This is a genomic window from Pseudarthrobacter sp. PH31-O2 (assembly GCF_030063265.1).
Taxonomy (GTDB): Bacteria; Actinomycetota; Actinomycetes; order Actinomycetales; family Micrococcaceae; genus Arthrobacter.
Genome location: NZ_JASIST010000003.1, coordinates 222257 through 337599 on the forward strand (window position 1 = coordinate 222257; position 115343 = coordinate 337599).

Sequence of the window (115343 nt, forward strand, 5' to 3'; positions counted from 1 at the left end):
CGACTACGCCACCGCCCTGGCGGCGTTCGAGGCCGGCGCTTCGATCCTGACCCACGCCTTCAACGGAATGCAGGGCATCCACCACCGCGCCCCCGGTCCGGTTGCTGCCGCAACCCGCTCGCCCGGCGTCACGCTGGAGATAATCAACGACGGCGTGCACGTCCACCCGGAGGTGGTCCGCCTGGCCTTCGCCGGCGCGCCCGGCCGGATCGCCCTTATCACCGACGCCATGGCGGCCACCGGCTCCGAAGACGGCGAGTACATGCTCGGGTCGCTGGCCGTGACCGTGACCGGCGGAGTAGCCCGCCTCGCCGGCAACGGAACCGGTGGCGAGGGAGCAATCGCCGGCTCTACACTCACCCTGGACGCGGCCCTGCGCAGGGCGGTCGCCGAGGTGGGCATCCCCCTCGAAGAGGCGGTCACTGCCCTCACCGAGACTCCTGCCCGAGCCATCGGCCGCGGCCATGACCTGGGCCGGCTCGCAGTCGGCTACGCCGCCGACGCGGTGCTGCTGGCCGATGACCTCACGGTCGACTCGGTATTCGCGGCCGGTCGACGCCTGCCCGCCTAAGCCATGGCTCTTGGGGCGATCTTGTCGCATCCGGCCACGGCACCGCCTCCGCGGCCGTGGCCGTGGCCCCCAGCACACGACAGGGTAGAAAATAATTTTCGACTGTGGTTAAGAAATCGCCCGCGCCGCCGGGGCGACAACAGTGGGAATCACCAATTCCGCCGACTCACCGTTGGCCGAACACTGTGACTTTGTGCTCACTACCCAGGCGAGGGAGAACCGCTACCGCGCCGGCGCCATGTCCAGCCGCATCGCCCAGTTGGCCCTGGTCGACATTCTCTTTGTGCGCATCGCCCAATCCATGTACGACGATATGACGGAGTCACTTCGGCTCAGCTATGAGGCCGTTCAGAGCCACCGGATGCGGCCGGACGTCGGAACGGCGAATTAGATCCCTTGCCAGGCCGGCTTGTTAGCCCAGGCATAGCGGAAGTAGTCCAGGTTCGTAAGCCTGCCCGCCGCGGCCTCGTCGACGACGACAGTGACGTGCGGGTGCAACTGGATCGCCGAGCCGGGCTGGCTGGACGTAACCGGACCTTCCACGGCGGCGGCGATCGCCGTGGCCTTACCGTGCCCAAAGGCGAGCAGGACCAGGTGGCGGGCACGCATGATCGTGCCGAGCCCCTGGGTGATGCAGTGTATGGGCACCTCAGCGGGCGAGTCGAAAAAGCGGGCGTTGTCGGCACGCGTCTGGGGGGTGAGCGTCTTCACCCGGGTCAGTGATGCAAACGAGGAGCCAGGTTCGTTGAAGCCCAGGTGACCGGTGCGTCCGATGCCCAGTAGCTGCAAGTCCACACCCCCGGCGTCGACGATCGCCTGCTCGTAGTCGGCGCCGGCGGTGGGAAGTCCGGCCGGGTCCCCGCTGGGCACCCGGATCCTGCCTGGGGTCAGCCCGAGCGGCGCCACGACGTCACGGGAAATAACAGCGCGGTAGCTTTCCCGGTGCCCGTCCGGCAAGCCGACGTACTCATCCAGCGAAAAACCGCGCACCCGCGATACGTCGAGCGGTCGTGCGGCGAGCGAGCGGGCGAAGGCGCGATACACGGGAAGCGGTGTGGAACCGGTCGCGAGACCCAATACCGCCTCCGGCCTGGCCGTTATCAGCTCGCGGATAGCTCCGGCCACGAGTTCGCCCGCGGCATCCTCGTTCTCAACAACAATGACTTCGGCCATCGCGCATGCACCCTTCGAAGTGATCAATTATGACTCAATAGTAATAGTTATGATCACTAGTAATCATATTGGCGCGTTACACATCGGTATACCTGCGGTGTCCAGCGGTCGGCCTGCGCGAGGCGCCACGTGCCGCTTATCGGGTCCGCGCCCTACGTGCGGGTCTTGAGGATTTCCGCGAGCCACGTCAGGGCCGCGTTCCTGGAGGTAAAGAATTCGTGCGGATAACGGGTGTGCCTGGTCATGGCGGCAGCGATCACGCGGTCCACTGCACTGGATCCGAGGACCGCGATGGCCAGCACGCCTGAGGTCTGGGCAAACTCACGCCTGGCCGCGGCGCTGATTTCCACATCGGTCATTTCCGAGAGCATCGGCATCGGGATTCCGCCCGTGATCCGTTCCACGGCCAGCATGGCGTCCTTGGCGTCGTGGACGTCAACGACGGAGCCGGGGCGCCAGACGGATTCTATGATCCCGCCGCGGACACTCAGGGAGTTCTTACCCTCCGCGGCGAGGGTTCGTACAGGCATCATTATGATAATCCTAAGCCTCGACCGGACATCCGCACGACAGCAGCGCCCCGGGGCGGCGCGGCCGGCAGCCCGGTAAAGCTAAAAAGGGCCCGGCCGGTTCACGCCGGCCGAGCCCTTTTCCGCGGACGGGATTAGGCCAGCGTGGCGGTGTCAATCACAAAACGGTACCTCACATCGGAGGCCAGCACCCGCTCGTAGGCCTCGTTGATCTTGTCGGCCCCAATGACCTCGATCTCGGCACCGAGCTTGTGCTCGGCGCAGAAGTCCAGCATTTCCTGGGTCTCCCGGATGCCGCCGATCAGCGAGCCGGCGAAGGACCGGCGGCCACCGATCAGCGAAAAGACGTTCAGCGAGAGCGGTTCGGCCGGGGCACCGACGTTGACCATGGCGCCGTCGACGGCCAGCAGGGACAGGTAGGCGTCCAGGTCGATCTTCGCGCTGACCGTGTTCAGGATCAGGTCGAAGGAGCCGGCCAGCTGCTCGAAGGTGGACGTATCGCTGGTGGCGAAGTAGTGGTCAGCACCCAGGCGCAGCCCGTCCTCCTGCTTCTTCAGGGACTGCGAGAGCACCGTGACATCAGCGCCCATCGCGTGTGCGATCTTGACGGCGACGTGGCCCAGCCCGCCGAGGCCAACAACCGCGACCTTTTTGCCGGGGCCGGCGCCCCAGTGGTTCAGCGGCGAGAAGGTGGTGATGCCGGCGCAGAGCAGCGGCGCGGCGACGTCGAGTTCCAGGCTGTCCGGAATCCGGACGACAAAGTCCTCGGTGACCACAACGTGAGTGGAGTAGCCGCCCTGGGTGATCGTTCCGTCGCGGTCCACGGCGCCGTAGGTGCCGATGTTGCCCTTGACGCAGAACTGCTCCTCACCCTTCAGGCAATTGACGCATTCGCGGCAGGAGTTGACCATGCAGCCGACGCCGACCCGGTCGCCGACGGCGTGCTTCGTGACGGCGGAGCCGACCTCGCTGACGATGCCGGCGATTTCGTGCCCCGGGGACAGCGGGTACTGCTGCGGTCCCCAGTCTCCGCGGACGGTATGGATGTCAGAGTGGCAGATGCCGGCGAACTTGATGTCGATCAGGATGTCGTGCGCGCCAACGTCGCGGCGTTCGATGGTGGTCGGAACGAGGGGTTCCGTTGCGGAAGTGGCGGCATAAGCGTTAACGGTAAGCATGGGTCTCCTGTTTGTGGGGTTCAGGGGGAGTTTGCCCCGGCGTTCGGCACCGGTGCGGTGCGGCCTGTGGGCCCGGACGTCATCGGGGGCACTCTCCATCAAACACCAACCCGTTGCCGTTCAGGGAGTCACTGCCAGTACCCCTACCAGCAGGGCCTCCCTGGCAGGGCCCTACCCTCTAACGTTATAGGCATGGATAATCAGAGCGAGACCCGGGACTTCCTTGCCACCCGGCGGGCGAAAATAACCCCCGAACAGGCGGGATTGCCCGTCTCCGGCGGCAACCGCCGCGTCCCCGGACTGCGGCGCGGCGAGGTTGCCCTACTGGCCGGGGTGAGTGTCGAGTATTACACGCGGCTGGAACGCGGGAACCTCGCCGGAGTCTCCGAGGGAGTACTGGAAGCGCTGGCGCGGGCCCTTCAGCTGGATGCGGCGGAGCAGGCGCACTTGTTCGATCTGGCCAGGGCCGCGGGCAACAGCCGCAGGCCCCAGCGCCGCCGCGCGGCCGCCCAGCCGGTCCGTGCCGGCGTGCAGTTGATGCTCGACGCGATCGCGAACGCACCGGCTTTTGTGCATAACGGGCGACTGGACATCCTCGCGGCCAACCAACTCGGCTTCGCCCTGTATTCGGAGATGTTCGCCGGCCCCGTCCGGCCGGCCAACCATGCCCGGTTCATCTTCCTGGACAACCGCGCGTACGGCTTCTACCCGGACTGGGACCGGGCCGCTGACGACACCGTGGCGATCCTGCGCACCGAGGCCGGCCGCGACCCCTACGACCGCGGCCTTACCGACCTGGTCGGGGAGCTCTCCACCCGCAGCGAGGAGTTCCGCACCCGGTGGGCGGCGCACAATGTGCGCCAGCACTACACCGGGCGCAAGCATCTCCGCCACCCCGTAGTGGGCGATCTCCACCTGATGTACGAGGCCTTGGATCTCTCCGCCGACGCCGGGCTGTCGCTGCTTGTTTATACCGCCGAGCCCGGTTCAAGCTCAGCGGATGCCGTCCGGCTGCTGGCCAGTTGGGCCGCTAGCGGGCAGCCAAAGGCTCAGCCGGCGCCTAGCCAATCAGAGCCAGCACCGCTCCAGTAGTGACAACGCTGCCGGCTTCCGCGCGGACGCCGGTCAGTGTGCCGTTGCGGTGGGCGGAGACCTGAGTTTCCATTTTCATCGCTTCCAGCACAACAACGGGGTCCCCCGCCGCGACTTCGGTGCCCGGTTCCACAAGCCACTTCACTACGGTGCCGGCCATGTCGGCCCGCAGTTCTCCCGGGTCAACGGGGGCCGGTCCGCCACCGGAGGCCTCCGCCAGGGAGATCCGCTGCGGGAGGGCGCCGCCGGAACGTGCCCAGCCGTCCAACAGTTCAGCCGGCAGCCCGACTGCCATCCGGCGGCCGTCCACCTCGACGGTGATGGTCCGGCGTTCGCCGTCGGGAACCGAGGTGCTGTAGCCCGGGTCGGCAGGGACACGGTCCGCGAAGTCGGTTTCGATCCAGCGGGTGTGGATTCCCAGGCCGGCTTCAGAGGTGAAGTCCGGGGATTCCAGCACGGCACGGTGGAAAGGCAGGACGGTGGCCACACCGGTGATGCTGATTTCGGCGAGGGCCCGGCGGGCACGGCGCAGGGCCTGCTGGCGGTCGGCGCCGGTGACGATCAATTTTGCCAGCAGCGAGTCAAACTGCGGCGGAACGAAGGAGCCCGCACGGACACCGGTGTCGAGCCGGATCCCCGGGCCGGTGGGGCCGTGGAACTCCTCTACCGTGCCGGGTGATGGCAGGAAACCGCGCCCAACATCCTCGGCATTGAGCCGGAATTCGAACGAGTGCCCCCTCGGTGCCGGGTCCGCCGTGAGGCGCAACCGCTCCCCCGCAGCGATCCGGAATTGTTCCTGCACCAGGTCGATCCCGGTGGTTTCCTCCGTGATGGGATGCTCCACCTGCAGTCGGGTGTTTACCTCGAGGAATGCCACCGTGCCGTCCGCGGCAACCAGGAATTCGACAGTGCCCGCGCCGGAGTAGCGGGCTTCGCGGCAGACGGCCTTCGCGCCGTTGTAGATCTGGAGCCTCTGGTCCTCGCTGAGGAACGGCGCGGGGGCCTCCTCCACGAGCTTCTGGTGCCGGCGCTGAAGCGAGCAGTCGCGGGTTCCGACGACAACGACGTTGCCGTGCGTATCCGCGAGGATCTGCGCCTCGACGTGCCGCGGACGGTCCAGGTAGCGCTCCACAAAGCAGTCGCCGCGGCCGAACGCGGCGACGGCTTCCCGGACGGCCGAGTCAAAGGCTTCCTCGACTTCGTCGAGGGCGCGGACCACCTTCATCCCGCGGCCGCCGCCGCCAAAGGCCGCCTTGATGGCGATCGGCAGTCCGTGCTGTTCTGCGAAGACGCGGGCCTCGGCGGCGGATTCGACCGGGCCGGCACTGCCTGCGACAAGCGGGGCACCGGCGCGCACGGCCGCCTCGCGGGCAGTAATCTTATTGCCGAGCAACCGGATGGCCTCCGGGGTCGGCCCGATCCAGGTGAGTCCGGCATCGAGGACGGCCTGGGCGAATTCGGCGTTCTCCGAGAGGAAGCCGTAGCCGGGGTGAAGGGCGTCGGCGCCGGATTCGGCCGCTGCTGCCAGCAGCTTGGGGATATTCAGGTAGGTCTCGGCCGGTGAATTCCCGCCCAGGGCATAGGCCTCGTCGGCGACGGAAACGTGCAGGGCGTCGGCATCGATGTCCGCGTACACGGCGACGGAGGCCAGCTGTGCGTCGTCACAGGCCCGGATGATCCGGACGGCTATTTCACCGCGGTTGGCGATCAGGACCTTGCGCATCAGTTACTCACTTCTTCTTTGGGGGTGGCGGGTTCAGTGGCCGGATTGTCCGCCCAGCGGAAGCGGATCCGGCCGCCGATCGGGACCTGGGCGGCGAGATCCAGCTGGGAATCGACCACCACGGCAATCACGGGGTAGCCGCCCGTGATCGGATGGTCGGCGAGGAAGAGGACGGGAAGCCCTTCCGGCGGGACCTGCAGGGCGCCGGCGACTGTGCCCTCGCTGGCGAGTTCGCCTTGCCGGCTGCGCTGCAGCGCAGATCCCTGCAGGCGCATGCCGACCCGGTTGGACTGTGGTTTCACTTCCCACTCCTGGCCGCAGAAGGACGCCAGGGCTGCGGCATCGAACCAGTCGGCACGGGGACCGGGGACAACGTCGAGCACCGTCACTCCGGCGCCCGGGAAGTCCGGCTGCAGTTCGGGATGCCCGACGACGCCGGATTCGGCTTCGCCGCCGGCGGCGAAGAGCTGGCCGGCGGCCAGCGGTGCGGGGCCGATCCCGGACATGGTGTCAGTGGAGCGGCTGCCCAGCACCGGGGAGCTGTCTACGCCGCCGCGAATGGCGAGGTAACTGCGGAAACCACGTTCCGGCGCGCCGATGGTCAGCGTTTCGCCGTCGAGCAGGGCGAAGGGTGTGGCCATTGGGACAGTCCGGCGGGCGGCCGCACAGCCATCCGGGGGCAGTGATTCGATGGCCAGATCCGATGGCGCCCCGGCGACCGCGAGGACCTGGTCGCCGACTGCCTGCACGCGAAGGCCTCCCGCGACCGTTTCGACAGCGGCGGCCGACGGCGCGTTCCCGACAATGCGGTTGGCCCGGCGCAGCGAAGCCCGGTCCAGCGCCCCGGCGGCGGAGACGCCCATACCGGAGTGACCGTGGCGGCCAAGGTCCTGGATCAGGCTCTGCAGACCCGGCGAAACAACCCGCAGGCCGGATTCCACCCAGGCATCGGCAACCCCGGCCGAGGGTTTCGGGGCCAGCTCCACGGCGTCCCGGACCGCGCGGAACTGGACCCGGTGGCCGGGGGAGGCAAGCGCGGGCTGTTCCCGGTCCAGGTCCCACATGCCGGCGCCGGTCCGGCCGATCAGCTGCCACCCGCCGGGTGAGCGGCGCGGATAGACGGCCGAGTAATTGCCGGCCAGCGCCACCGAACCTGCCGGCACCGCGGTGCGCGGCGAGCTGCGCCGAGGGACCTCGAGGGACTGGTTTTCCCCCACCATGTAGCCAAAGCCCGGGGCGAACCCGGCGAAAGCCACGGTCCAGATCTGCCCGGTATGGGCTGCGATCACGCCGTCGGCCCCAAGACCGGTCAGTTCCCCGGCTTCGGCGAGGTCCTCGCCGTCGTACACCGTATCGATGACCACGAGCTCGCCGTCCCGCTGCGCGGGCGCGGTGAGGTCGAGCTGGAGCAGTTGCCGGGCGATCCGCCGGGCGGACCCGGGCGAGTCAGCCATGACCAGCACAGTTTCGGCTGCCGCGAGGACGTCCAACTGGCCCGGCAACGGGTTCTCGAGCAGCATTCCCTGCAGGGCCAGCACATCTTGGGTTCCGGTAAGTTCGGCAAGTACCGCACGGGTTCCCACCGCCCGCACAAAGCGGACCTTTTGTACTGCCAGGGTTTCCATAGCTGCTTTCATCGTTGCCGGTGCCTTGAACTGGATACGAACCGCGTCTGCGGCTAAACGAACGAGGCAGTGTTGATGCCCGCGGCGGACAGGGCCGCGCGGACCTCCGCCGCCATGCTGACGGCGCCCGGGGTGTCGCCGTGCACGCAGATGCTCTCGGCGCGGATCTTCAGGATGGAGCCGTCTATCGTGCGGACGGTTGAATCGGAGGCCATCCGGAGGACATGCTCGGTGACCTCCGTATGGTCGTGGAGGACGGCTCCGGGAAGCGTTCGGGACACCAGGGTGCCGTCCGGATTATAGGCCCGGTCCGCGAAGGCTTCGGTCACGGCACGGAGCCCGGCAGCCTCTGCGAGACGGAGCACTTCGGATCCGGGCAGGCCCAGGATGGGCAGGTTCGGATCCACGGACTTCACGGCGTCGACCACGGCTTTCGCCTGCGCTGTGTGCGCGACAATTGCGTTATACAGGCCGCCATGCGGCTTGACGTAGGTGACAGTGCCGCCCTCGGCCGCGGCCAGGGCCTGCAGCGCACCGATCTGGTAGACGACGTCGTCAGCCAGTTCAATCGGGTCGATGTCCAGGAAGCGGCGGCCGAAACCGGCGAGGTCACGGTAGCCGACGTGGGCACCGATCACAACGCCGGCGGCGACCGCCTCGCGGCAGGTCCGGCGGATGACGCTGGGGTCACCGGCGTGGAATCCGCAGGCCACGTTGGCGCTGGAGACTGAGCCGAACATCGCCGTATCGTCGCCCAGGCTCCAGCGCCCGTAGGACTCGCCAACGTCGCTGTTCAGGTCAATGCTTGCCATTTGTGATCCTCATCTCATTGCTGCTCTTTAATAAGGATGCACTAAATATACGAATTGTTCAACAATTCTTCGAGTCGGTGATGCGGCGCCGATACGGGACCTCGCGCAGAACAAGCTGCGGCCGCGGTCCGGGCAGGTGTGCCGCCAGTTTCCGCCGGAGTTTCTTCAGCCGAAGGGAGTCCCGCCGCCCTCGTTGTGGCCACCCAGGATCCTGCCGGCGCCGACACAACAGAACTGGCCTCCGGTGATACGGGCCCGTTCGTTGCAGCTTTTCCGCACCGCGTGAGCCGGCGGTGGCGTCGTTTTCCATCGAACCGTGGACAAGCGCCGGCGGCCGGCTTCGGGCAAGCGTCCCTTGCTAGGGTGGATAAATGAAACTTCCCCTCGCCGCCCTGTCCGCTGCTGCCCTGATGATCGCGCTGACGGGCTGCGGGCAGGTGCAGGACGCCGCCAACAAGGCCGTCAGCGACGGCGCCTCCCAGGTCGCCACAGCTGCCGGGAGTGAAATCAAAAAGCAGGCCTGCTCCCTCGTGGCGGACGGCCTGGTCAGCGTGAAGGACAAGGAAGTGCTCGGCAGCCTGGTCTCCGGCGCGGAGAAAGCGGGAGTTCCCGCGGAGATCGTCACTCCGCTGCGCCAAATCGCCGACTCCGGGGATCAAGCGCCGGCCGAGTCCGTCCAGGCTCTCCAGGACGCCTGCGCCAAGTAGCTCCCGGGCAGCGGCTCCTTAGCGCTTGCCTCTTTTCCTGGACCCTTTCCCGCGGCCCTTATCCGGATTCGGGGCGTACCGCTGCGCCACCTTTGGCTTCTTTACGGCAGGGCCGCGCCGGTCAGGCTTCGGTTCCTTTTTGGGCTTTTCCTGGTTGGCCGAGGGCTGGCGGGAGCTCGCGGCAGTGCGGCCGCGGACAATTCCGATGAACTCCTCGATCACTTCATCAGTGGTTTCGCTGCGCCACGCCACTGCGATCTCCGTGGCGGGCGCCCCGGTCAGTTTGCGCGCCACAGTGTCCTTGACGTTGAAGTGGCGCGCCACGGACATGGGCAGGATCACGAGGCCAGCCCCCGTCGCCACCACCCGCAAGGCCATTTCGGGGCCGCCAAGTTCGGCGACGTCCAGGAACGACTCCGTAGCGAGATCGGCCAGCGCCACTTCCTCGAACACGGAAATCTCATGTCCCTTGGGCGCCACCACCACGGCCTGTTCCTCGTACAGGGCAATAACGCTCAAACCCTCGCGCTCCACGGGCAGCCGGACAAAGCTCAGGTCGGCGGAACCGTCGCGCAGCACGGCGAGCTGGGTGCCGTCGTCGGACATAAAGGAACGCAGCGGAACATCAGGCATCCGCTCTTCCCAGCGCCGCGTCCACTTGCCCGGCGTTACGCCGGCGACGTAAGCGAAACGCAACTCCCGGGCGGCTGCTTCGGCCGGGACGGCGGTGGCTTCATCGGGGGTCTGGGGAGGTTCTTCTGCTGCGGACACATGTTCACAGTACCGCCCGGCCCGGCGCATGGCGGGTGTCAGGGTTCAGTGCCGGTGCCTGCTCCCGCTCTGGCCGGATACCCTTGAACCATGACCTCTGCAAACTCCCAGTCCATGAAGCCGGCCACCGTTGCCAAGAAGCTTGGCATCTACCTGCCCGCAACACCCCAGGAGTTCCAGGATTCGGTTATCAGCCGCGCCGATTTCGCCGAGCTCCAGGCCACCCCGCCGGAGTGGCTCGCGGAACTTCGCCGCAACGGCCCGCATCCCCGCCCGGTGGTCGCCCAGAAGCTTAACGTCTCCATCAGCGGCCTGGCCCGCGGCGGCGTCGAGGAGGCGTTGACGACGGCGGAGATCACCGCGCTGCTGCAGGCGCCCCCGGCTTGGCTGGTCGCCGAACGCTCCACCCACGCCGCCGTCCGCGCCGAAGCCCAGCGGGTCAAGGATGAAGCCGCGAAGAAGGACACCAAAACCGCACGCAACTCGGCCGAATAGCCGCTGAAGGCGGCGGGGCATGCTCAGTCCCGGTGAGGCCGGATAAAGTCCCCGCAACCGTCGTCGAAAAACTGACACCCTCGGCCCCCAGCTGACCATTGACGGCCCGCCGTCCATGGACTCCAATGGAATCAGTGGAACCGCGCCCGCACCGGGCCGAATCCCTGGAGGTGTTGGAATGGCGTCACCGTTCTTGTCCGCCCCGTTCGCGTTATGGCAATTCCTGGCGCTGGCCGCCGTTGTGGTGATCGCTGCGGGAGCCTCGGTCTACCTGGTCCGCAAGCACAAGGCCGCAGAGGATGGCCTGCCGGATGCCGTTTTCTGGGATGCTTTCGCCGGGCTCGCCGTCGCCGTTCCGGCGGTAATCCTCCCCGCCCTGGCGGCACCTTGGGCCGGGCTCCTGCTCGCCATTCTCGCCGCCGCCGCGGCTGCCGCCAGCTACCTGGGGACGCCCGGGATCGTCGAAAAGACGGCGGCCCGCCGCTTCGCCCGGGTGACTGCTGGCCGCAACGAACTCGCTGCCGCCCGGCACCGCGGCGCCCTGGCACGCTGGCAACGCTACGAACTCGACCCCGCGCATTGCATCGATTACCCCGCCATGAGTGACCCGCGGCAACCGGAGACGGCTGTCCTGATCCGGGCCATCAAGGCAGCAGAGCTGCTCCGGGGCGGAACCGATCCCGGTTACGCCCCGGCTGTCGCTCGCCTGGAACAAGCCCTCGCCGAGGCCGAACGCGCCGCCGGGGTGCAACAGACGGCCCCGGTCCGCACCGCCGCCTTGGTGACGGCGGATCCCGTGCTCGGCTGACGCCGCCGGCAACTCACCCGCGCGCGGCAACGCTCCGCTGCAAGCGGACCAGTATTACAGCTCCACAGTGCCGCTTTCGCCCACGCTCATCCGGTTGTGCATAACCTTGGACTTAACCCATTGGAGTACAGTCGCGGCCGTCCCGCCAGGGCTGGTCCAGTACTCGGCAGAGTCCGAATCGACATGCAGCAGCACCACGTCGGGGGTATCCGGACCGTCCGGGAACCAGGCCTCGACCATCTGGTTCCAGAGCCCATGGATCTTCGTCGGGTCCGTAACAACCTCGGCCGTTCCGGCCACGGACACCCATTCCGTCCCCTTGCCGAAGGAGACGTTGACGGCCGGATGCGCCCGGACGTGGGCTACCTGGGAGGTGGTGGCGGAGGTGAAGAACCACATATCCCCGTCCTCCAACACGTCCTGGACGGCAAGCGGCCGGCTGACCAATGCGCCCTCGTTATTAACTGTGGTGAACATTCCGATCCGCGAATCGTTGATGATGTCCGTAACTTTGCTGATGTTTTCTGCGTCCGACATGCTCTCACCTCGTTCAGGTTCCGAACGGGGGAAGGTCCCCCTTTCGACAGCCTATTGGTAAGTGTGCTTACTTATCAACAACTGCCGGCAGGAGGACCTTTCCGGTGTTGACTGCCGGGCTCAGTATCCCTTGGACAGGACCTTGCCCTTGAAGAACTCCGGGCGGAGCTTGGACATAACCAGCATCAGGACCACGCCCAGCAGGATCACGCCCATGCCCAGGATGAACACGAGGCCGATTCCGCCGACCGATGAACCGGAACCGTACGCCGGGTCCATGGAGTCATACGCGGTCTTGAGGAACATCACCAGAAGGATAATTCCGCCCAGCAACGGGGAGAGGAATTTGAAGAAGAACGAGTGCGCCCCCTTGAACGCCTCGCTCCGGAAGAACCAGACGCAGGCCAGAGCCGTGATGCCGTAGTAGAAGCAGATCATCATGCCCAGGGCGGTGATGGTGTCCCACAGCGCATTCTCGGAGGTGGTCCGGGTGACCACGTAGAACGCCGCGGCCGCGATGGCGGCGGCAATCGTGGCGTAGCTCGGAGACTTGAACGTGGGACTGATCTTGCCGAATTTCGCCGGCAGCGCCTGGTAATGGCCCATCGCCAGCAGCGTTCGTGCCGGGGAAACGAACGTGGACTGCAAGGACGCAGCCGAGCTGCTCAGGATGGACAGGGACATCAGGATCGCGAACGGGCCCATCACCGGTCCGGCGAGGACAGCGAAGATACTTCCCTGGTTCTCGGGGTTTCCGGCACCCAGGCCTTCCTCTCCGACGCCGGCGAAAGACAGTGTCGCAAGGGCCACAGTCATGTAGATGATCACGATGACCAGCACTGTGACGGTGGCCGCACGGCCCGGGGTCTTCTCCGGGTTGCGGGTTTCCTCGTTCATGGTCAAGGTGACGTCCCAGCCCCAGTAGATGAAGATCGAGAGCGAGACGCCGGCGGCGAAAGCCGAGAAGGAGCCAACGGCAAACGGGTTGAACCAGTCGGGGGTGATCGCCGTGGCGTCAAAGGCTGTGCCGTTGGCGACGTGGCTGAAAGCGGCGATGGCGAACCAGCCGAGCACAAAGAGCTGGAACGCGACGAGCACGTACTGGACACCCTTCGTCGTTTCCATGCCGCGGTAAGAGATCCAGCAGGCCAGCGCGATGAACACCAGCGTGGTGGCGATGTTCACGGGCAGGTTCAGGGTCAGGTCAGCCAGATCGGGATTGCTGAACACCTGGGCCAGCATGAGGTAGAAGAAGTCAACGGCAACGGCCGCCAGGTTGGACAACACAATGATCGTCGCGGCGATCAGTCCCCAGCCGCCCATCCAACCGATCCATGGACCGAAGGCACGCGAGGCCCAGGTGAAGGACGTGCCGGCGTCGGGCATCGCGTTGTTCAGCTCCCGGTAGCCGAATGCGACGAGCAGCATCGGAAAGAACCCCACCAGGAAGATGGCCGGCAACTGCACGCCGACCTCGGCGACAGTGGGCCCGAGGGCGGCGGTCAAGGTGTAGGCCGGGGCAATACAGGAAACGCCAATAACGACGGCGCCGATCAGTCCCACCGATCCGGCTTTCAGGCCCTTGGCACTGAGTCCTGCGTGCGTATCGTGCGCGGTCTTGGCCGTCGCGTGTTCGGTGCTCATGATGGGGCCTCTCCGGAGGTGTCATTCAACGTTGAATGGTTCTGGTGCTTGAGTTCGTAGCCGCTGGGTACCACAAACATCGGCACCGGAAGGGCGCGCAGGATGCGGTTCGCTGTGCTGCCCAGAAATATGGACCGCGGGTGGGCCAGCCGGCTTGAGCCGATGACCAGGATCTCCCCGTCCTCCCAGTCGAGGCCGTCCACGGCCTCTTCGATGCTCCGGCCCTGCGCAACGACCACATCCGTGGTGGCCGAGAGCGGGTCACCGGACGGGCTGGCCGGCGCGGCGTCCGCGACAGTCTTTTCGGCGTACTCGCGGGCGGCCTTGGCCGACTCTGCCGAGTCGCCGCCGTCAAGGGCGAGTAACGACACCACCCGCAGCGGCACGGACCGGTTCGCTGCCATGCCGATGGCAAAGTCGAGCAGCTTCTCCGCCCCCGTCCGGGTGCCGAGTCCACAACTGATCCGGCCCAGGGCCTCCGTCCGGTGGTAGCCGCGGGGGGCCAAGGCCACCGGAACGGTCGATGCGTGGAGCAGCGCGCTAGCTACCGACCCGATGGTAAATCGCTTAAAAAGCCCGTTGCTGGTGGCCCCGATCACGAGGACGTCGGCCCCCAACTCCTCCGCCGCCTGGATCAGCGTTCGGGCGTCGGAATCTCCGCTGCGGATATGGGCCCGCGCCGGGACGTCCGCCGGAACGAGGGCAAGGGCCTCGTCGAGCCATTGTTGTGCCTGTTCGTTCAGCAGCGTCTCGAAACCGGCCTTGGGTGCATGGGCGGCGGCTCCCTGCTGGATTTCGGGCACCGCCAGCACCAAATCCAGGCTGGCACCGCGGCCCCGGGCCAGCGAGATGGCCAGGTTAATGGCATCGTGGCCTCTCGCATTGGCTGAATATCCCACTACATAACGCATCTGGCCGGTCCTTTCTGGAGGGTTGCGCGGGCTGGGCCGTAAAAAAGTGCTAATTGGCGGAGACAGACGCGCGGTCTGCCGCCGCGACGATCCGGGCCGCCGTGTGGCGCCCCATCCGGACTGCGCCGTCGACATGCTGGTAGCCCTCAGCGGCGAGGTCGGAGGAGGACCAGTAGATAGGACCAACGGGTGCGTGCTGGTCCTTTCCGTAGCGATGCAGTCCACCCAGGTCGTAGCTGGAAGCATAGGCGCCGCGCGTCCACTCCTCGGACCCCCAGTCCGACTCGTAGTAGACCTCCGGTTCGAGGGCTTTGTCCCCCAGGAAGCCGGCGATCGATTCGAGGATGGTGCGGCGGCGTTCCTCGGCGCTGAGCTCGAACATGGCGTCGGCCTTCTCATCCGAGATAAAGCCGACCAGGGTGCCGCGGGGGTCCTCGTGGTTGGTGTTGTCGTAGACCTCCTGGACTAGGGCGCCGGCACCGAAGCAGGTTCCGGAGAGTCCGTCCTCGCGCCAGAACGGGGTGCTGTAGACGGCATGGACCTTGATCACCAGTCCCAGCGACTGGTGCTGGTGCATCTGGTGCTGGCGGCGCGGCAGCGGCGGATTGAACGAGACCCGGGAGTACAGGTTGGGCGGGACGGCCATAATAACGAACCGCGCGTTCACGGTGGCACGGTCCGATACGGCGGTGACACGCTGCTCCCCGCCCGCGTCCGCGCTCCAGTTGACGGTGCGCACCGGGCTGTCCAATACAACGTCGTTCCCCAGTTCGGCGGCCATCAGGACCGAGACCTGCTGCATTCCCCCAACGACGCGCTTGTCGAGGATAAAGTCCTCATCGGTGAGGTGGCTGAAGGATCCTGCGGAGGCAGCCATCAGCACCGCCTGCAGGGCCGAAAAAGCGTGGGCCGGCTTGGTCAGCATGCCACCGGCAATAAAGAGGCCGATATTGTTGCAGGCTTCCTCATCCGTGGAGTTCTCCCGCAGCCAGTGGTGGAAGGAGATGGTGTCCAACTCTCGGGCCTTGGGATGCGCCCACGGCTCGGTGGGGCCAATCTCGGCGGCGAGAGAGTCCAGCAGTGCCGTGAGCTTATCCATTTCGGTCGCGGTCCTCGCGCTGACCGGGAAGGTAGCCCCCGAATAGAGGGTGCGCTTACCGTCGGAGCCGATATAGACGGACTCGCCGTCGCGGTAGCGGGAATACGTTTGGAGGCCCAGCTCGTCGAGGAGAGCCAGCAGTTCGGTCTGATCCGGGGAGACCCACTGGCCACCGATTTCCAGCATGGCGCCATCGATGGTGTCGGTCCAGGTGCGGCCGCCTACGCGGTCGCGCGCTTCCAGCACGGCCACGCTTAGGCCGGCCTTTTTCAGTTCACGGGCTGCGGTCAGCCCGGCGGGCCCTGCTCCGACAATAACGACGTCGCGGTCAAGTTCCAGCATGATGTCCTCTCCGTGGCCGCGAAGTGATGCGGCCCACTAAATGAATGCCATTCATTTAGACTCGACTATAGACCCATCGGGTGCGCTAGGGAAGACCTTCACGCGAAGAAAACTCGGACGAAAAGTAAGGGCAGAATGGGAGAACCGCCCCACAGCAGAAAGGCCAGGAATGCCGGCATCAACCAGTGCCCCCGCAGAACCGCACCGCCAGGGCGCAAAACCCCGCCGCAGGGCTGGCCGGCCTGCTGCCGCCGTGCTCGATCAGGACGTCATCACCGTGGCGGCGCTTCAGCTCATCGGCAAGAGCGGCTACGGCGGATTTACCATGGCCGCATTGGCGCGGACGCTCAACGTCGCTCCGTCGGCCTTGTACAACCACGTCTCGTCCAAACAGGACGTACTGGTCCTGGTCCAGGACCATCTCACGTCCTTCGTTGACGTGTCAGCCTTCGACGCCGAACCGTGGGACAGAGCCGTCCGCAGGTGGGCCTGGAGCTACCGGAACGTTTTCTCCCAGCACACCCCCCTGATCCCGGTGATTGCAGTGCTCCCGGTCACCGACGCGCCCAAGACCCTCGCCATGTACGAGGCCGTCAGCGCCGGATTCGGCCGGGCCGGTTTCCCGCAGGAGCGGATTATTTCCGCAATTGTCGCCCTGGAATCCTTCATTTTCGGCTCGGCGTATGACGTCACTGCACCCGCGGACATTTTTGACTCCGGCCGAATGGCTGCCTCGACACCGAATTTCACGGAAGCCGTGGCTCGCCTGGCCGAGCAAGGGCACGCGAATCAGGCCGACGCCGCATTTGAGCTGGGACTCGACACGCTTGTCACCGGTTTCGGCGCGCTGCGGGTCTAGCCGTCCGGGTCCGGCCGTCCGAAGGGCCCGGGAGCGCACAAAAAAAGAACCCCGGTCCGAAGACCGGGGTTCTAGTGCGTGCGCGAGGGGGGATTTGAACCCCCACGCCCTTTCGGACACTGGCACCTGAAGCCAGCGCGTCTGCCGTTCCGCCACTCGCGCGCAACTTCTTCCACCTAATCCGGGCCCGGAATCCGGACCGCCAACCTCGTGAAAGCAGCGAGATCAAGCATAACGGACAAGAGCGGGAAAAGGCCAATCGACCCCCGGAGGGGGACCCCGGAGGAGCCGAAGGGGCCTGCTAGGGAAGACTTCAGTCACCCGCCGCACCCGGAATCCGGCTCCGGACGGCACTCGGGATGCGGCCGCCGCGGAGAAATGGAGATCTTCGTGCCGGTCGGATCAAGCAGGTGTCAGCGCACGTCAGAAGGGCTCCGAGGTATTTTCCCTGGCACGCAGCGGTGGCCCGCATTAAGGCCATTTCCAGACTCGCCCAGTAGTATCTGATTAGGAGTGCCCGTTACCAGCGGGCTCCCGCCGATGCGGGAAACCGAGTTCCGGACAGAATACTGCCCTGCAGTCGTCACGAAAGGAGAAGGACCATGGGATTGCTGGACAAAGTCGAGCGCGGCATCGAAAAGGCCGTCCGCGGGGTCTTCTCCACCGGTTCCCGCGCCCAGGTTGAGCCGGTCGAGATTGCCAGCCACCTCCGCCGCCAGGTGGACAACAAGGCCATCACCATCGCCGCCGGGCGGACCCTTGCTCCCAACGTCTTTGACGTACTCCTCAGCGACTCCGACTTCGAGCGGGCGCAGGAATGGGGCACTCCCCTTGCCGAAGAACTGTGCGATGTTGTGATCAACCACGTGCGCAGCCAGGGGTACACCCTCCAGGGCCCTGTCCGGATCAGTTTCCGCCGTGATGAGGAACGCCGCGCCGGAGCCTTCGAAATCACGTCGCGGACCGAAAAGTCCCCCTCTGCCCCGCAGCCGGCGGGGCACGGCGGCATGCCGGCCGCACCGACGCGCCAGCCCTCTCGGATGCAGCCGGTCCTGGACATCGACGGGCAGCGGTACTCGCTGAACGCCCCGTCGATCGTTTTGGGACGTTCTTCCGAAGCGGACATCCTCATCGACGACACCGGCGTTTCCCGCCGCCACCTGGAAATCCGGACGGGGCCGGGGACCGCCCAGGCAGTCGATCTGGGCTCCACCAACGGCAGCTACGTCAACGGCCACAAGGTCGTGGGGTCCTCGGAACTCACCGACGGCACCACAATCACTATGGGACGGACCAAAATCATCTTCCGCCTTTTGCCCGCCAACCCAGGTGGCCGCCGGTGAGCGAACTGACGATCACCGCCCTGCGCTTCGGTTTCCTCCTGCTCCTCTGGGTGCTGATCTTCAGCATCGTTGCCGCCATGCGTCGCGATCTTATGATCGGCCGCAAGGCAGCGGCCGGCGCCCCGACGGCGCGGCAGGTGCGGAAAAACCCGGCCCTCGCCGAGCCAGCCACCCCCGCCAAACAGCAGCCCCGCCAACTGATCGTCACGGAGGGTCCGCTCAAGGGCACAACGATCCAGTTGGCGGCAAGCCCCATCCTGCTGGGCCGGGCCCAGGAAGCCACCCTTGTGTTGGAGGATGACTATGCCTCGGGACGCCACGCGCGCTTGTTCCCGCAGGGCAGCCGCTGGTTCATTGAAGACCTTGGCTCGACAAACGGTACCTATCTGGCCGATCAGCAGCTCACCCGGGCACTGCCCGTCGAGTTGGGTGTCCCCGTGAGAATCGGCAAGACGGTCATTGAATTGAGGCCATAGCCATGGCTGCCACCGAACTTCCCGCAGGCAAGGCACCCGCCTCAAAGCGGCCACTGATCATGCGCTATGCCGCGCGTTCCGACGTCGGCAGGGTGCGCGGAAAAAACGACGACTCCGCCTACGTTGGCCGCCACCTCGCCGTCGTTGCCGACGGTATGGGCGGACACGCCGGAGGTGATGTCGCCTCGGCCGCAACGGTCCTGGACATGATCCATCTGGATAGCGACGACTACCACGGCGACGCGGGCACCATACTGGCGGACGAGATCCAGACTGCCAACTCGCTGCTCTCCGAACTCGTTCACATTGATCCCAAATTGGCCGGTATGGGCACCACCGTCACTGCCCTCCTGCTGGCTGAAGGCAAACTCCACTTCGCCCACATTGGCGACTCACGCGCCTACCGGCTTCGAAACGGTGAGTACGAGCAGGTAAGTGTGGACCACACCTTCGTCCAGCGCCTCATCGACGAAGGTCGGCTCCGGCCCGAAGAGGCCGAAACCCATCCGCATAAAAATGTCCTGATGCGCGTCCTCGGTGACGTCGACGCGAGCCCGGAGCTGGACCTGGACACCCTCGAAGTGGAGCCGGGCGAACGCTGGCTGCTCTGCTCAGACGGATTGAATTACGTGGCCGGCCACGTCGTGGAACGCACGGTCCGGGAGACCCGGGATCTGCGTGAATGCGCCGAACTGTTGGTCGATCTCACGCTCGAAGCAGGCGCCCCGGACAATGTGACGGTCGTGATGCTGGAGATCGTCGAACAGACCGCCGACGACGTACGGACGGCCGCCGTCGATGTTGTTCCGGCTCCAGCGAGCCCGATCGTGGCCTCCGGCGGGTCCGAAAGGGCCGGGCAGGCCACCGGGAGCACCGTCGGCGCAGCGGCCAAATCCGCGGCCTCGTCAACGGGTACCCCGAAGGACCCCGACGGGGCACCGAGCCCAGCAGAGAGGGTCAGGCCGCAGGAAGAGCCGGAAAACTCCACCGATCCGCACTTGGGTGAGCACCTTTCCGCGGAGGTCCTCCGCGAGGAACTCTCCGGCCGGCCGCACGAGCTTGTGGGGGCAGCAGCCACCGCCGCCGAATCCGGCTCCATTCCCACCATCGCCGGGCGCACCATGGCGCGCCGGGCCGCGACCGTCCTGACCCACAAGTCGGAACAGGCCAAAGAAGAAGCCGAGGAGTTCAGCCCGGACGGAGGGCCGCGCCGCTGGGTGACGATCGCAATCGCCGCCGCCATCCTGGCAGTGCTCGCCGTCGGTCTGTGGCTGGGCTACGCCTGGACCCAGACCCGGTACTACATCGGCGAGCAGGACCAGCATGTAGCCATCTTCAACGGGGTCTCCCAACGCCTGGGACCCATCCAGTTATCCAGGCTCGAAACGGTGACCGAGGTCAGGATGTCGGATCTGCCGGAATTCTCCCAGCAGCGGGTGCGACAGACTGTGCCTGCCAGGGATCTCTACGATGCCCAGCGGATCGTCAAAAACCTGGAGCGCACCGGAACCACAGCCCCCGCAGACGAGTGCATCACGCCATCTCCGGCGCCGGCTAGCCCAGATGCATCATCGGCTCCGGGAAATACCGCGAGTCCGGGCGGGGCCGGCAGCGCCACGCCAGCACCGTCGTCGACCGCTCCGAGCTGTGAGGGTGCCAAATGACACCGATAGAGTCCACGCCAAAGCCCCGGCGGAATGTTGAACTGGTCCTGCTTGTCCTGGCCCTCGCCGTCGGCATCGGCGCCAACGTACTGGTCGGCGCAGACCAGCAGAAGGCATTTGACACGGAGTTCTGGTTCCAGTCCAGCCTGTTTGCGGCCGCTGCCTTCGTATTCCACATCGTGCTGCGCCTCCGCGCGAAATATGCCGATCCGGTTATTCTTCCGCTGGTGATCGCCCTGAATGGACTCGGTCTCGCCATGATCCACCGACTCGACAGGGTCGGGGAAGACACTGGAAACAACCAGCTGCGCTGGACGCTGGTGGCCATGGCAGTTTCGATCGCCGTCATTTGGTTCCTCAAGGACCATCGGGTCCTTCGCCGTTTCACCTACATCTCGCTTGCCGTCAGCGCGCTCCTGTTGGTCCTTCCGCTTCTTCCCGGAGTCTCGGCCGGTGAAATCCTGGGCGCCCGGGTGTGGATCAGATTTGGCTCGATGACCTTCCAGCCCGGTGAAATAGCGAAGATCACGCTGGCAATATTCTTTGCAGGGTACCTTTCCTCCAACCGGGATCTCATCCTGTTGGCCGGCCGGAAAGTCGGCCCCATCCAATTCCCCAGATTCAAGGACATGGGCCCCATGCTGGCGGCCTGGCTCGTGAGCATCGGCGTGCTGATCTTTCAGCGGGACCTGGGATCCTCAGTCCTGTTCTTCGGGCTTTTCCTCGTGATGATCTATGTCGCCACGAGCCGTATCAGCTGGGTGATCATCGGGATCGGGCTGCTCGCTGCAGGCGGGTTTGTGGCGTCCCGGGTCTTCTCGCACGTGGCCCTGCGGATCGACGGCTGGGTCAACGCCTTCACGGACGAGGTCTACGGCCGCGAGTTTGGCGGCAGCCTGCAAATCGTTGAGGGCTTGTTCGGTATGGCCAACGGCGGCCTGGTGGGCACAGGCCTCGGCCAGGGGCGCCCCAATCTTGTCCCATTCGCCAACAGCGACATGATTATCGCGTCCTTCGGTGAGGAACTGGGACTCATCGGCCTGTTCGCGATCGTGCTGATGTACCTGTTGCTCTTCACCCGCGGCTTCCGCGCTGCGCTGGGGACGAGGGATGCGTTCGGGAAGCTGCTGGCCACCGGACTGTCCTTCGCGATTGCACTGCAGTGCTTCGTCGTGATTGGCGGCGTCACCCGGCTCATTCCCCTCACCGGCCTCACCACTCCCTTCCTGGCCGCCGGCGGCTCTTCGCTGCTGGCCAACTGGATCATCGTTGGACTGTTGCTGATGATCTCGCACACGGCACGCGGCCCGGTCGATACGACCCCGCTGGCCCCCGGCGAACAACCCGACCAACAGAAAGTCACCCCTGCCATGCCTTCGAAGCCGGCCGCCGCGCCCGGTACCGGACGGACCAGCCCGGACACACCGACCGCGGCGGTGAAGCTGTGAACCAAGCCATCCGCAGCTCCTGGATCGCGGCGATCGCGATGTTCGTCCTGATCTTCGGCGCCCTCAGCTACGTCCAGGTCGTCGGCGCGGACGAATTGCAGGCCAATGCATGGAACAAACGCACCCTGCTCCAGAATTACTGCAACGACCGCGGCGCCATCATCGTGGGCGGCACCCCGGTGGCGGAGTCAGTCGAGACGGCGGGGAGCTGCAAATTCCAGCGCACTTACACCCAACCGCCGCAGTACGCCGGAATCACCGGCTACTTCTCCAGGAGCTTCGGCGTGACCGGGTTGGAGAAAACGATGAACAAAGAGCTTGCTGGAAGCTCGGACCAGCAGTTCCTGGACCGTGTCGGCCAACTGTTCCTGGGCAACCAGCCCAAGGGCGCCTCCGTTGAGCTCACACTGGATCCCGCCATCCAAAAGCTCGCCTACGACCTCATTCCGGACGGACAGCGCGGCTCGATTGTGGTGACCAATCCGAAAACCGGCGCGATCATAGCGATGGTTTCCAAACCCTCCTACGACCCGAACCTGATCGCCACCCAGGATCCGGCTGCCGAGGCAGCCAATTTGGCCGAGCTGAACAAGGTCCCCGGGATCAACTTGAACCAGAACGTCAGCGGTCCAACCGGTGCCTTGCTGGCACCGGGCTCGGTGTTCAAAATCGTTGACACAGCGGCTGCCCTGAACTCGGGAAAATACAATAAGGACAGCATTCTGCCGAATCCGGCTGAGATGTCCTTTCCCGGCATCCAGTACAAGTTGCCCAACTACGCCGGCGGCAACTGCTACTCCCGCGACACGGCCACGTTTGCCTTCGCACTGCAGCAGTCCTGCAACACCCCGTTCGCCAAGATCGCCCTGGACCTGGGACAGCAAGCCATTGTCGACCAGGCCGAAAAATTCGGTTTCGGGCAGGAATTTGGCGACCAGCTGAAGCTGGACTCCGCCCCCAGCTTCTTCCCCGTGGAGAAACTGGATGACGCCAGCCTCGCGCAGTCGTCGATCGGCCAGCGGGACGTCCGGGCGACTCCGCTTCAGATCAACCAGATGACAGCGGCGATCGCGAACGGCGGGGTACAGATGCAACCAAACCTCATCAAGGCCTTGCGTTCCCCGGACCTGCGGCCATTGAGCGAGCCGAAGCCACAGGTGCTGCGCACCTCCACCTCGTCGGAGATTGCCCGGCAGATCAACGAGTGGATGGTCAGTGTCGTCAGCGATGGCATTGCCCGCGCGGCCGCCGTGCCCGGTGTCCAGGTGGCCGGCAAGACCGGTACCGCTGAGCTTGGCAACGGCCTGAACAATTCATGGTTTACCGGGTTTGCCCCGGCGAATGACCCGCAGGTGGCTGTCACTATCGTGATGGAAGGCGTAGACATCACCACCGGCGCACAGCTAACCAGTCCGAATGCGAAGAAGATCTTTGAGGCGGTGTTGAATAAGTGAGGCCTTCATCAGGAATCACCCTCGGCGGCAGATTTCAGCTGACGACGCGTATTGCGATCGGCGGCATGGGAGAAGTCTGGAAAGCCAAAGATCTGATCCTTGGCCGCATCGTCGCTATCAAGGTGCTCAAGGAGGAGTACACCGGGGACCCCGGTTTCCTCCAGCGCTTCCGGGCCGAGGCCCGGCACACGGCGCTGCTGAACCACGTGGGCATCGCCAACGTCTTTGACTACGGCGAGGAAGAAGGCTCCGCCTACCTCGTGATGGAGCTCGTTCCGGGCCAACCGCTGAGCAGCATCATTGAACACGAACAGGTGCTTTCCCCGGACCGCACCCTTTCCATGATTGCCCAGACCGCCCGCGCCCTCTCGATGGCGCACACCCAGGGCCTGGTGCACCGTGATATCAAACCTGGGAACCTGCTCATCACCCCGGACGGGCGCGTAAAGGTCACGGACTTTGGCATCGCTCGGCTGGCAGACCAGGTCCCGCTCACCCAGACCGGACAGGTGATGGGAACGGCCCAGTATCTGGCCCCCGAGCAGGCTACCGGCCAACTCGCGACCGGAGCCTCGGACATCTATGCCCTCGGCGTGATCGGCTACGAGTGCCTCACCGGCCGCCGCCCGTTCTCCGGCGAATCACAGATCGCCATCGCACTGGCCCAGGTCAATGATGCGCCGCCGCCGCTTCCGGAGACCCTGCCGAAGCCGGTCCGCGCGCTGCTGATGTCCATGCTGGCCAAGGACCCCAAGAACCGTCCCGCCGACGCGCTCAAGCTGTCGGAGGCTGCCGAAGCCATCCGCAACGGCGACATCTCCGCAGCTCACGCTGCGGTTCCCGGCATGCTCCTCTTCGAGGCGGCGACCGGCCCGATCACCGCCCCGGTAGACGTCCCCACAGCGGCTACGGGTGTCATCGGCGCGGCTGACCGAACGACGTCGGCCACCTCGGCACTGCCGGTGGTCGGCGCCGCCGCAGCCGGTGCCGCAGCGGGGTTTGCTGCCGGATCAGACGCCGCCGGGGCCCGAAGCACACTCTCACGCGCCGATGCTCTCGCCGCGGAACGCACCTGGGACCAGGAGGACGACGACTACGACGATCCCGTCGACGAACCGGGGCACCGCGGACGCAGCCCCTGGACCTGGCCGCTGGTGGCGCTGATCCTGCTCGTGCTGTTCGCCTTGGTGGGCGTGGTACTGACCCAGGCCGGGATCCTTTTCCCGAAGACGCCGGCGAGCAGCAGCGCGGCGGTCACCACCAGCAGCAGCGCACAGCCGAGCAGCTCCAGCGCGTCACCCACATCCTCAAGCGCGAGCCCCACCAGCAGCTCCGCGACGCCTACAAAGTCGACTCCGGCCGGGATCAACCTCATTCCGGAAAGCTATCTCGGCCGCCCCTTTAACCAGGTCCGCAGCGAACTCATCGGACTGGGCCTTGTGGTGACCGGAGCCGAGGTATTTGACGATTCCACCCCTGGAACGGTGGTCCAAATTGACCCGGCCGGACGGGTCCAATCGGGCACAACCATCACAGTGAGCTACTCCAAGGGCCCGGCACCCGCCACGGTCCCGACCCTGCAGCCCGGTGCCAGCGAAGCCGCCGTGCAGCAGGCCATCGAAAGTGCGGGCCTGCGTTGGGCCAAGGGGGCTGACCTCGCTCCGGCCACCAAGACGCAGGCTCCCGGCACCTTCGTCAGTTCCGAGCCCGCGTCCGGCGCCAGCGTCCCCGCCGGCTCGCTCGTGACCTACCACCTGGCCAAAGCAGCCCCCGCGGCAGCTACCCCAAGTCCGACGGGAACGTAGGCCACCATGTCCACTTCACCCCGCACCCCATCGCACCGGGAGGACCGCGGCCCCGTCAACACGCAGCGCGTCCTCAGCGGGCGCTATGAGCTGGGTGAGCTGATCGGCCGTGGCGGCATGGCCGACGTTTTCCGCGGCGTGGACACCCGATTGGGACGCACCGTCGCGGTCAAACTGCTTCGCCCCGACCTTGCCCGGGACCCTCAGTTCCAGGCCAGGTTCAAACGCGAAGCGCAGGCGGTGGCCGCGTTAAACCACCCCTCAATCGTGGCCATCTATGACACCGGGGACCACTCCGTCCCCGGCGACCACGAGGACACTGTCCGGGTGCCGTACATCGTGATGGAGTTCGTTTCCGGAAAAACGATCCGGGACCTCATCCGGTCCAAGGACGTCGGAATCGACCAGGCGATTGACTTCACCCTGGGGGTGCTCGCCGCCCTGGACTACAGCCACAAGGCCGGAATTGTGCACCGCGACATCAAACCGGCCAATGTGATGTACTGCCCGGAGTCCAACAGCGTCAAAGTGATGGATTTCGGAATTGCCCGCGCCATGGCGGACTCGGCAGCGACCATGACGCAAACACAGGCCGTTGTGGGGACCGCACAGTACCTTTCGCCGGAACAAGCCCGCGGCGAGACCGTGGATGCCCGCAGCGATCTCTACTCTGCCGGCTGCCTGCTCTATGAGATGCTCGCCGGCCGGCCCCCTTTCATCGGCGACAGCCCCGTTTCTGTTGCCTACCAGCATGTGCGGGAGATTCCGGAACTGGCCAGCAGCCTGAATCCTGATGTCTCCGAGGCACTGGACAGCGTACTGATGAAGGCGCTGCAAAAGAACCGGGCGGACCGCTTCCAGGATGCCGCAGCCTTCCGCCGTGCCCTCCGGGCTGCCCGGAGCGGAGTTGGGGTCACCGCACCGCCGGCAAGCGAAGCGCCCACCAATCCCAATGACACCATTCCGACGCCGGACAACGCTCCGACGGCTGCCTTCTCAGTGACCGGAGCGAGGTTCCTGGACGACTCCCATACCGGCAGGCTCCGGCCCGCACTGGAATCGCCGGCTTATGATGACGGCGCTCCGATGGCATCCGGTGTGAGCTATGGCGCCGCGGACACCGGCAGTTTGCCGCTGGTCCTTCCCCCCGAGCGGGAGCATACCCGGCACCAGAAGTCGCGCCGCCGGACGTGGATCACGGCTTTGATGATCGTCACCGTCCTGGTTCTCGCGGGGGGTGGCCTGTGGCTGTACAACCTGATGAACCAGGCTCCGCCGCCCGTCGCCAAGGTCCTGGTGCCGTCGGTGACCTCGCTGACCGAAACTGAGGCCCTCCAGAAGCTGTACAACGCCGGGCTGAGACCCCAGCTGAAACACATGCAGAACGAGACCATCACCAAGGGAATTGCCATCGGCACCGTTCCGGCTGTCGGCAGCCCCCTGGACCCGAACTCAGATATCACCCTCAACATCTCGGAAGGCCCCAGCGTTATCACCATCCCCGCTGACCTGCCCGGACGCACGGAGGCCGCCGCCCGCGACGTGCTGCGCCAGAAGGGACTCGCCGGGGCCCCCGGCACCACCATGGCCAACAGCCCCACCGTCCCGTCAGGGCTCGTGATCACCACAAATCCTGCGCCCGGACAGAATGTGGCCGCCGGCAGCACGGTGGAAATTATCGTCTCCACCGGCAAGGTTGTGGTTCCCCAACTGGTCGGACTTCCCCGGGCCGAGGCAGAGGCGGCGCTGAAGGCGCTAGGCCTGGCCATGAGCGCCACGGAAGTCGAAAACTCCCAAGTTGAACCGGGAAAAATCACTGCACAGGCCGACCCGGCGGACGCCCTCGTAGAACAGGGAAAAACGGTCACCGTTACCGTCGCCAAGGCGCCCGCGCCGCCGCCCCCGCCGTCGCCAAGTCCCACTCCCACGCCTACCCCCAAGGCAACCAAGAGCACCAAGGAAAGCGGGGCATTCCTACGCGGTTTTTCCGCCTAGTGTTTGATCAGCGGGCTTAGCGCCGAAGCCCGCTGGGCGGCGCCGACCATCCCAAGGGATTCAAGCCAGTTCCCGAGCATTCGGTAGCCTCCTTCGGTGAGCACGGACTCGGGGTGGAATTGCACTCCACACAGGGGCGCGGTGCGGTGTTGCAGCCCCATAACAACGCCCGTCCCCGTTTCCGCCGTGATCTCCAGGACCTCGGGTATGCTCTCCCGGACGGCGGCGAGGGAGTGGTATCGGGTCGCTGTAAAAGGGGACGGCAGACCCTCGAACACTCCGCCGCCGTGGTGTTCCACCAGTGACGTTTTGCCGTGCATAAGTTCCGGGGCGTGGGTCACAGTTCCCCCATAGGCCTCGGCCAGTGCCTGGTGGCCCAAGCAGACCCCAAGCATGGCTTTGTTGTGGCTTCCACACCACTTGATCAGTTCGATGCAGACTCCCGCACCGGCAGGGTTTCCGGGTCCCGGCGAGATGAGGACGCCGTCACGGGCCTCCGCGAGATCGATCGCCTCAGCCAAGGTGACATCGTCGTTGCGGACCACTGTCGTCTCCGCACCGAGTTCCTGGAGGTACCCCACCAGGGTGTATACAAAGCTGTCATAGTTATCGACGACGAGAATCTTGGTTGTACTCATGGGTGCCTTGCTGAACCAATCGTTGAATCAGTGAACTGGGTGAATTGTGCCATCCAGGGAAAAAGGAACTGAACCATCATTACCAGCACGCCGGCGACCAACACCAGCGCAGTCGTAATTCGAAGCCAGCGGGGGCCCGGCAAATGCCGGAAGATCCAGGCGTACACTCCTCAGTCCTCCCCGGCGGCACGCTGGACCTGGCCGGCGATCTCAGCCGGTGGAGGACCGGCCCATGCCGGTTGCCAGCGCTCTAGCACCGAGTAGGCGATGACGCGTTCTTGGGAGCCGAACCGGGGATTGCAACTTGTCATCGTCAGGTAGCGTTCCGTGGCTGCGGCGTCGGGTTGTGCGGGCACCGGCAGCAGGACGTCCGTCCTGGCAGGTAGGACGACCTCGCTGTTCCGGAAGCTGTACACGTAGTAGCCGTCCCGGGTCTGAATGTAGATCCGGTCCCCGGGGACCAGCTCATCGATGTTATCCAGAACGGCCCCATTGGTCTGCCGGTGGCCGGCGACCGCGACGTTTCCCACCGCGCCAGGCATGGCCGTGCCTTCGTAATGGCCGATTCCAAGGGCATCCAGAATTGCCGGAGAGGTGCCCTGGACGAGGGGTCTGGCATAGTCAGCGCCGAACCGGGGAATGTAGACAACGCCGAGAGTGCTACCGGTGGCGGGCTCCGCGGCGACAGCCGGCCGGCCGTCGTCGACGGCGGGCGCCGCTGCAGCCGCGGCCGGGTCCGCCAGATGCCGGTTGAACTCCCTGACCATCTCACGCTGCCGGGCATCCGCTGCCATGTTGGTCCCCCACAGCTGCCAGAGGACAAACAGGAATACGATGAAACCGGCGGTGACGAGCAACTCGCCCAGGACCAGGACAGTCCGGCGGAATGTTCGGGGGCCGCGGGTGAAACGGCGTGCGGCGCTGTCCTGCAGTTGCAGCACGTGGCTTCTCCTCCCGGACGTTCGCGGCGGACACCGCCGCGGTGTTAACTACAGCTAGAATTGGGTCCGAATACGACCACAAACATGACCAAAAGCGCGCTGACCGCCGGTGCATTCCTCCTTGCAGGATATCAAGCCGGGGTCCCGCTTTTGTTCCAGCCGCCCAGGAGGACCCGTGCCCGAGTCAAAACGCCGCAAGCGCACAATCGAGGCAACGCCACAGACTTCCGCCGCGCAGGCCAACAAACCCAACCCGGTCTGGTTTAAGCCCGTAATGTTTGGCCTGATGATCCTCGGCCTCCTGTGGATCATCACTTTCTACATCAGCGAAGGCACACTTCCCGTGGCCGCCTGGGGATCAGGGAACATTATGGCTGGATTCGGAATCGCCATCGCCGGCTTCCTGATGACCACCCGCTGGCGTTCCTAAGCCCGTCGCAACGACCAAAAGACCGGTACACCCCGTGTGCCGGTCTTTTGCGCAATTTGTCCCGGCAGCCCACGGGCCCGTCAGCCTGGAGCGGAGAATAGTGCGAGTGAGGAAACCCGGATGGTACGGGAGGTAGCCGGCCCGATCCTCGGGGAGGACGGCCTCGCCAGGCCGCCCTGGGCGGCCGTGGATCCGATGCTGCGCGAGTACTACGACACGGAGTGGGGACTTCCGGTGCGGGACGAACAGGGACTCTTCGAACGCATCAGCCTGGAGGCGTTCCAGGCCGGACTGTCCTGGGCCACGATCCTCCGCAAGCGTCCGGCGTTCCGGGCCGCCTTCGGGAATTTCCGCCCCGAGACGGTAGCGGCCTTCACCGAAGCGGATGTTCAGCGTCTCCTCCTGGATGCCGGAATCGTCCGCAACCGGCTGAAGATCCGGGCCGCGATCACCAACGCCCAAGCCACCATCGCCCTGCGGGCCGACGGCGGGCTTGTCGACTTCGTGTGGTCCTTCCGACCCGCTTCTACACCCCTGCCGAGAACGCATGCTGACATCCCCACAACGTCGACGGAGTCCATCGCCCTGTCCACAGCATTGCGCACGCGTGGTTTCGCCTTTGTCGGCCCCACCACCATGTATGCCTTGATGGAAGCCATCGGAATGGTTGATACACATCTGATGGACAGCCACCGTCGGGGAAGCTCGGGCATCTGGCCGCACTGAGGACAGCAGGCTGTGAACAAGTATGGTTTAAGTTATCCACAGTGTGGACAACTTCTGGCAGCTTTTGGCTCTCGTCGCCGCCTTCCCCGCGGATGCTGGCCTTCAGGGGCCCGGTCCGGAGAGGTATACGCACACACTGACAGTCCCGGCAGTTATTAACAGTGTGGATTGCCTGTGGATAAGTTTTCGGTCCGGCACGTTCTTCGTCGCAGTGGGACTATCAGCCGGGAAATGGCAGGCAAAAGGGCTCAACCGTTCCCTTCTCAAGAGTTATCCACTTAATAACAACCCAGTACCCACAACTTATCCACAGTTGGGGATAAGTTGGCCCGTCGGGTACCGCCAGAGGCGCTCCAACGCACTATGGGGCCGATCCTGGCTACCTTACTTGGAGCGACAAGTTATTAACACTGTGCAAAACCTTGTTGAAATCAACGGCGCGACGGCTACCTGACCGGAGTTTGCCATCCCCACCGGGCACCGATCGTCACGTCTTTGGCACCTGCACCGGAGCGAACCCCAGCGGGGCCTGGGTTGTCCACTTAACCACAGCCCTCCCCACCGCGGTTATCCACAATTGTGGAAATCGCGCGGCGCCGCATCGCAAGATCCCCCGGTGTGGCCGTCAGATCCATGGCGGGCACATGAACTACACGTGTGTAAGTTACCAACAGTGTGGATAACCCCTGTGGAGAACTACTGCGGGATACTGTCGCCAGGACTGCCTGGCCCAGCCAGACAAGGAGTGGCAACACAAAAAACGCGCCCGTCAGGGCGCGTTGGCTAAAACGGCGTTTACGCTCCAAAAGGGGCCGCGGGAAGCCGGTGGAATCCCGGGGAACAGAGTCCGCCGCAGTCAGGGTGGGGGAGGGAGGGATCACCGGCCAGCCGGGCCTCAGGCGGTGGCAACCCTGAAAACGGAGACGCCGACAAGCAAGGCCAGGACCAGGACCAGGCCGCCTGCCTGCATGAGTCCCTGGCGCGGTCCGCGCGGGGTGTAGGCAACAACGGCTGCGCACAGGGCACCGGTTACCGCCCCGCCCAGGTGGGCCTGCCAGGCAATCGTCGGGACCAGGAAACCGATAACACCATTAATCAGGATAAGCACCCAGAGTTGCCTGGTATCGCCGCCGCGGCGGCGTTGGACCACAAGCATGGCGCCAAAAAGTCCAAAAATGGCACCCGAGGCGCCCACGACGCCGCTGAGCGGTTGGCCCGGGACGTATCCGGGGGTCAGCACGAGGTAGCCGACCGAGCCGCCGAAGGCGGACAACAAATAGACGGCAAGGAAGCGGATCCGACCCAGCAGGGGCTCGAGCGCCTGACCAAACACCCAGAGCATATACATGTTCAGCACAATGTGCAGGATAAAGCCCTGGGAATGGAGGAAGGCGGACGTCACCATGCGCCAGGGTTCGAAGACCCCATACTCCGGGGTGGCATAAACCGTAGCGAACGCGAAGTTCTGGTAGATGCCGTCATTGGGCACCAGCCACTGGAGAACATAGACCAGGACACAGAGGCCGATGAGGGTAAGCGTGGCCACAGGTTTGCCTGTGGTCACCGCGCCGCCATAGACCGTCCGGATATCCGGCGTCGTACGTTTTGTTTCGTTGACACAGTCAACACATTGGAATCCGACGGCGGCCGCCCGCTGGCAGTCGGGGCAGGCGGGGCGCCCACAACGCTGGCAACGCACGTAGGCGGCCCGTTCCGGGTGCCTGGGGCACACCGGGATCTGCGCGGACGGCTCCGCCGCCGGAATTCCGTAGCTCATAAGCCGGGCTTAGAGCTTCACTACATCAATGCTGTTGATGGTGACGTCCTCGACCGGACGGTCGCCCATTCCGGTGCGGACACCTTCAATGGCGTCAACAACCTTCTTGGACTCGTCGTCGGCCACCTCGCCGAAGATGCTGTGTTTGCCCTGCAGCCAGCCGGTGGGGATGGTTGTGATAAAGAACTGCGAACCGTTGGTACCGCGGCCCATCTGGATGCCGGCGTTCGCCATGGCCAGTTTGTAGGGCTCGTTGAACGTCAGCTCCGGGTGGATTTCATCATCGAACTTATAGCCGGGTCCGCCAACACCACGGCCCAGGGGATCGCCCGCCTGGATCATAAAGTCCTTGATGATGCGGTGGAAGATAGTGCCGTCATACAGGGGCGTCCCCGTCTTGTCATCGCCCGATTCCGGGTGCGTCCAGGCCTTCTCGCCGGTCGCCAGGCCGACGAAGTTTTCGACGGTTTTGGGAGCATGGTTGCCGAAGAGATTAACAACGACGTCGCCCAGGCTCGTGTGGATAGTTGCTTTTGCAGTTGCGATGGCAGTCATGGCCCCTATTCTTCCACGAACGACCCCTGCGGGCGGGGCGGGTGCGCCAGTTCCGCGCTGGGTGAAATCCGCCCGGAATCGGCCTGAAGAATAGCCGGTGGGGTCCCGGACACGTAGGCTAACTCCAGAACCGTCACATTTAATCGGGAGGTAGTTGTGAAGAAAACGGATCGAATTGCCCGTGAGCTGGAGCATTCAGTCAGCACCGGGGTCGAGAATGCCAAGGAATGGGCGACCCCAAGGGTTGAAGCGGCAGTCAGCTGGGCCGTTCCGCGCCTGCAGCATGGCTTGGATTCAGCTTCCCCCAAGATCCAGGAGGGGCTCAAGTCGGCGGCCCACAATCTCGCCGACGGCGTTGCGACGGTGACCCCGCGCCTGCAGGACGGGCTTGCCAATCTCGCGCCGCGGATCAATGACGCTGTTGAGGGAGCAACCCCCCGCCTGCAGGAGGCGCTGGACAAGGCAACTCCGGTCCTCGCCAACGCCCGCGACCGGGTTGTCGCGGACTATCTGCCGAAACTCTCGGATCAGCTCGGCCAGGCCTCCGACGCCGTACACCGATCACTCCAGAACGCGCCGGCCCATGTCGATGCAGTTGCCCAGCGCCTCGGCGACGCGGGGATCATCCACTCCGTCCAGGAGCAGGCCAAGACTGCTGGGACGCACGTCAAGGTCGCTGCCAAGAAGGCCGGCCACGCCGTTGGCGTCGAGGTGGCCAAACCGCAGAAACCCAAGCACCGCGGGCTGCTGATCTTCGGCGTCATCGCGGCCGCTGCCGCGGCCGGTGTGGCCGCGTGGAAGGCTTCCAGGCCGGTCGAAGATCCCTGGCAGACGCCTGCGCCGGTCACCCCCGCTCCCGTGCCGGCCACTACGGTCAACGACGTCAAGAATTCCGCCAAGGAAGCCGCGGGCCAGGCTGGCGCAGCAACGGTTGACGCTGCAGACGCTGCCGCCGACGCCACATCAGATGCTGCCAAGTCCACCGGTGACGCCGCGGACAAAGCCAAGCATGCCGCCACGGTCGTGGCGGACGCTGCCGAGGACGTCAAGGACACCTCAGCCAAGGTCGCCACGGACCTTGCCGAGGACGTCAAGGACGCCTCAGCCAAGGTCGCCACGGACGCGAAGACCGCAGTCCGAAACATCGCTGCGAGCCGCAACAACGGCACGGACAAGAATACCGGCAGCTAAGCACGCCTAGGGCCGTCACCAGGCGGTCGTTGAGGGAAGGACTCCGCCGCGGGCGGGGTCCTTCCCTTCTTTTCGCACGATGTTTACCAGTTCGTGGCCCGGCATTGCCCGGCACCGGGCTGGAAAGACCGCAGTGGTGCTAAATTGGGGGGAATGTCACCCGAAAAATCCTCTGAGGATGCCTTAGACGATGCTGTCCAGACGCCCGACGTCTCGATCGTGATTCCGGCCTACAACGAGGAAAGTGTGATCCGGCAGTGCCTGATTGCTGCCGTGTACCAGTCCGTTCCGGCACACGAGATCATTGTGGTCGACAACATGTCAACGGACCGTACAGGTGAAATCGTCCGGCAAATGCAGTTGGAGTACCCGGAGAGCCCCATCATCCTGCTCAGCCAGGACCGGGACCAGGGACTGATCCCGACCCGCAACTTCGGCCTGGACCGCGCCACCGGAGACATCCTGGGCCGGATCGACGCCGACTCGGTCCTCGAACCCGACTGGGTCGAACAGGTGCAGAAGGCTTTCCGGGACAAGGCGGTGCACGCCGCGACCGGACCGGTGGTCTATTACGACATGCCGATGCGTCGTTTTGGCCTGAAAGCAGACGACAAAATGCGACAACTGATGCTCAGGCTGGCCAAGCATCAGTACCACTTCCTCTTTGGATCAAATATGGCCCTCCGCCGCTCAGCCTGGGAAATAATCCGGAACGAGACGTGCCGGGATGAGAAGGACGAGATGCACGAGGACATCGATTTGTCCCTGCACCTGGCCGACCATGAACTCCGGATCCAATACTGGCCACAGATGGTCTCGGGGATGTCCGCGCGCCGGCTGGAAGACTCGCCCCGCGACTACCGTTACTACGTGACGCGTTTCGACCGCACCTACAAGGCCCACAACGTCAAGAAGATGGCGCTCAAGGCCCCCATGGTCGTTTTCTTCTCCGTCTACTTTCCTGCCAAGCTGCTCCGCGCCATCCACACTGTCAACACCGCCCAGCCTGGCCGCCGCGGCGGCCAGTAACACCCGGCGCTGCGACGCGGGGCCGCTGTCCCGCCGTTGTCAGTCCGTCCCCAGTTCCGCCAGCGGAGCCCCGGCACCCCGCACCGAGCGGGAACCACGCTGGCCCAGGACCACCACGCCAAGACCCACCAGGATCAACGCCAAACCTGCGTAGGTTCCGGCCGGCAGGGTCTCGGACAGAAACGCCGCAGCCAGCAGCGCGGCTCCAGGAATCTCCAGCAGGATGATCATCGAGACCAGCAGCGGACTCATGGTGGCCAGCAGGTGATTGAAGGCGGTGTGGCCGATGAGCTGTGCACAGACTGTGATGGCCAGGATGCCGAGCCAGCCGGTTGTTTCGAAACCGGCCAGCGGTTGCTGCGAGAACAGCGCCAGCAGCGCAACGACGGCCGCACACATCCCGTAGCACAGCGTGGTGTAGACGCCCGTCCCCAGGCTCTGGCGCGCCTTGCCGCCGGCCATGGTATAGATTCCCGCCAGGGCGCCGCCTACCACCGCCAGGAGGTCGCCCAGCAGGGCACCCTGGGAAGCTCCCATGTCGAATCCCGTGATGGCAATAACCCCAACAAACGCGAGGCCCAGGCCGGCCAGGACGGGCCAGCGGTGCCGGACGCCGCGGAAGAGCTGGAAGATGGCTATCCAGCCGGACTGCAGGCAGACGAGGGCAGTGGCTGCCGCGACCGAGGTCAACTGCAAAGAGGTAATAAAGCACGCAAAGTGCAGCGCCAGGGCAACTGCAGCCGCCAGTGACCAACGGAACTCGCTGCCGGTGACCCTGCCGAACTGACGCGGGCCCCGGACCAGGACGGGGCCGGCCATCACAACCGACCCGATGGCATTGCGCCAAAAGGCGATCGCCAGTGCGCTGACCGACGTGGCCCCCAGCGTCGCTGCTATAAGCGGCCCGGAGGAAGCCACGCCAAGGACGCCCAGGGCGGCTAGGAAGAAGTTCACGGTCTAAGAGTAATGGGCGCGGAAACGCTGCACTTAACCGTATGCGTCCGGAGTGAAACGAGGGTCCCGGCGCCGACCTGCACGTCAGCGGAAACGCAAAAGGCCCCGGTCCGCGTTTCCGCGAACCGGGGCCTTTCCTATGGTGGAGGCACGGGGACTCGAACCCCGAACCCCCTGCTTGCAAAGCAGGTGCGCTACCAATTGCGCCATGCCCCCATAAGAAGCAACCCGACAATCATACCCCAGTTCGTGGAGCTGTTTTCCAGCTCCTGCGCCTGGGATCTGGGCTAATCAACCGTGTCGGTCGATCTGCTCCAGACTGTTTTCCGGGCCTCGGATTCCTGCACTTTCTTGTAGAGCAGGACGCCTGCGATCGTGGCTATAAAAACCAACAACTTCTTCACATGCACCCCGTTCCGGTTCAGTGGTAAGTACTACCACCGACCCTCCACTTGAATCTGTACAGATTCCGTGGGCGTACCAGGACTTGAACCTGGGACCTCTTCGTTATCAGCGAAGCGCTCTAACCGCCTGAGCTATACGCCCCGATGCCTCATCGGGCCGAGATACGACTTTACAGCACATCCCGGCCCGATCTCAAATCGAGGCATTTTCCCGCAACTTTTCGGGGAAAACCGCGGGTTTAGTCGTCCGTGAGGGTGACGCCGATGCCGCCTACCAGGGTGGCGGAGATGTTGTACAGCACGGCCGAGAGCATGGACAGCGCCGTCAGCAGCACAACGTTGATGACGGCGATGATGGTAGCGAACGATGCCACCTGCCCCAATGAAGCGACCTTTTTCAACTCGAAACCGCCGCCTTCGGAGCCGGCCAGCGTGCCAAGGAGGCCATCGACCTGGTCGAAGATTCCGGTCAGGTCCAAGACCGTCCAGAGCACAATGGCTGCCACAACCGTCACGATGCCCAGTGCCACGGAGAGCAGGAATGCCATCTTCAACACGGACCAAGGGTCAACCTTGCTCACCAACAGGCGCGCCCGGCGGACCTTGGCCTTGGGCGCCGGCTTAATCAGTCCGGCTGTGTTTTGTCCCGGACGGTTTTGTCCCGGACGGTTCTGCCCCGGGCGGTTCTGCCCCGGACCTTGTCCGGGGGTGGCCGGGCGCTGCCCGGCAGCAGCGGGTCGTCCCTGCGCGGGACGCTGCCCGGGGGCTTGCGGCCGCTGGGCCGAGCCAGCAGCCGCACCCGAAGCTCCCGGACTCTGCTCGGGACGCGACGGCGCACCTACCCGCGGTGCGGAGGCGGGCTGCCGCACCCCGCCGGGTACGCCGCTGTTCGGCTTGGGATATGAGTCGGAATTACTCACGCGTTACCTCCGGTATTGTCTTCGTCCAGCTCGGCATTGCCTGATGACTCATCTGACTCCGGGGCCGGTGCTGATTCTTCCGCTGCGGACCCCTCGTGTGATCCGGTATCTTCAGCCAACGTTACGTCATCCGTCGCCGATGCCTGACTTTCGGCAGCATCGACTGCATCTTCGTCTTCGACCACCTCGTCGGTTTCCAGTCCACGCTCGCTGTTGCGTGCCACCTCGATGATGCGGTCGTTCTTGTCGGGTTTGGCGAAGATAACGCCCATGGTGTCGCGCCCCTTGGCCGGCACTCCGGCCACCGAGGAACGGACCACCTTTCCGCCTTCCATAACCACCAGGACCTCGTCTTCGGCTTGGACAATCAGGGCGCCCACCAGATGGCCGCGCTCTTCCTGGTACTTGCCCACCTTGATGCCGAGGCCGCCACGGCCCTGGAGGCGGTATTCCTCCACGGCGGTGCGCTTGGCGTAGCCGCCCTCCGTGACGACAAAGACGAAGGAGCCCTCCGTCACCACGTCGGCGGCCAGAAGTTCGTCGTCCTCGCGGAATTTCATGCCGGTAACGCCGGACGTTGCCCGCCCCATCGGGCGCAGGGCTTCATCGGTGGCGGTGAAACGAATCGACTGGCCCATGCGGGAAACCAGCATCAGGTCATCCGTTTCGGAAACCAGCTGGGCCGAAACCAGTTCATCTTCATCGCGAAGGTTGATTGCGATAACGCCTGCGGAGCGGTTGGTGTCATAGTCCTCGAGGCGGGTCTTTTTCACCAGGCCACGCTTGGTGGCGAGGACCAGATACGGCGATTGCTGGTAGTCGCGCAGGTCAAGCACCTGGGCAATGTGTTCGTCCGGCTGGAACGCGAGCAGGTTGGCCACGTGCTGGCCCTTGGCGTCGCGCCCGGCTTCCACGAGCTCGTACGCCTTCGCCCGGTATACCCGGCCAAGGTTCGTGAAGAACAGCAGCCAGTGGTGGGTGGTGGTGACGAAGAAATGTTCGACGACGTCGTCGCCACGCAACTGTGCACCCTTGATGCCCTTGCCTCCGCGCTGCTGCGAGCGGTAGTTGTCGCTGCGGGTGCGCTTGACGTAGCCGCCGCGGGTGATCGTGACGACCATTTCCTCTTCGGGGATCAGGTCCTCCATCGACATGTCCCCGTCGAAGCCCAGCAGGACCTTGGTACGCCGGTCATCGCCGTGTTTGGCTACGATTTCGGCCAACTCGGTGCTGATGATTCCACGCTGGCGTTCTTCGGAGGCCAGGATCGAGTTGAACTCGGTGATCATGGCTTGGAGTTCTGCGTGGCGGTCCTGGATCTTCTGCCGTTCCAGGGCAGCCAGCCGGCGCAGCTGCATGTCTAGGATGGCCCGGGCCTGAAGCTCGTCAATGTCCAAGAGTTGCATCAGACCATCGCGGGCCGCTTCGGTCGTGTTCGAGGCCCGGATCAGTGCAATGACTTCGTCGAGTGCATCGAGCGCCTTCAACAGGGCACGCAGGATGTGCGCTTCCTCCTCGGCCTTGCGGAGCCGGTACCGGGTCCGGCGGGCGATGACGTCGAGCTGGTGGGTCACCCAGTGCCGGATAAAGGCATCAAGGCTCAGGGTGCGGGGCACACCGTCAACGATCGCCAGCATGTTCGCGGCGAAATTGTCCTGCAACTGGGTGTGCTTGTAGAGGTTGTTCAGCACCACCTTGGCGACTGCGTCGCGTTTGAGCACAATCACAAGCCGCTGTCCGGTGCGTCCCGAGGTCTCATCCCTCAGGTCGGCGATGCCCGAGATTTTGCCGTCTTTGACGAGCTCGGCAATCTTGATCGCCAGGTTGTCCGGGTTGGCCTGATAGGGCAGCTCGGTGACCACGAGGCAGGTACGGCCCTGGAGTTCCTCAACGTTGACAACGGCCCGCATCGTAATCGAGCCGCGGCCCGTACGGTAGGCATCCTCAATCCCCCGGTGGCCCAGGATGGTGGCCCCGGTCGGGAAGTCGGGCCCCTTGATGCGTGTGATCAGCTCTTCGAGCAGTTCTTCCCGGCTGGCGGTCGGGTTGGCCAGATACCACTGCACCCCGTCGGCAACCTCACGGAGGTTGTGCGGCGGAATGTTGGTTGCCATACCAACGGCAATGCCCGAGGATCCGTTGACCAAAAGGTTCGGGAACCGCGCCGGCAGGATGGTGGGTTCCTGGTTTTTACCGTCGTAGTTGTCCTGGAAATCGACAGTTTCCTCGTCGATGTCGCGGACCATTTCCATGGCCAGCTGCGCCATCTTCGTTTCGGTGTATCGGGGTGCCGCCGCGCCGTCATTGCCGGGAGAGCCGAAGTTGCCTTGGCCCAGCGCCAGCGGGTAGCGCATCGTCCAGTCCTGGATCAGGCGCACCAGGGCATCGTAGATGGCGGTGTCGCCGTGCGGATGGTACTGGCCCATAACTTCGCCGACCACACGGGCGCACTTATTGAAGGAGCGCTCCGGTCGGTAGCCGCCGTCGAACATGGCGTAGAGCACGCGGCGGTGGACCGGCTTGAGGCCGTCGCGGACGTCCGGAAGGGCACGCCCCACAATCACGGCCATCGCGTAGTCAAGGTAGGACCGCTGCATTTCGGTCTGCAGGTCAACCTGTTCAACCCGGTCGGTCAGCACATCGGTGCCAAGGACGGTGCCCTCAATAACGGGCTCAGCGTCGGCCGCGCCGGCCGGAACTTCTGGTGTTTCGTCACTCATAGTCTATATTTTCCGTTTCAGGTATATATCGGTCCAGGGATATGTAGGGCTTGAGTACCCTAGATGTCCAGGAACCGAACGTCCTTGGCGTTCTGCTGAATGAAGTTTCGACGGGATTCAACGTCCTCACCCATCAGGGTGGAGAAGGTTTGGTCCGCGGCCAGGGCATCGTCCATCGTGACCTGCAACAGTGTGCGGTGATCGGGGTCCATTGTGGTGTCCCACAGTTCCGTATAGTCCATTTCACCCAAGCCCTTGTAGCGCTGGATGCCGTTGTCCTTGGGAATGCGGCGGCCGGCCGCCTGGCCGGACAGCAGGCGCGCATCGCGCTCCCGGTCACTGTAGACGTAGTCGTGCGGAGCGTTGGACCACTTGATCCGGTACAGCGGAGGCTGCGCCAGATAGACGTAGCCGTTTTCTATCAGCGGGCGCATGTAGCGGAACAACAGGGTCATCAGCAAGGTGGTGATGTGCTGGCCGTCGACGTCAGCATCCGCCATCAGGACAATCTTGTGGTAGCGGAGTTTGCTCAGGTCGAAGTCTTCGCCAATCCCCGTACCGAAGGCGGTAATCATGGACTGGACCTCGGCGTTGCCCAGTGCCTTGTCCAGCCGCGCCCGTTCGACGTTGAGGATTTTTCCACGCAACGGAAGAATGGCCTGGGTTTCCGGGTTGCGGCCGCGCTTGGCGGAACCACCGGCGGAGTCGCCCTCCACGATGTAGACCTCACACTTTTCCGGGTTCTTGGAAGAGCAGTCCGAGAGCTTGCCAGGCATCCCGAAAGATTCCAGCGGGCTCTTCCGGCGGGCGTTATCGCGGGCCTTGCGGGCTGCCATCCGGGCCTGGGCCGCGGAGATGGCCTTGCGGATAACGTCGCGGGCCGGGCCGGGATTCCGTTCCAGCCAGTCGCCAAGGCCGTCCGTGACGACTCGCTGGACGAATCCCTTCACCTCGGAGTTGCCGAGCTTGGTCTTGGTTTGGCCTTCAAACTGAGGCTCGGCAAGCTTGACCGAAATGACTGCCGTCAGTCCTTCACGGATGTCGTCGCCGGTAAGGTTGTCATCCTTTTCCTTGATGATGCTCTTTTCCCGCGCATAGCGGTTGATGAGCGAGGTCATCGCAGCGCGGAATCCCTCCTCGTGGGTGCCACCCTCGTGGGTATTAATGGTGTTGGCATAGGTGTGGACACTCTCGGAGTACGCGTTGGTCCACTGCATCGCCATTTCCAGCGCGATGTGACGTTCGGTATCCTCGGTTTCAAAGGCGATGACATCTTCATGGACCACGTCGACCTTTTTGCCGGAGTTTAGGTGCTTGACGTAGTCCAGCAGCCCGTCATCGTATTGGTACACAACGGTGTGGAACTCCGCCGGGACTTCGCCGTCGACTGCAACGGCGTCGAGGTCGAGGTCAGCGTCCTCGGTCGGTTCCTCGGCAACGCGCCTCTCATCGGTCAGCGTGATCCGCAGTCCCTTGTTCAGGAACGCCATCTGTTGGAAGCGGGCGCGCAGTGTTTCGAAATCGAACTCCGTCGATTCAAAAATACCGGCATCCGGGTAGAACGTCTGGGTGGTGCCGGTCTCGCTGGCTTCCTCGCCCTGGACAAGTCCGCCCTGGGGTTTGCCGCCGTCCGCGAAGGACATCCGCCAAACATGGCCCTGGCGGCGGACCTCGGTATCGACCCGGCTGGAGAGCGCATTGACAACTGAGATGCCCACCCCGTGCAGGCCACCGGAGACGGCGTAACCGCCGCCGCCGAACTTGCCGCCAGCGTGCAGGATGGTCATCACGACCTCCACCGTGGGCTTGTGCTCCGTCGGGTGCATATCCACCGGGATGCCGCGGCCGTTGTCAACCACCTTGACCCCGCCGTCGGCCTGCAGCACAATTTCAATGTGGGTGCAGTACCCGGCCAGCGCCTCATCGACGGAGTTATCCACGACTTCATAGACCAGGTGGTGCAATCCGCGCGGTCCGGTGGAACCGATGTACATGCCGGGACGTTTCCGGACGGCCTCCAGGCCTTCGAGCACCGTAATGTCGCTGGCGCCGTAGCCGTGGGCAATTGCGGCTTCCGGCGGGGTATCCGCCGCTACCACTGCTGGTTCCACTGCCGGGATCTCTGCATTGTCGTTAGCCACAGGCGCTTTCGACTCCTCTTTTTTCGTTAACGGCCAGCCGTCGCCCCTTCCCGGAGGAAACAGCTTCTGCCAACGGGCACGGCACTGATGACACCGGTTGTCCTGCCGACTCGAGGATCCGTTAACCGCACGCGAAAATTGCGTCGGAAACGGACTCAGTCAACGTTTCACCGGCGCCCAGTTATCTCCCCCGATTCTACCGTGTTATAGGGGTGAATCCCGCATTCCATCGCGCCAAACGGGAAGGAAAGTGCCGCTGGGAGGCCACAGACTCCACCTGCAAGGCTCCGGGAGTACCGGACGCGGGTGACTATACGACTCCGGTACGTCTGAGCGCCCTACACGCCGTTTGCGGAATTTTCAAGAGTTTTTGCAAGGAGTGCTTCAGGCCTGGCGTACCAGCAGGCTGAACGCTATCCGTAGGTGTCCCGCGGTCCGCGCCCGTTGACCGTCCGGCCACCCTTGCGCCAGCTCGGCGCCGCAGGTCCGAGGACCTGGATCTTGGTCACCACACCTTCACCGAGTTCGGTGCGGAATTTCTCCAGCAGGCTGATGCTGAGCAGGCGCAATTGCGTAGCCCAGGCGGTGGAATCGCAACGGACATGCAAAGTGGTATCGGTGAAACTCTCCGGCGTGCAGTGCGCGGATATTTCCGGTCCAACGAGCGTTGACCATTCGGCCATCACCGATCCCACGGCCACAGGAGAGCTCCAACCACGCTCGGCAACAAGGCGGCCCACCACTTTGCCCAGCCCCATCGGGTCCCTGCCGGTACCGTGGAATTGTCCGAAGCCGCGGGTGCTGCTGGAGCTGCTGGAGCTGCGGCCAGGCTTTTGCGGAGCCGTTCCGGGGCGTGGTGGAGCTTTGCGCCGTATTTCGCCGCGCGCCGCCGCCGCCTCACGCATTCTGTTTAATGCCGACTGCGCGGCATCGATATCGTCCGGATCGCGTCCCGGCTGCAGGCCGCCGTCGGTATCCTTATTCATCGATCTTCCCGCACATCGATTCCTCCCGGGACTACCCTCACCCGCCGTCCGGCCAGTTCCGTGGGGATATCGTCCTCAACGGCGGCGGTCACAAGCACCTGCTCGGCACCGGATACTATCGCGGCCAGTTTACGCCGGCGCTGGACATCAAGCTCCGCGAACACATCGTCCAGAATCAGGATGGGAGCTGATCCGCCCGTGCGGGCGTCATCGAGCATGACATAGTACGAGGCCAGGCGGAGGGACAGACACATGGACCACGTTTCACCATGCGAGGCATAGCCTTTCGCGGGGGCGGAACCGAGCACCAGTTCGAGTTCGTCGCGGTGCGGGCCAACCAGGGAGATCCCGCGTTCCAATTCCCTGCGCCGAGACGATGCGAAAGCCTGGATGTAGCGTTCGGTCAGCTGATCAATCGAGAGAAGCCGCAAATCCCCGGGTCCCGGAACTTGCCCGTTGGGACCCGGAACCGCCACCAAGGCTTCGGCCGGCACAGCGCCGTCATCGTCCACAACACCCTGCAGGGTGGAACGGTAGATCACACCTGCTTCCTTGGACCCGTCGGTGAGCTGGGCATAGGCGCTTTTGAGATGCGGTCCAAGCCTTTCCACCAATTCGAGTCGTGCATGCAGCAGCTCCGCTCCCGCGCGGGCCATGTGCTGATCCCAGACATCCAGGGTGGATTCGTGTCCCGGGCTGAATCTTCCTGACCTGGCGGACTTCAACAGCGCGTTGCGCTGTTTCAGCACCCGGTCATAGTCGCTGCGGGTGGCAGCATGCCTCGGGATGAGACTGACCAGGAGCTCATCGAGGAAACGGCGCCGGCTGGACGGGTCACCCTTGACCAGGGCAAGATCCTCCGGTGCAAACAAAACGGTCTGGCAAATACCCAAGATGTCGCGGGCCCGGACCGGGTTGCTGCGGTTGATCCGCGCGCGGTTGGCGCGCGCGGCGTTGATTTCGAGTTCGAGCACCGTGGACTGCTCGCCGCGGACCAGCTTGGCACGAATCATCGCCCGATCGGTTCCAAACCGCAGCAGCGGCGCATCGGAACTGACCCGGTGCGAGCTGAGTGAGGCCAGATAGCCGATGGCTTCCATCAGGTTGGTTTTGCCGATGCCGTTGGACCCTACCAACACGGTGACACCCGGCTCCAGGCTCAGCTCTACCTGGGCATAGCTGCGGAAGTCCGTGAGCGAAAGTTGTTCTAGGTACACGCCGGGTCAGGATTTCGGGACAGGACTATTTTGCCGGACGGGTTGGGTGTCCGCCGAATTGATGCCGCAGTGCGGAAACCATCTTCATGGCGGGTGAGTTGTCCTCGCGCGATGAAAAGCGGGCAAAGAGGGCTGCCGTGATGGCTGGGGCCGGCACGGCGTTGGCGATCGCTTCCTCCACGGTCCAGCGACCCTCGCCGGAATCTTCAACATAGTCATCGATCGATTCCAGGCCGGGATCCTCATCGAGCGCCTTCACCATCAGGTCCAGCAGCCACGAGCGGACCACAGTCCCCTTCTGCCAGGCGCGGAAAGTACCGGGAAGATCAGTCACAATGTCCTTGGCGGCGAGGAGTTCATACCCCTCGGCATAGGCCTGCATCAGGCCGTATTCGACGCCGTTGTGAACCATCTTGGCGTAGTGGCCGGCTCCAACCCCGCCGACGTGAACGAAGCTGTCGGCCCGTTCGCCCTCGGGACGAAGTGCGTCGAAGACGGGCATGGCGCGCTCAATATCCACCGCATCCCCGCCGGCCATCAAACCGTAACCGTTCTGCAGGCCCCATACGCCGCCGGACACACCGCAGTCGGCAAATCGGATGCCCACTTCAGCCAGTGCGGCGCCGTGTTTTTGGTCCTCGGTGAAGCGGGAATTACCGCCGTCGATGACCAGATCACCGGCGTCGAGTTTGGCGCCGAGTTCGGTAATGACGGCGTCGGTGATCCCGCCGGAGGGAACCATCACCCAGATCAGGCGCGGCGCCGGGACGGCGGCTATCAGGTCATCCACGCTGGCGACGTCGGTGACCTCAGGGTTGCGGTCGAAACCGGTAACGTCAATTTCACCCGCGCGCAGCCGTTCGCGCATGTTGAAACCCATTTTTCCAAGGCCGATCAGTCCAATGTGCACTTAGATGAACTCTTTTCTGCGCTGGGGTGTTTCGGGTGATGGCGTCCACCCAACTGACTGGCAGTTGAGGCCGTTTTGATCCCTCAAAACGGCCTCAACTGCGGGTTAGTTGGGCAACCGCACCGGCATAACCAGGTAACGGTAGTCGCCCTGGTCTTCTCCGTCGGCATCGTTTTGGGCCGTAATCATGGCCGGCTTGGGCGCACTGGTGAAGGAGAACCGGACAAACTTGGTCTCGATGACGCTCAGGCCCTCAATCAGGTAATGCGGGTTGAACGCGACGGTGATGTCTTCGCCCGTGAGCTGGGCCTCGAGCTCTTCTGATGCCTGTGCATCTTCGCCGGTGCCGGCATCGAGGTGCAGCTGGCCTTGGGTGAACGCGAGCCGGACCGGAGTGTTCCGTTCCGCAACGAGCGAGACACGACGGACGGCCTCGACGAGTTCCGAGGTCTGCACGGTGGCATGGATCGGCGTGGACTCGGGAAAAAGTGATCGAATCTTGGGGTAGTCGCCGTCAACGAGGAGGGACGTGGTGGTGCGGCCGCCGCTTTCAAAGCCAATGAGCCGGCTGTCGTCATCAGCGAGGGCGAGGTGGATGTCACCGCTGCCGCCGAGAGTCTTGGCAACTTCATTGAGGGTCTTGGCCTTGACGAGTGCGCTTGTGGAGATGCCCGGAGTGACCGGTTTCCACGGAACCTCGCGCATGGCCAGCCGGTAACGGTCGGTGGCCAGCAAGGTGATCAGGTCGTCTTCGATTTCCATCCGGACGCCGGTGAGGATGGGCAGGGTGTCATCTTTGCTCGCCGCGATGATCACCTGGGAGACGGCCTGGGCGAAGGAGTCACCGGGTACTGTGCCGCTGATTGTGGGCAGAGCCGGCAGCGGAGGGTATTCGGCCTCGGGCATGGTGGCGAGATGGAAGCTGCTGCGCCGGCAGGTCAATGTCACTTTGTTGCCGTCGGTCTCAACGTCAACCGGCGCCGAAGGAAGGCTGCGGCAAATCTCGGCGAGCAGCCGTCCCGATACCAGAATCGTGCCCTCGGTGGTGATGTCAGCAGCGATTTCAAGCCTTGCCGAGGTCTCATAGTCAAAGCTCGAGAGGCTCACCGTACCGGCTTCAGCCTTGAGCAGCAGACCGGAAAGGACGGGTACTGGCGGCCGCGGAGACAACGACCGGGCGGTCCAGGTCACGGCTTCTGCCAGGACGTCCCGTTCGACTCTGAACTTCACGGAAGGGTGCCGCCTTTCATTGCTGCTGTCATCGCTGATGGCCGGGCCACCGGCCCGGCAAGGAATCACAAAAGATGTCCAGGACGGACACACTGCAGACAGCTTAGCCGCATGAAGTGTGATTCTCCCATCTCCGCGTTGGAACCGGGCTGATTGTCTGGGCGGCTCCGGAGCCCGGTGGTTGCCGGCGGCCGGCTCGGTCCTGGCCGTGTTCCGGGGTGGGACGGAGATTGTTATTTGAGGGAATTTCATTATTGAGGGATTAGTAGTGTTAATAACTGCTGTGGATACTGTGGATAACCCCGTTTGACGGTGCGGTTCCGCGGTTAACGCCTGTTCATGGACTGTGGGCGGAGCAGGTTTTAAACAGGGTGTGGATGGGGATAACGTTTTTGCCGCTCCCCTTGATCCACAGGCGCCTTAAGGGTTTTAAGCCCATTAACCGCAGTTGTCCCCTTAACTATCCACAGGGTTGTCCACAGGCGTCTGTTAATAAGGTAAGAGTGCTCGGCGCGACTGCCTAGGAATTACGCTGCTGCTGCTTGATCCGGTTGGTCAGTTCGGTGACCTGGTTGTAGATCACTCGGCGCTCCGCCATCAACTCACGGATCTTGCGGTCTGCATGGATGACCGTGGTGTGGTCGCGGCCGCCGAGTTCCTGCCCGATCTTGGGAAGGGACATGTCCGTGAGTTCACGGCACAAATACATGGCGATCTGCCGGGCGGTGACCAGGGTCCTGGTCCGCGACTTGCTGCAGAGCTCCTCCATGCTGAGCTTGAAGTAGTCGGCGGTCTGGGTGAGGATCTGCGCGGAGGTGATTTCCTGGGCCCCGTCATCGGTGATGAGGTCCTTGAGCACCATCTCTGCCAAGGCAACGTCCACCGGTTGGCGGTTGAGGCTGGCGAAGGCCGTGACCCGGATCAGTGCCCCCTCCAGTTCGCGGATGTTGCTGGAGATCTTCGACGCGATGTATTCCAGGGCGTCGTCCGGTGCCGAGAGGCCCTCGCTGAGGGCCTTCTTGCGCAGGATTGCGATCCGGGTCTCGAGCTCCGGCGGCTGGATGTCCGTCAGCAGGCCCCACTCGAAGCGGGACTTCATCCGGTCCTCGAAGCCAGCGAGCAGTTTGGGCGGTTGGTCGGAGGTGATGACCACCTGCTTGTTGTTGTTGTGCAGGGCGTTGAAGGTGTGGAAGAACTCCTCCAGCGTCCGGTCCTTGCCGGCCAGGAACTGGATGTCATCGATCAGGAGGACATCCACGTTGCGATACGTCGTCTTGAAGCTGGTGCCTTCATCGTCGCGGATGGAGTTGATGAAGTCGTTGGTGAATTCCTCGGAGTTCACGTAGCGGACCCGGATTCCGCTGTACAGCCTGCGGGCATAGTGACCGATCGCATGGAGCAGATGAGTCTTGCCCAGTCCGGAATCGCCATAGATGAAGAGCGGGTTGTATGCCTTGGCCGGCGCTTCAGCGACGGCCACCGCCGCGGCATGGGCGAAACGGTTGGAGGAACCAATCACAAAGGTGTCGAAGACATACTTCGGATTGAGGCGGCCAAATTCATGCGAGGTGCTCGGCAGCATGGGTTGTGGTTTTAGTTCGACGGACGGATCGGCCACGAGGGACAGTTCGACGGCGGGTTCGGGCTCCGGGTGCAGCGGGACCAGATCGGTGTCGACGTCGATTGCACAACGGATTTCGTCGGAGAAGACGTTCCGGAGTGCGTCGTCGAGGGCTTCCTTCACCTGTGTCTGGAGTACCTCACGGGTGAGTTCATTGGGGACCGCCACCAGCAGGGTTGAACCGATGAGTCCCTGGGCTTGGGCGAGGATGACGAAGCCGCGCTGCCGGGGTGATACCCGGTGATCGTTCTCCAGCAGGCTTACTACGCGCCGCCAGGAACTTCCGACAGTGTTGGCTTGGTTGGCTTCGTCTACTGTCATCAATCAGTTCCTCAAACTTGCTTGCCTAAATTGCCGGCAGCCACAAGTCCCGAACCAGTGTGCTGGCCCCGGCTTAATCCACAGGGTTATGCACAGTCCGTGGATAATCGGCTACTGGGACACTCTAGGGGATCAAATGGGCAGAAGATAGCTGGGTTCTGTCCTGTGGATAATCACACTGCTGTAGTTCGAATTGGGACCCTTTGACACTCGTCATCCACAGGCTGGGAAGGGAGTTAGCCACAGCTGGGGAAACTTTGCGGCGCGACCCCCGGTTTGACTCTGGAGGGCGGCAAGCCCTAACGTTGTGAAGTCCCATGTGTACGCTTTAAGCCTCATTTGAATCTTTCCCGGCGCCCCGCGCGTCTTGCGAGTTGAGGTAAGCGGCACATACAAAACTTAGCGTCGACCAGTTCTTCCCCTTGATCGGGTGGGCGCACCTTTGATCCCACTGGAGTAACTAACGTGAGCAAGCGGACTTTTCAGCCGAATAACCGCCGTCGAGCCAAGAAGCACGGCTTCCGCCTTCGTATGCGTACCCGTGCCGGCCGTGCCATCCTGGCAGCCCGTCGTGGCAAGGGTCGCACCGAGCTGTCGGCCTAAATAACTGACTCGTCGGTCCACATCCCTGTGCGAGTTTAACGGTGCTGGCCACCCGCAACCGTCTGAGGACATCAACCGATTTTTCAACAACCGTACGTTCCGGTGTCCGCAATGGACGCCGGAACGTAGTGTTATATACGGCAGCCTTGGCTGCCGATGAACCAAGCCGGATCGGATTCATCGTTTCCAAGAGTGTCGGGAACGCTGTTGTCAGGAACCTCGTTAAGAGGAGACTGAGAGAAGTCGGCGCCTTGTCCTTGCAGAAATACGGCAGCGGGTTCGCGATCGTGGTTCGGGCCTTGCCCGCCGCGGCGGGAGCCAGTTGGGACCAACTGCGATCGGACTATGACGCCGCACTGGAAAACAACATGAAACGGCTGGGCAGCCGCCTTCCTAAGGCTGCTTCGTCAGTTTCTTACGAGACAACACAGGAAGGGACCTCGCGTGCGTAACTTAACTGCCGCCGTCGTCCCTCCTGCAAAATTCGCAGCGGAATGGTTGGGCCGGGCAGTCTGGAACGCGCCCCGCAATATCCTCATCCTGCTGCTCCTGGCGTACCGCAAGGTGATTTCACCGCTTTACGGCCAGGTCTGCCGTTTCTTCCCGAGCTGCTCGGCCTATGCCCTTGAAGCGGTCACCGTGCACGGCGCGGTTAAGGGGAGCTGGCTGGCGGCCAAGCGCCTGGTGCGCTGCCACCCCTGGAATGCCGGTGGTGTGGACCATGTCCCCGCCGGTAAATGCGAATGGCCCGCAGACCACACCCCCACAATTGTTGTGATGAACAATCCGGACAAGTATCTGGCTGCTCGGACTGATGGAGAAGGCCGCTCTGCGGCCTGACGAATAGGGATATCGTATGGATTTCTTTGGAACAATCATGTTTCCTTTCAAGTGGCTTGTGTCCGCCATTATGTTGGTCTTCCACGATGGCCTGAGCGTCATCGGGTTGCCTGCCGCCAATGGCTGGACGTGGACCCTATCCATCATCGGGCTGGTGCTGGTGATCCGGGCGGCGCTTATTCCCGTATTCGTCAAACAGATCAAGGCCCAGCGCGGGATGCAGCTCCTGCAGCCGGACCTGAAGAAGCTGCAGGACAAGTACAAGGGCAAAACTGATCAGCTGTCCCGCCAGGCCATGGCCCAGGAACAGATGGCCATGTACAAGAAGCACGGCACCAACCCGTTCTCGGCGTGCCTGCCCATGCTGATTCAGATGCCGTTCTTCTTTGCGCTCTTCCAGGTCCTTTCCGGGATTACGTCGGCGGCGACCAGCGGTGTCGGCATCGGTGCGATGAGTCACGAACAGGTCCTGCAGTTCGATGAGTCGAGCATTTTTGGTGCCCCGCTCTCTGCCACCCTGCTGCACGGTACGCCGGCCGGCGGCAACGTCGTTGCGGTGTGGATCCTCTCGATTGTGATGATTCTGGCGATGACGGCCTCACAGTTCATCACCCAGAAGCAGATCATGGCGAAGAATATGTCCGAGGAAGCCATGGCGAGTCCGTTTATGCGCCAGCAGAAGATGATGCTGTACATCCTGCCGCTCGTCTTCGGCGTCGGCGGGATCAACTTCCCCATCGGTGTCCTGATCTACTGGACCACCACAAACCTGTGGACCATGGGTCAGCAGTTCTTTGTTATTCGCCGTATGCCGACGCCCGGGTCCCCCGCCGCCAAGGCCCTGGCTGAGCGTCGTGCCGCCAAGGGCCTGCCTGCCTTGCCGTTGACTAGTGCCAAGAAGGCCGAGGCCGAATCCGCGGAGGCTGCAGCCGCTGCGGCCCTGGCGGCTAAGAGCCAACGTGTCCAGCCACAACGCAAGAACAGGAAGAGGAAGTAATGTCCGCCGAGAGCACCGAACAAGCTATTTCCGCTGAAGCCATTGATGAGCAGGACGAGGCCCTGAGCGGAACCCAGGATGCTGACCGGACCACTGATGAAGGTACCGAAGAATCGGCAGCTGACGAGGGCAAGGGTTCATCCGCCGGTCGGCTGGAAGAAGAAGGCGACGTCGCCGCGGACTACCTCGAGGAACTGCTGGACATCGCCGATATTGACGGCGACATTGACATTGAAGTGCGTAATGGTCGCACGTACATTTCGATCGTTACCGAGGAAGAATCAGCCGGTCTGGAAAATCTGGTTGGTGCGGACGGGGAGGTGCTCGAAGCCCTTCAGGAACTGACCCGGCTGGCGGTTTTGTCCGCGACGGAAAACCGCTCGCGGTTGGTTCTGGATATCAACGGCTACCGGTCCGAGCGTTCCGGCGAACTGCAAAAGATTGCAGACGACGCCGTTGCCTCCGTCAAGGAGTCCGGTAAAGCCGTCGCTCTTGCTCCGATGAGCGCTTATGAGCGCAAAATCGTGCACGACGCCGTTGCCGATCTGGGACTCGTCAGCGAGTCTGAAGGCGAAGGCGCCGAACGTCACATCGTCGTTTCTGCAGACTGATGCCGGCGGATACCTTGATGGTTGAGATAACCGACGCTGAAGCGCAGGCAGCACAGACGATCTTTGGTGACCGCCTGAACCTGGCAAAGCGGTATGTAGAGCATCTGGCCACCTCGGGCACGGAACGGGGCCTCATCGGTCCCCGCGAAGTTCCCCGGTTGTGGAGCCGGCACGTGCTGAACTGTGCCGTAATTGAAAGTCAGATTGCCGAGGGAAGCCACGTGGCGGATGTCGGCAGCGGGGCCGGATTGCCTGGCCTGTGTCTGGCCATTGCCCGCCCGGACCTTGAACTGACCCTGATTGAGCCCCTCGAACGCCGCGTGATTTGGCTTCAGGAGGTCGTCGATGACCTGGGCCTTATTAATGTCACGGTGATGCGCAGCCGGGCAGAGCTGGCGGTTGGGATGGTGAAGGCCGACGTCGTGACGGCCCGGGCCGTCTCAGCACTCTCGAACCTTGCCGGCCTGACAATTCCGCTGTTGGCGGGTAAAGGTGAAGTTATCGCGATCAAGGGACGCAGCGCCGGCGAGGAAGTCGAAAAGGCAGCCAAGGTAATCCGCAAGCTTGGTGGCACGCAGACCACTGTTTTGCTGGTGGGTGAAGGACTCCTGGAAGAACCCACAACGGTTGTCCGTATCGTTGTGAATAAGCCTCAAAAGAAAGCCTAGCGTCCGCCCGGTGCCCTCTGTCCCCCTGGGTAAGAGGTTAGGCTAGTAACCGGCAGCAAGAGCCGAACGAGAGTGAGTGTGTCACAGTGACCAGTAGCGAAGCCTCCACACAGCGGATTCCCCCGTTTGTGTCCCTGGGGTCCGCACGGGCCACGGTTGTGCCTCCCGTCGTTCATCGAAACACCGGTAATCGTCCGGTATCGGTTGCAAAGGCCAGTGGCATGGCTGGTGTTTCACGTGAAACTTCGGTAGTTGCCAAGGGAAATGTGCTTGATTCCCTTGACGACTCCAGCCCGATTGCCCGGGAGCTCGCCCATGAGAACAAACGGCGTGAACGTCTTCTTGGCCGTGAACTCCCGAAGCCCGAGAAGACCAGAATTTTTACCGTCTCCAATCAGAAGGGCGGAGTGGGCAAGACCACCACAACGGTCAATATTGCTGCCGCCCTGGCCGCCGCTGGCTTGAACGTCCTGGTTATCGACATCGACCCCCAGGGGAACGCGTCGACAGCGTTGGGAATTGAACACCACGCCGAAGTCGACAGCATTTACGACGTGCTCATCAATGACTTTCCCTTGCGGGACGTTGTAGCTCCCTGCCCCGACATTGCCAAGCTGATCTGTGCGCCAGCCACCATCCACCTCGCCGGGGCGGAGATCGAGCTGGTCAGCCTCGTTGCCCGCGAGCAGCGGCTCCGGCGGGCGATTGATGTGTATGCCCAGGAACGCGCCAAGAATGGTGAGGAACGCCTGGATTACATCTTCATCGATTGTCCCCCAAGCCTAGGCTTGCTGACAGTCAACGCGTTTTGTGCTGCCAATGAGGTTTTGATTCCGATTCAATGCGAGTACTACGCACTGGAGGGACTCAGCCAGCTGCTGAAAAACATCGAAATGATCCAGAAGCACCTAAATGCGGATCTGGTCGTCTCTACGATTCTTCTGACGATGTACGACGGCCGCACCAATCTCGCTGCCCAAGTGGCTGCAGAGGTTCGCGAACACTTCCCGGAACAGGTACTCGGGGCTGTGGTGCCGCGATCGGTACGGATTTCTGAAGCCCCCAGCTACCAGCAGACCGTGATGACGTACGATCCCTCGTCCAGCGGGGCGCTGTCCTATCTTGAAGCCGCAGCCGAAATCGCACAACGTTAGTATCTTTTCGAGAATTGCACTAGCTAGAGTCCGGTGCTGACCGACTCTTCCAATGGAGGGATTTATCCATGAGCGATAAGCGACGCGGCCTCGGCCGTGGACTTGGGGCACTCATTCCAAGTTCCGCTGCGGCTTCAGGCAGTGGTTCCGCGCCGTCCCGCCCCGTGGATCTCTTCTTTCCGGAAGGCCGAAAGCGAACACCCGATGCAGGTGCAGCAGCTGGTGAATTAGTCCCCGCCGAGGACATGGTGGCGGCGCCGGCGGAGACGTCTTCGCCGGCAGCGGCAAACATTGATGGGTCGGCGCATACGTCCTCGAAGCCTGCTTCCGAAACCAGGAAGGCGCCGGTCCGCAAGGCGCCGGATGCTGAGACTGGTTCCCAAAGGCAGGGCCAGGACGTGGAGCTCGTCGAAGTTCCCGGGGTCCGGTTTGCGGAGATTCCGGTCACCGACATCCATCCCAACCGGAAACAGCCCCGTTCGGTCTTCGACGAGGACGATATGGCAGAGCTGGTGCATTCAGTTCGTGAAATCGGCGTCCTCCAGCCAATTGTTGTTCGTACTTCAACCGAAATAGGTGGAGAACCCTACGAGCTTGTTATGGGCGAGCGTCGTTGGCGGGCTGTACAGGCTGCTGGGCTCGAAACCATTCCGGCCATCGTGCGGGATACGACGGATGATGACCTGCTTCGCGACGCCCTCTTGGAGAACCTCCACCGCAGTCAGCTGAACCCGCTGGAAGAGGCCGCGGCATACCAGCAGCTGCTGGAAGATTTTGGCACCACACATGAACAACTGGCGGACCGTATTGGGCGATCCCGGCCCCAGGTGTCCAACACACTGCGTCTGCTCAAGCTGCCTCCACTGGTTCAGCGCCGCGTAGCTGCCGGTGTTATCTCTGCCGGTCATGCCCGCGCGCTGCTCGCCCTCCCCGACGCCCCCGCGATGGAAAGAATGGCCCAAAAGATCGTTGCCGAGGGTATGTCCGTCCGCGCGACGGAGGAAGCTGTAACGCTGTATCAGAACCCGACAGCGACACCGAAAAACAACATTCCGCGGCCCGGTGCACGGCACGAGCGCCTGGACTATCTGGCGTCTTCACTTTCTGACCGCCTTGATACCAACGTCAAGATCTCGTTGGGGGCGCGAAAGGGTCGTGTCAGTATTGAATTCGCAAGCGTGGAGGATCTAAACCGCATCATGGATGTCTTGACGCCGGGAGCGGCAGGATAGCGCATCAACGACACACTGGAAGGGGCCTGTTTCACGTGAAACAGGCCCCTTTCTATTGGTAGCGGTGGCGGTTCCAACGCCAGCAAGGTCTGCGCGGACCCGTTGGTCGTTTGGTGGCTCCTGCTATGCAGTCCAAATTCTGCGGACTCAGCTGCCGGGCCACGCTTGGAACCCGCTCAGTCGTTCAAGTGCCTATGGTGCAATAGCAAGGCTGTCCTGCAGTCAAGGGACGGAGCTGGCACGCATGCCAAATGCCCCCCAACGACCATGGACGAACTGGAGATAAGAGGACATGCCAGCGGCAGTTTTCGGTGCCCATTCATTGATCCACGGTGTTTGCACGGAAGATTTGCGCCCGCGCTGAACACACGTTTCACGTGAAACATGGACGTCAATTCTCACGAAGGTGCTGCACCTGCTGGTGATGCCCTGTCGGCTGAAGCAGCAAAAGGCGCCCGTTCACCGAAGTCACGGCTGGAAATGGCAAATTCCTGCTGGCCCAACACAAAAGCACGTGCTGCCGCGGGCTACCCGGCCAGACGCCAATACTAACTATTGGGCTATCGCCGCAGTCAGCTGGTTGTTGCTTCGACAATTCCCGAAAGTGGAGACTGTGCCTCCGCACGCTGGCGGCCCGGCATCGAGTCTGCATTCAGCTGGCGGTCGGATCCTTCCTTGTCTCGGTTGATGGGGTATGGCACGGACTGGGGTACGGTAGACGGCGGTAGGCCCGGGTGCCGGACATTCACATAACCCCGCTGGATCCGCGTCTCATTGCAGCGAACCCAGGGCATGACCAACACGCCTGGCATCGCCGGGCGGTGATCGCCATGACTCACAATTGCAGGGCGCTAGGCTGGCAGGTCTTGGCCGCAGATCAAGGACAGGTGCAATTCGCAGCGGTCTAGGGGCCCCTAGGCCGCTCTCTGGACCCCTTGCGTCTCGGTTCTCGACAACTGCACTCCGCACCGCTCTATGTACGCCTGGAGGCCGTGCACAAGCCCTAGACAGGCATGCGGGCGCGCCCCCCATGAGCCGGCAGCGTGCCCACAGCTCCTTTCTGCCCACACCCTGTGGGCGACCTTCGTTGCCGTGCTGTTTCGTCGCGGGCCTTACCCGGCACAGCGGGTGGCACGGTGGTAGACCGGTTCTTTATGCTCGCGCCAAGCGACAGACATCAGTGTGAGTTTGGCGATGACGGGGCGCGGCTGGGGGTCTGCAAGCTTCGGGTGGCCGTCCGATCGTATGGGGCTTCGAGTGACGGAAATCGACGAGCCCCCCGTGTGGAGCTTTGAGGGTCGCTGCAGCCCAATCGTGTGTAGTGGCTATTCACAGTAGTTGTCCCGGCCGTCACGGACGTGAGCGAGTGCTCTTTCGATCGCGGGGTACCGTCACGTTTATCCGTGCTGCCACGGCTGCTGGACGGGGTGGCGGACGCCAGACATGGGCCGATAACGGATGCCTCCAGCTCGGCGGGTGATGGTGAAGATTGGGACCGCGTACCCGGAGGCTTCCCTGGGCTGTTGTGGTCGGCGGTGGATAACCCGGTGGATAGTGCTGTGGATAAAGCTGTGGATTACTCGACACCCAGGTCAGGGCCGCGACGCTGCTGCCAGGGCCGTTGGAGCGCCAGCTGCGAGCTGCTTCCAACCGGGCGTTAGGACTCCCGTAGCGTTTCACGTGAAACATCCGGCGACGCTATTTTGGCGGCACCGAAAACGCTAGGCTGTGCTTACTTAATCCACTGCAGCTGGTTAATTTTCCACGAATATTCAGACAAGGTGCTGTTGATGCAAGCCACAATCTGTACGTGGGTCGATGACCAGGGACGGCCTCGAATCACGGGCAATGGCGCGAACCGAGTTAACGTCAAATGGCTCTCTGGGCGCCGACGCTTCGACCGTGTGATCAGTCCCTCATCCCCTGTGGATAACCCTGTGAGTAACCTCTGTGGAGAAGGCTGTGGGAATCTACCCGGTTTGGGGCTATTGGGTATGATCGGCAGTCTTAGTCCGCCTCCCTGCATCACCATCCGCGTGCCGCCAGGGCACACTGGATTCGGGAAGCGCTGGGCCAAATCCCGGTCGCTGCGGCACAGCCCATTCTTCGAGGGCAACAAGAGAAGTGGGGAGGTATCGGCTAGGCCTGCTTCCCTCAGCCTCCCCCATCGGATGCCCGGACCATCGTGATCTGGCGACCCCTGTCGAGGTACGTTCTAGGGTGTCCGAAGTGACATTGGAGGCCCGCACCAAAGGGTTCCGCTGAAGGCTGGGTATCAGTTGGCTGATGCAGCAGAACGCGGGCTGGACGATACCGCTTAATCCGTGGGCCCTCCCAAGAGATCCACGGCGGCCAAATGGCAAAATGATGTCGCTAGGGATGGTTCGGCCGGGCATTCCAGCCGGTCCTTGCAGGCGTTCTCGCCCGGCGGAAGAGAGAGCGCCCAGTGGACCTCTCCATCTACGGTGCAGTCCTCTCGGCGGCGGGGGGGTATCACGGTCCCCCTGTGGCAGAGTTTGCCGTATTTTCCTCGGGTTTTCTATTGTCAGTCCTTCACCGCAGACTGGAGCGCGAGGCACCGGCGTTCGCTGCAGGAGGTGCCGCGGATAGACGCGCGGTGCCCGAAGGACATCGGGACCCCAACTGCAGTACGAGGTCCTTGATCGTGGCCCGCACCGCCTCTGTGCCCCGTGTCCCCCAGCTGGCTGGCCCTGAAGATATTGGGCTCTGTACAGGAAGTGAACCCGCCCGTGCCGCCTGAGACTCCGCATCGTTTGTGACCGGAGACGGCGACGATGCGAGGGATGATGTGTTTCACGTGAAACATTGGCGTAGTTCCGGCGACGGCGTCCGGTTTACCCGGCGCTAGCGCCGCCCGGCCGCCGCTGCGATAAAGGCACTGACCGGGTGCCAACAATGGTAATCAGGAGTGATCCGGCTCCAGGGAGTCCATTGCGAAGGTTCCAAATTGGTTCCGGTGGGTCCGCCGCAGTTGAACCATCCTTTGACCCCCGATATCCGTGCCGAGCTCTCCTGAGAGGCTATAGGTGGCGTTGCGTCTGGATGTACAGGCAGCCCTCTTGGTTAGGCACGCAGTAGTTGGTGGTGCGGATCGCGACGGGTCAACACACCGTGGGAGTAGGCGCCTGCAATCAGGGGTGCGGACGTTTCACGTGAAACATATGCAGCCAGGTGAAACTGGCACCACGCTGTCCACGGAGGGCGGCTGAATATGTACTTCACCCCGCGGGGTGGAGGGGTGGACGCAAGCCAGGAGCGGGCTGCTGCCAGCTGGACAATCCGGCATTTGGGCACTTCCGCCGCGTATGGTGCGGCGCCTGACGCCGTTATTGGGCTCTTTGGCGGACACAAGCGCGGCCCGATCTGGCGGTGGCCAGGAACTGCAATCAGGTCGGACCAAGGCCCTATGGAGATGGTGGCTGGTCGCGACGTGGGTGTCTGTGAGACTCTTTTGAGATTTCGATAAGCGCGAGTTCCGAGAGTTCTGGTCACCGGCTAAGAGCTGACCAAACTGTTTCACGTGAAACGGAATTCACTGAGATCCACAGAAGTTCAACGATCCGGTCCGGCAGCAATACCTGCGCGCCCTACGTTGAGCGCCTTGGTATCAGCTCCGACCGTGAGGTCCCTGGTTGCACTACGTCCACCCCGTCACCGGCGAGGGAATGGAAAGCCCCAAGGTGTACAACGCTCGTGGAGCAAATTTCCCGGAGAAACAACCGGTAATTAATGCAGTTCGCGTCACGCGTCCCCGAAGCGTTGCCTATCGAGCTCGTGGGGCGGCAACGAGGAGCGAACGGGAGGTTGAGGCGGAGGGCCAAAATGGCCCCGCTTCCGGGGGGAAGGAGGGCCATTCTTGGTGTTGGCCGGTGACACGCACCGCCCCAAACTGGAATCAGGACAGAACGTCAGCGAATTCTTTCTCAAAGAACTGCTTGGGTCGAGCCCCGATGACGGTGCTCTTCACTTCGCCGCCCTGGAAAAGGTAAACAGCCGGGATCGAAGTGATCCCGTACTGGGCTGCGATTGCCGGGTTGTCGTCGACGTTGACCTTAACGACATCCACCTTCTCGCTGTATTCCACCGAGATCTCGTCCAGGATCGGACCAAGCTTGCGGCACGGTCCGCACCATTCGGCCCAGAAGTCCACGATGACCGGCTTGTCAGAAGCCAGTACATCGGTGCCGAAACTAGCGTCTGTTACTTCTTTTGCGTTGCTCATAGCCTTGTCCTTCTCTTCGGTTGATTTCTGCGCGCGCCGTTTAGGCGGGGAGGTCGGCCAGGTAGTGCTCGACGTCGAGTGCGGCTACACAGCCGGAACCCGAAGCCGTGATGGCCTGGCGGTATGTCGGGTCGATGACGTCGCCTGCCGCAAACACACCCTTGAGGCTTGTCTTCGAGGTGCGCCCGGCGACGGCGATGGTTCCCTCGGGAGTCAGGTCCAACTTGCCCTTGACGAGGTCCGTGCGGGGATCGTTGCCAATGGCCACAAAAACACCCGTAACGGCAAGTTCGGTCTCAGTGCCCGCCACAAGGTTCTTCAACCGAAGGCCGGTGACCTTGTCTTCACCGAGCACGTCCTCGACGCCGGTGTTCCAGACGAAGCTGATCTTTTCGTGGGCAAGGGCGCGGTCGGCCATGATCTTGGACGCACGCAAGGTCTCACGACGGTGGACCACTGTGACGGACTTCGCGAACTTGGTAAGGAACAGCGCCTCTTCCATAGCCGAGTCACCCCCGCCGATCACGGCGATGTCCTGATCCTTGAAGAAGAAACCGTCGCAGGTTGCGCACCAGCTCACGCCGTGGCCGGATAGACGTTTCTCATTGGGGAGGCCAAGCTCGCGGTAGGCCGAACCCGTCGACAAAATGATGGAGCGGGCGCGGAAGGTCTCCCCCGAGCCAGTGGTCACCGTCTTGATGTCGCCTTCAAGGTCCAGTTCTGTTACGTCCTCAAACTGGATTTCGGTACCGAACCGCGCGGCCTGCTTTTCAAAGTTTTCCATCAGGTCCGGACCCATGATGCCATCCGGGAAACCGGGGTAGTTCTCGACGTCGGTTGTGTTCATCAGCTCGCCGCCGGCGGTTACCGATCCTGCCAGGAGCAGCGGCTTCAGGTTGGCGCGTGCGGTGTACACCGCTGCGGTGTAGCCCGCGGGGCCGGAGCCGACGATGATGACATCACGTACTTCGGACGTGCTGTTTTCTGCGTTGCTCACTGAACGGTGAACCTCTTCCTTTGTCGATGCGCCCGCCTGGGTGGCCGGCCACATGGCACAACTACTGCTAAGCGTTGAATATTCCGGCCGGACACGGTAGGACGCATCGAAGGCCGGGGTTACTGACGGTGGTACTGAGGCGCTACTGGACTTTTATTTCCGCCAGGCGAAGCCCGAATCCGTAGCGTGTCTTGGGTGCAGCGAGCTTGGGCAGGGATTCAATCGAAACGATGACGTACTGGGCAGTCGCCGGCTCCGGCAGGGGCATCGTCAGGTCAGGGGAGGTGAAGCTGTTGCTGCCGACTTTTTTTGCACCATCGAGGGACGGGCGGTCGTTGGTATAAACACTGATGTTTCCGCCCGAGGCGCCCAATTGGCTCAGCGTCACCGACGAGACCTTGGCCGGGGCCTTCAGTTTGACTACGAGTGGAACCTCCGAGGCCAGCCCGCCCCAGTTTTCGGTCGCAAATTCCATGTCCGACCAGTAGCTGGCTCCGTTGCCGTCGACGGTCTTGACCAGGTCGCCGTCGTACGTTCCGGCGAAGTCGAAGTTCCCCAGCCGGGTGACGCCCTCGACGGCGGGCGGGCCAGCGGCCTGCGAAGGGCTGGCGCTGGCTGACGTCTCCGCCGAGGTTGGACTGGGGGCGACGGTGGAAGAAGTACCACCGGCGGCGGGCTGGGGTGTGCTCTTGAACAGGCCGCCGAGGTTGGTTACGGCGAGAACCAGCCCGACAACAAGGACCGCCGCCAGTAGTCCACCGACCAGCCAGCGCATGGAGCGGGGCTCGCGGCGCGGCTCGTCGTCAGTGTCGTAGTCTTCCTCAGCGTCAGCAGCCTCGGTATTGTGGGCTGAGCCCGGGAAAAAGCCCGGGGCGCGGTCCGCTGCAGAGCCGGTGCCCGCAGAGCCCTCCTGGTTCTGCCGGGGAGCGCGGTCGTTGCCGGTATCCGGGCGACCGTAATCGTCGTCAGACCACAGCGAAACCTTGGGTGAATCGCCGGGATCCTCTGCTGTGGTGCCTCGTTCGCCGGAGCCCGGGGCGCGCCCCTGGACCGGCTGGGGGGCTGTGACCTGCGGCGCAGCCTCTTGCGGCGCGGTTTCGGGGGCGTTCGCGGCAGACGCCGCGGCGCCGCCGGCGATTGCAGCAGCGCCGGCGGCGGGCCCCGCGGTCGGACGTGAGGGCATTCGGGTCGCCGCTGCCGGGGGTGCGGCCGGCGGCTGGTTCGTCCCGTAGTTGATGTATCCCGCGTCTACTTCTTCCTCGTCGTAGAGTCCGTCGTAGGTTTCGGGCTCGCTGGAGCGGGGTTGCCCGAAGATTTCACTGCCCAGGGTGTCCGTGAAGAACGGTTCTACGTAGGGCGGATTGGCGGAGACAACCAGGTCCAGCAGGTCAGCGGCCGAAGCGTGGTTGGTGATGAGGTACGTCGTGTCGTCGCTGACACCAAGGTCCAGGATCTGCACACTGCCCGGACGCTCGCCGGTGGCGACTTCCCGTGCACTGTGTGCCACTTGATCCGCGTTACCGGGCCCGGCCACAAGGATGCTCACCGCACGGTTAAGTACCTGGTCCACACCGTCCAGCACCAGATCCTGGTCATGTGAGGTCAGTACGGTGGCAGTGACCTTGTAGCGGCCACCAAGTACTGATCCGACATCGATCGGGTGGGACACGGGCTCCTCCTAGACTGTCCGGGAGCCGCTGAACTGATCACGTCGTCAGTAACCGCAGATCGCCCGGTAAGCCGGTGGACCCTTGGTCTGCAACTCCCCTTGTTAGTCTTCGATCCTAGCCGATGCACTGTGCCGGCCGCGGACGCGCAGCGCTGCGAATCCCGCCGTCTGCTATTTTTTCTTCCTGCCGCCGAACGGAAAATAGGGGTTGTGGCCCACCGGGCCCTGGTACGTCCTGCGCCCGGGCAGGGGAACGTCACCGCTCAGGCCGCCCTCAGCGGTGCTGGGCAGGTCCTCGGCGGCGAGGTAGCCGCCGTCGGGTCCGCTGTGTGCTGAGCGTTCGTCCTGTTCAGCCAGATCGGGGCCGGCACGGAAGGATGCGGCGTCGAATTCCCCGGAAATCCTCGGGATGAGTCCGGTATCCACCGATACTGTGGCGCGCTCCGGTTTCGGACGCGCCGCCGCAGCGCCGTCGGGAAGATTCCCGGCATCCTGCGGAACAACCGACCGGCGGCGCAGGCGTCCGAGCAGTGGCTGAAGCAGGTCGCTCAGCTCTGTCACCCGGAAGATCTTGAGCAGGAGCAGATAAGCCGCCAGCATAACGGGCCCGACGACGATGATGCTCACAAGGGCGGCACTGGGACTGCTCCAGGCGAAGCCATCAGGGGTGTAGCTGCCCAACAGCCACAGGGCAGCCGCTCCGGCCGCCGCGGAACCCAGCGCGGCGTAGCCCATTCGAATGTAGGCATTGGCGATCCGCGGGCCGTCCAGGTGGCCCAGGAGGCGCCGCAGGAAGACCGCGCTGACGATTACGGAGAGGATGTTGCCGCCGGTGTATAGGAGTGCAATCGCGAAGATGATCTGGCCGAAGGGGAGGAACTGGATGGCAAAAGCTGTAACCACATTGACGATGGCCAGGACCAGTTGGATGAAAAATGGTGTCCTGGCATCTTCATTGGCGTAGAAGACCCGGGACATCATAAAATTGGCGCTCATAAACGGCGTGCTGAGGGCCAGGATGGTCAGCGTTTGGGCCAGCATAACGCCGTCCTGGGGCACCCCGCCGGAGAAGAACATGCCCAGCGGTCCGGCCAGGGCGAACAAGGCAAGAGCACCAAAAACCGTCGCCACGGCCATGGTTCGCAGCCCGTGGGAGAGCGCGTTGCGCAGCGCCACACGATCGCCGTCCTGCGAGGCACGCGTCATCCGGTTGAACAGCACAGTGGCCAGGGACAGGGCAATGATGGAATGCGGGAGCAAGTAAAGCTGGCTCGCCACCTCCAGCACGGCATTGCCCGGCAACGAGCCTGCGGCCGGATCCCCCGCCTGCTCCAGCCTGAGCCGTTCCGCGCCCGGGATCGTGGCGATGCGCATGACATAGAGGAAAGCAAGCTGCCCGACGGCGGCCGTCGCGAGGGTCCAGACACTGAGCTTGGCGGCCTGGCCCAGTCCAACCCCGCGCCAGCCGAAACGCGGGCGAAGTCCGAGCCGGAGCCTGAACACCGGAATCAGCAGGATGGCGGTCTGGGCAATCACGCCAATGGTCGAGAATCCGGCCACCAGCACTGTCTGGGTCGAGTCCCAGGTGTCCAGGGTGTGAGAGTTGGCCGCATTGGTGCCCATAATCCCAATGAACATCCCCAGCCCGGCGATTGCCACGATGTTGTTCAGGATCGGCGCCCACATTGCCGGACCGAACGCTCCGTGGGCATTAAGGACCTGCGTCAGGAGGGCGTACAGGCCGTAGAAGAAGATCTGCGGCAGGCACCAGAACGCGAAGGACACCGCCAGTGCCTTCTGCTGCGGTGCGTAACCCTGCGTGGTCAGTTCAATTACCGAAGGCGCCAGCAGCGTTACCGCCAGGGTCAGGCCCAGCAATACCAGGACGGCCAGCGTCAGCAACCGGCTGATGTAATCAGCGCCCCGGTCGGCGGCCTTGCTTGCCTTGATGATCTGGGGTACCAGCACGGCGTTGAACACCCCGCCGGCGACCAGCAGGAAGATCAGGTTCGGCAGGTTGTTGGCATTGATAAAGGTGTCGTTGACGGTGGAGCCCAACCCGAGTGCGGCTGCCAGCAGCCACGTCTTGGCAAAGCCCAGGAAACGCGAAACCAGCGTACCGGCGGCCATTATGGCGCTGGAACGGACTTCTCCGGATTGGACAGCTTGGGAATCGGCAGGGCCGGAGGGCGCGGGGGTGGGTTTGGCAGATGACATTAGCTTCATCGTCTCACCCGAATATGGCTTTGTGCGCTATCCGGGCCGCAATGTGGGGCTTGCAAGGCCTTAGCGGTGGTCCGGAAGGACATCCTTGGCGAGGTCGGCGATGCGGCGCTCGTTAGGGAAAGAAAGCTTCCGGGCCAGTTCGTGGATGGGAACCCAGGCGACGTCCACGGCTTCTTTATCCGGATCGTTCTCGATCGTCAGGTCGCCGCCGGTGGCCTGCAGCAGATAATGGTGGACGGTTTTGTGCACGCGGTGTCCGCTGACCGTAAACCAGTAGTCGATGCTGCCCAGCGGGGCGAGGATCTTGCCCTCGATGCCGGTTTCCTCTGCGATTTCACGCACGGCGGCTTCCTCGTTGCTTTCCCTGCCCTCCGGGTGCCCCTTAGGGAGGCACCATTCCAGCCGCCCGCCGCGGTTTAGGCGGGCAATAATCGCTACGCGGAGTTCGGCGTCGGTGGTGTCCACCACAACGCCGCCGGCCGAAATTTCCTCAACAGTGGGGAGGGACGCCTGCCCGGAGTGCTGCACCGGCGCGACGTTGGCACCGATTGCCGATGGCAACGGTGCGTTTGTCCTCCTGCCGGGAGCGCTCGGTACGGGGTGGGCCATGATGTCCACTCTAACGACTCTTGCCCGCACTTGATGACCTGAACATGGCAGGAAAGTGGACGCCAGGGAAAGTCGGACGCTTGTTCCCGCTCCCTCTGGGGGCCAGCAGCCGGACTCGGAAGGCTTTCGGTGTGGTGCTGGCCGGGATTTCTGCCAAGCTTAAGAAACTATGGCGCACGCACATCACGAGATTTACCCGCACACCGTTGATTTCCAGGTAGACCCGGTGGTCCTGGAGCTCGGGCAACGGTTTGTCGACGCCGGCCACGAGCTCTCCTTGGTGGGCGGACCCGTTCGTGACCTTTTCCTGGGCCGGACTTCCCCCGATCTGGATTTCACCACCGACGCCACTCCGGACCAGACAGTTGCCCTCATCAAGAAATGGGCTGATAACTTCTGGGAGATCGGGCGGGCCTTCGGCACCATCGGGATGCGCAAGTCGGGCTTCCAGATCGAAATCACCACCTACCGCGCCGAAGCCTATGATCCCGATTCCCGCAAACCCGTCGTTGCGTTCGGAAAGTCGTTGACGGATGACCTGCTGCGCCGCGACTTCACGATCAACGCCATGGCACTGCGCCTACCGGCGCTGGAACTCGTGGATCCATTCGGCGGAGTACGCGACCTGCAGGCGCTAATCCTCGCCACCCCGGGCGCGCCGGAAAGTTCCTTCTCCGATGATCCGCTGCGCATGATGCGTGCTGCCCGTTTTGCCGCGCAGCTGGGAATCACTGTGCACGGGGATGTCCGCGCCGCCATGTCCCGGATGGCAGAACGAATCACCATGATCTCGGCCGAACGCGTTCGCGATGAACTGGTCAAACTCATTTGCGCCCCGCACCCCCGGTCCGGAGTGGACCTGCTCGTGGACACGGGACTGGCCGGCTTTGTCCTTCCTGAGGTCTCGGCCCTGCGGCTGGAGGCGGATGAACACCACCGGCACAAGGACGTCTACCAGCACTCGCTCCAGGTCCTCGAGCAGGCGGCTGCACTTGAAACCGCCAGCGACGGCGCCGTGCCGGGTCCGGACTTTGTGCTGCGGTTCGCCGCGTTGATGCACGACGCCGGCAAGCCGGCCACGCGCCGTTTCGAAGCGGGCGGCGCCGTGAGCTTCCGCCACCACGACATGGTCGGGTCCAAACTAACGTCAAAACGAATGAAGGCGCTGCGCTTCGACAACGACACCACAAAAGCTGTGGCCAAGCTGGTGGAACTGCACATGCGCTTCTACGGCTACGGCGATGCCGGCTGGAGCGATTCCGCCGTCCGACGCTATGTCACCGACGCCGGTCCGCTCCTGGAGCGGTTGCACCGGCTCACCCGCTCGGATGTGACCACCCGCAACCAGCGCAAGGCCGAACGGCTTTCCTTCGCCTACGACGACCTTGAGGCACGGATTGCGGCGCTGCGCGAGCAGGAATCCCTCGAGGCCGTCCGCCCGGACCTGGACGGCGGCCGGATCATGGAAATCCTGGGACTCAAGCCGGGACCCGTCGTCGGCCGGGCCTACAATTTCCTCCTGGAGGAACGGATGGAGCACGGGCCGCTGGATGCCGATGTGGCCGAGGCCAAACTTCACCAATGGTGGGCAGCCCAGCCCGAGTCCGCCCTCCCACTTTCAACCGAGGAGTCCTAAGTGATTGCACCCTCCAACAGTCCCCGTCCGCAGCTGTGGATCCTCCGGCACGGCGAAACCGAGTGGTCCAAGAGTGGCCAATACACCGGCCTCACCGACGTGCCGCTCACAGTGGAGGGCGAGCAGCAGTCCGTTGAGGCCCGCAAGGTACTCGACGCCGTCGACTTTGACCTGGTGCTGACTTCACCGCTTCGCCGGGCCCGGCGTACCGCGGAACTGGCTGGATTTCCCGACGCGCAACTGGAACCCCTCGCGGTCGAATGGGACTACGGCGATTACGAGGGCATCAGCTCGGACCTCATCCGCAAGGACAACCCGGAGTACCTGATCTGGACCCACGACGTGCCCAACGGCGAATCGCTGGATGACGTTGCCGCGCGCGCAGACAAGATCGTGGCCCGGGTGCTGGAATCCGGCCTGGATAATGTGTTGATCGTGGCCCACGGACACTTCTCCCGGATCCTCACCGCGCGGTGGTTGGGGCTCGATGCGCACGAAGGACGCCACTTCGTCTTGGGAACCGCCAAAGTCTGCACACTCGGTTGGGATAAAAAGACGCCGGCAGTGGTCCGCTGGGGCCTATAAATACTGTTTATAAAACAACTCCAAGAAAGTTAATGAATTCACTGGTCAAACGCTGGATTCATAGTGTAATTTTAATTCTGACTCAAAGGCTTCCTGCCGGGGTCAAGGCGCAGGTCGCCCGGCCGATCAGCCGGAGCCACGGCACAACAGAAAAGGAGGTTGGGAGAAATGATTACTTTGACTAGCGGACGGATGTACCTCGTCACTGCCCCCCCGGCCTCTGTCGCTGAGCCGCGCCCGAATTTTGGCCCGACTGTCTCCTGAATTTTCTGCTCGCGGCCTAGTTTTTTGTAACTGGGCCCCCAGCCGGGATAACACCGCCACCGCCCGTCCCTGCGGTGGCGTGACAACGGACCAAACCGGACGGAACCACGTGGTTTCGCAGCATCCCTAAAGTTCGGAACCCAGCTTCTTGTTGGGGTTGCCGCTTTCCGCGCCCAGGAGCCACTTTTTCGCTTTAGCGAAATTCCTTAAAGAGCCTCGGCTTTTCCGTGCCCCATTAAGGCCCTTTCTTCCTTATTTAACAGAGGCCTTAATTGTCATGCCCAATTACTCCCTATTCCAGTAGCACCAATGAAAGGTCCATCGTGACTATCGCCAGTACCACTCCCCGGCCGCGCGGCGCGAACCACCGGAAGGAGGTGACCGCCATGAAGAAGAAACTCCAGAGACTACTGCAGCTGAGCCTCAACCCTGGCCCACGGCGAAAGACGCAGTTCAACGGCCCGCTCCTGGACCAGAAGCGGGAAGATGTCTTTCTTACAATGCACCGGATCGGGTTCATCCGCTGGGGCAGGTTCGCGCCATCGAAGGAGGACCTGGTGCCTGACAACGGAACTGATCCGCAAGGAGCCCACGCGGCGACGCGTGGGCTCCCCCGTTAACTGCCCGTTCAGGAAACACCGGCGCCATTCCCGCGGGCACCGGCCCTGCCCGGCGCGGTCAGGCGCCTCCACCCCGGTATGCTCAGGGACATGCAGGAGACTAAGCCGCCGGAGCACCGCAGACGTGTCCGGCTGGTTATCCCCAGCCGCAGCGATGCCCTGCTAAGGAACTTCACGGAGCTGGTCGGCGGACCGATGGGCCGCCGCTGCGCCCCCGGCGTCATTTCCCCCGGATTTTTTACCGTCGAACGCGTCCTGATCATGCTGACCGTCCTGGCAGCCGTGCTCGGCATCCTCATCAAGTCCTACTGCCGCACCAGCGGCTGGGAAACCCCTGGTCAGTTCTACGCGACCTGCTATTCGGACTTCCCTGAGCTGTTCAAGAACCGCGGGCTGGGAGACGGTGCCTTTCCCTTCATCACCCCAGGGACTTTTTTCGAATACCCCGTCCTGATGGGATTCATCGCCGGCAGCACCGCCGTGCTGGTACCCGGCGGGGGCGTTTCTGCGGCCCGGATTCTTGCCTACTTTGACATCAATGCCACCCTGATCGCCGCCGTCTGGATCATTACGGTGCTCGCCACGGCACGGATGGCCCGCCGACGGCGGTGGGACGCGGCCATGGTGGCGGTGGCTCCCGGTATTATCCTGGCCGGAACCATTAACTGGGACATGTGGGCGGTTGGGCTGCTGGCTCTGGGCATGTATTGCTTCTCCCGGAACAAGCTCGTGCTGGCCGGGATCTTCATCGGACTGGGCACCGCAACCAAGCTCTACCCGCTGCTGATCCTGGGGGCGGTCCTGCTCCTGGCGCTGCGCACGGGCAAGGTACGGGCGATCCTGGTGACTGCCGGCGCCGGCGCTGCCGCGTGGCTGGCAGTCAATGTTCCGGTCGCCGCCGCTAACACGGAGGGTTGGCGATACTTCTACCAGTTCACCGAGGACCGGCCTGCCGGCTACAGCTCGCCCTGGTTTGCCTACAACCTCGTCGCCGGCCGCCTCGGATGGCAACCCCTGCAGGCAGAGGCGATCAACACCCTCGCCCTGAACCTGTTTGTGCTCGCCTGTGTGCTGATCGCGGTGCTGGCCCTTGCAGCGTCCAGGCGTCCCCGGCTCGCGCAATTGGCGTTCCTGATTGTTGCCGCGTTTATCCTGACCAACAAGGTGTACTCACCCCAGTTCGTCATCTGGCTCATCCCGCTGCTGGCCCTGGCCCGGCCGAGGTGGCGGGACTTCCTGATCTGGCAGACCGTCGAGGGCCTGCATTGGGCGGCAGTCTGGATGTATCTCGGACAGGTGACGAGCGGTGGGGTCTCCCAGCACAATATTGATATGCCCTACTACGTCCTCGCGGTGGCCTTCCATATGATCGCCATTGGCTACCTGATGGTGCGGGTGGCGTGGGACATCTGGGACCCCGGCTATGACGTGGTCCGCCGCCAAGGCATGGATGACCCGCAGGGCGGCCCGTTCGACGGCGCGCCGGACAGGTTGCGGGTGGACCTGTTCCACCCCACTAAATCCGTTCTGCCCTGGCGTAAGGAATCAGCGGATGCCTGATGTCGCAGTTGTGGGATCAGGACCGAACGGGCTTGCCGCGGCCGTGACCTTGGCCCGCGCCGGACTGAAGGTGCACGTTTACGAGGCGGCGCCGACACTGGGCGGCGGCCTGCGCACCGGGGAACTGATGGAGCCCGGCCACTTTCATGATGTCTGCTCGGCAGTACACCCGATGGCCTTGGCCTCGCCTTTCTTCCGGCAGTTCGAGCTGTCCCGCCGGATCCGGCTGGAGGTTCCCGACGTTTCGTACGGGACACCTCTCGACGGCGGCCAGGCGGCCCTTGCGTACCGCTCACTCGAGCGCACCGCTGCCGGCCTGGGCCGCGACGGCGTGGCTTTCGCGCGGCTCATGGCCCCGTTGGTGGACCGTGCCGATGGCGTTACGGACCTGGCCTTGAACCAGCTTCTGCGCCTGCCCAAGGACCCGATGGCGGCGGCCCTGTTCGGTGCCCGGGTGCTGGAACAGGGCTCGCCGCTCTGGCGGGCACGGTTCCGGGAGGAGCTGGCACCGGCGCTGTTGACCGGCGTCGCGGCGCACGCAGTGTCTAAGCTGCCGGCCCCGGCGGCGGCCGCAGCCGGCCTTATGCTGGCGACGCTGGCCCACACGGGGGGCTGGCCCGTTCCGATAGGCGGATCCGCGGCAATCGCCCAGGCCATGGTGGCGGACATCAAAGCGCACGGCGGAGATGTGGAAACAGCTGCCAGGATCGGGTCCCTGGCGGAGCTTCCACCGGTCCGGGCGACGTTACTGGACGTGGCACCGCCGGGGCTGCTGGCTCTGGCGGACGGACGGCTCCCGGAACGGTACCGGCGCGCCCTGGAGTCGTTCCGGTTCGGCGACGCGGCCTGCAAGGTCGACTTCATCCTGTCCGGACCCGTCCCTTGGGCCGCGCCCGAACTGGCCGATGCCGGCACTGTCCACGTCGGAGGCACCCGGGCGGAGATGGCCGAAGCCGAAAACCTTGTCGCCGCGGGCCGGCATCCGGACCGGCCCTACGTCCTGGTCTCGCAGCCATCACGCTTTGACGCCGGCCGGGCACCCGCCGGCCGGCACATCCTGTGGAGCTATTGCCACGTGCCGGCAGGTTCCACAGTGGACATGGCCGAAGCCGTAACAGCCCAGCTGGAGCGCTTCGCCCCCGGATTCCGCGACCTCGTCCGCAGCCGCCACGTCACGACGGCGGCCGGCCTGGCAGGGTATAACGAGAACTATGTCGGCGGTGACTTCAGTGCCGGAATGATGGACCTCCGCGGGATCATCAGGCGGCCCGTCCTGGGCACCGCACCCTGGCGCACGCCGCTGCCGGGCGTGTACCTGTGTTCGTCCTCCACACCTCCGGGTCCCGGGGTGACCGGGATGCCGGGGTACCATGCTGCTAAATATGCCTTGAAGGACATATTCGGGCTCACGCTGCCTTCGCTCGCACTTTAGGCGTCACCCTCCAAGAGCCCGGCACAGGCCGGCCCAGGGTCCGCCGGCCTCCCGCTCCGGAACCCCTGATCGCCGGCAAGGACCATGTGACACGAGATTCTTCCGCTGGCCGGTGCATAATGGCGCGATGGGGAAATCATCAAAACTTTCACTTGCCCTGGTGGGGCTCATACTTGGCGGCTCGTTGGTGGGCTGCTCCGATGGCCGCGCCGGCGCGCAGGATGCGGCGAAACAGCTTGCTTCCGCTGTCGCGGCGCTCGACGTCGCGGCAGTGCCGTTCGAAGGCAAAGACTCCGGAGCGGCCAACGAACAGCTAAAAGAGGTGTTCAAGGCGCTGGATCCGGCCAAGCCTTCAGTCGTGACCGGCGAGCTGAAACTGGACAAGGACACCGCTACGATCCCGCTGGACTACAGCTGGAAGATCGGCACCGGCGAGTGGAAATACACCACCTTCGCCCAGCTCAAGAAATCGGGCGACAAGTGGCTCACCGTCTGGAACCCGGCGTCGCTGGTGCCCGAACTGGCAGACGGCGAAGTCCTCGGCACCATGTCCCAGTCGCCGGCGCGGGCTGACATCCTGGGTGCTGGGGACGCCAAGCTGGTTACCTACCGGCCGGTGGTGAACGTCGGCATCGACAAGCCCCGGCTGGGGACCGCCGATCCCGCAGCTTCCGCCACCCGGCTCGCCCAACTGGTGGGAGTCGACCCCGCCGCCTATTCCCAACAGGTCGCCGCGGCCGGTGCGGAAGCCTTCGTCCCGGCCATTACCCTGCGCCAGGACGGCCAGAGCATCACTGACGATCAAATTGCCGCGATTCCCGGGGCCCGGGCGATCGCTGACTCCCTTCCGCTGGCACCGACCCGAACATTCGCCCGCGCACTTCTGGGCACCGTGGCCGAGGCCAACGCCGAACAAATTGAAAAGTCCGGCGGGGCACTCAAAGCCGGCGACACCACGGGAACCGGCGGACTGCAGCAGCAGTACGATGCCCAACTCCGCGGCACCGACGGCATCCAGGTCTTCGCGGAAAAAGCCGGCCTCTCCGCCGAAGAACGGCAAGGGCTGCTGAACGGCGGACGCCGGGGCTTGTTCCAGGTGGAGATCACGCCGGGGACGGCGCTGAAGACCACGCTGGACCCGGCCCTGCAACAACTGGCCGAGGATGTTCTGGGCAAGGTCGCACCGGCGTCGGCCATCGTGGCGCTGCGGCCCTCCAGCGGCGCGGTGCTTGCCGCCGCTTCAGGCCCGGGAAGCAACGGCTACGACACTGCCATGCTGGGCCAGTACGCCCCCGGTTCCATCTTCAAAATCGTGGATTCCCTCGCCATGATCCGCAACGGTATAACTCCCGATTCGATCGTTGAGTGCCCCGCAACATTGTCCGTCGACGGCCGTACCTTCAAAAATGCCGAAGGCTATCCGGCGGCTTCCCTGGGTTCCGTGACCCTGCGGGACGCTTTTGCGCACTCCTGCAACACGGCCTTTATCAATGCCCGCGATACTGTCAGCCAGGCCCAGCAGGAATCCGCGGCCACCTCCTTGGGCGTGGCCGTGGAAGCTCCCGGTCTTGGAGCCGCCGCGTTCCTTGGCTCCGTCCCCGGGACCGCCGAAGGCACCGAGCACGCCGCGTCGATGATCGGCCAGGGCAAGGTGCTGATGTCTCCGCTGTCAGCGGCCATTATGGCCGGATCCGTCGCCAAGGGCGCCCCCGTTACCCCGCAGCTCGTGCTGAATCCCAACGCCGGCGACGATTCCACCCGGGCGGGTGCGACGGCCGAGCCGACGACGACATCGGCTGGCCCGGCGTCGTCAGCTCCGGCTCCGGCGAAAACCGCGGGGACGCCGGTGACCGCGGCCGAGGCCGCCTTGCTCTCGGACATGATGCGGGCCGTCGTGACCTCCGGACATGCAGGCTTCCTCGCATCCGTTCCCGGAGCGCCGGTGGGCGCCAAGACCGGGACCGCAGAGTTCGGCAAGGACGATCCACCCAAGACCCACGCCTGGATCGTGGCGGTGCACGGCGACCTTGCTGTTGCTGTCTTCGTCGAGGACGGCGGACTCGGCGCCACGACCTCCGGCCCGCTCCTGAAGGAGTTCCTTACCGCTGCGGGCTAGGGGCGCCCCCGGCGGCGCGTGTGTGCCGTGGGAGGATGGAAGGGTGGCTCATATTGACGTTTCCAACATCGATTACTTCCTCTCCGACGGCACACAGCTGCTCAACGGTGTGACCTTCAAGGTTCCGGACGGCACTAAAACTGCTCTGATCGGACCCAACGGAACCGGCAAAACAACGCTGTTCAGGATCATCTCCGGAGACCTTGTCCCGGACGAAGGTGTGGTCGGGCGCTCCGGCAACATGGGAATTATGCGGCAGTTCGTGGGTCAGGTCCGGGATGATTCAACCGTCCGTGACCTTCTGGTCTCCGCCGCGCCTCCCGCCCTGGCAGCCGCCGCCCGCACCGTCGACGAGGCCGAACTGGCGATGATGGAGCACGACGACGAGCCCACCCAGATGAAGTATGCCCAAGCCATTGTGGACTGGGGCGACGCCGGCGGGTACGACGTCGAAACGGTCTGGGACGAGGTCTGTATGGCTGCCCTGGGGCTCCCCTTTGACCGGGCGCAGCACCGGCCCGCGTCCAGCCTCTCCGGCGGTGAACAGAAGCGCCTGGTGCTGGAGGCACTCTTCGCCGGCCCGGACCAGTTGCTGCTGCTGGATGAACCGGACAACTACCTTGACGTTCCCGGTAAGCGCTGGCTCGAGGCGAAGCTCAACGAATCGAAAAAGACAGTCCTATTCATCAGCCACGACCGTGAGTTGCTCAACAATGCAGCGGGCCGCATCGTTACCCTTGAACCGGGTATTAACGGTGCCGGGGCCTGGATCCACGGCGGCGGGTTCGGGACCTACGTGGAGGCCCGAGCGGACCGGAACGCGCGCTTCGAGGAGCTCCGGAAGCGCTGGGACGAGGAGCACGTGAAGCTCAAGGAACTTGTCAACATGTACAAGAACAAGGCCGCGTTCCGCTCGGACATGGCCAACCGCTACCACGCCGCCCAGACCAGGCTGGCGAAGTTCCTCGAAGCCGGCCCGCCCGAGGCGCTGCCGATCGAGCAGAACGTGCAGATGCGGCTCAAGGGCGGGCGCACCGCTAAGCGCGCCGTCGTCGCCGAGAAACTGGGCCTCACCGGTTTGATGAAGCCGTTCTCGACCGAAGTGTGGTTCGGCGACCGAGTCGGCGTCCTGGGTTCCAACGGCTCCGGCAAGAGCCATTTCCTGCGTCTGCTGGCCACCGGCGGTACCGACCCGGAGCGGGAGCACCTGCCGGTTTCCGACGTTGACATCGCCGAAGTGCCGCACGACGGAACGGTGAAGCTGGGCGCCCGCATCCGGCCCGGTTTCTTCGCCCAGACGCACGTCCGCCCGGACCTGCTGGGCAAGACCCTGCTCGAAATCCTGCACCGCGGAGACGAGCACCGCTCCGGGATGGGGCGCGAAGCCGCCGCCGGTGCACTCGACGGATACGGCCTGGCCCCGCAGTCGGAACAGAAGTATGAATCCCTCTCCGGCGGCCAGCAGGCCCGCTTCCAGATCCTGCTGCTGCAGCTCTCCGGCGCCACATTGCTGCTGCTGGACGAACCTACGGACAACCTGGACCTGCATTCGGCCGAAGCGCTGGAACGCGCCATCAACCACTTCGAAGGCACCGTCCTGGCGGTGACGCACGACCGCTGGTTCGCACGGACCTTCGACCGCTTCCTGGTCTTTGGCTCCGACGGCAAGGTCTACGAATCGGCCGAGCCCGTCTGGGACGAAAAGCGCGTCGAGCGCGCCCGCTAGCCACAAGCCCGCGGACGGAGTTCCTCGACGCGCCTTCCCTTGCTGCAGGTTTTGCGCCAACTACTCCGTAAACAGCCCGGACGGCTGTGCAGCCTCCGGGCCGGCGGTTCCTCCCATGGCAGCGACCAGCCGCTCACGGGCGCGCCCCAAGTGTTCGTCGAGGAGGACGGCGGCAGCCTCGCCCTGTCCGGCCCCGATCAGCTCGAGGATCCTCTGGTGTTCGGCCTGGATCAGCGCGGTGTCCAGGAGGTGGAGGGACTGAATCCGGACCATGCACAGCCGCACCTCACCCACGAGCGAGCGGTACATCCGGCTGATGCGTTCGTTGCCCACGGCGTCGATCAGGCTGGTGTGGAACCGCATGTCCGGTTCGACGACGTCGAGCGGAGCGCCGGTCTGAACCGCCGCGATGTCGCGGTTGGCCTGCACCGCCGCGGCCGGAACCTCCCGCGCGGTTGCGAGCCGGCGCAGCACTTCGCTTTCCAGATACGCGCGGGCGAGATAGATGTCCCGCACGGAATCCGGGCCGAGTTCGACCACCCGGGCGGTTTTGTGGGTCCCGCGGTCCAGCAGCCCCTCGCCGACCAGCTTCTCGATTGAGGCCTTCGCCGTCGGCCGCGCCACGTCGTAGGAGGAGGCGACCTCCGACTCCGTCAGGGCGTCCCCGGAGCCAAGCGCACCGGCAAAGATCCGGTTTCGCAGATCCGAGGCGACCGCGTCCACGATCGAGACTGCTGCAATTCGGCCAGGCACCGGAGCTCCCATTCCGCCAAGAGTTTCTTGATTCAGTCCCAATCTTGCCAGACAAGACAACTGGTCAGGCTTGACCAACATGTGCACTTGTAAGACAATCGAAGGGCGCCACGGTGTTGTGACGCCTAACACAATCTGGAGACTCATGTTTCAGCAGATCCTCGATCCCATTGCCGGGTCCCTGGTGATTTCGGCCCTTTGCGCGGCGCTTCCGCTCGTCCTGCTCTTCGTCCTACTCGGCGTCTTCAAGGTGAAAGCCCCCAAGGCGGCCCTGGCAAGCCTGGCCTTGTCCCTCCTGCTGGCCATCGTCGGCTGGCAGATGCCGGTGAACCAGGCCCTGAGCGCCACCGCGGCCGGCATTTTCTACGGACTGTTCCCGATCCTGTGGATCCTTGTCAACGCACTCTGGATATACCGGCTCACCGTGGCCACCCCGTGGTTCGAAGTGCTGGGACGCACCATCCGTTCCATCTCAAACGACCTGAGGATCCTGTCAATCCTCATCGCTTTCTGCTTCGGCGCCCTGCTGGAATCCCTGGCCGGATTCGGCGCGCCAGTGGCAATCTCCGCCGCCATGCTGATGGCAGCCGGCATGAAACCACTGAAATCAGCAGTGGTCTCGCTGCTGGCCAACACCGCTCCCGTCGCCTTCGGCGCGATGGCCGCGCCCATCATCGCCCTGAACGGCGTCACCGGCTTGCCGCTGCATGATCTGTCCTCCATGGCCGGCCGCCAGACGCCGTTCATCGCACTGATCGTGCCGCTGCTGCTGGTGTTCATCGTCGACGGCCGCCGCGGCGTCAAGCAGACCTGGCCCGTGGCCCTCGTGGCAGGCGCCGCCTTCGGCGTGGCCCAATTTGTCACGTCCAACTTCTTCGCCGTTGAACTGACTGACGTTGTCGCCGCCGTCGTGACCGTGGCCGCGGTGCTGCTGATGCTGAAGTTCTGGCAGCCGACAGAAACTGTCGGGATGGACGGGTCCGCCGAGAGCACCCCGGAGGCTGTGCACGCCGCTGCTGCCGCAACGACCGGAAGAACTTCCCGGGACGGCGGTTCCGCCGCCAAGGGCTCCGTGGCCGCCGCCCCCGGCACCGGGGTTCCGATCGATAACTCCCGGCCCGAACCCCGGCAGATCTGGATGGCGATCGCACCCTACCTGATCATCATCGCGGTGTTCTCCGTCGCCCAGCTTCCGGCCGTCAAAACCTGGCTTGGCCAGGTCGGCAGCGTGACGTTCGCCTGGCCGGGCCTGGACATCACCGATTCGGCCGGCAAACCGGTTGCGGCCACCAAGTTCAAGCTCGACCACCTCAAGGCGACCGGCACCCTGCTGCTGTTTTCTGGGCTGATCACCATGGCGCTGTACAAGATCACGGCATCCCAGGGCCTGCGCATCTACAAGGAAACTCTGGTCCAGCTGCGCTGGACCATCGTTACCGTCACCGCCGTCCTGGGCCTGTCTTTCGTGATGAACCTGTCCGGCCAGACCACCACCCTGGGCTTCGCGCTGGCGTCAGCGGGCGGCTTCTTCGCCATCCTCTCGCCACTGATCGGATGGATCGGCGTCGCCCTGACCGGCTCCGACACCTCCTCCAACTCCCTGTTCGGCCAGATGCAGGCCACCGCAGCGGCGCAGACGGGTCTGTCTCCGGTGCTGATGGCCGCCGCCAACTCCTCCGCCGGCGTGATGGGCAAGATGCTGTCGCTGCAGAACTTGGCCGTTGCCGCCGCGGCGGTGGGGCTTGACGGCGCCGAGGGGACCCTGTTCCGGAAACTCATCGGCTGGAGCCTGGGGCTCCTTGCGCTCATCACCGTGCTGATCTTCCTGCAGTCCACCCCCGTGCTCGGCTGGATGGTGCCCTGATGGCTCCCCTGGATTTGGCTGGCCTCCGCTCGGCAGTGCAGGACCCCGCCCAGGTGAAGACCCGGGCGATCGACCTGCACGCGAATGCCCATGACGCCTCGCACTTCCTGCTGATCCCGCAGGCCGTCGTCACGGCCGGGAGCGCCGCCGACGTCGGCGGTCTGCTGCGCGCCAGCGCGGCCCAAGGAGTGCCGCTGACTTTCCGCTCCGGCGGCACCAGCCTCAGCGGGCAGGCAGTCACCGATGGCGTGCTCGTAGACGTCCGACGCAACTTCAGGGACATCGAAGTGCTCGACGGCGGCGCGCGGGTCCGGGTCCAGCCTGGCGTCACCGTGCGGGCGCTCAATGCGAGGCTCGCCCGCTACGGCCGTAAATTCGGGCCCGATCCGGCCAGCGAGGCAGCGTGCACCATCGGCGGGGTGGTCGCCAACAACTCCTCCGGCATGAACTGCGGCACCGTGGACAACACCTACCGCACCTTGGAGTCGCTGACCGTGGTGCTGCCCTCCGGCACCGTGATCGACACCGCGGCGGCCGACGCCGACCAGAAACTCCGTGCCCTCGAGCCGGAACTCCACGAAGGCCTGGCCCGGCTGGCCGCGCGGATCAGGAACAACGCAGACTCCGTGCAGAGGATCCGGCAGCAGTTCTCCATGAAGAACACCATGGGCTACGGCCTGAACTCCCTGCTGGATTTCCAGACCCCGGTGGACATCATGGCCCAATTGATCGTCGGGAGCGAAGGCACCCTGGGTTTCGTGGCCGAAGCGGTCTTCCGCACGATCCCGCGGCTCCCGCATGCCGCTGCGGGCCTGCTGGTGTTCCCGGACCTCGAGGCGGCCAACTCTGCCCTGCCCGCCCTCGTCGCGACGGGTGCCGCCACCGTTGAGCTGATGGACGCGTTGTCGCTCAAGGTGGGCCAGACACTCAAGGGAACGCCCGCCGTCGTCCAGGACCTGGTGGTCCGGGACCATGCCGCCCTGCTTGTGGAGTACTCCGCGGGCAGCGCCGGGCACCTGGCCGAACTCCAGGGCCAGGGCGAGGGCGTCCTCCACGGACTCGGGCTTTCCGCCCCGGCCCGGTTCACCGGCGACGCGCGGGAACGCGCCCAGCTCTGGCAGCTCCGTAAGGGCCTCTACGCCTCGGTCGCCGGCGCGCGGCCCCAGGGCACCACTGCGCTGCTGGAGGACATTGTGGTCCCGGTCCCCGTGCTGGGGCGCACCTGCCGGGAACTGATCCGGCTCTTTGACAAATACAGCTACAGCAACAGCGTGATCTTCGGCCATGCCAAGGACGGGAACGTCCACTTTATGCTCACGGACGGCTTCGCCACCGCTGCCGAACTGGACCGCTACAGCGCCTTTACCGAGGACATGGTGGAGCTGGTCCTGGCCGAGGGCGGATCACTAAAGGCCGAGCACGGGACTGGGCGCGTCATGGCCCCGTTCGTACGCCGGCAGTACGGTGATGAACTCTACGACGTCATGCGCACCATCAAGCGGCTCTTCGACCCCGCCGGGATGCTCAACCCGGGCGTATTGATGGATGAGGATCCGCTGGCGCATCTTCGCCACATCAAGACGGCGCCGCCCGTCGCGGAGGAAGTGGACCGCTGCGTCTCCTGCGGCTACTGCGAGCCGGTGTGCCCCAGCAAGGACATCACGCTTACGCCGCGGCAGCGCATCGTCACGCTGCGCGCCATCGAATCCGCGCGGCTGGCCGGGGACACGGCACTGGTCAAGGAGCTGGAAAAGGACTACGAGTACGAGTCCGTGGACACCTGCGCCGTGGACGGGATGTGCCAGACGGCCTGCCCGGTGGACATCAACACCGGATCGCTCGTGAAACGCCTCCGGACGGCTGACGCCGGCCCGCTCGCCAACGGTGCCTGGAACGCCGCCGCGAAGCACTGGGAGGGCGTTACGCGCGGCGCCTCCCTGGCGCTGACGGTCGTCAACAAGCTCCCGGCCGCTGCCATCTCCCCACCCAACCACGCAGCGCGGGCAGTGTTGGGCTCAGACACCGTCCCGCTGTATTCCGCCGAACTGCCCGGCGGCGGTTCGGTGCGGAAGCGTCCGACGCCGCCGGGCCCGGTTGACGCCGTCTACTTCCCGGCCTGCGTTGGCACTATGTTCGGACCGGCAGGAGCCGGTCCAGACGGTCAGGGACGCGGCGTCCAGTACAGCTTCGAACAACTCTGTGTCCGGGCCGGGCTCACCCTCCTCGTACCCGAAGGCGTCGATGGCCTGTGCTGCGGGACGCCCTGGTCCTCGAAAGGCATGGCGGCGGGCCAAAGAACGATGAGGGAGAAGACCTTGGCCGCCCTCCGGGAGGCGACCCGGGACGGGGAGCTTCCAATCGTGTGCGACGCGTCCTCCTGCACCGAGGGCCTGCGCCAGGCGGTGGAATCGGACGCACCCGCGGCAGGGCAGCGCGCCCTGCGGATGCTGGACGCCGTGGACTTCGCCGCGAAACGGATCCTGCCCCGGCTGCCCGGCCACGAGAAGCTGGAGTCACTGGCGCTCCATCCCACCTGCTCGTCCACCCGGATGGGCCTCGACGATGCCCTGGACGCCGTCGCCGGCGCCGTGGCGGACCGGGTTGAGATCCCGGAAAACTGGGGCTGCTGCGCGTTCGCCGGGGACCGGGGCATGCTGCACCCGGAACTGACAGCGTCGGCGACCGCGAAACAGGCTGCAGAAGTGGCCGACATGGAAGCCGCCGCCCACGCCTCCTGCAACCGGACCTGCGAACTGGGCATGACCCGGGCCACGGGCGCCCAGTACAGGCACGTGCTCGAGTTGCTGGAAGAGGTCACGCGGTAGACAGAACGCTCCCTCCTTTCCTGCACGTTTTGCGCCAACGCTTTCTCACGGGATGGGAGAGCGTTGGCGATTTTCGTGCGAAACGTGGGAGAGCGTTGGGCTATTTGAAGGTCTTGCGCTTTGTTCCGGTGCCGTCCGGGGCGTAGGTGATCCATTCGCCGGTCTTCCGTCCGACGTCGAAGGATCCCTCGTCCAACAGCTCGCCGCTGCGGTGCCACCGCTGCCAGAAGCCGTCCTGCTGCCCGTCCCGGAATGCCCCCTTCTGCACCAGTCCGCCTCCTTCGCGGTACCAGACGCAGTCGCCGTTGAGCCGTCCGCGACGGTAACCGGCCTCGGCTTTAACTTGGCCGCTGCGGAAGTAAAAGACCCACCGGCCGTGGCGTTCGCCGTCCAGGTACTCCCCGGCGCCGGAGACCCTGCCGTCCGTAAATAGTTCTTCAGCCATAACGCCAGAATACATTTGCGCACGACGTGATCAAATGATCACGCTCGGTTATCATTTATACATGGGGACTGAGGAGCGCCACCGCCGCATCGGAGCACTGTTGCGGCACCAGGAGCATGTAACGATCGATGAGCTGATGGGCGCCGTTGGTGCCTCCGGGGCGACGATCCGCCGTGACCTGGATGTCCTGGCCCGGCACGGCGTTCTCCGCCGGGTCCACGGCGGTGCCCGGAGCCTCGTACTCGGGGGCGGATACCCTGAGTACGGCCAACGCGAAATCGAGGACCACGCCGTGAAGGTGCGGATTGCGGCCGGCGTCGCCGCACTGCTCCCGGACCGCGGGCACGTCTGGGTGGACAGCGGCACCACTGCCACCGCGGTGGCCCGCCAGCTGAGGCTGCGGCAGATGACCGTGATGCCGATGTCGTTGCAGGCTGTCAGCGCGTTGACCGAAGGGGGCCCAGCTGCCGGCCGTCATCCCGACCTGCTGCTGCCCGGCGGGAGTTTGCTCGCCGGCGAACAGTCATTCCGCGGACCCATGACGGAATCGAACATCCGTTCGCTGCGGTTTGATGCAGCCGTCCTCACGCCCTGCGCACTGAACCTCCGGGATGGGATGATGGCCCACGACCTCGACGACGCGGCGGTAAAACGCGCTGCAGTAGAGTCCGCGGCCCGGGTGATCGTGGCCTGCTGCGCAGCGAAATGGAACGCCACCGCCGTCGCACTTGTCGCGTCGCTGGATGCCGTGGACGTCCTCGTCACGGACCATCAGTTCAGTGCCGGAGACCTTGACCAGCTCACCCAACACTCGGTGGAAGTAGTGATCGTATGACCAAGACGGCAACCCGCCCGCAACTCAACGCCGCCGCAGCGGCCACCTTCCTGATCTTCGGAATTAACGGGCTGGTATTCGCCAGCTGGGCCGCCCGCATCCCTGCGGTGACGGACATCCTTGGCATCTCCTCCGGGCAGATGGGGACCCTGTTGTTGTGCGTGGCGGCGGGATCCCTGGTCGCCCTGCCCACTGCCGGCCACGTGGTGGGACGGATCGGGACAGCGAATGCCGTGCGCGCCGCCGGCCTGGTCGCGGCTTTTGCCGGCGTCGGCGTGGCGCTGGCGCTGCTGGCCGGCTCCGTGCCGGGAACCGCCGTTGCACTGTTTTTCTTCGGTGTGGGCATCGGCCTGTGGGACGTGTCCCAAAACATTGAAGGCGCCGACGTCGAACACCAGCTGGGGCGAACCATCATGCCGCAGTTCCATGCAGCCTTCAGCGGCGGCGCGTTCCTCGGCGCCCTGATCGGCGCTGGCCTGGCGGGTCTGGGTGTCGGGCTTCCGGCGCACCTGCTGGTGATTGCCGTCATTGTCGCCACACTGACGGTTGTTGCGCCGCGCTATTTCCTGCCGCACCTCCCGGCACCCGCGGCTGGATCCGGGGAGCGAACGGAACCCAAGGGGCGCACGGCCTGGCGGGACGGTCGGACACTGCTGATCGGTTTGGTGGTGCTCGGCGCGACACTTACCGAAGGCGCCGGCAACGACTGGATCGCGAAAGCCGCCGTCGACGGCCTGAAGGCCACAGATTCCACCGGTGCGCTGCTTTTTGCCGCCTTTGTCCTGGCCATGACCGCTGTGCGGTTCTTCGGCGGCCGGGCGATTGACGCCTACGGCCGGGTACCCGTGCTCCGTGCCAGTATGGCGGCGGCCGCCGCAGGGCTGGGGCTATTTGTGCTGGCCGGGAATCTTTGGTGGGCCACGGCGGGCGCGGTGCTCTGGGGTGCAGGGGCCGCACTTGCGTTCCCGATGGGGATGTCGGCTGCGGCTGACGATCCCAGGCATGCCGCCGCCCGTGTTGCAGTGGTGTCCACGATCGGGTACATCGCATTCCTGGCGGGGCCGCCGCTGCTGGGCTACCTCGGAGACCTGGTCGGCATCCGGGTGGCACTGCTGACCATCATGATTCCAATTCTTGGGGCACTGCTGCTCGCCGGCGCCGCGAAGCCCGCGCGCGCCAGCTGATTAGCCGGCGGGCATCTGCATTTTCCTGAATGCAGATGTTCCGGCAGGACAGCCAGAGCAGGAGCACCACCGGGACGGCCAGGCATACGCTGCCGACCGTGTCCACGAGCCAGTGGGCGGACAGATACGTGCGGCTGACCATCATGGCCAAGACGCCAAGACCAGCAAGCACCCCGGCCCAGGCGCGGCCCAGCAAAATTGCCACCACCACCAGGAAAGCGGCTGTACTCGCAACGTGGCCGGAAGGGAATGATCCCGTGTCGGTCAGGACAATGGTGTTGGCGGGCCGCTCGCGGAGGATGGCCGCCTTGAGGATCTGGGTAAGACCAAGGACAACTATCCCTGCTGCGGCGGCGAAAACTGCCGTCCGCGCGCGCCTTCGCAGCAGCAGGGCCACGACGAGCAACCCGTGCAGCACCAGGACGCCCCGGTAGCCGGCCAGGTTGAGGAAGCCATTGAGCCCGTCCCAGAACGGAGCGCGCAGGGCGGTGACCGCGCCGGCCCAGCCTTCGTCCAGGGACTGAAACGGGGGATGCTGGACGTCCGTGAGCAGCATCCCCGTCAGTACTGCGCCCAAGGTGAGCAGGGCCGTACTGGCCGCCAGCACGCGGCCCGCGGACAATCGCTGAGGGTCCAGCACTCGGGTCATCGTCTCATCCTAGCGAAGGGATCGTCCCGCCCGGGCAGTAAGGTGGTCGGATGCGAAGCATGCTGAGGAAGGCGCCGGGGCGCGTGGGAAGAGTGGACCGCCGAATTGTCCGTGCGGTGGCCGGCCTCCCCGGGGGAAATTACGACGAGTTCTTCCGGCGGCTTTCCGCGGCAGCGAATAACGGCAGGTTGTGGATAGGCATTGCCGCCGTGATGGCACTGTTTCCGGGGCGGACCCGTCGTGCTGCCGTCCACGGGGTGCTGGCGCAGGCCGTTGCCTCCGCAGTCACGAACCTCGGATTCAAGACGCTGCTGCCGAGGGCACGTCCGCTGCCGGAGCACCTTCCGGCCTTCAGGTTTGTCCACCCCCAACCCAAGAGCTCGTCCATGCCCTCGGGCCACTCGGCCTCTGCCGTCGCGTTCGCCCTTGGCGTCGGTATGGTCCGGCCGCCCCTCGGAGCCGCGCTCGCGCCGCTTGCCGCGGGCGTCGCCTACTCCCGTGTTCATACCGGCGCGCACTGGCCCTCTGATGTGTTTTTCGGCTCGGCGATCGGGGCCGGGGCTGCCCTGGCAGCCCGGAAATGGTGGCCTGTCCGGCCGCCCTTCCCGGCCATCCGCCGGAGTGCAGCGACAGTCGCCAAGCTTCCGGAGGGTACAGGTCTGGGTATCGCTGTGAATACGCTGGGCGGCTCCTACGCCGCGGAAACCGCGGCGGCCCTGCACAAAATATTCCCCAAGGCGCATATAAAGGAAGTTTCCCAGGACGAAGACCTGGCGGAGGAGATTGCGCGGGTCGTTGGCCAGCCCGGTGTTGTGGCCCTGGGCGTCTGGGGCGGTGACGGAACCGTTGGAACGGCCGCGGCTGCCGCCGTCGAGCATTCCCTGCCGCTGCTGGTCCTGCCGGGGGGAACCCTGAACCATTTCGCGCGCGACGCGGGCATTCCAACCCTCTCCGAGGCGGTGGAAGCCGCGACCCGGGGGGAAGCGGCCCGAGCGGACCTGGGCTTGGTGGCAGTGGAACGGGGGCTTCCCGGTAACCCCGAGCAGGTGCACGTGACGATGCTCAACACCGCGAGTATAGGCCTCTACCCGAACCTGGTTCGCCGGCGTGAGCTGTTGCAGCCGGCGCTTGGCAAACCCTTGGCCGGCATCGTCGCGATGTTCCGGACCTTCGCGGCCGGGACCCCCACCAGCCTGGTCGTCGACGGCGTACGGCACAAAGTCTGGATCCTGTACATCGGCCGCGGACGTTATTATCCCCGCGACCATGCCCCGCTGGTTCGTCCGGTCCTTGACGACGGCGTCTTCGACCTCAGGATGATCACGGCCGACGAATCGTTTGCCCGGTTGCGGCTGCTGTGGGCTGTTTTGACCGGGACGGTCGCCACCTCGCGCATAACGCACCTGTCCGAAGCCACCCGGATCCGGGTGGAACCGGTGGATTCGACAATGGTCCTCGCGGTCGACGGCGAGGTTATGCCGGCGGTCCGGACCGTCGAGTTCTCGGTGCGGCCGGGCGCCCTGACGTACTACTCCCCGCTGACTGAACGCTGACGCATTTACCGGCCCGCCCGGCATGGACCGGCGTAGTCTGTGAGTGAGTCCTGACCGGCCTGAAGGGATAAGCCATGCAGCCAGTGCAGCAGTCCTCCGTCCAATCCGCAGACGGCACCAGCATTGGCTTTGAGACCGCCGGGGCCGGCGAGCCGCTGATTTTCGTCACCGGCGCCTCGAATGACCGGATGGCCGCGGCGCCACTGGCGGCGGCGCTCAGGGACAGTTTTACCTGCATCAGCTACGACCGGCGGGGCAGGGGCACCAGCGGGGACACCCGGCCCTACGACATCCGCCGTGAAGTGGAAGACCTTGAGGCGCTGCTGGGGCTCTACGGCGGCCGCGGCCACGTCTTTGGGTACTCATCCGGCGCCATCCTGGCCCTTCGGGCTGCCGTGGACGGCCTCGACTTCCAGACAATTGTGCTTTATGAGCCTCCGCTCTTTATGGCCGGCGGCACTCCGGCCTCCACCGTTGAACATGTCCGGCGGATCGAAGAGCTGGTGGCCGGGCGCAGGCCCGGTGACGCCGTCGAATATTTCCAGACCGTGGTCGTGGGGATCCCCCCAGCGGCTCTGCACGGCCAGCGCAAGGCACCCTTCTGGTCGGGAATGGAGGCCATCGCCCAGACGCTGGCTTACGATCAGGCCATCTGCGGCGACCCGAACGTGAGCGTCGAGGCACTGTCCCGGGTCTCGATCCCCAGCTTTGTCCTGAGCGGCGACGCAACTTTCCCCGGACTGGCCGAGGCTGCGAAGGGCGTAGCCGCCATGATTCCCGGCGGCGTCTGGCGCAACATCGCCGGCCAAGGACATGATTTGTCGGCGGAAGCCCTGGCGCCGGTTTTCCGGGAGTTGCTGGGCCGCTGACCGGCGCCGGGTCGACTCAGGGTCATCCTCCCGGACTACCCTGGGTCGACCCGGAATCATCCCTGAGACCGGTGAAACCGGCGGTTGGCCTCGGTAGCGTGGTGGGTACACCAACCACTCCTACGCAAAGGACCGCTTCCATGATCGAAGCACGAGGCCTGACGAAGGTGTACGGCGATAAAACCGCCGTCGCCGGGGTCAACTTCACTATTGAAGCCGGCAGGGTCACCGGATTCCTGGGCCCTAACGGCGCCGGCAAGTCCACTACCATGCGCATGATCATGGGACTGGACCGTCCGACGTCGGGCACCGTCACGGTCAACGGCACCCCGTTGGCGCGCCACGCTGCACCGCTGCGCGACGTTGGGGCGCTGCTCGACGCCAAGGCAGTCCACACCAGCCGCTCCGCCTACAACCACCTCCTGGCCATGGCCGCCACGCACAGCATCCCCAAAAAGCGCGTCCACGACGTGATCGAAATGACGGGGCTGGCGGACGTTGCCAAGAAAAAGGTCGGCGGCTTCTCGCTTGGCATGGGACAGCGGCTCGGGATTGCCGCGGCACTTCTCGGCGACCCGCAGACCATCATCTTGGACGAGCCCGTCAACGGACTGGACCCGGAAGGCGTTGTCTGGGTCCGCAACCTCGTTAAGTACCTCGCGTCCGAGGGGCGCACGGTCTTCCTCTCCAGCCACCTGATGAGCGAAATGGCAGTTACCGCCGACCACCTGATTGTGATCGGCCGCGGCCGGATCATCGCCGACGCGCCGATCCAGGACATCATCACCGGCAAGGGCCAGGTCCGCACGCGTGTGCGCACGGACAGGCCGGACCAGCTGATGCAGCTGTTGGCCTCTGACGGCGTCTCCGTGGAACTGCAGGACAACGAACTCCTCGAGGTCTCAGGCCTGGATCCCCGCGGGATCGCGCGCGCTGCCCTCGACAGCCACGTCCTGATCTACGAACTCACCCCGCTTCGGGCCAGCCTCGAGGAGGCATACATGGAATTGACCAAGGATGAGGTCGAATACCACTCGCTGATCACCGCGGGCGCTGCGGCCCCCGTCCAGACCGGAGGCAACTAAGCCATGAGCTCAACAACCCTCGAACCCTCCCGCCGCGGCGCGCATGCAGGCGCCGGTGGCGTTGCGGCCGGCCAGGAGTCCAGCACCGGTCCGGGACCGAGCTTCTTCCGGGTCCTGAATTCCGAATTCATAAAATTCCGCACCCTCCTCTCCACCCTGATCCTGCTTGCTTCCACCGTCCTGGTGATGGTTGGCTTCGGTGCCCTGTCCGCGTGGGGAACGGGACAGTTCTCTGAGGCGGCCTCCCGGGACCCGCAAGCGGCAGCGGCATTTGCCGCGCAGGGCGGAGATCTCGCCGTCGGCGTCCCCACATCCGGCATCGCATTCGCCCAGCTGATCCTGGGCTCGCTGGGTGTGCTGCTGATGAGCTCCGAATTCACCACGGGCATGGCCCGCTCCACCTTCGCCGCCGTCCCCAAGCGGATTCCGGCCTATGCCGCGAAACTGCTTGTTGTTATGGTGACGGCGTTTGTGCTCACGGCGGCTTCCGTGTACCTGGCCGGCCTTGTGTCGCTGCCGATCCTGGGCAACTACAACCTTAAGTTGGACCTCGCCAGTTCGCAGTCGGTGAAGATGATGCTCGTCAACAGCGCCTACATCGCAGCCGTCGCCGCTATCGGCATGGCACTGGGCTCGCTGGTCCGCAACTCGGCCGGGGGCATTATGAGCCTGGTCGGGCTGTTCTTTGTGGCCCCGATCGCCTTCCAGCTGATCCCCGGCGATTTCTTCGTCGAAGCCCGCAAGTACCTCCCCGGCAACACGATCGACCCGATGATAGCGGTCCAGCACGTCCCGGACACGCTGGAAGCCTGGCAGGCTGCCCTGGTCCTGGGCGCCTGGGTCGTCATCCCAGTGGTCCTGGCCGCCGTGGTACTGAAACGGCGGGACGTCTAACCTCCGCCGGCCCAGCGTCTAGGCTCAGAACATGATCGATGCAGTTCCTGTGAAGGACGCGCCAGCCGGCCCGGCTGACGCGTCCTTCGCTGAAATCACCGACCGCCGCCGGGGGCGGTTCCGGCGCTACCTGTTTGAGCATCCGCGGGTGATGGATACCGTCGTGGTGCTTTGCTACCTTGGACTCGTCATTCCAGCGGGCGTCGAGTCAGCGCACGACGGCGTGTGGCCGGTTGTGGGACTGCTTGCGGCGGGCGCAGGGGCGCTCTTCTTACGGCGAAGCCGGCCGGTGGCGGTTTTGGCCCTCGTGGCCGTGCTCGACCTGGGTGTGACCTTGCTGCATCCTTGGGGTTCGAACGTCTCCGCCGGACTGTGGTTTGCGCTCTACTCCGTGGCGGTGGCGCGCAGCCGGCGGTTTGCCCTGTTATCCCTTATGTCGGCTACTGCGCCGCTGGTGATCCCCTACGTCCTGCTGGCGGTTGGGCCGCTGGACGGCAGGTTGCCGGACACGGGTGTGAACACGCCGGAGAACTTCCAGCTGATTAGCAGCATCGCCTCCGGCGTCAGCATCACACTCTCCAACGTTATTGCTACCGGGATCGGAATATCCGTCCGGCAGCGGCGCGAGCACGAACAGGAGATTGCCGCCTGGGCCGTCCGGGCCGCACGGCTCGGATCGGCCGCCGAACGCAACCGTATCGCCCGGGAAATGCACGACGTCGTGGCGCATGCGCTCACGGTCATGATCAGCCTTTCGGACGGCGCAGCCGTGGTTATCAAAAAAGACCCGGTGCGGGCGGTCGATGTCCTCGGGGAACTCTCCAGCACCGGGCGCACCGCCCTGGCGGACATGCGGCGCGTCCTCGGCGTGCTGCGTGACGAGTCGGCCACCGGGCAGGCTCCGCGCGAACCTCTCGTGACAGGTGACAACCTGGGCAAATTGCTGGCGGGATTCCGGACCGCCGGACTCCCGCTGCACTACACCCACACCGGTCCCGCGCTGCCCCTGGACACCGCGTTCCAGCTAACGGTCTACCGGATCGTGCAGGAATCGCTGACGAACGTGCTCCGCTACGGCCGGTCGCTGGGCCGGGTGGACGTGGTGATTGCCCGGGACGGCTCCACCGTCACCATCGAAGTTGTGGACGATGGCAAGGGCAGCCTGGACGCCGGCGGTTCGGCTGCGGCCCGGGGGATCCTGGACTCCCCCGGAACTGTGGGCACCGGCCAGGGCCTGGCCGGAATGCTGGAGCGGGCCAGATTCTATGCGGGCACCGTGGAGGCGGGACGAAGCGGAGAATACGGTTGGCGAGTGCGGGCCGTCCTGCACTTGAACGGCGACAACGGAAAGTAAGTGCATATGAGTCAAGGGGAACCGATGGGCGAGACTGCACCGATCCGCATCCTTCTGGTGGATGACCAGCCGCTCCTGCGGATGGGATTCCGGCTGATCCTGGAGGGCGAAGCCGATCTGGAAATTGCGGGCGAGGCGTCCGACGGAGCCGAAGCAATCCGTCAGGTCCGTGACCTTCAGCCCGACGTCGTGCTGATGGACGTGAGGATGCCGGTGTTGGACGGAATCGAGGCCACCCGGGCCATCACCGCGTCCGGAATCCACTCGAAGATCATCATCCTCACCACTTTCGACCTCGACGAATACGCTTTTGCCGGCCTCCAGGCCGGCGCTTCGGCCTTCCTGCTCAAAGACGTCGCTCCCGCTGAACTGATCAGCGCCGTCCGGGTGGTGGCAAGTGGAGACGCCGTGGTGGCGCCGCGCATCACCCGGCGGTTGCTGGAAACGTATGTCCGCAGCGGCGGTGCCGGCACGGGCGGCGGTGCTGCAGGCAGCGGGGTGGGCCCGGGCACACCCGGTCCGGGATCCCCGGCCGGGGCCCGTCCGGTCAAGGATCCGCTGCTGGAGGACCTTACGCCGCGCGAAAACGAGATGCTCGGGGCGATGGCCGAGGGACTCTCCAATGCCGAGATTGCGCACCGGTATTTCCTCTCCGAAGCCACCGTCAAAACACACGTGGGCCGGATCCTGACCAAACTGCACCTGCGCGACCGGGTCCAGGCCGTGGTGTACGCCTACGAGACCGGCCTGGTGGTGCCCAGCAACCCCGACTACTGAGCCCGCGGTGAGCGGCGGGCGGAGGCCTGTTTGCTTGAAGCAGTGGTTTCAGACACACGGGTGAATTGCCTAGGGGGCAACTTTCATTGCCTTCTAGGCCTTGGTGTTGGGGTAGTGCCCCGCCTGCCCATCCGTCATTTGTGGGATTGCACAGGACAGGCGGTCCTGAGTCCGGTTTAGGGTGAAACGTCAATGTGGTCCGCCACACAAATAGTTACTTTCCACCGCGGACCCGCACAATTCCCGAAGGACGGCGCCTTATGCAGGCTGACCAGCAGCTCTCCAAGTCCCTGAAACCCAGGCACTTGTCCATGATTGCCATCGCCGGAGTGATCGGCGCAGGCCTGTTTGTCGGCTCCGGTGCGGCAATCCAGCAGGCGGGGCCCGGGATCCTGGTCGCTTACACAGCGGCAGGGCTCGTTGTTATTCTGGTCATGCGCATGTTGGGCGAGATGGCCGCTGCCAACCCGGAAACTGGTTCGTTCTCGACCTACGCGGACAAAGCCCTGGGTCGCTGGGCCGGGTTCAGCATCGGCTGGCTCTACGCCTGGTTCTGGATCATCGTCCTGGGCATTGAAGCCACGGCCGGCGCGGCCATCATGCACCGCTGGGTGCCGGGGATCGACCAGTGGGTCTGGGCGCTGCTGCTGATGGTGCTCCTGACCTTGACCAACCTGGGCTCGGTGAAGTCCTTTGGTGAATTCGAATTCTGGTTCGCCTCCATCAAGGTCGCGGCGATTGTGCTGTTCCTGATATTCGGCATCGCCGCCATCCTGGGCCTTATACCGGGCGTGCCGGCTCCCGGCGTGAGCAACCTGCTCGAAAACGGCGGCTTTATGCCCAACGGACCGGGTGCCGTGCTGGCAGGCATCCTTGTGGTCGTATTCTCCTTTTTCGGTGCTGAAATCGCCACGATCGCTGCCGGCGAATCCGAAAACCCTGTCGACGCCGTCAAAAAGGCCGTGAAATCGACCGTCTGGCGCATTCTCGTTTTTTACATCGGATCCATTGCGGTGGTGGTTACGCTGCTGCCCTGGAATTCCGCCTCCGTGGCCAAGAGCCCGTATGTTGCCGTCATCGAGCTCTTCGGAATCCCCGGCGCCGGCACCATTATGGACATCGTGGTGCTGACCTCCGTGCTTTCCTGCCTCAACTCCGGCCTGTACACCGCCAGCCGGATGCTGTTCTCCCTCTCCCGCCGCGGCGATGCCCCGCGGTCCTGGATGCGGATCTCCAGGCGCGGCGTACCCGCCGCGGCAGTCCTGGCCTCCACAGTGGTCGGCTTTGTCACTGTTGGCCTGAACTACGTCGCCCCGGATACGGTCTTTTTGTTCCTGGTTAACACCTCAGGTGCCATCGCCTTGTTTGTGTGGCTCGTGATCGCCGGCTCGCAGCTGATCCTGCGCCGCAGGATGGGCGCTGCGGCCAAGGACCTGCAGCTCAAGATGTGGCTCTTCCCCTATTTGACCTGGGTGGCAATCATCAGCATTGTTGCGTTGCTGATCGGCATGGTGGTCCTGGAGTCCACCCGCGAATCGCTGCTGCTTTCCCTGGCCCTTGCCGCGGTTGTTGTTGGTATCGGCGTGTGGCGCTACCGCAAAAACGGCGGGAAGCCTGCAGCTCCCGCGGCCGACGAGGTCAAGATGGGAGCGTCTGAGGTACCCCTCGAAGACGCCGCTGCAGGGTCGCGCCCCGCCTCGTAGCACCGAAAGCCCCTGCCTGGTGCTGGTCCGTGGGCTGGATGTGTCCCGCGGGCCAGCACCGCGGGACATGTCCCGCGGGCCAGCACCGCGGGACATGTCCAGCTCTGCCGCGCACGGGTGGACATGATGGACATATGTACACCGGGCCTCACCAAGGGAGGGCATGCCCACCGGCCGGGAACCGGCGCCCGGAACTTCCCGCGGAGCACGCTGAAACGGGACAATGCCTTCGGCGACACAGGCGAAATCTACCAACTGGCCACCATGATCGGGTCAGTGCCCGGCGGCTACGCGGCCGGCCTGGTCGTCGCCGTCTACCGGCAGCGCCAGGGCCACGGCGCTAGACTCGGAGCCATGCCTTCACAGCCCAATGCCGCAGCCCACATCCAGGACCTTGGTGCGTACGTCACCGCGTCGCCGTCGAGCTTCCATGCCGTCCACGAAGCCGCCCGCCGGCTGAACGGGGCAGGATTCACGGCCCTTGACGAGCGGGAGCCCTGGCAGATGCCCGCCGGCGCAGGGAAGTTCTACGTGATCCGCGACGGAGCCATCATCGCCTGGGTGGTGCCCGGGACAGCCCATCCCACCACGGCCTTTAACATTCTGGGCGCCCATACGGACTCCCCGTCGTTTAAGCTCAAGCCCAAACCCACGACGGGCAAGTTCGGTTGGCTGCAGGCCGGCGTCGAGGTCTACGGCGGTCCGCTGCTCAACTCCTGGCTGGACCGCGAATTGCAGCTCGCAGGGCGCCTCGTGCTGCGTGACGGCAGCCAGCACCTCACGGCCACCGGGCCGCTGCTGCGTTTCCCCCAATTGGCCATCCACCTGGACCGTGCCGTCAACGAGGGGCTGGCCCTGGACAAGCAGCAACACATGAACCCGGTGTACGGGCTCGGCGATCCGGCAGGGGAAGACCTGTTGGGCCTGCTCGCGGACCGGGTTGCCGGTGCCGACGTGGACGCTGCCCAGATCGGCGGCTACGACGTTGTCATTGCCGATACCCAGGCCCCGGCAGTGTTCGGCGCGAAAGGCGAGTTCTTCGCGTCCGGCCGGCTGGATAACCTGTCCGCAACCCACGCCGGGCTCACGGCCCTGATCGCCCACGCCGCCGCGCCGCTCCCGGCCGGGTCGCCGATTGCCGTGCTAGCCGCGTTTGACCATGAAGAGATCGGCTCCGCCTCCCGCTCCGGTGCCAGCGGGCCCCTCCTTGAGGACATCCTGGTGCGCATTTCCGACGGTCTGGGGGCTTCTGCGAGCCAGCGGCGGCAGGCCTTCGCCGCGTCATTTTGCGTCTCCGCCGACGCCGGTCACGCCGTCCACCCCAATTATGCTGAACGGCACGATCCGGCCAACCGGCCGGCGCTGAACGGCGGCCCGCTGCTGAAGATCAACGCGAATCAGCGCTACGCAACGGACGCAACCGGCGCAGCTCTTTGGTCGCGGCTCTGCGCGGACGCCGGCATCCCGTACCAGGAGTTCGTCTCCAACAACGAGATGCCCTGCGGCTCCACCATCGGTCCGTTGACCGCCACCCGACTCGGTATCCGGACGGTCGACGTCGGTGTGCCACTGCTTTCGATGCACTCGGCCCGGGAGCTCTGCGGCGTGGACGATCCTTACCGGCTTGCGAGGGTGACGGAATTGTTCTTCCGCACCGCGGCGTAGTCGCTCAAGGTGTAACCCTGTAATCCTGCGGCCGTTAGGGCAGGCAGGAAGCGGCGGCCCCGTTGATTCGGTAGAGGTGGACCGCGTTGCCGTCCTTGAACGTGTCCCGTATGGTGCCGTTGCTGACGTGCACCGTGCGGTCCTCGTCCAGCACCGCGGCGGTGAAATCCGCGCCACGCAGGCACCCCAGAGTGAGTTCAGCATGCTGTGCCTGTGCCTGCGCCGAGCCCGCGAAGATGTAGAGGTCGCCGTCGAGTACTTTCACGGCCGTGTCGACGCCCGCAGTCCGGGTCAGGGCACCGTCCAGGAACGGCGCGTTGAGCACCGGTGCCAGGACGGTGATTTGTTGGTTGACGGAGGTCACCCAGGGCCTTATCTCGTCACCGCATGATTCCCGGAGGATGTGGAAGGATTGGCACGGGCCGCCGAAGCTGTGGTTGAAATAGACAATTCCCCGTGCGCCGTGGATCAGGCTGCTCCAGACGGCGGCCCTGATTTGCGGGCCGGTGATGGTGGGGGCTTTGGCCTCGCCCGCCGGATGCCCTAGTTCCACAAAGGCCCACACCGGTTTGCTGCCGGCCGGCCGGACCAGGGATCGGACCCGGTCAACTGTCCAGCCATAATTGGCGCCCAGCCGGCATTCCAGGTCCGTCAGGTTGCGTCCCCCGCCCAGCCTTCCGCCACCCTCCCCTTGGCCGCAGATGTTGGGGTCGGTGAACCAGTAGTTGTCGACCGAAACCACGTCCTGGAATTCATTGACGAAGACCGACGCTTCTTCATCGGTCTCCCAGAAGCTGACGCCCTTGCCGTAGTTGGCATACGTCATGGTTCCGTCGGCAATAGCTGCAGAGAGCTTCCGCTGCACAGAATAGCCACAGGGCACTCCCGCGGGGTTGCAGACCTCCCCCTGCCCGGGCCACTTTCCGGTCCATTTGGAGGACCCCGGCCCCGCCCACATGTCGGGTTCGTCGGCAAGGACCAGGCCCGAGCTCCATGGCGAGGGTTCGCTCGTCACAGCGTGGACACCGCCGGGCTGCAGCAGGGCGGTGTCGGAGTTCGCAGTCAAGTTCACGTAGGTGTTCAGCCCGACGCTTTTGTCCATTTCTATGTCGCCCGGCTCCAGGACGCTTTCCAGCCAGACACCAAGCGGGAAGTAGTCCGGGGTGGCAGGCAGTGGGTTCTCGAATCCGCCGTAGAAACCAGCCCCGCCATCGACTGCACGGAGGCCCTTGGCCGCAGCATCATCCGCGGGTGTCGTGGCGTTCGCCGCCAGAGATTCCCCGGGTGGCGCTCCACTGCCGCTGAAGAGCAGCGCGATCGCCAGACAAAAGGCGGCGGTCAAGACCGCGTGGGAGCGTTCTGGGCTAATTTTCACGGGCTATACCCCTCGGATGAGTTGGGCCAGGATTGCGGCGCTGCGGGTGCTGTCAAACCGCTCCGCCACGCGCTGCCGACCTGCAGCGCCCAGGCGGCTGGCCAGATCCGGGGAGTTCAGCACAAGGGCGACGGCGGCCGCGAGCCGGACGGCATCGTTGGCGGCGACCAGAAGGCCGCTCTGCTGGTCCTGCACCAACTCCGGGACGCCCCCAGCGCCGGTAACGACCACGGGGACGGACAATGACATAGCCTCCATGATTGCTACCCCCAGCGGCTCGGCATGGCTCGCGAGGGCAAAAACGTGTGCCTCCTCAAGTCCGGATCGGATGACTTCTTCGGATACGGCCCCGAGGAGCGTGATCCTGCCAGCCAAGTCCAACTCGGTGATGAACCGCTCAAGCTCAAGCCGGTATCCGGTTCCGCCAACTTCGTCCTCGCCGGCAACCACGAGCCGTGCGTCTATTCCCGCGTCCGCCAGCAATCGGACCGCGGCGACGAGGTCTTTGTGGCCTTTGCTGGGGTTGAGCCGCCCGCAACTGAATATCCTGGCGGGTCCCGCGCCCGTCCAGGGTTCATAAGGGGTCCGCCTGATGAAATTTGTGGTGTCGACCCCCATGGGCGCGATTTCAACCCTGCCTGGAAGCGCCGCGCCGAGCTGCTGGCCAATGTCCCGGAGTAGCCCCTTGGTGATGACCACGGCGAAAGCGGCATTTTGCCACTTGTCGGCTTGATTGGGCCCGTAATCGGCCAGCGGACCGTGAAGCGTCAGGCTGTAGGGGAGGCCTGAGAGGCGGTGGGCAAAGAGTGCTATCTGTGCGGCGTCCGCGCAGGAGTGGACGTGGATATGCGTCCAGGCCCTGCTCCGGGAAACCCGGACCAGATCGGCAGCGGCAAGGACAAGCGCGGCCAGGTAGAGTGCACCCATGACCTGCCGGCGCAGTCCGACCGCCGGTGCACGCCCAGCTCGGTATTCCCTGACCGACCACCGGAGGGCGGGCGCCCGGCCGGACATCAGTCCTCTTAGCAGGGTTGCTGAGGCAAGGACGAGGGTTGCCGGTGAGGGTGGCACGAGGTAGTACGTCTCATTTTCCGCGCCCCCGGCCCAGCCATGGCTCACCCTCCCCCCTTTGGGGCGGCGGGTGGAGATCAGTTCCGGCTCCATTCCCAAGGTCCGCAGTGCGGCCACTTCACGCCAGAAGAAACTGTGGGTCTGCCCCGGAAACTCAGGGACCAGATATCCGAATGCCATGGGAACCCCTTCAAACTTTGAAGGTCTTCGTGGGGAAGGTCCGGCAGGGCGGGCCTGTGCGCCATCCTACTAAATTACTGCCTCCGGCACAGCCGGAATCGGTAAAGACGTTTTCGGAAAAGTACTGTTTCCGGCGCGGCCCAAGGGCTAGTGTCAGAAAAGACGGGCACTGGCGTTGTGACCCGGCGGTCCTCTAGGTAGGTTGGGGAAGTGAATGGCCGGTACTGTCCGAATCCCGGAGCAAAGATCCGGCGCGTCACCACGCCAATCCTCCGCGCTGGCCGACTTCGAGATATCCCCGGCGCCAAAGGGCCACCCGCCGCTGCTCCTCCGAATGGTCGCGTTTGGCGTGTTTTTCTTTCCCTCAAGCATGGTCTTGGGCGGGCTGGGGGCGGCCGGGACCGTGCCGCTGTTGCTATCGGCCGGGCTCTTTGTGCTGTGGGTGGTCTCTTTCCTGCTCGGCCTGCATGACCCCGTGGGCTTCCGGCATCCGGGACGGCTTGCCCTGGGCGCGCTGATCCTGGCGTCGTGCCTGTCCTATATCGGGCTCGTATCCGGCTGGACCGGGGGCAGCACCCCTGTTGTTCGGGCTTCGGCGGACAGATGGCTGATCCTGTTGGCAGCCAGCGCAGGGATCGTCCTGGTCACCACCGAACAGATCCGAACCGTCACCCACGCATTGGTGCTGGTCAGGGCCCTGCTCGCGGGCGGCGTCTTCTGTTGCCTGGTGGCCGTGGTCCAGTTCTACTTCCGGGTGAACCCGATGGAATGGATCCAGGCCGCCATGCCCGGCTTTACCTACAATGGCGGTGATACGCCGTTCCAGGCGCGAGGCGCCCTGATGCGGGTGTCCGGCAGTACTTTTCACTCCATTGAGCTCGCCGTGGTCACGGCGATGCTGCTGCCGCTGTCGATCTGGCGCGGGCTCTACGATCCCGTCGGCCGCAAATGGATCCATTGGGGAGTCACTGCGCTCCTGGTCTTTGCTGTGGCGTCCACGGTGTCGCGCTCAGGAGTCCTTGGCCTGACGGTGGGAATGTTGACGTTCCTGCCGTTCCTGCCGAGGGGGGCCCGGCGCTGGCTGAGCCTGATTCTGCCGGTGGTGCTCGCGGGACTCTTCCTGACCGTTCCTGGTCTGGTCAGTACGATCAGCGAGAGCGTCAGCGTCGGTGAGTCCGACCCCTCGATCAGCAACAGGACCAATAACTATCCCCTGGTGGCCGCCATGTTCGAGGAGCGTCCCATCTTCGGGACGGGACCCGGAAACTACGTGCCGCAAAACGCTGTATTCATTCTCGACAATCAATACCTGAATACCGCGGTAACCCTCGGATTGGTGGGACTGCTCGCAGTGGTCCTCTACCTGTTGCTCCCGGGTCTGGCCGCTGTGCAGGCAGCCCGGGTTGCCCGGACCCAGTCGCTGAAATGCCTGGCCGGTGCCATCGCGGCGGCGGGACTCGTCGCGGGTGTCTGCTCTTTGGGGTTCGACTCCCTCTCATTTCCGGTCTTTGCGCTTGTCTACCCGCTGTTCGTTGGCCTCGGCGGAGCCGTCTGGATCCTCGTCAAGCGCGAGACAAAGGTTCTGGCGGTCGTTGACGTCGCGGCGCCACCGGATAGTTTGCCCAAGAACGGCCCAACTGCGCGAAATGGAGACAACTAATGGATCCCCTGGCTGTGCTCAAAACGTTGTGGCACCATAAGTTCTTCGTCCTTCCTGTTGTGCTGCTTACGCTCCTGGCCGCGGGATATGTTTACCAGTTCGGTCCGAGGTCGTATGAGGCGAGCATGAGCTACGCGGTGGTGAATCCGATCGTCCCGACGAGCGAAGACATCCAAAAGAAACCGGAACTTGGACTCGTGAATAAGGACAATCCCTACCTGCGGTCGGCAGACCCTGCCCTGGTCATCGATGTGCTGATCACCAGGCTCAACTCTCTGGCCGTGGGGGACAAGCTGCAATCGGCAGGGCTCGGCAATGAATACGCCGTGAGCCGCGGCCTCGGGGGCAACGGGTTTGTGGTGGACATCAGGGGCGTTGGCGACTCAGCACAGCAGGCCGTCGCGACCACCGAAGCCCTGGGCCAGCTACTGGAATCCAATCTCCTGGAAATGCAGAGCATCAATGGGGCGGACAAGACTTATTACTTCGCCCCGCTGATGGTCTCGAAGCCGGACCGTGCCACCGAGCTGTACTCAAACCGCCTGCGGGCAGCGATCATCGTTTTTCTGGTGGGCGCGATTCTGGTCTTCGGCGCGGTGTCCCTCGCCCGAGTGGTGGAGGTGGCGGGAAGAAAGCGGGCCGCCCGCAAGGCAGCGTCCCCAGCCGCCGGGGACGGGCCAGCCGGGCCGCCACCAGCGGACGGCCTCCGCATCCCTGATCCATCCGCTGGCATTCACAAGGCCTCAAGGGGCCCGGAGAGCACACGAGTACCAGGGCAGGGCCGCGGCCAGGCACCCGCCACCCGCGGCCAGGCGCCCGCCACCCGCGGCCAGGCGCCCGCCACTCGCGGCGGCAGGAGACGTTCAGCCGGCAGCCCGGAAGGGAGCACTGAACCGTACGCGACGTCAACGTCCGCGAGCCAGAGTAGCGTGGGCGGGCCCCACAGCGCTCCTTAGCGGCGGCCGGCGAGGGCCCCGGCAGGACCAGTGCGGCCGGCTTATGTGGCGTTCAGGTCTCCCCTGCACGCCGATTCAAGACTGTCCGCCACCATCGCCTGGGTGTGGTCCCAGCCCTGCCGGACCCCGGGCGCAGCTTTCCACTCCGGACCTGCGACCAGCAAAGAGAGTGCGCCGGCCAGGGCCGCCGGGGTTGGCCGGGCCCAGACGGCACCGGCGCCGGGAAGATCGGCTTGTGCCATGGCGGAGTCATTCAGGACGGGCCTGCAGCCTGCAGCCAGGAGTTCTTCGGCAGCCAAGGAGATATTCGTAAACGACATCACCAGACCGGCTTTGGTGCGGTTGTAGAGTTCATTCAGTTCAACTGGCAGAAGATTCCCATGACTCGTGACAGGAATACGCCAGTTCGCCACGCGGTCGCCATAGACATGGATCTCCACCTCCGGGTGCATATGGTGGAAGAGTTCCAGCGCCAACTTGCCGAGAACGTATCCCCTGCGGTCGGTGTTCCGCTTGGCGTAAAAAACCACGCCGCTTCGCGGCCGGCCGCGGGCATCCTCCAGGATCCGGTACACCCCGGTATCGCAGCCAAACGGGACCGTCAACGCCGGCACGATGCCTGATTCGTGCTGAAGCTGCGCTGCTACCATGTCGCCGAGCGCAATCAACTCGAGGCCCAGGTGGTATGACATTTCTGCGAGGGTGTACAGCGAACCGCGAGGATAAAAATAGGGTTCGTAGTCCTGTACAAGGTAGAAGAGGCGAATCGGGCCCCGCACCCGGGACGCCACCACATGAGCCGTCTGCCAGGAACTGGCCACAACCGCGTCGACCCCGTCGATGCTGGGTGTAGCTGACCTGATGGCTGCTTTCATCCCGGGCCAGCACCGCCGAATAACTTCCTCATGGCGAGCGACGTCGTCGGCGTTAACGTCGTAAAGGAACAGGGTGCAGCTGTGTCCGCGGCGCTCCAATCCTTCAACCATGCGGAACAGGGTTGTGTGCCCGCCGGATCCGGCCCCGGGCGGTGTGCAGACCCAGCCGATTTCAAGGGCGCCGTCCCGGACGGGATAGTGGGAAGGAACCCGGCGGGTTTCCGGATCCGTAATGTCCTCTGTCCGGAGGGGGAAATCCAGCTCGGCCCACCCCAGCCGGTCGCCGGCCTTCTGGGCGATCTTCCGTGTTCCGCGGCGAAAAACTTCGCCGGGGCCGTCCCGCTTCAGCCTGGTGGCCAGCTGGGCCAGCCGCCCTGTGGGCCGCATCATCAGCCCTGCTCCCGTTCGCCGGCCAGTGTCCCCCGGACGTTTGCAACGGCTTGGCGGCGGTGGTGGAGCCTGGTTCCCGACTTGGCCGAAATCATGATGGCAAGATCGTCGGAGCTGACCGCTGCCAGCAATTCAGCCATTCCGGCAGGATTCAAGGGGCGCTCTTCCGAGTAGACGACGCTTTTCATCCGCGAGGTCGTTGACTCCGCACCTCCGAGCACCTCGTCCACATACACTCCGTAGAGGATCATTTCGGAGAAGCGGAGTTGACTGCCGATTGCAGTGGTCCAGTTCAGACCCGTGTTTTCTTCCACTGCGGACAACAGGTCCCGGACGATTGCGGGGTTCCAGAGGCACGGCCAGCTGATGTAATCCGGAAGGTTTTCGGCCGGCGGCGGTGCCAGTCCCAAGAGTGACCGGGAAGTTTCGTGCCAGGTGCGGTGCAGGGGCAGCCCGGCGTGGACCGCCCCGGGGTTGCGGTACATTGCAGGCCTCCCGTTCACCATAAAGGACTCCAGGGACGTCCTGCGGATGAGCACCATGTCGGAATCCACCAGTAGCACTCCCCGGGTGGTGAAGGAGGCGGCAGCGGACAATTTGACCAGTTGCTGGGCGATCCAGCCGCGCACTGGTGGCCAGGGGCGCAGGGCGTTCACCCAGGCGTTGGCGCCCGGTATCTTGACCAGGCGGCGCGGCAGGAACTCACCGACATCGTGGACAAACGTCCGGCCCCCTTCCATGCTGCTGAAGTGTTTCCGGTCCCCGCACGGGACAACGATGTGGTGTTCGACGTCGTCGGTCAACTCCATCACGGACCGGTTCAGGTCAGCGCACAACTCCGCGTCGGGTCCGTAGCTCGGGGTCAGGACGGTCAGCTCGGCTCTGGCGGCATCCTCAACAGTCATCAGTACACTCCAGTCCTGTGCCAGCGCCGCCATTGGAGCTCGGATCTCAATCGCGCCGCTATGCGCCGGGCCAGTGCGGCAGCGGTGAATCGCGCGGACCGGGAAGTCTGGCCCGGGCGCAGCGCCAGACGAGTCCATGCGGTGGTGCCAACCACTCCGGGGGCCAGTTCCCGGGCGAGCTCACGGCTGGACCGGAACAGATCTGTCTGTCCGGCGCCTCGGTCGAGTTCGCGTCGAGCGGTCTTCAGGGCTTCCTCGACCAGCGCCCGGGTGGCGCACCGCCGCAGCTCGCCGGCTTCGGAGATCGAGCCGGCAGGGCCGGCAAAAAGTACGTCGAAAGCTTCCCGTCGCTCCTGCAGATCCACGAAGACGTTGACCTCGCGGGCGGAGAGGCTTTCGCTGTGCTCGCGATGCCAGGCCTGATCGGCCCCGTGGATGTAGGCGACGTCAGCGAAGGCGGAGAGGCGGAACCAGAGCTCCATGTCATGGGTGTGCCGGAGCTGTGCCTGGTAGCCGATTTCTTCCAGTACCGACCTGCGCATCAGGACCTCGGGCGAGGTGATGACGTTGATGCCGCTGCGGCAGCGGTCAGTCAGCCACTCCCGGCCCGGCCAGATGGTCCAGGCGGATGCGAGTAGCCGGGGCGGCGGGAGTACATCGGCGGAGAAGTGGATGGGGTGTCCGTAGACCAGCCCTACCGAGGGGTAAGCGCGGGCCACCCGAGTGGAACGGCCAAGTGAGCCAGGGGTCAGCATGTCGTCAGCATCGAGCCGCACGAGGAACTCGCCTCGTGCGGCTTTGGCACCATGGTTGAATGTTTCGACGACGCCACGGTTGGTGTTGTGGGTCAACACCCGGACGTTGCCATGTTCGGCGGACAGCAGTTCCGCCACGTCCCGGCTGTCATCCGTCGAAGCGTCATCGACGATGATCACGTCAACGGTGACGTCGTCCTGGCTGACGGCGCTGAGCACCGCGGCACGAAGGAATCGGCCGTAGTTGTAGCAGGAAATGACCACTGTGACAGTAGCCGGGCCGTCGGCCCCCGGCGAGGGGCGGGTTCTGATCTTCTTGCTGATCGTTGCCGTCACAGTGGTCCCGCAGCCGTCGTCGTCTCCGGTGCGGGCGCCGGAGACGGGGCCGCGCCGGCGTCGGCCGGCATCCAGCCCCTGAGGTCGCGGATCTGCTGCCGAAACCAGCGGCCCAGCAGAAGTGAGTAGACGGCCGTGCCGGTCAACCCCCCGGCGAGTAGTCCCGTGAGTGGTGTGGGGGCCCAGCCGAGGGCTGCCATAGCGGCACCACCCGCCGGAACAGCAGCCGCCAGGGGTGGCCACAGGCGGGCGGCCACGGCCCGGAGATCGGCCCCGCTGCGGCGAAGGGCCACGGCATAGGCGGGACACACCACGACGGCGGCCGTCGCCAGGTGCGCGATCGCCACGCCGGGGGTTCCTCCGGCCTGAATGCCGAACAGGACAGCAGGGATAAGGGCAGCGATCCAAAGGATTTGCACAACGAGCACCGGTCTTGAGGCGCCTCTGGCCAGTAGATACGACGCGGCCAGGTCGAACAGGGTGCGCAGGGCTCCGAAGAGCCCGAGCCAGGCAAGGATAGGGACAGCGGACAGCCAGACGGTCCCGTAGACCAGTTCAATGACCGGTTGCGCCAGTACCGCCAGCATAAGCCCGGCCAGCAGGGACACTGCCCAGGTTGGACCCAGGACCGCCGCGAAACTCTTGTCGGTATTCCCTCGGGCCAATCTGGCAAACGCAGGTATGGAGATGGAGCGCACAACTTGGCCCAGCGCACTCATCGGCCAGTTGGAGACGTTGAATGCCAGGAAGTAGAAGCCAAGTGCCACGGGGCCGGCAAGACGGGAGATTGCTACGTTGTCGACGTTCAAAAGCACCCAGGAGAGCATGTTGGCACCGGCAACGGGGAGCCCAAACGCCAGCACTTCCGGTGCTACGGACCGGTCGAATCCGAACCGGACCTTTTCTCCGGCGAGGATGAACTGCAAAACCAAGGCGACACTTTGGGAGACAAGCCGCCCGACAGCAAGACCCATTACGCCCCAGCCGGCCAGAATCAGGATGATCGTTAAAGCGGTGCCGACAACGAAGTCCGAGACCGCAATTCCGAACAATTCTTTCTGCGCGAACCGGCGTTGCAGTGCCGCGTAGGGCACCACTCCGGCCCCTGCCAGCAACAACGAGACCGCCATGACCGAGATCACCGGACCGGAGTCCGGGCTGCCAAGCAATTCGGCTACACCCTGGCCCGAAAGAGCCATGGTCACGGCCAGCAATGCTCCCGAAGCAATTCCGAGGCTGGCTACCGTTGGCGCTTTCCGTGCGGGCTCCGCCGAGCGGATCAGATCCGCGCTCATGCCTAAATCGGCGAGGGTCATAAGGATGGCCTGTACGGTTAATGCGATGGCAAACGCGCCGAACTGTTCAGGTGCCAGCAACCGAGCCAACACGATTCCAACGGCAAAACTGCCCAGCCGCAGCACGAGGCTGTTGATGCTGCTCCACGCGAGCCCGCGGCCGATTTGCGGCCCAAGTCCGGGCTGGGCGGCCCTCATGCCGGTGACTTGCGGGGGCTGAGTGGCGGTTTGGGCTGCCTGAAATTCATCACGGCACGGAATTTCGCCACCCCATAGCCGGTCCGGACCACGGAGCTGTTGAGCCGGGCCCCCGGCGGTGCCAGCAGCAGGCGACGGTAGGTGGCTTCAAGCTTCCGTGCCGCTTGATCGAGGCCGAATCTTTGTTCAACCAGTTCGCGACCGAAGGCTCCGAGCTCCGAACGCAACTGCTCGTTGTCCAAGAGGAGGGCGAGAATCTGCGTCAAGTCCGCCCCGCCGCCACCGCCGTGGCCGAACCATCCGTCCTGCAGGAACCGGGGTGCCGTCTCCGGGCTGGCGAGTTTCCAGAAACCCCTTGTCCCCTGCACGATAAGGGGTTTGGCATACGCCATTCCGCGCAACGCTGAGCTTCCCATCCCAAGAACCACATCCGCCGCGTCGTAGAGCGGCCGGGGGTCGCCGACGTTGCCCAAAACCCGAACCACTTCCCGGCCGCGCCGGCGGTTGACCGCCCGGGCCGCCGCAGCTACGTCAGCCAGGCCTTCGCCGTCGCCGGCGATCAGCAAGGTCACCGGCCGGCTTTCGGACAAATTGTCCATAACCCGGATGGCCGCCTCAACGCCCTGCAATTTTTCCAGGTCCGTTGTCAGCCGGCCAACTACGCTGACGACCAGCTGATCCGGCGGGATATGGAGCTGGCGCCGGGCATTAGGGACGACGGACGGCTTGTTCTGGGCAGTGTCGACCGGAGGCTCCATGACCTGAACGTGGGAGCGCCGGAGATTCTGCTGGACGGCGAGGGCATGCGTGCCGACAATCAGGGGAAAATGCCGCGGCAGGAAGTCCGGGACGTCCATCGAGAGCACTGTCATAACTGCCGGGGTTCCGAAGCGCAGGCCGGGCCCGAACGCTGTATCGATACTGGGTGCCCACTCATAGGGGTGGACAACGTCAATACCCCGCGACCGCACTGTGGTTGTCAGTTTTCGGATGGTCGCGGGATCCACGGCGAATCTGCGCCGCGGCGCTTCGACGTACTCGAGGTTCAGCATCCTCACCTTCTCGACCAGTACTCCGGAGGTGGCGAAGACCGTCACGTTGTGTCCCAGATCGCGCACTGCGCCCGCAAGCTCAAGTGCGTTGATCTGGCTGCCTCCCATGGCCAGCTCATGGGGGTAGACAAGAATACGCATGGCGGGGGTGAGGTCCTGCTCGCTGCGGCACACTTCAGGCATGCGGTCCCCGTCTGTCAAAAATGCGGCCGTTCGCTGGCACTCACACGCTCGGCACTCGCACTACAGCCCCACCGGAATTGCCCGCGGCAAATTCGGGGCTGCAGCTAGCCACCTAGCTACCCTGTCGTGGAGGGATCGTCCCGATGGTGATACTCACAGCCAATATATCCGTCGCCCTGCCGGGGGACTAGGCCGTGCGGATAGTCGAGTAGGGCATCGCCCGAAGTCGAGTAGTCTCGACGTCCTGTACTCGTTTTTCTACCCTGCAGGACCAGCCTCCGGGCCGCCACCCTCAGGCCAGGCTGATCACGAGGTTGATGGTCGTGGCCAGGATGACGGTGCCAAAGACGTAGGAAAGCAGGCTGTGCTTGAGCGCTTCGGTCCGGATGCGGTGGTTCTTCAGGGCAGTGTCCGAGACCTGGTAAGTCATTCCCAGGCTTGTGGCGAGGTACGCGAAGTCGGTGTATTGCGGGTTGCGTTCCTGATTGAAGTCGATACCGCCAACGGCCGCCCCGGCCTTCCCGTCCGGGTGGTAATACAGCTCGGCGTACCGCAGCGTGAACAGCGTCTGCACCAAGAGCCAGGAGAGGGCCACCGACGCCAGCGCCAGAAGCCCGCCGGCGAAGCGGGATCCGCCGCCGCTGGTATGGGAATCAACGACGACGGCGGCCACCGCCCCGAGGCTGGCGACGTTAGCGGCCAGGATCAGCAGGTCAGTGGTGCTCCGGGCGGGATCCTCCGCGGTCGCGTGCGCGCGCGTTTCGTCCGGGTCGAAACGGCCGATCACCAGCCAGACCCACACAACATAGGTTAGTGAGGCGCTGCCCCAGCCGACCGCCGGGGCCTCCACCCAGTACCCGGACAGTCCGGTCGCCGTGGCCCCGAGTACTCCGGCGAGCAGCATCACCGCCAGCCGCAGCCGGCCGCGCCGGACCGGACGGGAGTGGCCGCGGATAAGGGAACCGGTGTTCATTCCCCGATCATGGCACAGGGTTGTCCACATAGCTTCCGGACCGATCTCCGGGCCTTGCCGGTTGGGCCTACGTTGGACAGGGATGGAATCGCGGAATCCGGTCCCGATGCACTAAGCTATTGAAGTCTGTGCTGCGCCCTGCCCCCGTCCCCGGGGGTGTTGCACGCACACGGCACCGCAAATGAACCTCCTGTTACGGAAATGCCGTAACCGCTTAGCCCAAAGGAGGTGGGTTCACATATGCGTCCTTACGAATTGATGGTAATCATCGACCCCGAGGTCGAAGAGCGTACCGTTGAGCCAACGCTTCAGAAGTTCCTGAACGTCATCACGACCGATGGTGGAACCATCGAAAAGGTTGACATCTGGGGCCGTCGTCGCCTGGCTTATGAAATCCAGAAGAAGTCTGAAGGTATCTACGCCGTGGTGAACTTCACCGCTGAGCCGGGTACCGCCAAGGAACTTGATCGCCAACTGAGCCTCAACGAGACCATCATGCGCACCAAGATCACCCGCCCCGAAGTGCAGAAGGTTGTTGCTGAGTAACTTCAGCGTCCACTTTTCACTCTTCATCCCGCAGGAACGAACAAGGAGGCAGTAGATGGCAGGCGAAACCACTATTACGGTCATCGGTAATCTCACCAGTGACCCCGAACTGAGGTTCACACCGTCAGGTTCGGCCGTAGCGAATTTCACCATCGCTTCTACTCCCCGCACCTTCGACCGCCAGTCCAATGAGTGGAAGGACGGGGAAACCCTGTTCCTGCGCGCATCGGTATGGCGTGAAGCAGCCGAAAATGTCGCCGAATCCCTGACCAAGGGGATGCGCGTCATCGTTTCCGGTCGTCTGAAGAGCCGTTCCTACGAAACCAAAGAAGGCGAGAAGCGCACCGTTATCGAGCTTGAGGTCGATGAAATCGGCCCCAGCCTGCGCTACGCCAACGCCAAGGTCAACCGTACCCAGCGCTCCGGCGGTGGTGGTGCCGGCAACGGTGCCCAGGGTGGTTTTGGCGCCGGCAACAGCGGCGGCGGCTTCGGTGGCGGCTCTGGTGGAAACCAGGGCGGCGGCAACGCAGGCGGAACCTGGGGCGGCAACCAGCCCGCACAGCAGGATGACCCCTGGGCTACGCCCGGGGTCAGCAATGCAGGCGGCGGCTGGGGCAACGGCCCGGACTCCGAACCTCCCTTCTAAACAACATCTAAGGTTCGAGGACGGACACTGCCGGGATGCCGCAAGGCGAACCGGTGCTGTTCAACGTCGGATCACCACCATCCCGTGGATCAATATCCACGGGCTCCATCGAATAGGAGCTCCACGATGGCTAAGGCTGAACTCCGTAAGCCCAAACCAAAGTCCAACCCCTTGAAGGCCGCTGACATCACTGTCATCGACTACAAGGACGTAGCATTGCTGCGCAAGTTCATCTCCGACCGCGGAAAGATCCGCGCCCGTCGCGTCACCGGCGTCACGGTGCAGGAACAGCGCAAGATCGCCCAGGCAATCAAGAACGCCCGCGAAGTTGCTCTGCTGCCTTACTCCGGCGCTGGCCGCGGCTAAGGAAGGGATTAACTAACATGGCAAAGCTCATTCTGACCCACGAAGTAACCGGTCTCGGTGCTGCAGGCGATGTTGTCGAGGTCAAGGACGGTTACGCACGTAACTACCTGCTGCCCCGCAACTTCGCTCTGACCTGGTCCAAGGGCGGCGAGAAGCAGGTTGAGTCAATCAAGACTGCCCGCGCCGCCCGCGAGCACGCTTCCCTGGAAGACGCTCAGAAGCAGGCCGCAGCACTCTCCGCCAAGCCGGTCAAGCTCGTTGTCAAGGCTGGCGAGACCGGACGACTGTTCGGCACCGTCAAGCAAGGCGACGTGGCCGACGCTGTTGAGGCCGCTGGCCTTGGCCGCATCGACAAGCGCAAGGTTGAACTGCCGACCCACATCAAGTCGGTCGGTTCCTACCAGGCCAACGTCCGTCTGCACAACGACGTTGCCGCTGTGATCGACCTCGACGTAGTCGCAGGCAAGTAGCCCTCAACGGCTCTGCACTCCCGAACTACTGGAAGGCCTCCGCCTTCGGATTCCTTGTCGGAACCGGATGCGGGGGCCTTCTGCGTTAAGATTCAGTCCCGGTGCAATACGGTCGTGACGTAACGGTAACCGTCCCGAACCAGCCCGGTCAGCACTGCCTCGTCAACGTCTCGAGCATAGTGATGTAGAGACAGCCAGCCCCGGTTTTGTGCTTCCCCAGCTGGGCCCGCAGGCTGGCCGGCTCCGGCCCGCAGCTCGGCCCTAAAGCGACAGGCTGGCCTTTCGCGGCGAGAAGCCTACTGCGGGTGCGTCCCCTGCGCGGCCGGTCTCGTATTTGTAGTGGTACCGTCCGAAGCCCACAATCGCGGGACCCCACATCTGGGCAGCCTGACCTGTCGCTTCAGCCATCGCCGAGAGCAAGCGGAGCCCGTCCCGGCGCCTGACAGGATGCTCGATGGCGACCAGGAACTCCTCGACGGACGCGCCGGTGGCTGTGGTTTTGTTTGCGGGCTTATTCGCGGCCATGCGTGCAGTCTCGCAGGCCCCGTCCGCGTTGTCAGCTACCGGATCAGGATCTTCAGCGGCAGCGAAGAGTTCCCTTTTGCCGGGCACCCGACGCTCGGCTCGGCGGACGCCTGGCTCGCGGCTGGCGGTGAACCCCGGTAAGACGGGACGGTGGTCCAGGAGTGCGGGGCCGGACTGGTCAGGGTGAAGCGCGCGGACGGGAGGCTGGCTTTTGCGGTGCCGCCGCTGACCCGATCGGGTCCGGTGGCCGAGGTGGTCCTCAGCCGTATTGCCGCCGGGCTGAGGCTGGAGCGGGAGGCGCTGCTTGACGCATCCTGGCTGGTCAATGGCCCTGAGTGGATCGGTGTGCTGCTGGATTCGGCGGATCTGGTGCTCGGCCTCAGGCCTGACTACTTGGCCCTGGCGGGACTGAAAGTCGGTGTGATCGGTCCCCACCCGGCCGGCTCCGAGGTTGGCTTTGAGGTGCGGACCTTTATCCCGGGGGACGCCTCGCCGGAAGACCCGGTCACCGGCAGCTTCAACGCAGGTGCCGCCCGGTGGCTGATCGGCAGCGGCCGGGCCCCGGTGTCCTACCTGGTGGCGCAGGGGACGGTGCTGGGCCGGGCCGGGCGGGTCCACATCGACGCGGTGGGGGACGACATCTGGATTGGCGGGAACACGGTGAGCTGCATTGAGGGGATGGTCCTGCTCTGAGGGGGCCGACCGGATGGCCAGGAGCGGCGGGGAACAAACGAGCAGGCACACGGCTTGACTAAGTAGATGCAAACGCATGAATTGGCGTTTGGTCCGGATAACAACTTGAGGAGCATTCGCGTGGAATCCCGCCGCATTACAGTTCTCTCTGCCGGACTCGGCGTCCCGTCGTCGAGCCGCCTGCTCGCGGACCAGCTGGCCGCCGCCGTCGAGCGCCAGCTCGCCGCCGCAGGATACGCAGTCGATATCGAGGTGCTGGAACTCAGGGACCTCGCCGTGGACATTGCCAACAATTTTGTGACCGGCTACGCCGCGCCAAAGCTGGCCGAAGTGATTGCCGGCGTCCGGGCCTCGGAGGGTATCATCGCCGTCAGCCCGGTCTTCAGCGCCTCCTACAGCGGCCTCTTTAAGTCCTTCATAGACGTCCTCGATCCCACGTCGCTTGAGGGCAAGGCCGTTCTGCTGGGCGCGACTGCCGGAACCGACCGGCACCAGATGGTGCTGGACTTTGCCATGCGGCCCCTGTTCACCTACCTCCGTACCCGGATCGCCGGCACGGCTGTCTTCGCCGGACCCCAGGACTGGGGAAAAGACGGCGACGGCGAATCGCCGCTATCCGTCCGGATCGACCGGGCGGCCGGGGAGTTCGCCCGCCTCCTGGAAGTCCCACAGACGCTCCAGAAGCCGGATGCCCTGGCGACGCTGCCATTTGAGCAGCTGCTCGCCGGTATCTCGGCCCGCCGGTAGAGCGTTCCAGCCGGTAGAGGGTTCCGGCCGCTGCCGGAAACGTTCGGGCAGCTCCAAGCAGCGGCGCGTCCGGTAGTTGCTCACGCGTGAGTGCGCGGGGCGGCGCCGGACCGTTCGTCAGTCCTCCAGGAGTTCGATGAACTCGCGGGCCTGCTTGATGGAGATATCGGAGTGGCGGGTCAGGGCTTCCGCTGCGGCTTCGGGGTCGCCGCTTCTGGCCATGGTGCGGATTCGGCCGTAGATCTCGTCGTTGAGCATGTTGCTGCTGACCTCGCGGGTGACATCGCCCTTGCTGGCGATCGCACGGTAGCGGTACGCGAAACGCTGAGGCGCGTCGTCGTCGTCGTCCTCGCTGGGCTGCTGTCCCGGCACCTCCGGCCGGAAGGGCTGTGGGTGGGACGCAAGCGCCCCTACGGCGTCCCGGGAGGCCCGCAGGCCGTCCCCGGTAGCTTCGAGGTAGAGCTTGATGGCTCCCATTGCCTGACCCTGGGCGATCAGCGCGTAGAGGCGGCGGTGCTGCTCCTGGTTGAGCTTGGCCGCGGAGCTACGGGCCAGTTCCAGCGGATCACGCCCGGGCCGCGGGGCGGTTTCCGCCCGGGACCCGCTGGTCTTCCGGCCGACGGCGCGGGCGGCCAACAGGACGCCGGCGACGACGAGCGCCAGGATCAACAGGGGGATAAGCATGGATTCCATCAAGCTATAGCCGATCTACGTAATTCTTGGCGGTCAAAAGGTCTGACTGGGTTGCTTGCCGCAGCAACTTAATGGCCTGGATCTTTTTGCCGTTCCGGGCCAGGGACTGCAGCTGCAGGGCAAACTGGGGATTCAGCTGGCCGCCGGGCAGGACCGGCCCCTGGTAGCCGGGCTGCCCGACGGCCGGGGCAGATCCGGTCTGGGCCCGCAATGCCATGCGGGCATGATCGGCCTGCTGGGACTGCTGCTGTTCGTTTTGACTCGGACGCGTGGCCGCGTCCACCCGGGCCCGGGCGGCAGTAGCGGCCTGCACCTGGGCGGCGTAGTGGGCCTGTGAACGGACAGCGAGCTCCTGCTGGTAGCGATCCGCGTCGGACAAGCCAAAATCACGTGGTCGCAGGGCCGTCGTAAACGCCCAAAGTACAGCTGCCACGATGAGGGCAGGCAGTATAACTAGCAATACATCGCCCATGTGAAGAGCTTATGCCAGATCGCAGTTATCCACAGCACATTCTGCGGCCGGCATACCATCAGTGCCGGGAGGCACCCATCCAGCCCGCCAGGTGAGGAACATCACCAAATGCGCATATTTCCGCCGGAGTGTGGCCTCATGTGCCGATCGCTATCCCCAGCCGCACCTAGCGCACTGTGGATGAACGCCGGCCGTATTTCTTTTACGTCCACACGGCCTTTTTGCGTTTACGCAGGTCAGGGGCTGATTATGCGACAAAGAAATTTTCTATCCACAGCTGTTCCCACAGGCTGTGCACAAGCAGGGGGTGGTAGTGCACAGGTTATCCACAAGGGTGGAGACTCTTCGGGTTGGTGCCTGCCCGGACGGGGGATAACGTTGCTGGATATCGCGCCTAGGATCCTGGATTCCGATGCTGCCTTTCTTTCGATTCCGCCCGGCCGGGCTGGATCCGGCCTGTGGAAAACCGGCAGTACGGGAGGCGGACAAAATGTCGGAGCCGGTTGATAGGACTTAACCCGTCGGATAACGGCCGGGCCGAGGCCAACCCGCAGCACAGACCAAAAGGCATACACGCCGCCGGCGAACGAAGGTCCGCCGCGGCACCCAATGGAGGACGGCAGTTTTGTCAGTTACGCATCTGGACTCAGTCGAGGGGACCCGCGGAGCCGAAGGCAGCCGCAAGCCGCCGCAGGACATTCCCGCCGAGCAGTCCGTCCTGGGCGGCATGATGCTGTCAAAGGACGCCATTGCCGACGTCGTCGAGATCCTTCGTGGTGTGGACTTCTACCGCCCGGCACACGAGACGATCTACGAGGCCATCATCGACCTCTACGGCCGGGGCGAGCCCGCTGACGCCGTCACCGTTTCGGATGAACTGACCAAGCGGGGCGAGATCAACCGAATCGGCGGCCCCGCCTACCTGCACGAGCTCATCCAGACGGTTCCCACCGCTGCCAACGCGGGCTACTACGCAGAAATCGTCGGTGAACGCGCCGTCCTGCGGCGTCTGGTCAATGCGGGCACTAAAATCGTCCAGCTTGGCTACGGCCAGGACGGCGAGGTCGAAGACCTGGTAAACCAGGCCCAGGCCGAGATCTACGCCGTCGCCGAACGGCGCACTGCAGAGGACTACGTGGTCCTCAAGGACGTGATGGAGTCCACGGTGGACGAGATCGAAGCCTCCGGCCACCGCGAAGAGGGAATGACCGGCGTTCCGACCGGCTTCTACGAACTTGATGAGCTCACCCACGGCCTGCACCCCGGCCAGATGATTGTCATTGCGGCCCGCCCCGCCGTCGGTAAGTCGACGTTCGCGCTGGACTTCGCCCGCTCCGCTGCCATCAAGAACAATCTGGCAACGGTGATGTTTTCGCTGGAAATGGGCCGGAACGAGATCGCCATGCGCCTGCTGTCAGCGGAGGCCACAATCGGCCTGCAGGATCTGCGCAAGGGCACGATCAAGGACGAGCAGTGGTCCAAGATCGCCACCACGATGGGCCGGATGAATGACGCTCCGCTCTTCATCGATGACAGCCCCAACATGTCATTGATGGAAATCCGGGCCAAGTGCCGCCGGCTGAAACAGCAGCACGATCTCAAGCTCGTTATCCTCGACTACCTGCAGCTGATGAGCTCCGGCAAGAAGGTGGAGTCCCGCCAGCAGGAAGTTTCCGAGTTCTCCCGCGCGCTGAAGCTGCTGGCCAAGGAACTGCAGGTGCCGGTCATTGCGCTCTCGCAGCTGAACCGTGGTTCGGAGCAGCGCCAGGACAAGCGGCCGATGGTCTCGGATCTGCGCGAATCCGGCTCCATTGAGCAGGATGCCGACATGGTCATCCTGCTGCACCGCGAAGACGTCTATGACAAGGAATCGCCGCGTGCCGGCGAAGCAGACATCCTCATTGCCAAGCACCGTAACGGCCCCACAAAAGACATTGTGGTCGCCTTCCAGGGCCACTATTCAAGGTTCGCGAACATGGCGGCGGATGCCGGTGGCGGCTTCTAGGAGCTAGCTGCCGCCACTGGGCAGCAGATGGTTGGGCAGCCGGTTCCCGGGTGCCCGGCCGCGGATCTCCAGCAGTGCCCGGGCGTGGGCGTACAGCCGCTTGTCCTCCGCGGACACCGGCACCCATTGCGGGACCGGGACGGATGTGCCGTGTTCGTCGCGGGCCACCATCACGGTCAGGCAGTACGTTGTGAGGTGAAGCTCGCGTCCCTTGGGGTCTCCGGAGCGGACGTGCACCGCGATATGCATGCCCTTCGTTCCGGTGTAGACCAGCCGGGCCTCCACCTCCACCACATGGCCGATGAGCAGCGGACGATAAAACCTCACGCCGCCGGAGAAGACGGCTACCGTGTCCATGCCGCAGTAGCGTGAGGCACAGACGTAGGCCGCCTCATCGATCCATTTCATAACGATGCCACCATGGACCTTGCCGCCCCAGTTCACATCCGTGGGGGCGGCCACAAAACGGAGGACAACGCTCTCGGCCGTGCCGGCGTCGGTGTATTCCTGTCCGCTCATCGCCTGCACGATCTCCTCGCGGACCTTGATCCGGGCCACTGCGTGGTCGCGCTGTTCGATCCCGTCCGGTGCGGTCGGTTCAAACTGCGGCACCGGGACGGGCTTGCCGTCCGCGCCCACCGCCACGAAAATCACCAGACACTGGCTGCGCATCGTTGCCGGACCGCCTTTTACATCGCCCGAGGACACCACTGTGCGGATGTGCATGGAGGACCGGCCGGTGTAGACGATCGTGGCAGTGACCTCAACCATGTCCCCGCTGTTGACCGGGTTCGCGAAGTGGATGTTGCCCACGTAGGCGGTTACGCAGTAGGACTGTGCCCAGCCGACCGCGGCGGCGTAAGCCGCCTTGTCCACCCACTCGAGCACCGTGCCGGCGTCGACCGAACCGCTGTGCCCGACGTCGGTCGGAGCTGCAAGGAAGCGCAGGGTTACGGCGTTGGCGGCAGTCTCACTCATGCACAGAGTGTACTAACGGGCTGCGGAAGCGCCGCCGGATCCCGACACAAATGCTATCCGGGACGCCACACACCGCAAGCCGGACCGGGGTGGCGGGCAAATCATGCCGGAACTGAATTGACGCTGTTTCGGTCCGGGTGGACGCGTTGTGCTGCGAAGCGGTGCGACGCCAGGGGTGCCGTTAGTGTGGTTGCGTGCCAGCCTCCGCCCCGCCTCCTGCAGTGCTCCCGTCCCCGGCCAGCCGACGGCGCGAAATCCTGCGCCTTGCACTCCCGGCGTTCGGGGCGCTCATCGCCGAACCAGTGTTCCTCCTCGCCGATGCCGCCATCGTCGGCCACCTCGGAGTGGCCCAGCTTGCCGGCGTCGGGTTGGCCTCCGCGGTGCTGCATACAGTGGTGGGACTTATGGTCTTCCTGGCCTATTCGACCACTCCGGCCGTGGCGCGGGCGGTCGGCAATGGGCAGCTGTCCACGGCTCTCGCTGCCGGACGTGACGGCGTCTGGCTGGCGTTAATGCTGGGGGCATTCCTTGCCGTGGCGGGCTTCGTTGCTGCCGGGCCGCTGCTGGACCTGATGGGTGCCCGTGATCAGGTGCGGACCTTTGCTGTGGACTACCTGCGGTGGTCAATGCCCGGGCTCGCCGCGATGCTGCTTATCTTCGCCGGGACAGGCGTGTTGCGGGGGCTGCAGGACACGCGGACCCCGCTCTTTGTCGCGGCCGCCGGCTTTACCTTGAACATCGTGCTCAACCTCTTCCTGGTTTACGGCTTGCAGCTGTCAGTCACCGGCTCCGCCATCGGCACCAGCATCGCGCAGTGGGCCATGGCGGTTGTTTATGTGGTGATTGTCCGGCGGAACGCCCGCAACCACGGGGTCTCCCTGCGCCCCGAGTGGCGCGGCATCCGGGCGCTGACCAGGGTGGGCTCGTGGCTAATGCTGCGGACGCTGAGCCTGCGGGTGGCAATCCTCGCCACGGTCCTGGTGGCCACTGCCCAGGGGCCCGTGAACCTGGCAGCCCACCAGCTCGCCATGACGGTCTTTACTTTCCTCGCCTTCGCCCTCGATGCCCTCGCCATTGCCGCGCAGGCGCTGATCGGCAAGGAACTCGGGGCTGCCCGCCCGGCTGCCGCACGGGAGCTCACGGGCACTATGGTCCGCTGGGGCATCGGGTTCGGTGTGCTCACGGGAATCCTGCTGGCAGCTGCGGCGCCCTGGGCGGGGCTGCTGTTTAGCTCCGACGCCGAAGTCCGTGCCGCACTCGCGGTGGCGCTGTGGGTACTGGCGGCCGGCCAGCCGATCGCCGGATTTGTTTTCGTTCTCGACGGCGTGCTGATCGGGGCCGGCGACGCAAAGTATTTGGCGATTGCCGGCGTCGTGAATCTCGCGGTGTATCTGCCGCTACTTCTGCTTGTCGGGCACACGGGCGCTGGCGGCAGCGCTGGACTGCTCTGGCTGTGGGCGGCGTTTTCGCTGGGGTATATGGCGGCGAGGGCCGTGACGCTGGGCGCCCGGGCGCGAACGGACCGGTGGATGGTGCTCGGTGCTTCGCACTAAACTGGACGTGTGACTCTCCCCGCAGCCCCTGACGCGTCCACCGCCCTGCCCGCCGCGGCGGTTCTCTGGAAGCCCGTGCTAATCCGGGCGGCAATCGCCCTGGGATTTGGTGCCGTGACCGTCTTCTGGGCTGCACCAACCGCCATGGGCATGGGATGGGCCGGCGGCGCCTACCTGCTGGCAACCGGACTGGTGCTGCTGCGCAGCATCCACCAGACCGGGCTCCGTCCCGGGTCCGCCGCCGGAAAGGTGCTGTCGGCAGCCGGCGCCGTGCTGACCGGGACAGGGGCCGCCGTCGGGCTCATCTCCGGGAGCCTGGTCTTCGGTGTCCTTGCAGCGCTGGGGCTTGGCCTTGCCGGCGCCGCAGAACTCTACCTCGGCATCACCCTCCGGGGACGCTCACTCCTGGCGCGCGACTGGATCGCCTCCGGTGTGATCGGACTGGGCACGGCGGCGCTGCTGCCCTTTTTCATCGATCTGGGTCCGCATGCGCTGCTCGGCATCGCCGGCGGCGGCGGCATTATCAGTGGCGTGCTCTGGGTGCTGGCCGGACTGACGCTGCGGCACGATGCGCAGGCAGATTCGGCGGAGGCCGTAAACTAGGAAGCGAACAGGTTCTACCTGGTGTAGAACGATTGCGCTACCACAATTGCCACGCCCATTGCGTCGGCTGCAGGAGGAAAGCACCTTGGCACAGCAGAAATCAGGAGCCCCGCGCAAGCTGCGGACCTCGGTCAAGGGACCGCTAATGTTCTCCGCGTTCTGGGCTGTGCTGGCCTTCGTCACCACCTTGATTTTTGCCTCCGGCGGCAGCGCAAAGACGGCCCGCTTCGATCTGGCGTTCACGGCCGGCGGGAGTGCGTTCATTGTGATTCTGGTGGTGCTCGCCATGCTGTCAATGGGCCACAAGCCCAATGCCGAACACCTCGGCAAGGGATCCGGGGTCAACCTCAGCTCCCGGAACGCCGGCCAAGGCGGCCAGTCGGCGCAGCCTGAACCAGGGTCCGGCGCGCCAGGGTCCGGCGGCGACCAGGCACCCGGCGGCGACCGCTAGCTGTCCGACTGCCGCCGACCGCCGCCGCTCCGGCGCCGACCGATGGCCGGGGCTGCTGCTGGATCCGGCCGCCAGCGCCCGTGATGCCCTGCCCCTCCGCTCTGACGTGGCCTAGGAGGCTGCCTTGCGGGCCCGGTACGCCGCCACGTGGGCGCGGTTGGCGCAGTTCCCGGTGTCGCAATAGCGCTTCGAGCGGTTTCGGCTCAGGTCCAGCACCACGGCGTTGCAGTCCTCGGCGGCGCAGACCAGCATCCGGTCCATTTCTTTGTTCCGGATGACGTCAACCAGGGCCATGGCGGCCTCCGTGCTCATCCTGTGCGCCAGTGGCGCGTCCGGGGTGGTGGCGTGCAGGTGCCAGTCCCAATCACCATGCCG

103 protein-coding genes and 3 tRNA genes (2 of these 106 running past the window's edge) are annotated in these 115343 nt (G+C 64.4%); 57 read left to right on the forward strand and 49 right to left on the reverse strand.

Features of this window, described 5'->3' with window-relative positions; all coding sequences use genetic code 11:
* Window positions 1-571, forward strand: partial view of an N-acetylglucosamine-6-phosphate deacetylase gene (gene nagA / locus QMG72_RS06995; RefSeq protein WP_282360078.1) — the 3' portion only. 626 nt of this gene lie to the left of the window's left edge; only the last 571 of its 1197 coding nucleotides appear in the window; its start codon lies beyond the left edge, outside the window; it ends in the stop codon at window positions 569-571.
* A 115-nt stretch (window positions 572-686) separates the two neighbouring features.
* On the forward strand, window positions 687-962 hold the full coding sequence (locus tag QMG72_RS07000; protein ID WP_283480188.1) for a MurR/RpiR family transcriptional regulator: 276 nt from the start codon (window positions 687-689) through the stop codon (window positions 960-962).
* Here the strand turns inward: QMG72_RS07000 and QMG72_RS07005 are convergent.
* The 3 genes from QMG72_RS07005 to QMG72_RS07015 all read right to left on the reverse strand — a co-directional run bounded on the left by QMG72_RS07005 (window position 959) and on the right by QMG72_RS07015 (window position 3452).
* The gene (locus tag QMG72_RS07005; protein ID WP_283480117.1) at window positions 959-1744 is read right to left on the reverse strand and encodes a glucosamine-6-phosphate deaminase; all 786 of its coding nucleotides are present in this window, start codon (window positions 1742-1744) and stop codon (window positions 959-961) included. The genes QMG72_RS07000 and QMG72_RS07005 overlap by 4 nt on opposite strands.
* A gap of 152 nt (window positions 1745-1896) precedes the next feature.
* Window positions 1897-2277: a DUF7793 family protein gene (locus tag QMG72_RS07010; protein ID WP_283480118.1), complete on the reverse strand. Its 381-nt coding sequence runs from the start codon at window positions 2275-2277 to the stop codon at window positions 1897-1899.
* A 131-nt stretch (window positions 2278-2408) separates the two neighbouring features.
* Window positions 2409-3452, reverse strand: coding sequence for an NAD(P)-dependent alcohol dehydrogenase (locus QMG72_RS07015; protein ID WP_283480120.1), 1044 nt, complete (start codon window positions 3450-3452; stop codon window positions 2409-2411).
* A gap of 192 nt (window positions 3453-3644) precedes the next feature.
* Here QMG72_RS07015 and QMG72_RS07020 point away from each other — a divergent pair, with 192 nt between their 5' ends.
* Entirely contained in the window at window positions 3645-4544 is a 900-nt protein-coding gene (locus QMG72_RS07020) for a helix-turn-helix transcriptional regulator (protein ID WP_283480121.1), read from the forward strand.
* Here the strand turns inward: QMG72_RS07020 and QMG72_RS07025 are convergent.
* Genes QMG72_RS07025 through QMG72_RS07035 form a run of 3 tightly spaced genes read right to left on the reverse strand, consistent with a single transcriptional unit; the run spans window position 4513 to window position 8704 of the window.
* Window positions 4513-6267, reverse strand: a complete 1755-nt coding sequence (locus tag QMG72_RS07025; protein ID WP_283480122.1) for an acetyl/propionyl/methylcrotonyl-CoA carboxylase subunit alpha — start codon at window positions 6265-6267, stop codon at window positions 4513-4515. The two genes, QMG72_RS07020 and QMG72_RS07025, sit on opposite strands and share 32 nt — an antisense overlap.
* Window positions 6267-7904 carry a 5-oxoprolinase subunit B/C family protein gene (locus tag QMG72_RS07030; protein ID WP_282360073.1) on the reverse strand — a complete coding sequence of 546 codons (1638 nt, stop codon included), beginning with the start codon at window positions 7902-7904 and terminating at the stop codon, window positions 6267-6269. Before QMG72_RS07030 ends, QMG72_RS07025 begins: the two co-directional genes overlap by 1 nt.
* Window positions 7905-7945: 41 nt before the next feature.
* Window positions 7946-8704, reverse strand: a complete 759-nt coding sequence (locus tag QMG72_RS07035) for a LamB/YcsF family protein (RefSeq protein ID WP_282360072.1) — start codon at window positions 8702-8704, stop codon at window positions 7946-7948.
* Between the two features lie 371 nt (window positions 8705-9075).
* Between QMG72_RS07035 and QMG72_RS07040 the strand changes: the two genes are divergently transcribed.
* Entirely contained in the window at window positions 9076-9411 is a 336-nt protein-coding gene (locus QMG72_RS07040; protein ID WP_283480123.1) for a hypothetical protein, read from the forward strand.
* 18 nt (window positions 9412-9429) lie between these two features.
* Here QMG72_RS07040 and QMG72_RS07045 read toward each other — a convergent pair whose 3' ends face one another.
* A complete protein-coding gene (locus QMG72_RS07045; protein WP_283480125.1) occupies window positions 9430-10182 on the reverse strand; it encodes a LysR substrate-binding domain-containing protein in 753 nt (250 codons plus the stop codon).
* Between the two features lie 90 nt (window positions 10183-10272).
* Between QMG72_RS07045 and QMG72_RS07050 the strand changes: the two genes are divergently transcribed.
* The gene (locus QMG72_RS07050; RefSeq protein WP_282360068.1) at window positions 10273-10677 is read left to right on the forward strand and encodes a DUF5997 family protein; all 405 of its coding nucleotides are present in this window, start codon (window positions 10273-10275) and stop codon (window positions 10675-10677) included.
* Window positions 10678-10855: 178 nt separating this feature from the next.
* Window positions 10856-11485, forward strand: coding sequence for a hypothetical protein (locus tag QMG72_RS07055; RefSeq protein WP_282360066.1), 630 nt, complete (start codon window positions 10856-10858; stop codon window positions 11483-11485).
* A gap of 54 nt (window positions 11486-11539) precedes the next feature.
* Here QMG72_RS07055 and QMG72_RS07060 read toward each other — a convergent pair whose 3' ends face one another.
* The 4 genes from QMG72_RS07060 to QMG72_RS07075 all read right to left on the reverse strand — a co-directional run bounded on the left by QMG72_RS07060 (window position 11540) and on the right by QMG72_RS07075 (window position 16018).
* Window positions 11540-12022, reverse strand: coding sequence for a pyridoxamine 5'-phosphate oxidase family protein (locus QMG72_RS07060; RefSeq protein WP_282360065.1), 483 nt, complete (start codon window positions 12020-12022; stop codon window positions 11540-11542).
* 120 nt (window positions 12023-12142) lie between these two features.
* Entirely contained in the window at window positions 12143-13666 is a 1524-nt protein-coding gene (locus tag QMG72_RS07065) for an APC family permease (protein ID WP_282360064.1), read from the reverse strand.
* The gene (locus QMG72_RS07070; protein ID WP_282360063.1) at window positions 13663-14577 is read right to left on the reverse strand and encodes a universal stress protein; all 915 of its coding nucleotides are present in this window, start codon (window positions 14575-14577) and stop codon (window positions 13663-13665) included. The genes QMG72_RS07065 and QMG72_RS07070 overlap by 4 nt, the downstream gene beginning before the upstream one ends.
* 49 nt (window positions 14578-14626) lie before the next feature.
* Window positions 14627-16018 carry a flavin monoamine oxidase family protein gene (locus QMG72_RS07075; RefSeq protein WP_282360062.1) on the reverse strand — a complete coding sequence of 464 codons (1392 nt, stop codon included), beginning with the start codon at window positions 16016-16018 and terminating at the stop codon, window positions 14627-14629.
* Between the two features lie 169 nt (window positions 16019-16187).
* On the opposite strand from QMG72_RS07075, the gene QMG72_RS07080 reads away from it, so the two are divergent.
* Window positions 16188-16877, forward strand: coding sequence for a TetR/AcrR family transcriptional regulator (locus QMG72_RS07080; protein ID WP_282360061.1), 690 nt, complete (start codon window positions 16188-16190; stop codon window positions 16875-16877).
* Window positions 16878-16956: 79 nt separating this feature from the next.
* Here QMG72_RS07080 and QMG72_RS07085 read toward each other — a convergent pair.
* Window positions 16957-17039: transfer RNA gene (locus tag QMG72_RS07085), tRNA-Leu, on the reverse strand.
* Window positions 17040-17479: 440 nt separating this feature from the next.
* On the opposite strand from QMG72_RS07085, the gene QMG72_RS07090 reads away from it, so the two are divergent.
* The 7 genes from QMG72_RS07090 to pknB are packed head-to-tail and all read left to right on the forward strand — an operon-like array spanning window position 17480 to window position 27062.
* Window positions 17480-18220, forward strand: coding sequence for an FHA domain-containing protein (locus tag QMG72_RS07090; protein WP_283480127.1), 741 nt, complete (start codon window positions 17480-17482; stop codon window positions 18218-18220).
* Entirely contained in the window at window positions 18217-18696 is a 480-nt protein-coding gene (locus tag QMG72_RS07095) for an FHA domain-containing protein FhaB/FipA (RefSeq protein WP_282360059.1), read from the forward strand. Before QMG72_RS07090 ends, QMG72_RS07095 begins: the two co-directional genes overlap by 4 nt.
* A gap of 2 nt (window positions 18697-18698) precedes the next feature.
* Entirely contained in the window at window positions 18699-20360 is a 1662-nt protein-coding gene (locus QMG72_RS07100; protein WP_283480128.1) for a PP2C family protein-serine/threonine phosphatase, read from the forward strand.
* Window positions 20357-21808 (forward strand): FtsW/RodA/SpoVE family cell cycle protein, encoded by a 1452-nt coding sequence (locus tag QMG72_RS07105; RefSeq protein WP_283480129.1) that lies wholly within the window; start codon window positions 20357-20359, stop codon window positions 21806-21808. The genes QMG72_RS07100 and QMG72_RS07105 overlap by 4 nt, the downstream gene beginning before the upstream one ends.
* On the forward strand, window positions 21805-23262 hold the full coding sequence (locus QMG72_RS07110) for a peptidoglycan D,D-transpeptidase FtsI family protein (protein WP_226775543.1): 1458 nt from the start codon (window positions 21805-21807) through the stop codon (window positions 23260-23262). The genes QMG72_RS07105 and QMG72_RS07110 overlap by 4 nt, the downstream gene beginning before the upstream one ends.
* Complete coding sequence (locus tag QMG72_RS07115) at window positions 23259-25067, forward strand: protein kinase domain-containing protein (protein WP_253031626.1); 1809 nt, start codon at window positions 23259-23261, stop codon at window positions 25065-25067. Before QMG72_RS07110 ends, QMG72_RS07115 begins: the two co-directional genes overlap by 4 nt.
* 6 nt (window positions 25068-25073) lie before the next feature.
* Window positions 25074-27062 (forward strand): Stk1 family PASTA domain-containing Ser/Thr kinase, encoded by a 1989-nt coding sequence (pknB, locus tag QMG72_RS07120; RefSeq protein ID WP_283480132.1) that lies wholly within the window; start codon window positions 25074-25076, stop codon window positions 27060-27062.
* Here pknB and QMG72_RS07125 read toward each other — a convergent pair.
* Window positions 27059-27700 (reverse strand): anthranilate synthase component II, encoded by a 642-nt coding sequence (locus tag QMG72_RS07125; RefSeq protein ID WP_283480138.1) that lies wholly within the window; start codon window positions 27698-27700, stop codon window positions 27059-27061. The genes pknB and QMG72_RS07125 overlap by 4 nt on opposite strands.
* Before the next feature lie 170 nt (window positions 27701-27870).
* Entirely contained in the window at window positions 27871-28641 is a 771-nt protein-coding gene (locus QMG72_RS07130) for a class E sortase (protein ID WP_502913797.1), read from the reverse strand.
* Window positions 28642-28816: 175 nt separating this feature from the next.
* Here QMG72_RS07130 and QMG72_RS07135 point away from each other — a divergent pair, with 175 nt between their 5' ends.
* A complete protein-coding gene (locus QMG72_RS07135) occupies window positions 28817-29071 on the forward strand; it encodes a cell division protein CrgA (RefSeq protein ID WP_226775547.1) in 255 nt (84 codons plus the stop codon).
* A 120-nt stretch (window positions 29072-29191) separates the two neighbouring features.
* Window positions 29192-29797 carry a DNA-3-methyladenine glycosylase I gene (locus tag QMG72_RS07140; protein ID WP_283480139.1) on the forward strand — a complete coding sequence of 202 codons (606 nt, stop codon included), beginning with the start codon at window positions 29192-29194 and terminating at the stop codon, window positions 29795-29797.
* Between the two features lie 895 nt (window positions 29798-30692).
* On the opposite strand, the gene QMG72_RS07145 is transcribed toward QMG72_RS07140, so the two are convergent.
* Complete coding sequence (locus QMG72_RS07145; protein ID WP_283480140.1) at window positions 30693-31574, reverse strand: rhomboid family intramembrane serine protease; 882 nt, start codon at window positions 31572-31574, stop codon at window positions 30693-30695.
* 9 nt (window positions 31575-31583) lie between these two features.
* On the reverse strand, window positions 31584-32129 hold the full coding sequence (locus tag QMG72_RS07150; protein ID WP_226775550.1) for a peptidylprolyl isomerase: 546 nt from the start codon (window positions 32127-32129) through the stop codon (window positions 31584-31586).
* A gap of 156 nt (window positions 32130-32285) precedes the next feature.
* Here QMG72_RS07150 and QMG72_RS07155 point away from each other — a divergent pair, with 156 nt between their 5' ends.
* Together QMG72_RS07155 and QMG72_RS07160 are read left to right on the forward strand one after the other, a co-directional pair.
* Complete coding sequence (locus QMG72_RS07155) at window positions 32286-33320, forward strand: hypothetical protein (RefSeq protein WP_283480141.1); 1035 nt, start codon at window positions 32286-32288, stop codon at window positions 33318-33320.
* Window positions 33321-33473: 153 nt separating this feature from the next.
* Entirely contained in the window at window positions 33474-34349 is an 876-nt protein-coding gene (locus tag QMG72_RS07160; RefSeq protein ID WP_283480142.1) for a glycosyltransferase family 2 protein, read from the forward strand.
* A 39-nt stretch (window positions 34350-34388) separates the two neighbouring features.
* On the opposite strand, the gene QMG72_RS07165 is transcribed toward QMG72_RS07160, so the two are convergent.
* The 12 genes from QMG72_RS07165 to dnaA form a co-directional block, all read right to left on the reverse strand.
* The gene (locus QMG72_RS07165) at window positions 34389-35303 is read right to left on the reverse strand and encodes a DMT family transporter (RefSeq protein ID WP_283480144.1); all 915 of its coding nucleotides are present in this window, start codon (window positions 35301-35303) and stop codon (window positions 34389-34391) included.
* Between the two features lie 140 nt (window positions 35304-35443).
* Window positions 35444-35519: transfer RNA gene (locus QMG72_RS07170), tRNA-Ala, on the reverse strand.
* Between the two features lie 71 nt (window positions 35520-35590).
* Window positions 35591-35713, reverse strand: a complete 123-nt coding sequence (locus QMG72_RS07175) for a DLW-39 family protein (RefSeq protein ID WP_309485698.1) — start codon at window positions 35711-35713, stop codon at window positions 35591-35593.
* A 62-nt stretch (window positions 35714-35775) separates the two neighbouring features.
* A tRNA-Ile gene (locus tag QMG72_RS07180) sits at window positions 35776-35849 on the reverse strand.
* Between the two features lie 97 nt (window positions 35850-35946).
* Window positions 35947-36627, reverse strand: coding sequence for a DUF3566 domain-containing protein (locus QMG72_RS07185; RefSeq protein ID WP_282360054.1), 681 nt, complete (start codon window positions 36625-36627; stop codon window positions 35947-35949).
* Window positions 36624-39347 (reverse strand): DNA gyrase subunit A, encoded by a 2724-nt coding sequence (gene gyrA / locus QMG72_RS07190; RefSeq protein WP_226775556.1) that lies wholly within the window; start codon window positions 39345-39347, stop codon window positions 36624-36626. The genes QMG72_RS07185 and gyrA overlap by 4 nt, the downstream gene beginning before the upstream one ends.
* A 59-nt stretch (window positions 39348-39406) precedes the next feature.
* Complete coding sequence (gene gyrB / locus QMG72_RS07195) at window positions 39407-41488, reverse strand: DNA topoisomerase (ATP-hydrolyzing) subunit B (RefSeq protein ID WP_283480146.1); 2082 nt, start codon at window positions 41486-41488, stop codon at window positions 39407-39409.
* A gap of 413 nt (window positions 41489-41901) precedes the next feature.
* Window positions 41902-42474, reverse strand: a complete 573-nt coding sequence (locus QMG72_RS07200; protein ID WP_283480147.1) for a DciA family protein — start codon at window positions 42472-42474, stop codon at window positions 41902-41904.
* Entirely contained in the window at window positions 42471-43691 is a 1221-nt protein-coding gene (recF, locus tag QMG72_RS07205) for a DNA replication/repair protein RecF (RefSeq protein ID WP_283480149.1), read from the reverse strand. The genes QMG72_RS07200 and recF overlap by 4 nt, the downstream gene beginning before the upstream one ends.
* A 25-nt stretch (window positions 43692-43716) precedes the next feature.
* Window positions 43717-44601, reverse strand: a complete 885-nt coding sequence (gene gnd / locus QMG72_RS07210) for a phosphogluconate dehydrogenase (NAD(+)-dependent, decarboxylating) (RefSeq protein WP_283480151.1) — start codon at window positions 44599-44601, stop codon at window positions 43717-43719.
* A gap of 105 nt (window positions 44602-44706) precedes the next feature.
* Window positions 44707-45831, reverse strand: a complete 1125-nt coding sequence (dnaN, locus tag QMG72_RS07215) for a DNA polymerase III subunit beta (protein ID WP_283480152.1) — start codon at window positions 45829-45831, stop codon at window positions 44707-44709.
* A gap of 520 nt (window positions 45832-46351) precedes the next feature.
* Window positions 46352-47773 carry a chromosomal replication initiator protein DnaA gene (dnaA, locus tag QMG72_RS07220; RefSeq protein ID WP_253031640.1) on the reverse strand — a complete coding sequence of 474 codons (1422 nt, stop codon included), beginning with the start codon at window positions 47771-47773 and terminating at the stop codon, window positions 46352-46354.
* A 465-nt stretch (window positions 47774-48238) separates the two neighbouring features.
* On the opposite strand from dnaA, the gene rpmH reads away from it, so the two are divergent.
* The 8 genes from rpmH to QMG72_RS07260 all read left to right on the forward strand — a co-directional run bounded on the left by rpmH (window position 48239) and on the right by QMG72_RS07260 (window position 53878).
* Window positions 48239-48376 carry a 50S ribosomal protein L34 gene (rpmH, locus tag QMG72_RS07225; protein ID WP_003800212.1) on the forward strand — a complete coding sequence of 46 codons (138 nt, stop codon included), beginning with the start codon at window positions 48239-48241 and terminating at the stop codon, window positions 48374-48376.
* Between the two features lie 41 nt (window positions 48377-48417).
* Window positions 48418-48828: a ribonuclease P protein component gene (gene rnpA / locus QMG72_RS07230; protein WP_283480161.1), complete on the forward strand. Its 411-nt coding sequence runs from the start codon at window positions 48418-48420 to the stop codon at window positions 48826-48828.
* Window positions 48821-49216 carry a membrane protein insertion efficiency factor YidD gene (gene yidD / locus QMG72_RS07235; RefSeq protein ID WP_226775563.1) on the forward strand — a complete coding sequence of 132 codons (396 nt, stop codon included), beginning with the start codon at window positions 48821-48823 and terminating at the stop codon, window positions 49214-49216. Before rnpA ends, yidD begins: the two co-directional genes overlap by 8 nt.
* A 16-nt stretch (window positions 49217-49232) precedes the next feature.
* The gene (yidC, locus tag QMG72_RS07240) at window positions 49233-50213 is read left to right on the forward strand and encodes a membrane protein insertase YidC (RefSeq protein WP_226775564.1); all 981 of its coding nucleotides are present in this window, start codon (window positions 49233-49235) and stop codon (window positions 50211-50213) included.
* Window positions 50213-50824, forward strand: a complete 612-nt coding sequence (locus tag QMG72_RS07245) for a Jag family protein (RefSeq protein WP_283480163.1) — start codon at window positions 50213-50215, stop codon at window positions 50822-50824. The genes yidC and QMG72_RS07245 overlap by 1 nt, the downstream gene beginning before the upstream one ends.
* Before the next feature lie 17 nt (window positions 50825-50841).
* A complete protein-coding gene (gene rsmG / locus QMG72_RS07250) occupies window positions 50842-51492 on the forward strand; it encodes a 16S rRNA (guanine(527)-N(7))-methyltransferase RsmG (RefSeq protein WP_283480165.1) in 651 nt (216 codons plus the stop codon).
* Window positions 51493-51578: 86 nt separating this feature from the next.
* Window positions 51579-52646, forward strand: a complete 1068-nt coding sequence (locus QMG72_RS07255; RefSeq protein ID WP_282360046.1) for a ParA family protein — start codon at window positions 51579-51581, stop codon at window positions 52644-52646.
* A 68-nt stretch (window positions 52647-52714) separates the two neighbouring features.
* The gene (locus tag QMG72_RS07260) at window positions 52715-53878 is read left to right on the forward strand and encodes a ParB/RepB/Spo0J family partition protein (RefSeq protein WP_226775568.1); all 1164 of its coding nucleotides are present in this window, start codon (window positions 52715-52717) and stop codon (window positions 53876-53878) included.
* A 3916-nt stretch (window positions 53879-57794) separates the two neighbouring features.
* Here the strand turns inward: QMG72_RS07260 and trxA are convergent.
* From trxA to QMG72_RS07285, 5 genes are all read right to left on the reverse strand, one after another.
* Window positions 57795-58121 carry a thioredoxin gene (gene trxA, locus QMG72_RS07265; protein ID WP_226775569.1) on the reverse strand — a complete coding sequence of 109 codons (327 nt, stop codon included), beginning with the start codon at window positions 58119-58121 and terminating at the stop codon, window positions 57795-57797.
* A gap of 40 nt (window positions 58122-58161) precedes the next feature.
* On the reverse strand, window positions 58162-59118 hold the full coding sequence (trxB, locus tag QMG72_RS07270) for a thioredoxin-disulfide reductase (protein ID WP_253031649.1): 957 nt from the start codon (window positions 59116-59118) through the stop codon (window positions 58162-58164).
* A 142-nt stretch (window positions 59119-59260) separates the two neighbouring features.
* The gene (locus QMG72_RS07275; RefSeq protein WP_282360045.1) at window positions 59261-60787 is read right to left on the reverse strand and encodes an ABC transporter substrate-binding protein; all 1527 of its coding nucleotides are present in this window, start codon (window positions 60785-60787) and stop codon (window positions 59261-59263) included.
* A gap of 171 nt (window positions 60788-60958) precedes the next feature.
* Window positions 60959-63004: a murein biosynthesis integral membrane protein MurJ gene (gene murJ, locus QMG72_RS07280; RefSeq protein ID WP_502913799.1), complete on the reverse strand. Its 2046-nt coding sequence runs from the start codon at window positions 63002-63004 to the stop codon at window positions 60959-60961.
* Window positions 63005-63073: 69 nt separating this feature from the next.
* Window positions 63074-63622, reverse strand: a complete 549-nt coding sequence (locus QMG72_RS07285) for an NUDIX hydrolase (RefSeq protein ID WP_226775573.1) — start codon at window positions 63620-63622, stop codon at window positions 63074-63076.
* A 169-nt stretch (window positions 63623-63791) separates the two neighbouring features.
* On the opposite strand from QMG72_RS07285, the gene QMG72_RS07290 reads away from it, so the two are divergent.
* The 7 genes from QMG72_RS07290 (at window position 63792) to QMG72_RS07320 (ending at window position 73561) form a co-directional block, all read left to right on the forward strand.
* Entirely contained in the window at window positions 63792-65258 is a 1467-nt protein-coding gene (locus QMG72_RS07290) for a CCA tRNA nucleotidyltransferase (RefSeq protein ID WP_226775574.1), read from the forward strand.
* Complete coding sequence (locus QMG72_RS07295) at window positions 65259-65843, forward strand: histidine phosphatase family protein (protein WP_226775575.1); 585 nt, start codon at window positions 65259-65261, stop codon at window positions 65841-65843.
* 650 nt (window positions 65844-66493) lie between these two features.
* Window positions 66494-66727, forward strand: a complete 234-nt coding sequence (locus QMG72_RS07300) for a hypothetical protein (protein WP_283480170.1) — start codon at window positions 66494-66496, stop codon at window positions 66725-66727.
* 90 nt (window positions 66728-66817) lie between these two features.
* On the forward strand, window positions 66818-68287 hold the full coding sequence (locus QMG72_RS07305; RefSeq protein ID WP_282360042.1) for a glycosyltransferase family 87 protein: 1470 nt from the start codon (window positions 66818-66820) through the stop codon (window positions 68285-68287).
* Entirely contained in the window at window positions 68280-69719 is a 1440-nt protein-coding gene (locus QMG72_RS07310; protein WP_226775578.1) for a phytoene desaturase family protein, read from the forward strand. Before QMG72_RS07305 ends, QMG72_RS07310 begins: the two co-directional genes overlap by 8 nt.
* A gap of 127 nt (window positions 69720-69846) precedes the next feature.
* Entirely contained in the window at window positions 69847-71835 is a 1989-nt protein-coding gene (locus tag QMG72_RS07315) for a penicillin-binding transpeptidase domain-containing protein (protein WP_282360041.1), read from the forward strand.
* A 43-nt stretch (window positions 71836-71878) separates the two neighbouring features.
* The gene (locus QMG72_RS07320) at window positions 71879-73561 is read left to right on the forward strand and encodes an ABC-F family ATP-binding cassette domain-containing protein (RefSeq protein WP_226775580.1); all 1683 of its coding nucleotides are present in this window, start codon (window positions 71879-71881) and stop codon (window positions 73559-73561) included.
* 60 nt (window positions 73562-73621) lie between these two features.
* Here QMG72_RS07320 and QMG72_RS07325 read toward each other — a convergent pair whose 3' ends face one another.
* The gene (locus QMG72_RS07325) at window positions 73622-74314 is read right to left on the reverse strand and encodes a GntR family transcriptional regulator (RefSeq protein WP_226775581.1); all 693 of its coding nucleotides are present in this window, start codon (window positions 74312-74314) and stop codon (window positions 73622-73624) included.
* Window positions 74315-74459: 145 nt separating this feature from the next.
* Between QMG72_RS07325 and QMG72_RS07330 the strand changes: the two genes are divergently transcribed.
* Both QMG72_RS07330 and QMG72_RS07335 read left to right on the forward strand, forming a co-directional pair.
* A complete protein-coding gene (locus QMG72_RS07330; protein WP_282360039.1) occupies window positions 74460-76178 on the forward strand; it encodes an L-lactate permease in 1719 nt (572 codons plus the stop codon).
* Window positions 76178-79003, forward strand: a complete 2826-nt coding sequence (locus QMG72_RS07335) for an FAD-binding and (Fe-S)-binding domain-containing protein (protein ID WP_282360038.1) — start codon at window positions 76178-76180, stop codon at window positions 79001-79003. Before QMG72_RS07330 ends, QMG72_RS07335 begins: the two co-directional genes overlap by 1 nt.
* 100 nt (window positions 79004-79103) lie before the next feature.
* Here QMG72_RS07335 and QMG72_RS07340 read toward each other — a convergent pair whose 3' ends face one another.
* Window positions 79104-79448, reverse strand: a complete 345-nt coding sequence (locus tag QMG72_RS07340; RefSeq protein WP_282360037.1) for a toxin-antitoxin system YwqK family antitoxin — start codon at window positions 79446-79448, stop codon at window positions 79104-79106.
* 61 nt (window positions 79449-79509) lie between these two features.
* Between QMG72_RS07340 and QMG72_RS07345 the strand changes: the two genes are divergently transcribed.
* Window positions 79510-80283, forward strand: a complete 774-nt coding sequence (locus tag QMG72_RS07345; protein WP_282360036.1) for a DeoR/GlpR family DNA-binding transcription regulator — start codon at window positions 79510-79512, stop codon at window positions 80281-80283.
* Window positions 80280-81467 carry an MFS transporter gene (locus tag QMG72_RS07350; RefSeq protein ID WP_282360035.1) on the forward strand — a complete coding sequence of 396 codons (1188 nt, stop codon included), beginning with the start codon at window positions 80280-80282 and terminating at the stop codon, window positions 81465-81467. Before QMG72_RS07345 ends, QMG72_RS07350 begins: the two co-directional genes overlap by 4 nt.
* Here the strand turns inward: QMG72_RS07350 and QMG72_RS07355 are convergent.
* Window positions 81403-82116: a phosphatase PAP2 family protein gene (locus QMG72_RS07355; protein ID WP_282360034.1), complete on the reverse strand. Its 714-nt coding sequence runs from the start codon at window positions 82114-82116 to the stop codon at window positions 81403-81405. The genes QMG72_RS07350 and QMG72_RS07355 overlap by 65 nt on opposite strands.
* Window positions 82117-82166: 50 nt before the next feature.
* On the opposite strand from QMG72_RS07355, the gene QMG72_RS07360 reads away from it, so the two are divergent.
* From QMG72_RS07360 to QMG72_RS07395, 8 genes are all read left to right on the forward strand, one after another.
* The gene (locus QMG72_RS07360) at window positions 82167-83669 is read left to right on the forward strand and encodes a bifunctional phosphatase PAP2/diacylglycerol kinase family protein (RefSeq protein WP_282360033.1); all 1503 of its coding nucleotides are present in this window, start codon (window positions 82167-82169) and stop codon (window positions 83667-83669) included.
* 74 nt (window positions 83670-83743) lie between these two features.
* Window positions 83744-84538, forward strand: coding sequence for an alpha/beta fold hydrolase (locus tag QMG72_RS07365; protein ID WP_283480172.1), 795 nt, complete (start codon window positions 83744-83746; stop codon window positions 84536-84538).
* 140 nt (window positions 84539-84678) lie between these two features.
* Window positions 84679-85623, forward strand: coding sequence for an ABC transporter ATP-binding protein (locus tag QMG72_RS07370; RefSeq protein WP_226775590.1), 945 nt, complete (start codon window positions 84679-84681; stop codon window positions 85621-85623).
* A gap of 3 nt (window positions 85624-85626) precedes the next feature.
* Window positions 85627-86517, forward strand: a complete 891-nt coding sequence (locus tag QMG72_RS07375) for an ABC transporter permease (RefSeq protein ID WP_283480173.1) — start codon at window positions 85627-85629, stop codon at window positions 86515-86517.
* 31 nt (window positions 86518-86548) lie between these two features.
* Window positions 86549-87871, forward strand: a complete 1323-nt coding sequence (locus tag QMG72_RS07380) for a sensor histidine kinase (protein WP_283480174.1) — start codon at window positions 86549-86551, stop codon at window positions 87869-87871.
* Between the two features lie 24 nt (window positions 87872-87895).
* Window positions 87896-88648, forward strand: a complete 753-nt coding sequence (locus tag QMG72_RS07385) for a response regulator (RefSeq protein ID WP_253031678.1) — start codon at window positions 87896-87898, stop codon at window positions 88646-88648.
* Window positions 88649-88908: 260 nt separating this feature from the next.
* Window positions 88909-90351, forward strand: coding sequence for an amino acid permease (locus tag QMG72_RS07390; RefSeq protein WP_226775594.1), 1443 nt, complete (start codon window positions 88909-88911; stop codon window positions 90349-90351).
* Between the two features lie 354 nt (window positions 90352-90705).
* The gene (locus tag QMG72_RS07395; RefSeq protein WP_283480191.1) at window positions 90706-92016 is read left to right on the forward strand and encodes a M18 family aminopeptidase; all 1311 of its coding nucleotides are present in this window, start codon (window positions 90706-90708) and stop codon (window positions 92014-92016) included.
* Window positions 92017-92050: 34 nt separating this feature from the next.
* On the opposite strand, the gene QMG72_RS07400 is transcribed toward QMG72_RS07395, so the two are convergent.
* Complete coding sequence (locus tag QMG72_RS07400) at window positions 92051-93391, reverse strand: hypothetical protein (protein ID WP_282360028.1); 1341 nt, start codon at window positions 93389-93391, stop codon at window positions 92051-92053.
* Between the two features lie 3 nt (window positions 93392-93394).
* The gene (gene epsE, locus QMG72_RS07405) at window positions 93395-94642 is read right to left on the reverse strand and encodes an exopolysaccharide biosynthesis GT4 family glycosyltransferase EpsE (RefSeq protein ID WP_282360027.1); all 1248 of its coding nucleotides are present in this window, start codon (window positions 94640-94642) and stop codon (window positions 93395-93397) included.
* Window positions 94643-94856: 214 nt separating this feature from the next.
* Here epsE and QMG72_RS07410 point away from each other — a divergent pair, with 214 nt between their 5' ends.
* Window positions 94857-96302 carry an O-antigen ligase family protein gene (locus tag QMG72_RS07410; RefSeq protein ID WP_226775597.1) on the forward strand — a complete coding sequence of 482 codons (1446 nt, stop codon included), beginning with the start codon at window positions 94857-94859 and terminating at the stop codon, window positions 96300-96302.
* Window positions 96302-97258, forward strand: a complete 957-nt coding sequence (locus QMG72_RS07415) for a hypothetical protein (RefSeq protein ID WP_226775598.1) — start codon at window positions 96302-96304, stop codon at window positions 97256-97258. The genes QMG72_RS07410 and QMG72_RS07415 overlap by 1 nt, the downstream gene beginning before the upstream one ends.
* Window positions 97259-97299: 41 nt before the next feature.
* On the opposite strand, the gene QMG72_RS07420 is transcribed toward QMG72_RS07415, so the two are convergent.
* The 6 genes from QMG72_RS07420 to QMG72_RS07445 form a co-directional block, all read right to left on the reverse strand.
* Complete coding sequence (locus QMG72_RS07420; RefSeq protein ID WP_226775599.1) at window positions 97300-98523, reverse strand: glycosyltransferase family protein; 1224 nt, start codon at window positions 98521-98523, stop codon at window positions 97300-97302.
* The gene (locus QMG72_RS07425; RefSeq protein WP_283480175.1) at window positions 98523-99428 is read right to left on the reverse strand and encodes a DUF6492 family protein; all 906 of its coding nucleotides are present in this window, start codon (window positions 99426-99428) and stop codon (window positions 98523-98525) included. Before QMG72_RS07425 ends, QMG72_RS07420 begins: the two co-directional genes overlap by 1 nt.
* Entirely contained in the window at window positions 99428-100519 is a 1092-nt protein-coding gene (locus tag QMG72_RS07430) for a glycosyltransferase family 2 protein (RefSeq protein ID WP_283480176.1), read from the reverse strand. The genes QMG72_RS07425 and QMG72_RS07430 overlap by 1 nt, the downstream gene beginning before the upstream one ends.
* On the reverse strand, window positions 100516-102012 hold the full coding sequence (locus QMG72_RS07435; protein ID WP_282360023.1) for a lipopolysaccharide biosynthesis protein: 1497 nt from the start codon (window positions 102010-102012) through the stop codon (window positions 100516-100518). The genes QMG72_RS07430 and QMG72_RS07435 overlap by 4 nt, the downstream gene beginning before the upstream one ends.
* Window positions 102009-103247: a glycosyltransferase family 4 protein gene (locus QMG72_RS07440; RefSeq protein WP_226775603.1), complete on the reverse strand. Its 1239-nt coding sequence runs from the start codon at window positions 103245-103247 to the stop codon at window positions 102009-102011. Before QMG72_RS07440 ends, QMG72_RS07435 begins: the two co-directional genes overlap by 4 nt.
* Window positions 103248-103539: 292 nt before the next feature.
* Complete coding sequence (locus tag QMG72_RS07445) at window positions 103540-104220, reverse strand: DUF1345 domain-containing protein (RefSeq protein WP_226775604.1); 681 nt, start codon at window positions 104218-104220, stop codon at window positions 103540-103542.
* 240 nt (window positions 104221-104460) lie between these two features.
* Between QMG72_RS07445 and rpsF the strand changes: the two genes are divergently transcribed.
* The 4 genes from rpsF (at window position 104461) to rplI (ending at window position 106248) form a co-directional block, all read left to right on the forward strand.
* Entirely contained in the window at window positions 104461-104766 is a 306-nt protein-coding gene (rpsF, locus tag QMG72_RS07450; RefSeq protein WP_226775605.1) for a 30S ribosomal protein S6, read from the forward strand.
* A 55-nt stretch (window positions 104767-104821) separates the two neighbouring features.
* The gene (locus QMG72_RS07455; protein ID WP_226775606.1) at window positions 104822-105412 is read left to right on the forward strand and encodes a single-stranded DNA-binding protein; all 591 of its coding nucleotides are present in this window, start codon (window positions 104822-104824) and stop codon (window positions 105410-105412) included.
* A 126-nt stretch (window positions 105413-105538) separates the two neighbouring features.
* A complete protein-coding gene (gene rpsR, locus QMG72_RS07460) occupies window positions 105539-105778 on the forward strand; it encodes a 30S ribosomal protein S18 (RefSeq protein WP_003800144.1) in 240 nt (79 codons plus the stop codon).
* A 17-nt stretch (window positions 105779-105795) separates the two neighbouring features.
* Complete coding sequence (gene rplI / locus QMG72_RS07465) at window positions 105796-106248, forward strand: 50S ribosomal protein L9 (RefSeq protein ID WP_226775607.1); 453 nt, start codon at window positions 105796-105798, stop codon at window positions 106246-106248.
* Window positions 106249-106509: 261 nt separating this feature from the next.
* On the opposite strand, the gene QMG72_RS17750 is transcribed toward rplI, so the two are convergent.
* The gene (locus tag QMG72_RS17750) at window positions 106510-106773 is read right to left on the reverse strand and encodes a hypothetical protein (protein ID WP_309485700.1); all 264 of its coding nucleotides are present in this window, start codon (window positions 106771-106773) and stop codon (window positions 106510-106512) included.
* Between the two features lie 150 nt (window positions 106774-106923).
* On the opposite strand from QMG72_RS17750, the gene QMG72_RS07475 reads away from it, so the two are divergent.
* Both QMG72_RS07475 and QMG72_RS07480 read left to right on the forward strand, forming a co-directional pair.
* Window positions 106924-107466, forward strand: a complete 543-nt coding sequence (locus QMG72_RS07475) for a PhzF family phenazine biosynthesis protein (RefSeq protein WP_502934652.1) — start codon at window positions 106924-106926, stop codon at window positions 107464-107466.
* A gap of 120 nt (window positions 107467-107586) precedes the next feature.
* The gene (locus tag QMG72_RS07480; RefSeq protein WP_226775608.1) at window positions 107587-108213 is read left to right on the forward strand and encodes an FMN reductase; all 627 of its coding nucleotides are present in this window, start codon (window positions 107587-107589) and stop codon (window positions 108211-108213) included.
* 117 nt (window positions 108214-108330) lie between these two features.
* On the opposite strand, the gene QMG72_RS07485 is transcribed toward QMG72_RS07480, so the two are convergent.
* Both QMG72_RS07485 and QMG72_RS07490 read right to left on the reverse strand, forming a co-directional pair.
* Complete coding sequence (locus tag QMG72_RS07485; RefSeq protein WP_226775609.1) at window positions 108331-108906, reverse strand: hypothetical protein; 576 nt, start codon at window positions 108904-108906, stop codon at window positions 108331-108333.
* A 4-nt stretch (window positions 108907-108910) separates the two neighbouring features.
* The gene (locus QMG72_RS07490; protein ID WP_226775610.1) at window positions 108911-109378 is read right to left on the reverse strand and encodes a hypothetical protein; all 468 of its coding nucleotides are present in this window, start codon (window positions 109376-109378) and stop codon (window positions 108911-108913) included.
* Between the two features lie 625 nt (window positions 109379-110003).
* On the opposite strand from QMG72_RS07490, the gene dnaB reads away from it, so the two are divergent.
* Window positions 110004-111383, forward strand: coding sequence for a replicative DNA helicase (gene dnaB / locus QMG72_RS07495; RefSeq protein WP_226775611.1), 1380 nt, complete (start codon window positions 110004-110006; stop codon window positions 111381-111383).
* 3 nt (window positions 111384-111386) lie between these two features.
* Here the strand turns inward: dnaB and QMG72_RS07500 are convergent, their stop codons facing one another.
* Window positions 111387-112361 (reverse strand): acyl-CoA thioesterase, encoded by a 975-nt coding sequence (locus QMG72_RS07500; RefSeq protein ID WP_283480177.1) that lies wholly within the window; start codon window positions 112359-112361, stop codon window positions 111387-111389.
* Window positions 112362-112555: 194 nt separating this feature from the next.
* Between QMG72_RS07500 and QMG72_RS07505 the strand changes: the two genes are divergently transcribed.
* The 3 genes from QMG72_RS07505 to QMG72_RS07515 all read left to right on the forward strand — a co-directional run bounded on the left by QMG72_RS07505 (window position 112556) and on the right by QMG72_RS07515 (window position 114968).
* Entirely contained in the window at window positions 112556-113914 is a 1359-nt protein-coding gene (locus tag QMG72_RS07505) for an MATE family efflux transporter (protein ID WP_226775613.1), read from the forward strand.
* A 9-nt stretch (window positions 113915-113923) separates the two neighbouring features.
* A complete protein-coding gene (locus tag QMG72_RS07510; protein WP_226775614.1) occupies window positions 113924-114517 on the forward strand; it encodes a hypothetical protein in 594 nt (197 codons plus the stop codon).
* Between the two features lie 85 nt (window positions 114518-114602).
* Window positions 114603-114968: a hypothetical protein gene (locus QMG72_RS07515; RefSeq protein WP_226775615.1), complete on the forward strand. Its 366-nt coding sequence runs from the start codon at window positions 114603-114605 to the stop codon at window positions 114966-114968.
* Between the two features lie 111 nt (window positions 114969-115079).
* Here the strand turns inward: QMG72_RS07515 and QMG72_RS07520 are convergent, their stop codons facing one another.
* Window positions 115080-115343: the final stretch of a CGNR zinc finger domain-containing protein gene (locus tag QMG72_RS07520; RefSeq protein WP_226775616.1), read on the reverse strand. Its footprint extends 279 nt past the window's final position; 264 of the gene's 543 nt are visible here — the last part of the coding sequence; its start codon lies off the right edge, out of view; it ends in the stop codon at window positions 115080-115082.

Coding starts and splice junctions, on each gene's coding strand:
- QMG72_RS07005 (WP_283480117.1), bottom strand. CDS start 1,744: ATGGCCGAAGTCATTGTTGTTGAGAACGAGGATGCCGCGGGCGAACTC.
- QMG72_RS07010 (WP_283480118.1), bottom strand. CDS start 2,277: ATGATGCCTGTACGAACCCTCGCCGCGGAGGGTAAGAACTCCCTGAGT.
- QMG72_RS07015 (WP_283480120.1), bottom strand. CDS start 3,452: ATGCTTACCGTTAACGCTTATGCCGCCACTTCCGCAACGGAACCCCTC.
- QMG72_RS07020 (WP_283480121.1), top strand. CDS start 3,645: ATGGATAATCAGAGCGAGACCCGGGACTTCCTTGCCACCCGGCGGGCG.
- QMG72_RS07025 (WP_283480122.1), bottom strand. CDS start 6,267: ATGCGCAAGGTCCTGATCGCCAACCGCGGTGAAATAGCCGTCCGGATC.
- QMG72_RS07030 (WP_282360073.1), bottom strand. CDS start 7,904: ATGAAAGCAGCTATGGAAACCCTGGCAGTACAAAAGGTCCGCTTTGTG.
- QMG72_RS07035 (WP_282360072.1), bottom strand. CDS start 8,704: ATGGCAAGCATTGACCTGAACAGCGACGTTGGCGAGTCCTACGGGCGC.
- QMG72_RS07040 (WP_283480123.1), top strand. CDS start 9,076: ATGAAACTTCCCCTCGCCGCCCTGTCCGCTGCTGCCCTGATGATCGCG.
- QMG72_RS07050 (WP_282360068.1), top strand. CDS start 10,273: ATGACCTCTGCAAACTCCCAGTCCATGAAGCCGGCCACCGTTGCCAAG.
- QMG72_RS07055 (WP_282360066.1), top strand. CDS start 10,856: ATGGCGTCACCGTTCTTGTCCGCCCCGTTCGCGTTATGGCAATTCCTG.
- QMG72_RS07060 (WP_282360065.1), bottom strand. CDS start 12,022: ATGTCGGACGCAGAAAACATCAGCAAAGTTACGGACATCATCAACGAT.
- QMG72_RS07065 (WP_282360064.1), bottom strand. CDS start 13,666: ATGAGCACCGAACACGCGACGGCCAAGACCGCGCACGATACGCACGCA.
- QMG72_RS07070 (WP_282360063.1), bottom strand. CDS start 14,577: ATGCGTTATGTAGTGGGATATTCAGCCAATGCGAGAGGCCACGATGCC.
- QMG72_RS07075 (WP_282360062.1), bottom strand. CDS start 16,018: ATGCTGGAACTTGACCGCGACGTCGTTATTGTCGGAGCAGGGCCCGCC.
- QMG72_RS07080 (WP_282360061.1), top strand. CDS start 16,188: ATGCCGGCATCAACCAGTGCCCCCGCAGAACCGCACCGCCAGGGCGCA.
- QMG72_RS07090 (WP_283480127.1), top strand. CDS start 17,480: ATGGGATTGCTGGACAAAGTCGAGCGCGGCATCGAAAAGGCCGTCCGC.
- QMG72_RS07100 (WP_283480128.1), top strand. CDS start 18,699: ATGGCTGCCACCGAACTTCCCGCAGGCAAGGCACCCGCCTCAAAGCGG.
- QMG72_RS07105 (WP_283480129.1), top strand. CDS start 20,357: ATGACACCGATAGAGTCCACGCCAAAGCCCCGGCGGAATGTTGAACTG.
- pknB (WP_283480132.1), top strand. CDS start 25,074: ATGTCCACTTCACCCCGCACCCCATCGCACCGGGAGGACCGCGGCCCC.
- QMG72_RS07125 (WP_283480138.1), bottom strand. CDS start 27,700: ATGAGTACAACCAAGATTCTCGTCGTCGATAACTATGACAGCTTTGTA.
- QMG72_RS07140 (WP_283480139.1), top strand. CDS start 29,192: ATGGTACGGGAGGTAGCCGGCCCGATCCTCGGGGAGGACGGCCTCGCC.
- QMG72_RS07145 (WP_283480140.1), bottom strand. CDS start 31,574: ATGAGCTACGGAATTCCGGCGGCGGAGCCGTCCGCGCAGATCCCGGTG.
- QMG72_RS07150 (WP_226775550.1), bottom strand. CDS start 32,129: ATGACTGCCATCGCAACTGCAAAAGCAACTATCCACACGAGCCTGGGC.
- QMG72_RS07160 (WP_283480142.1), top strand. CDS start 33,474: ATGTCACCCGAAAAATCCTCTGAGGATGCCTTAGACGATGCTGTCCAG.
- gyrA (WP_226775556.1), bottom strand. CDS start 39,347: ATGAGTGACGAAACACCAGAAGTTCCGGCCGGCGCGGCCGACGCTGAG.
- QMG72_RS07200 (WP_283480147.1), bottom strand. CDS start 42,474: ATGAATAAGGATACCGACGGCGGCCTGCAGCCGGGACGCGATCCGGAC.
- dnaA (WP_253031640.1), bottom strand. CDS start 47,773: ATGACAGTAGACGAAGCCAACCAAGCCAACACTGTCGGAAGTTCCTGG.
- yidC (WP_226775564.1), top strand. CDS start 49,233: ATGGATTTCTTTGGAACAATCATGTTTCCTTTCAAGTGGCTTGTGTCC.
- QMG72_RS07245 (WP_283480163.1), top strand. CDS start 50,213: ATGTCCGCCGAGAGCACCGAACAAGCTATTTCCGCTGAAGCCATTGAT.
- rsmG (WP_283480165.1), top strand. CDS start 50,842: ATGGTTGAGATAACCGACGCTGAAGCGCAGGCAGCACAGACGATCTTT.
- QMG72_RS07260 (WP_226775568.1), top strand. CDS start 52,715: ATGAGCGATAAGCGACGCGGCCTCGGCCGTGGACTTGGGGCACTCATT.
- trxA (WP_226775569.1), bottom strand. CDS start 58,121: ATGAGCAACGCAAAAGAAGTAACAGACGCTAGTTTCGGCACCGATGTA.
- murJ (WP_502913799.1), bottom strand. CDS start 63,004: ATGTCATCTGCCAAACCCACCCCCGCGCCCTCCGGCCCTGCCGATTCC.
- QMG72_RS07285 (WP_226775573.1), bottom strand. CDS start 63,622: ATGGCCCACCCCGTACCGAGCGCTCCCGGCAGGAGGACAAACGCACCG.
- QMG72_RS07290 (WP_226775574.1), top strand. CDS start 63,792: ATGGCGCACGCACATCACGAGATTTACCCGCACACCGTTGATTTCCAG.
- QMG72_RS07300 (WP_283480170.1), top strand. CDS start 66,494: ATGAAGAAGAAACTCCAGAGACTACTGCAGCTGAGCCTCAACCCTGGC.
- QMG72_RS07305 (WP_282360042.1), top strand. CDS start 66,818: ATGCAGGAGACTAAGCCGCCGGAGCACCGCAGACGTGTCCGGCTGGTT.
- QMG72_RS07310 (WP_226775578.1), top strand. CDS start 68,280: ATGCCTGATGTCGCAGTTGTGGGATCAGGACCGAACGGGCTTGCCGCG.
- QMG72_RS07315 (WP_282360041.1), top strand. CDS start 69,847: ATGGGGAAATCATCAAAACTTTCACTTGCCCTGGTGGGGCTCATACTT.
- QMG72_RS07330 (WP_282360039.1), top strand. CDS start 74,460: ATGTTTCAGCAGATCCTCGATCCCATTGCCGGGTCCCTGGTGATTTCG.
- QMG72_RS07335 (WP_282360038.1), top strand. CDS start 76,178: ATGGCTCCCCTGGATTTGGCTGGCCTCCGCTCGGCAGTGCAGGACCCC.
- QMG72_RS07340 (WP_282360037.1), bottom strand. CDS start 79,448: ATGGCTGAAGAACTATTTACGGACGGCAGGGTCTCCGGCGCCGGGGAG.
- QMG72_RS07345 (WP_282360036.1), top strand. CDS start 79,510: ATGGGGACTGAGGAGCGCCACCGCCGCATCGGAGCACTGTTGCGGCAC.
- QMG72_RS07350 (WP_282360035.1), top strand. CDS start 80,280: ATGACCAAGACGGCAACCCGCCCGCAACTCAACGCCGCCGCAGCGGCC.
- QMG72_RS07355 (WP_282360034.1), bottom strand. CDS start 82,116: ATGACCCGAGTGCTGGACCCTCAGCGATTGTCCGCGGGCCGCGTGCTG.
- QMG72_RS07360 (WP_282360033.1), top strand. CDS start 82,167: ATGCGAAGCATGCTGAGGAAGGCGCCGGGGCGCGTGGGAAGAGTGGAC.
- QMG72_RS07365 (WP_283480172.1), top strand. CDS start 83,744: ATGCAGCCAGTGCAGCAGTCCTCCGTCCAATCCGCAGACGGCACCAGC.
- QMG72_RS07370 (WP_226775590.1), top strand. CDS start 84,679: ATGATCGAAGCACGAGGCCTGACGAAGGTGTACGGCGATAAAACCGCC.
- QMG72_RS07375 (WP_283480173.1), top strand. CDS start 85,627: ATGAGCTCAACAACCCTCGAACCCTCCCGCCGCGGCGCGCATGCAGGC.
- QMG72_RS07380 (WP_283480174.1), top strand. CDS start 86,549: ATGATCGATGCAGTTCCTGTGAAGGACGCGCCAGCCGGCCCGGCTGAC.
- QMG72_RS07385 (WP_253031678.1), top strand. CDS start 87,896: ATGGGCGAGACTGCACCGATCCGCATCCTTCTGGTGGATGACCAGCCG.
- QMG72_RS07390 (WP_226775594.1), top strand. CDS start 88,909: ATGCAGGCTGACCAGCAGCTCTCCAAGTCCCTGAAACCCAGGCACTTG.
- QMG72_RS07395 (WP_283480191.1), top strand. CDS start 90,706: ATGCCTTCACAGCCCAATGCCGCAGCCCACATCCAGGACCTTGGTGCG.
- epsE (WP_282360027.1), bottom strand. CDS start 94,642: ATGGCATTCGGATATCTGGTCCCTGAGTTTCCGGGGCAGACCCACAGT.
- QMG72_RS07410 (WP_226775597.1), top strand. CDS start 94,857: ATGGCCGGTACTGTCCGAATCCCGGAGCAAAGATCCGGCGCGTCACCA.
- QMG72_RS07415 (WP_226775598.1), top strand. CDS start 96,302: ATGGATCCCCTGGCTGTGCTCAAAACGTTGTGGCACCATAAGTTCTTC.
- QMG72_RS07420 (WP_226775599.1), bottom strand. CDS start 98,523: ATGATGCGGCCCACAGGGCGGCTGGCCCAGCTGGCCACCAGGCTGAAG.
- QMG72_RS07425 (WP_283480175.1), bottom strand. CDS start 99,428: ATGACTGTTGAGGATGCCGCCAGAGCCGAGCTGACCGTCCTGACCCCG.
- QMG72_RS07435 (WP_282360023.1), bottom strand. CDS start 102,012: ATGAGGGCCGCCCAGCCCGGACTTGGGCCGCAAATCGGCCGCGGGCTC.
- QMG72_RS07440 (WP_226775603.1), bottom strand. CDS start 103,247: ATGCCTGAAGTGTGCCGCAGCGAGCAGGACCTCACCCCCGCCATGCGT.
- QMG72_RS07445 (WP_226775604.1), bottom strand. CDS start 104,220: ATGAACACCGGTTCCCTTATCCGCGGCCACTCCCGTCCGGTCCGGCGC.
- rpsF (WP_226775605.1), top strand. CDS start 104,461: ATGCGTCCTTACGAATTGATGGTAATCATCGACCCCGAGGTCGAAGAG.
- QMG72_RS07455 (WP_226775606.1), top strand. CDS start 104,822: ATGGCAGGCGAAACCACTATTACGGTCATCGGTAATCTCACCAGTGAC.
- rpsR (WP_003800144.1), top strand. CDS start 105,539: ATGGCTAAGGCTGAACTCCGTAAGCCCAAACCAAAGTCCAACCCCTTG.
- rplI (WP_226775607.1), top strand. CDS start 105,796: ATGGCAAAGCTCATTCTGACCCACGAAGTAACCGGTCTCGGTGCTGCA.
- QMG72_RS17750 (WP_309485700.1), bottom strand. CDS start 106,773: ATGGCCGCGAATAAGCCCGCAAACAAAACCACAGCCACCGGCGCGTCC.
- QMG72_RS07485 (WP_226775609.1), bottom strand. CDS start 108,906: ATGGAATCCATGCTTATCCCCCTGTTGATCCTGGCGCTCGTCGTCGCC.
- QMG72_RS07490 (WP_226775610.1), bottom strand. CDS start 109,378: ATGGGCGATGTATTGCTAGTTATACTGCCTGCCCTCATCGTGGCAGCT.
- QMG72_RS07500 (WP_283480177.1), bottom strand. CDS start 112,361: ATGAGTGAGACTGCCGCCAACGCCGTAACCCTGCGCTTCCTTGCAGCT.